Source organism: Frigoribacterium sp. SL97, from assembly GCF_026625765.1.
Classification (GTDB): domain Bacteria; phylum Actinomycetota; class Actinomycetes; order Actinomycetales; family Microbacteriaceae; genus Frigoribacterium.
Map to the genome: position 1 here is coordinate 3,181,983 of NZ_CP113062.1, position 114,348 is coordinate 3,296,330.

The following is a 114,348-nucleotide window of genomic DNA, read 5'->3' on the forward strand; positions in this document are numbered from 1 at the left end:
CTTCTCGAAGCAGATCGACTGCGGGATGGTCGTGACGTAGGGCTCGTAGGTCGGGATGCGGGTGAAGCCGATCTTCTCGTAGAGGGCGACGGCGTCGGGCTGACGGTCCCCGGTCTGCAGGATGAGTCGGCGGGCACCGCCCTCTCGGGCGACCGCCTCGAGCTCGGCCATCAGCAGCCGGCCGATGCCGCGGCCACGCTGACCGTCCGCGACGATCACCCGCTTGACCTCCCATTCGCCGTCCCGGCTCTGCACGAGGGCGTGGCCGACGGGCGTGCCGCCGTCGGCACCGTCGTCGACGACCACCAGCACGGTGGCCAGCACGTTCGACGGGTGCACCGTGAGGGCGGCGTTCCGGGCCTCGACGACGTCGACGGGTTCGACGACGTCGCGGTGGTAGCGGACGGTCATCTCGGCGTCCATGGCGTCGCGCAGGGCGACGGCACGGGGATCGTCGAAGGCGACGCGTTCGAGGTGCAGCGGGGGCAGGGCGGAGGGAGCGGTGTTCGTCACCAGACGATTCTGCCCCCTCGTGGGGTGCCTAGAGTCGCACGCCCCGCGCGGCCATGAACGGCACGGGGTTGGTCGAGGCGCCGCCGACGCGGGTCTCGAAGTGGAGGTGGCAGCCGGTGGAGTTGCCGGTCGAACCGACGAGCGCGATCAACTGGCCCGCGACGACGCTCTGCCCGCGGGACACCTTGATGCCCCTGTTGACGATGTGGCCGTACGCGGTCGAGACGCCGCCGCCGTGGCTGACCTGGATGTAGTTGCCGTAGCCGCCGGTCAGGCCCGCGAAGGTGACCGTCCCGGAGGTCGCCGCGTAGATCGGGCTGTTGCAGCCGGGGGCCAGGTCGATGCCGTCGTGCATGCGGTACACGCCGGTCACGGGGTTCACGCGCATGCCGTAGCCGCTCGACATGTACCCGGCGCTGGGGCGCACCCAGCCCGAGCCGCTCGAGGCACCGCCACCGCCGGACGAACCGCCGCCGGCGGACGGGGCGGGCGCGGGTGCGGAGGGCGTCGAGGGTCGGGCAGCGGCGGCCGCGGCAGCCGCGGCGCGCTGCTGACGGAGCGCCTCGGCCTGGCGGGCGGCCTCGGCGGCGGCGGCGGCCTTGCGGGCCTCTTCGGCCTGACGCGCGACCTCGACGCCGGTGGCGTAGTCGGCCTCGGTCTGCAGGCTCTGGTCTTGCAGCACGGCGAGCTGGCCCTGGAGGCGCGACTCGTTCTCCTGCTGGGCGGCGACGGCGGCCGCGGCGGCGTCGGACGCGGCCTGGGCCTCGTCCATCGAGACCTGGGCGGCTCCCTGCAACTTCACGAGCGCGTCCGAGGCGACCTTGGCCTGGTCGGACAGCGACTGGGCCACGTTGCGGTCGTTCACGGCCTGCTGACGGATGCCGTCGGTCTGCTCGGTGAGCTTGCTCATCGCGCCGAGGCGGTACAGCAGGTCGTCGGCCTGCTCGGTGTCGCCCACGAGCTGCGACGACACGTCACCGCCACCGGTGCGGGCGAGCTGCGCCGAGACCTGACCGGCGCGCTGTTCGCTGGCGTCGGCCACCGCAGCCTTCTCGTCGGCCTGCGACTGCAGTTCGGCGAGCTTGGCGGCACCGGCGTCGGCGTCGGCCTGGGCCTGCTCGAACTCGGCACCGAGGCGTTCGGCCTCGGCCTGGGCGGTGGTGGCGTCGCTCGCGAGCTGGTCGAGCAGCCCCTGGATGCGGCTGACCTCGGAAGCCTTCGCCGACTCGCTCGACCGGGCCGCCTGGACGTCGTCCCACGTCGGGTACGAGGCGGCCTGTGCGGGCGAGCCCCCGAGCACCGCGCCCGACGCGACGAGCGTGAGGCTGAGCAGCACCGTCGCCACGGCGGCGGCGACGCCCTGACGGCGGGGCAGGGACACGGGCGAAGTCACGGAGGAGCACCTATCTGTGGTCGGTCCTGAGCCCGCTGGACGCGCCGGATCGACGGTCGTCGGGGGTGGGGAACCCGCTCAGCCTACGGGCGGAACCGGGAAGGGTAAACCCGCACCTCAGGGTTTCTCGTCATCGGCATGTCCCCAGTCAGGGGTTCACAGGGGGATTCACGACATGACTCCAGTCACATCCGTCACACGATCTGTACCCCGATCGACGAAGAGGCGCGAGTCGGCGACACCCGTCGCCCACCACGACGGGCATCGCCGTTCCGGGCCGGGCCGGGCCGGGCCGGGGCCGGGCCGACCATCGGGCACCCGGCACCGGCGCCGAGCCGCCAGGCGGGTCAGTCGACGAAGGCCGAGTTCAGACGGTGGAGCGCCGCAGCGAGCGCGTCGACCTCGGCGGGCGTCCACCCCTCGAGCCGGTCGGCCAGTGCGGACCGGTTGGCGTCGACCGATCGGGCGAGCAGGTCACGACCACGGGCGGTCAGCGTGAGCGCCTGGCCGCGGCGACCCTCGACCGCGGCCCCTGCGCCGGGCTCGACCAGGCCCAGCTCGACGAGTCCGCCGAGCTGGCGCGAGACGGTCGAGCGGTTCAGCCCGAAGTCGGCGGCGATGTCGGTGGCGCGGCAGCCGGGGTGGGTGGCGATGAAGGTGACGAGCGAGTGCTCGACGAACGACAGCGGGGCACTCTTGTGCCGGGCACGGGCGACGGCCCGTCGGGACACGGTCTCGAGCTCCGAGTAGACCGTGTCGATTCCTCGCTGCCCCCGCTGGTCCGTCACGGGGTCAGCCTAACGGCGGGTGGTCGGGAACACCGAGGGGGTCGTTTGTGTTGCATAATGCAACTGTAGACCGACGGGCAACGGCGCCCCCGACCACGAGGAGCCCCGTGACGACCACCGACCTGACCCTGCACCGCCCGGACGACGGCGCGCGCCCCGACCACGACTCGTTCCGCGCCGACGCGCTCCGGGACCGGGACGACCGACCCGACCCGCGCCTCCACCGGGGTCACCAGCACGCCGGGCCCGCGATCGCGCGCCACCCGCGTCCCGACGCCGCGGCCTGGCGGTCCCTCGGCCTGCACGTGCTCATCCCGCTCTTCCTGGCCACCGGCATGGCCCTCGCCTACCTCGGCGCCTTCGGCCACCCGACCCCCCACCACGTGCCCGTCGCCGTCGTGGGCAGCTCGGCCCAGAGCGAGGTCTTCGCCCAACAGCTCAACGACGCCGACCCGGACGCCCTCGACGTGCGCACCGTCGCCGACGCCGACTCGGCGCGCAGGCTCATCACCGACCGCGAGATCTCGGGTGCGTTCGAGGTGGGCGCCACCGACGCGACGCTGTACGTCTCGTCCGCTGCGTCGGACACGACCGCGAGCGTCCTGCAGAAGGTGTTCGGTCCGGTCGCCTACCGACTCGGGCTGCCCCTGAAGGTCGACGACGTCGTCCCGAGCGGCGAGGGCGACCCGACCGGACAGGGCCTGTTCTTCCTGCTCGTCGCCCTGAGCGTCGGCGCATACGCGAGTGCCGCAGCCATCTCGGCGGCGAGCGCCCGGCTGGGACTCGGCTCGCGCCTCCTCGCCGGGGTCGTCACGGCGGCCGTGATCGCGGCGATCGGCACCGTCGTGGTCGGCCCCGTCTACGGCATCGTCACGACCGGCCTCTGGGGCATCGCCCTCGTCAGCTGGTTGTACGTGACCGCCGTCGTCGTGATCGGCATCGGCCTGCACCCCCTGCTCCGCCACTGGACCACGCCGGCCCTGACCATGCTCTTCGTCATGCTGAACTTCACCAGCTCGGGCGGAGTCTTCTCGTCGCAGCTCGTGCCGCCCTTCTTCGGCGCGTTGGGTGCCTTCTGGAACGGCTCGGCCTGGCTGCACGCCACGCAGTCGATCGTGTACTTCCCCGGCCAGGGATGGGGCCGGGCCGGTCTGACGCTCGCACTCTGGCTGGCCGCGGGGCTCGCCCTCGCCGGACTCACCCACCTCTGGAGCGTGCGCCGCACCCGGCTCGCGAACGAGCGCGTGGCCGTCCGCGAGGACGAGGAGGGCATCGCCGCCTGAGCCGCAGGGCGTCGGGGACGCCGGTGACGCCGGGCGCGGCGGTGACGCGTGCGACACCGGGCGCCGGGCCCGCCGGGGACGCGTGCGAGACTCGACCGGTGACGACGACGCACGAGACCCTCCGGCCACCCCGACGCGACGAGCGGAACTGGGCCGACAGCTTCAGCTACGGGGCGACCCGGGTCGTGCAGCCGACCACGATCGACGAGCTGAGCGAGCTGGTCGCCGGGGCCCCGCGCATCCGGGCCCTGGGCACGCGCCACTCCTTCAGCGACGTGGCCGACGGACCGGGGCTGTTGGTCTCGACCACGGCGTTGCCCGCCGACCCGGTGATCTCGGACGACGGCCACGGCGTGACCGTCGGGGCCGGCACGAACTACGCCGTCGTCGCGCAGCACCTCGACCGACACGGACTCGCCCTGCTGAACATGGGCTCGCTGCCGCACATCTCGGTGGGTGGAGCGATCGCGACCGGCACCCACGGCTCGGGACTCGGCCTCGGGAGCCTGTCGAGCGCGGTGTCGGCCCTCGAGATCGTCGGGCCCGACGGGTCGCTCCGGACCGTGCGTCGTGGACAGCCGGGCTTCGACGGCAGCGTCGTGGCCCTGGGCGCCCTCGGCGTGGTGGTCCGGGTGACCCTCGACGTCCAACCCGGGTTCCGCATGCGACAGGACACCTACGTCGACCTGCCCTGGTCGAGCGTCGACGACCACCTGATGGACGTCATGGGAGCCGGGTACAGCGTCAGCTTCTTCCACGAGTTCGACCACCGCATCCGCGAGGTGCTGGTCAAGTCGCGCGTGCCCGACGGCCTCGCCGACGTGTCGATGCCCCGTGACCTGTGGGGCGCCCGCCCCGCCCCCGTCGACGAGCACGCCGAGGTCACCGGTACGAAGTCGACGCCCATGGACGGCAGCGTGGGGTCGTGGGCCGACCGGTTGCCGCATTTCCGCATCGACGCCACCCCGTCCGTGGGTTCCGAACTGCAGAGCGAACACTTCGTCGCCCTCGAGGACGGTGCGGCCGCCCTCCGCGCCGTACGACGCCTCGGCGACGAGCTACGCCCGCACCTGCACACCTGCGAGACCCGCACCGTCGCGGGCGACCCGCTCTGGTTGAGCCCGACACCACAGGACAGCCTGGGCATCGCCTTCACCTGGAAGAAGCACCCCGCCGAGGTCGCGGCCTTGATCCCCCGGGTCGAGGAGGCGCTGGCCCCGTTCACCCCGCGCCCCCACTGGGGCAAGCTGTCGGCCCTGCCGCACGCGGCGATCGTCGCGGCCTACCCGAGGCTGACGGATTTCGCCGACCTCGTGCGCGACATCGACCCCGAGGGCAAGTTCGGCGGCCCGGCCGTGGAGCGCCTGCTCGCCTAGCCGCGACGGCGTGGAGCGCGTGCGCGCCTAGGCGCGACGGCGTGGAGCGCGTGCGCGCCTAGGCGCGACAGGTGGTCGACGGGTCGGGCCCCGGGTCGGGCTTCAGTAGGACTCGCCGGTGGGGTCCGCCGCCTCGAGGTCGAGCAGCTCGGCCCCGCCGACGGGCAGGCCCTGCCAGGTCTGCAGGCGCCAGCCGGCCTCGATGCTGCCCTCGAGGGTGACGACCCCCGTGTTCTCGAGCAGGTGCTGACGGATGAACTCGTCGTCGGCGTTGACCGCCCGCGAGCCGACCCAGGCCCGGATGGCCGCACCGTGACTGACGGCCGCGACCGTCTCGTGCCCGTCGCCCTCGGCCCCGGCGATCAGGTCGGCCAACGCGGCGTCGTACCGCGCGTAGAACTCGTGCCCGTCCTCGGAACCGGGCACCCGGACGTCGAGGTCGCCCGACGCCCAGGAGAAGACGCAGCCGACGTAGGCCGTGACCGCCTCGATGTCGTGTCGGCCCTCGAGGTCGCCCGCCTTCACCTCGCGCAACCCGTCGAGCACCGTCGGCGCGAGGCCCCGGGCGGCGGCCAGAGGAGCCGCGGTGAGCTGCGTCCGCACGAGCGTGCTGACGAGGAGGGCACCGATCGTCTCGTCGGCGAGGGCGGCGGGCAGAGCCTCGGCCTGCCGTCGACCGAGGTCGGTGAGCCCGACGCCGGGCGCGACGGTGCCGAGGACGCCCTCGACGTTGTCGGGGGTCTGACCGTGGCGGATCAACAACAGGCGCATGATCGTCAACCCTACGGTGGACCCCCGACACCGGCGGTCGTCAGGCGTCGGGCCAGAGGCGACCGGCGTCCACGACGACGTCGGCCCGGGCGCGGGTGGCCCGCACGAGCCGGGCGTTCGCCTCGTCGGGACCCGCGGCCCAGGCCTCGGCGGCTCCGGGCGTCATGCCGAAGCGGACGTGACGGGCGACGAGCCAGCGCCGTCGCCGCTCGGCCGGGGTGTCGACGAACCACACCTCGTCGAACGTCGCGCGCACCGCGGGCCAGGGCGTGAGCTCGGCCAGCAGGTAGTTCCCCTCGCTGACCACGACCTCGACGGACGGATCGACCTCGACCGCGCCGCCGATCGACTCCTCGACGCCCCGGACGTACTCGGGTGCCCACACCGTCCCCGACCGGGACCGCAGCCGCTCGAGCAGGGCGAGGTAGCCGTCGGCGTCGAAGGTGTCGATCGCGCCCTTGCGGTCGAGGCGGCCGAGCCGGGCCAGGGTGGCGCCCGCGAGGTGGAACCCGTCCATCGGCACGACCACGGCCCTCACCCCGACCCGCGTGAGCCCCTCGACGACGGCCGCGGCGACCGTGCTCTTGCCGCCCCCGGGCTCGCCGGCGACGCCGATCAGGGTGCGGACGGACGTCGGGACGGGACCGCCGGGGGACGCGAGGCCCGCGGAGGAGCCGCGCCGCGCCTCCTGCGTCCGGGCGTGGACCGCCAGGGCTCGGGCGACGAGGTCCTCCACCGAACCGAGCGGCGTACCGGTCACTCGGGGCGGCCGGCCGAGCCCGGACCGGTGCCCGCCTCGTCGCCGACGTCCGCGGTCCGCAGCTCGGTGAGGGCCGCCTCACGCCGCGACCGGCGCCAGGCGAGCAGGGCGTGCAGGGCGATGGGCACGACCGACAGCACGACGAGCACGACCGCCAGCACGTCGATGTGGTCGCGGATGAACGGGATGCCGCCGAGCAGCGAGCCGAGCACCGTCATGCCCACGGCCCAGAGGAAGGCGCCGGTCACGTTGAAGAGCAGGAACCTGCGGTACCGGTAGCCCGCGGTCCCCGCGGCCAGCGGGACGTAGGTGCGGACGATCGGGACGAACCGACCGAGGATCAGGCTCGTGCCGCCGTACTTCGCGAAGAAGGCCTCCGCACGCTCGAGGTAGGCCGTCTTCAGGATGCGTGCGTCGTCCTTGAACAGGCGTCGGCCGAAGCGGTTGCCGAGGAAGTAACCCACCTGGTCGCCGAGGACCGCGGCGACGAAGGCGCAGAGGGCGATCACCCAGACCTGCAGCCCCAGCGCCTCGTGCAGCACGCCGGCGGTGAAGAGCAGCGAGTCGCCGGGCAGGAACGGGAACAGCACGCCCGACTCGATGAAGACCATCAGCGAGATGCCGGCGAGGGCCCAGGGCCCCAGCGCGGGCAGCAGCTCGTCCGGGTTGAAGAGGACGAACCCCCCGCCGGTGGACGCGGGCAGGGCGGCGAGCAGGGTGTCGGCGATCACGAGGGACGACTGTAACGGGTCCACCCCGGGTCGCGGCGTCCACCGAGCGGACCACTCGCGCATCCACCGGTCTCGGCCGGGCGGGGGATGCCCCCGGGCGCACCGCGCCCCTAGCCTGGGGCGATGCGGACACCCCTCAGCATGCCGACGACAGGACGCACGCGATGATCGAAGCCCGGAACCTCACCAAGATCTACGGAGACAAGCGCGCGCTCGACGACGCCACCTTCACGGTCCGACCCGGCCTCGTCACCGGGTTCCTCGGCCCGAACGGCGCCGGCAAGTCCACCACCATGCGCATGATCGTCGGGCTCGACCGCCCCACCAGCGGCAGCGTCACGGTCAACGGCAAGCGGTTCGCCGACCACGCGGCCCCCCTGCACGAGGTCGGCGTCCTGCTCGACGCCAAGGCCGTGCACACCGGTCGCAGCGCCCACGACCACCTGCTCGCCATGGGCGCCACGCACGGCATCGGCAAGAAGCGCGTCGACGAGGTGATCGCCCTGACCGGCCTCGAGTCGGTCGCGAAGAAGCGCGTCGGCGGGTTCTCGCTCGGCATGGGCCAGCGCCTCGGCATCGCCGCCGCGCTGCTCGGCGACCCGGCCACCGTCATCCTCGACGAACCCGTCAACGGCCTCGACCCCGAAGGCGTCGTCTGGGTGCGCACCCTGGCCCGCTTCCTCGCGAGCGAGGGTCGCACCGTGTTCCTCTCGTCGCACCTGATGAGCGAGATGGCCCAGACCGCCGACCACCTCATCGTGCTCGGGCGCGGCAAGGTGCTCGCCGACTCCCCCATCTCGGACGTCATCTCGCAGGCGTCGGGTGACGCCGTGCGCGTCCGCAGCCCGCACGCCGACCACCTCGTCTCGCTGCTGCAAGGGCCGGACGTCGCCGTCACGGCCGTCGAGCCCGGCGTCGTCGAGCTGCGGGGCATCACCGCCGAGCGGGTCGGCGACCTCGCCGCCTCGTCCGGCGTCGTGCTGCACGAGCTCACCCCGCTGGTCCGCTCGCTCGAGGACGCGTACATGACCCTCACGCAGGACTCCGTCGAATACCACGCAGGAGGCGCGGCGCGAGGCAGCCACGTCGCCCCCGACACGCAGACCCCCCAGGGAGCGACCCGATGACCGCCACGACCCCCACCCGTCACCGCGACCGACCCGTGCGCCCGACCTCGAAGCTCACCTTCGGCGGCGTGCTGCGCAGCGAGGTCATCAAACTACGTACGCTCCGCTCGACCTGGTGGTGCCTGGCGATCATGGTCGTCATCATCGTCGGCTTCGGGGCCCTGTTCGCCCTGAGCGCGGGCCTGTTCCAGGCCGGCGAGGCCAGCACCGAGCAACAACAGCAGATCGTCGCGCAGTCCGTCTCGGTCGGCGTGGTGTTCGGCCAGCTCGTCGCGTCGATCCTGGGCGCTCTCGTCATCACCGGTGAATTCGGCACGGGCATGATCCGGTCGACCTTCGCCACGGTGCCCAAGCGCCTGCCCGCGGTCGTCGCCAAGCTCGTCGTCGTCGCGCTGACGCTCTTCGTGGTGTCGCTGGTCGCCCTCGTCCTGACCCTGCTGATCAACAGCGCGATCCTGCCGTCGAACGACATCACGGTCGACTTCGGCGACGGTGCCCTCTGGCGCAGCGTGGTCGGAGCCGCGGCCTCGATCGCCTTCATCGGCATGATCGCCTTCTCGCTCGGGGCGATCATCCGCAACGGCGCCGGCGCCATCGCGGCCTCGGTCGGCCTGGTCTTCGTGCTGCCGATCATCGTGCAGATCTTCACGGCGTTCGTCGACGCCGCCTGGGTCTACACACTGGCCGAGATCATCCCGCCGAACGCCGCCGCCCGGCTCTACGACTACGTCGTCTCCGGCCAGTCGGCCATGGCCCTGCCGAGCCCCGACGGGGCCCTCGTCCTCGAGCCGTGGAGCGCCCTGCTGGTGCTCGTCGGCTGGGTCGTCGTGCTCTTCGGTCTGGCGCTCGCGCTCGTGAAGCGACGCGACGTCTGACCGACGGGCACCGCGCCTCCTCGGGGTGACGGCGACGCGATCGGACGGATCGGGAAGAACCGGACCGTCTCGTACGTTCGGTCGCACAGGCACACCGCCGTCACCTCCGAGGAGCCCCATTTGAGCATCGACCCCTCTCCCCCGACGACCGTCGGCGACAGCCGAGCCCCCGAGAGCCGAGCCGCCGACACCGCGACGGCGGGCGCCGACGGCGACCAGGCCGGCACCGAGGCGCGCAACAAGCTCGTCATCGGGCTGCTGCTCGTGTCGGCCTTCGTCGTGATCCTCAACGAGACGATCATGGGCGTCGCCCTGCCGAGCCTCACCCGCGACCTCGACATCACCGTCACGGCGGGCCAGTGGCTGACCACGGGCTTCATGCTCACCATGGCCGTCGTCATCCCGATCACGGGCTTCCTGCTGCAGCGCTTCAACACCCGCCCGGTGTTCATCACCGCGATGAGCCTCTTCAGCCTCGGGACGGCCATCTCGGCGATCGCTCCCGGCTTCGGCGTGCTGCTGCTCGGCCGCGTCGTGCAGGCCTCGGGCACGGCGATCATGATGCCGCTGCTGATGACCACCGTGCTCACCCTCGTGCCGCCGGCCACGCGCGGCCGCACGATGGGCAACATCTCGATCGTCATCTCGGTCGCACCGGCCATCGGCCCGACGATCTCGGGCGTCATCCTGAGCGTGCTCGAGTGGCGCTTCATGTTCATCCTCGTGCTGCCGATCGCCCTCGTGGCGCTCGCGCTCGGTGCCGCCCGCGTCAAGAACGTCACCACGCCGAAGAAGGTGCCCCTCGACGTCACCTCGGTGATCCTGTCGGCCTTCGCCTTCGGTGGCATCGTCTTCGGGCTCAGCTCGATCGGCGAAGGGGCCGAGGCCGCCGTCCCCGCCTGGGTGCCGCTGGCCGTCGGCGTCGTCGCGCTCGTCGCGTTCGTGCTGCGTCAGCGCTCGCTGCAGCGTCGCGACCGCGCCCTGCTCGACCTGCGCACGTTCTCGTCGCGCACCTTCACGATCTCGGCGTCGGTGCTCGGCGTCGGCATGATCGCCCTCTTCGGCACCCTGATCGTCCTGCCGATCTACCTGCAGAACGTGCACGGCCTCGACCCGCTCGCCACCGGGCTGCTGCTGCTGCCCGGCGGCCTCGTCCAGGGCCTGCTGTCGCCCGTCGTGGGACGCCTGTTCGACAAGTACGGTCCGACCGTGCTGCTCGTGCCCGGCACCACCCTGGTCAGCGCGGTGCTGTGGTTCATGTCCACGGTGTCCGAGTCCACCCCGATCCCGATGGTCCTCGCCGCCCACGTCGCCCTCAGCATCGGCCTGGCCTTCATGTTCACGCCGCTGTTCACCTCGGGCCTCGGGTCGCTGCCGTCGAACCTGTACTCGCACGGCAGCGCGATCGTCGGCACGGTGCAGCAGCTGGCGGGCGCCGCCGGCACCGCCGTGTTCGTCACCGTGATGACCCTGGCCGCCACCGCGGCGGCCAGCCAGTCCGGTGCCGGAGCCGCCGCCACGGGAGCCGGCGTGCGCGCCGCATTCCTGGTCGGCGCGATCATCTCGGTGTTCGCCGTCGTGGGGTCGTTCTTCGTCCGGCGCCCGCCGGTCGTCGAGGGCGCCGAGCCGGTCGTCGCGCACTAACCTGCGCGCGTCGCGCGTCGCGCGTGGCGCGTGGCGAGACGTGCGTCGGCGCTGCCGAGCTGCCGAGCTGCCGAGCTGCCGAGCTGCCGATGGCCACGGCCTCCCCCTCGGGGAAGCGCCGGCCGTCGGCAGCTCGTCGTCGCATCAGCCGTCCGTGAGGTCGTGGATCGTCGTGCAACCGACGGCCCGAGCCGCGTGATCCCGTTCCCGCGACGGCCCCATGGCGCCGACGGTGCGGCCTGCACCACCCGCGCCTCCTCAGCCCCTGCGAATTCGGTGCGGGTGCGGGTGCGGGCAACTCCTGTCTCGGGGTGCGCCCTGCCTCCGGGTCCCTATCTTCTCGGCCCGCGCCTCCTCGGCAGTCCTGCGTTGCCGACACGCGCCTCCTCCGCGGTCATGCGTTGCCGACACGCGCCTCCTCGGCGGTGCTGCGTTGCCCGTGCGCGCCCTCCTCTGCCCCTGCAGGTGCGGGCAACTCCTGTCTCGGGGTGCGCGCTGCCTCTGGGTCCCTGTCTTCTCGGCCTGCGCCTCCTCGGAAGTCCTGCGTTGCCGACGCGCGCCTCCTCGGGCACCTGCTTCCTCGACGTGCGGGCCGACGCGGACACGGGCTCCGAGCGCGAGTAACGTCCGGGCACGTGCAGATGATGCAGACTTGCAGGCTGCGCACCCGACGTCACGCATCCCCGGGAGGCCGACCCATGACAAGCTCACCCACCACCTCGTCGAACGGCGGCCCGGGCGGAGGCACGCGCAGCCTCGTCCCGGCCCGGATGGACCGTCTGCCGTGGACGAGGTTCCACTGGTCGATCGTCGTGGGCCTGGGGTTCTCCTGGGTGCTCGACGGGCTCGAGATCCAGATCGTGGCTTCGGCCGGGTTCCAGGCGGACCTCGGGCTCACCGCCGCCGAGGTCGGGCTGCTGGGCACGATCTACCTCGTCGGCCAGGTCTTCGGGGCCCTCATCTTCGGGCGGATGGCCGACAGCCTCGGCCGCAAGAAGCTGTTCATCCTGACCCTGGCGATCTACCTCGTGGCGAGCGCCATCGCGGGACTGTCGCCGAACTTCGTCTTCCTGGCCGTGTTCCGGTTCTTCGCCGGTGCGGGGATCGGCGGGGAGTACGCCGCCATCAACTCGGCGATCGACGAACTCATCCCGTCGAAGTACCGCGGACGCGTCGACATCGCGATCAACGGGACGTACTGGGGCGGCGCGGCCCTGGGCGCGACGGCCAACATCTTCTTGCTCGACCCCGACCTGTTCGCCGAGAACGTCGGCTGGCGCATCGGGTTCTTCATCGGCCCCGTGCTCGGCCTCGCGATCATCTACCTGCGCCGCCACATCCCGGAGAGCCCGCGGTGGCTGATGACCCACGGACGCGAGAAGGAGGCCGAGGCGACGGTCGACGACATCGAGGCCCGCGTCGAGAAGGACAAGGGCACCGACCACCTCACCCCCGTGTCGGACGACCAGGCCATCGAGGTGGTCGCGGCGGGGCGGATCGGGTTCGGCACCATCATCCGCACCCTGGTACACGACTACCCGAAGCGAACCTTCGTCGGCGCCGCGATGATGATCACGCAGTCTTTTCTCTACAACGCGATCTTCTTCACCTACGCACTCGTGCTGCAGAACTTCTACGGCACGAGCCCCAGCAGCACGCAGTACTTCTTCCTGATCTTCGCCGTGGGAAACCTGCTCGGGCCGCTGGTGCTGGGGCCGCTGTTCGACAGCTGGGGTCGACGTCAGATGATCTTCCTGACGTACGCCGTGTCGGCGGCGGTGCTCGCCGTGTCGGCGATCCTGTTCCAGGCGGACGTGCTGAACGCCGCGACTCAGACCGCCTTCTGGAGCGTCTCGTTCTTCTTCGCCTCGGCAGGCGCGTCGTCGGCCTACCTGACGGTGAGCGAGATCTTCCCGCTCGAGCTACGGAGTCAGGTCATCGGCTACTTCTTCGCCCTCGGACAGATCGTCGGCGCCGTCGCTCCGAGCCTCTACGGCGCCCTCATCGGCGACGGGAGCGACCGGGGCCCCCTCACGGGCGGGTACTTCCTGGGCGCCGGCGTCATGCTGGTCGGCGGTGTCATCGCGCTCATCTTCGGAGTCGACGCGGCTCGCAAGTCGCTCGAGACGATCACCACTCCGCTGTCGGTCGTCCCCTCGTCGAAGCAGTCGCCGCGGAGCTGAGGTGGGCCGGGCCGGCGGGCGGCTTGCCCAGGCCGTGCGGCGCGATGAAGGCCAGTGGGACGGGCTACGCGCTCCACCGCTAGGTTCCCCCGATCGGGAACTCCTGACCGGGGTGCCGTCGGGGAATCGCCAGCCGCCACGATCGGTGACCCCGGGGTCCGAGCACTCGCGGCAACGAGGAGTTGCCGACATCCTCGGCGCGACGGGGGCCACCCGCCGTGAAGATCAGCGCATCGATCGCCTCGGCCGTCGACCGCCACCTGTTCTTCACCATCATGGCGCTCGCCCGAAACGGCACCCGCCCCTCACGGGCGATGTCGGCGTCCTTGACCCGGTCCTCGTCGAAACGCCGTTCATGGTGTGCTCGTCCATCCGTCTCGAAGCCGATGATGCCGTCGACCACCATGTCGATGATCTTGTTCGTCCCCGAGACGGGGATCTGACGCACGACGTGGCGTCCCGCGCGTCGGAGTCTCGTTCCGGCGGCGCTCTCGAGGATGCTCTCCGCGCCTCCTTCACTCCATGCGACGAGGCCGGCAGCGTCCATCCTCTTGCGGGACAACACCTCGGCGGCGTCGTCATCGTCCTGGACGATGCCTGCCTCCCTCGCCCAGTCGACGAGGATCACCGCGTCCTCGAAGGATCGCGCCTCCACGACCGCCCGGGCCAGGGCGTCGCGAGGATCGACCGCCCAGGTCGATCCTCGGCAACTCAGGTCGACGGGGTCCCAGACGACACGGACCCCTCGACGCCTCCGGAGGCGCGAGGCCGTCAACGGAACCGACACGGTGACGGGCGGTCGGCGCGACGACCACGACCACGCCCCGAGCAGGTGGAGGGCGGACGCTCCCGTGAGCCGGCCACCGACCGCCACCGCGACGAACCGGGGGTCATGGGGCGACCACGTGGAGTACCACCCCCGCCGGGGCCGGACGACGCTGCGGGAACGCACGGCGACGGTGAGGTGTCGGTCGGTCGCGCCGTGGGCGACGAGGTCGCGTTTGTGGAGCAGGCCTCCGGCGGACGAGACCAGTTCGGCGATCGTGGTCATGTCACGAGCGTGTCGGAATCGCGGGAGCCGTCACCTCCGCACGACTCGCACCGGGGACGCACGGCGGCGGCTGGCCCCTGGGGACGAGACGACGCCGAACCGGTGAGACCTTCTCCGCGGTCGGGAACGGCCTGCCGTCGCCAACTCCTGTCTCCTGCCCAGACCCAAGGTGGTGTGAGGGTTCCGGCCGGGTGGCGATGCCCTGGGGGCAGGAGTTGCCGACCGTGCTGGTGCAGTGTCGGGAACTCCTGCATCGGGCGTCGGCGTCGTGACGGAGGCGCGAGGGTTCCGCCTCGGCCAGTCGACAGCCCGGAGTTGCCGACCGGGACAGACCCTTGGCGGTGACAGCAAGCGGAACGGGACAGGACACGACGGGACGAGACGGAAGGGGGCAGTAGACGGACGGGACAGGGGCGGCACGAGGCGAGGCGGGGGCTGGGCGAGACGAGGCGGGGCGAGGCGGGGGCGGGGCGGGGCGGGGCGGCGATCAGGGAGTCGTGACCGCCGGGGGCATGCGCGCGAGGTCCGGACCGATGCCGATGTCGACGAGCACGACGCGTCCGGCTCGCTCCGCCCCCGGGCCCACGACGAGCCCGACCTTGTGCCCGCCGAACGTGACGGTGACGTCCGCGGGCAGCACGTGTGGCGGATCGGGGAGGGCCCCGTCGTCCACCCCGATGCCGCTCGGAACGTCGACCGCGATCACTCGTGGTGCGGGCTCCGTGACGTCGCCGTCCGCAGCCGAACCTCCGCCCGGGGACGTCCCTGCGCCCCTCCCCGTCACGGATGCCACAGCCGCCTCTGCACCCGCACCCCATGTCGCACCAGTGACCACCGGCAGCACCGCCTCCACCACGCGCAGCGAATCCCCCCGGAGCCCCGCACCGTTCGAGCCCGTCCCGACCAGTCCGTCGAGCAGCACGTCGTACGCGGGCAGAACCCCCGCCACGACCGCAGCATCGCACCAGGCTTCGACGTCGTCGAGCACGGCCCCTGCCGCGAGCGCCGCGGCCAGGGCGGCCTCGTGCACCCGTGACCCCACGGGCACGACCGTCACCGCGCCGCCCTGTGGCATGAGCTCGCGGGCGAGCGACTCCCCGGCGTAGAGCGCGTCACCGCCGTTGTTGCCGCTTCCGACGAGCAGCAGGATGCGGCCCGCACGACCGTCCCGGGAGGACGAGGAGGCGCGCAACACGTCGCGCACGACGTCCGCGAGACCGTCGGCCGCCCGCCTCATCAAGGGTTCGCCCGCCTCCAGGTGTGGGCGCTCCGCCTCACGGATCTGTGCCGCCGTCCAAGCCTCGACCATGCGTCCACCCTCCTCCCCTCGACCGCCGGAAGACCGGGCCGCCCACCCCGGTCCGCCACGGCGCCGGGCCCCGCCGTGCCGCACCGCGCCGAGGAGGACCTGCTCGTGCGGCACCGGCCGAGTCGGTAACTCCGGGCCTGTGACGCGCAGGCGGCCGAGGGCGCCGCCCACGGGAGGCACGGGCGGCACGAGGGAGGAGTTGCCGACATCGCGCGCCACTCGGCACCTCGGTCGACCCGACCGCGAGCCGACCCGAGTCGACCGTCACGCGACCAGAACGGCACGACGAGCGGGAGGCGCAGCGGGCACGACGAGCGGGACGTGCAGCGGGCACGACGCGCGAGACGCGCGCAGCGAGCGGGACGCGCGCAGCGAGCGGGACGCGCAGCGGGCACGACGAGCGGGACGAGCACAGCGAGCAGAACGAGCACAGCGAGCACTACGACCACAACCATCACGAGCTGTGGGGCGCTGCCAGACTGTCGGGATGCGTGCGACCACCCCGAACCCTGTCGACGGCACCGAGATCGCCTACGAGGTCGACGGGGACGGGCCGCCGCTCCTGCTCGTGCACGGCTCGGGCCTCTCGCGCGGCACCTGGCGGGGGCTCGGCTACCTCCGGGACCTGCAGCGCGACTTCACGGTGGTCGCGCTCGACATGCGCGGCCACGGCAAGAGCGGCAAGCCCCACGACCCCGAGTCGTACGCGATGGACCTGCACCGTGGTGACGTCGGCGCCGTGCTCGACGCCACGGGCCTCGAGCCCGCGCACTACGTCGGTTACTCGTTCGGCGCCCGCATCGGGCTGTCCGTCGCGGCGCACGAGCCCCGGCGCCTCCGGACGCTGACCACGATCGGTGGCAGCTGGGCCCCGATGAACGGCAACATCGGCGCGACCTTCACGCCCGACTGGCACGACGCCCTGACGACGGGTGGCATGGCCCGCTTCGTCGACCGCTGGGGCGAGACGATCGGCCGTCCGATCGATCCCGAGACCCGTCTGGCCTTCATGCAGGACGATCCGATCGCCCTGGCCGCCTTCTTCACCGCGGCCGAGACGGGTGGCGGCCTGACGGTCCCCCAGCTCGACTCGGTCGAGGTCCCCACCCTCCTGCTGGCCGGCACGCGGGACGTCGACCGCCATCGCGAGTCCCAGGAGGCCGCCCGCCGGATGCCGGCAGCCGTCTTCTACTCGCTCGTCGGCCAGGACCACGCCTCGTCGCTGCTCCCCGTCGACCAGGTGACCGACCTGCTGCGCACCTTCCTCGAGACCGTCGACGCCTGAGGCCCGCCCCGACGGGTCGTCGACCCGGAGGCGCGGCGCCGGAACGCAGAACGCGACCCGGAGGCGCGGTCCCCTAACGCAGGACGCGACCAGGAGGCGCGGTGCCGGTGCGCAGGACGCCACGGGACGACCCCGGCGAGCGCCGGTGCGCGCCGACTGCGAGAATGGACGCACCATGGGCATCAGTCGGCGAGCGTTCTTGACGGGATCGGTCTCGGGGGCCGCGATCCTCGTGCTGTCGGCCTGCACGACGGACTCCCCCGCGCCGACGGCCAGCCCCACCCCGTCCGCCACGCCGACCCCCACGCCGACGCCGACCTCGTCGGGCACGGTCGCCCCCGCTGCCTTCCGCCGCAGCTCGTGGGCCGACGACCCCTACTCCCTCGGGGCGACGAGCCACCTCACCCCCGGCACCTCCGACGCCGACCGCCGGTTGCTCGGCACCCCGCTCGACGACCGCCTCTTCTTCGCCGGAGAAGCCGTCGCCTCGACGATGGGCGGCACGGTCTACGGTGCGCGTCAGTGGGGCTTCGACGTCGCGGCGCAGGTCGCCGGGGTCGCCGCGACCGACGAACGCATCGCCGTGATCGGCGCCGGCATCGCGGGGGCGACCGCGGCGCGGTCCCTCGTCGACCGGGGCTACGACGTCGTGGTCGTCGAGGCCCGCGGCCGGGTCGGCGGCCGGGTGCACAGCGTGCACGACGACGACTGGCCCTACCCGGTCGAACTCGGCGTCGGCCTGCTCGAGGGCCCCGGGTCGGTGGCCCTCCAGGCCGCACTCGCCCTCGCCCGCGTCCGCACCCGGCCGCTCGACGACACCGTCGAGGTCCGGACGTCCGACGGTGCGGTCGACTCCCTCGGCGACGCCGCCGACCGTCTCGACCGGGCCGCGTCCTGGGCCGTGGGGCGCTCCACCACGACCGACGCCGACTCCGGTACGAGCGTCACCGACGCCCTCTCCGGCTCGGGGGCCGACGAGGTCTCGGCCCTTCCCGGTCCGGACGGGGTCTCGGACGCCGACCGTCTCGCCCTCGTGCTCGACGACCTCCTCCCGGCCCGATGGGGGGCCGGGGCCGACGACCTCGCCGCCTCGGCCCTCGGCGACGACCCCGCACGCGACCTGCTGCCCACCGGCGCCTCCGTGGTGACGGGTGGCCTCTCGGGCTTCGTCGCGGGCCTGCTCGACGGCCTCGACGTGCTCCGCGACAGCAACGTCGTCCGCGTCCAGTACGGCGACCAGGGCGTGGGGCTGAGGCTCGCGACCGGCGAGTCGCTCTCGGTCGACCGCGCGGTGTCGACGATCCCCCTGGGCGTGCTGAAGACCGGCGTGCCCGAGTTCTCGCCCGATCTGCCGTCCACCCACACGGACGCGATCGAGGCCCTCGGCGTCGGCACGCGCGAGGTGCTCTGGCTGCGCTTCGACGAGGCCTTCTGGTCCACCCAGGCCACGGTCTGGGCCGTGCTCGACGACGACGCCCCCTACCGGCTCTTCGTCAACCTCATGCCGGCGACCGGCGCGCCCGTGCTGGTCGCGCTGACGGGTGGCGACGCGGCGGCCGAGGTCGCCGGCCTCGACGACGACGCGGCGATGGCCTCGGCGATGCAGAGCCTGGCGCCCTACCTCGACCTCGTGGCCGCCGGGTCCCCCGCGCCCACCGACGAGCCGACGGCCGACCCGACGTCCTGACCCGCGCCTCCTCGTCCGTCGACCGCAGGAGACGCGGTGCACGTCGCCGACGCCGGCCCGCCACCCTGCCGTGCCCGCGCGTGCGGCCGCACGTGGCTCAGCGCGACGAGCCCCACGAGCACCCCGACGATCGTGCCCAGGGCGATGCCGTTGTACAGCAGGAACTCGCCCGGCCAGGTGACCTGCGCCGGGTCGAGGAAGAAGTACGGGTACCAGCCGACGTCGGCGCCCCGGACGATCATGAACACGCCCCACACGAGCGGGAAGACCAGCACCACCGAGAGCACCCGCCACCGCACCCGCGGCCGGTCGGGGCCGAACACCCAGTCCACGAGCACGAACGTCGGGATCACGAAGTGCAGCAGCTGGCTCGACCAGGGCACCTCGATGCGGTAGTCGTGACTCGCCGACTCGGCGACGATGATGCCGAACACGATGCCCGACACGATCACGTAGGTGCTGACCAGGGCGTGGACTCCCGCGAACCAGTCGGGCTCCTGTCGCCCGCGCAACGACACGACGCCCGCGAAGGCGAGCACCACGACGTTCGCCATGTTGCTCTGCTGCGTGAAGTAGCTGAAGTAGTTGATCGAGCTGAAGGTGCTGAAACCGAGCACGTAGACGAAGTCGGCGACGAGGGCGACCACGCCGACGGCGGCCGCGAGCAGGCGTAGGACGCCGACGATCCGTCGCACCGTGTCACGCCCTCCGGATCTGGTCGGCTGTGGTCGGGGGAAACGTCGATCGTACTAGGCGCCCGCGCGACGCCTCGACGTGCGGAGGCCGGGCCCGCTCGTCGTGACGACGTGCGGACCCGGCCTCGGTGCCTCGGCGTCGCGACCGAGCGCGACGCCGTGACGATCAGGCGATCAGCTGGGGATGTAGTTGAACTCGTCCGGGTTCGGACCGGTGCGCTCGTCCTTGTTCAGGGCGGTGATGGCGGCCACGTCGGCGTCGGTCAGCTCGAAGTCGAAGAGATCGAAGTTCTCTTCCACGCGCGAGCGCGTGACCGACTTCGGGAAGACGATGTCGCCACGCTGGATGTGCCAGCGCAGCGTCACCTGCGCGGTCGTCTTGCCGACGCGCTCGGCGATCTCGGTGATGGTCTCGTCCTTGAGGACGCCGCCCTGGGCGATGGGCGACCAGGCCTCGGTGTGGATGCCCTTCGAGACGCCGAACTCGCGCAGCGCGTCCTGGGTCAGGTAGGGGTGCACCTCGATCTGGTTGACGACCGGGACGACCGAGCCCTCGTCGAGGACGCGCTCGAGGTGGGGCTGCTGGAAGTTCGAGACGCCGATGGACTTCGCGCGGCCACTGGCGTAGATCTCTTCGAGGGCCTTCCAGGTCTCGACGTAGTCGACGTCGATGCCGGGCAGCGGCCAGTGGATGAGGAACAGGTCGACGTAGTCCTGCTTCAGCGCGTCGAGCGTGCCGTCGAACGCCTTCAGCGCGTCGTCACGCTTGTGGAAGCCGTTGTTGAGCTTCGAGGTGACGAAGATCTCGCTGCGGTCGATGCCGCTCTCGGCGATCGCCTCGCCGACGCCCGCCTCGTTGCCGTACATCTCGGCGGTGTCGATGTGGCGGTAACCGACCTCGAACGCGGTGAGGGTGGCGTCCTTGGTCTCGGCCGGGTCGACCTGGTAGACGCCGAACCCGAGCTGAGGGATCTGGATTCCGTTGTTCAGGGTGATGGTGGGGATCGTGGTCATGTGTAGAGCCAACCACTCACCCCCGTCGAACCTTCCGAGGAAACACTGGTGGACGTACCCCGGGCGTGTTACTGTGATGAGTCGCTTGGGCCCCTCTTCTCAGAAGTGCCCCGTGCGGTGACGACCGAGTCCACACCGGTGCACCGCCCGAACAGCCTCGCGAGACGACCTCGCCGGATGCGCACGATGACCACCGATCATCGTTGCCCTACTTCTCCGGCCGCCGTCACCGCAGGCCCGACCACCGCCGTCAGGCGGACCACGAGCGCCCATCCGGCATCTCGTGCCACGGATTCTGTCGCAACACAGAGCACACATCGAAATCGAGCATCATGAACGACATCATCAGCATCACCGGCACGGTCACGACCGCGCCCACCCTCACCACCGCCCGCCTCGTCGAGTTCGTCGTCGTCGACGACCGCGGCACCCAGTTCGCCGTCCGCGCCTGGCGCGACGACGTCACCGCCGCCGTGCGCGTCGGTGCGTCGGTCGTCGTCGACGGAGCGGCCGGCTGGGTCATCCCCGGTCGCAGCTGGCGCCACGAGCCCAGCCGCACCATCGTGCAGGCCTCGTCGGTCGAGACCCGCGAGCTCGCCCTGGCCGCCTAGGCCCCGGCGGCGCCTGCGGGCGCGACGACCCGAGGAGGCGCGGTGAGGCTGACGGCCGCACCGCGCCTCCTGCGGTTCCGGCCCCGAGGAGGCGCGGTGAGGCTGTCGGCCGCACCGCGCCTCCTGCGGTTCCCGGCACCACGACGACGGGCCCGGCCACCGAGGAGGTGACCGGGCCCGTCGTCGTGTGCGGAACCCGCGAGGTCAGAGCCCCCGGGCGCGGACCAGGATCGGACGGTGGTCGCTGATGCCGGCCGGCAGGGTGACGACGTCCTCGATCTTGAGGTCGTAGCTCGTCGCGAAGTCGAAGTGGCCCTTGACGTACTTGTAGCCGAGGTAGGTCGGGGTCGAACTGCGGGTCAGCACGAAGCCGTCGCGCTCGATGTGCTTGCGGAGACCGCCGTGGAACCACGGGTAGTTGAAGTCGCCCACCATGAGCATCGGCACGCCGGGCGCCAACGCACGCATGAGGCGGTGCGCCGACTCGACCTGCTTCTTCCGCAGGGCGTTCGTGGCGGTGAGCGGGGCGGCGTGGAACGAGCCGATCAGCACGTCGCGTCCGCTCTGCCGGTCGGCCAGGTGCATGGCCAGGAGACGCTCGTGCGCCGGCGACATCACCCGGTCGTGCATCGACTTCTTCAGCGCGTAGACGTTCGTCCCGAGCAACTCGAAGCGCGAACGGCGGTAGTAGGCCGCCAGCCCGAGACGGTTGTTGTGCGTCGACGCCGCGAGGGCGAACTCGCCGAACTCGTCGGGGATGTCCTTCGTGTCGGCCTCTTGCAGGCAGAGCACGTCGGCGTCGTTGTCCTCGGCGAGCGACCGGATCTCGCCCTTGGCCGTGTGCTCGCGAAGGTTGTAGCTGACGACGCGCATCGTGTGTCCGTTGTCTTCTGTCACGAGTAGCGAACCTAGTCCACGTCTGTTTCGGGGAGGTGCAGGTTGGACGAAAGGGGGGTGCCGGGTGAGGCGGACGTCGTGTCCGCCGCACCCGGCACCCCCTGGCGGTCGGCTACTCGCCGCGGTGGCTGCGGTCGGCGTCACCGGTCAGCGCCGCGCGGGCCGCACGACGACGGGTCGAGACGACGAGCGCTGCACCGAGCAGGGTCAGCAGTGCGGCCAGCGTGACCGGACCGGCCAGCTCGGCCCCGGTGAAGGCGAGACCGGTGGTCGCTGCCGCGGCGGCCGGTCGAGGCGTCGACGCGGCCGGGGCGGTCGGGCCCGCCGCGGGGGCGGCGAGCGCGGCCGGGGTCGTCGTCGGGGCGGACGTCGGCGTGGTGGTCGTGCCGGTCGCGCCGGAGACGCGGGCGAACCAGGCGTTCGAGGACGTCACGGCCTGGCCCGACTCGATGCCCCGCGCCGTCACGGTGCCGACGTCGTGGTGGTCGGCGGTGCCGGCCGTGACACCCGCGAGGGCGGCGGTGCAGTCGAACGAGGCACCGACCGCGAGGGGGCCGGCCCAGGTGACACCGGTGGACGGTCCGCCCAGGGCGCTGAAGTCGCAGCTCAGGCCCGTGACGGTGCCGTTGGCGACGACCGCGTCCGAGACCGAGACGTCGGCGAGCGCGTCGGCACCCGTGTTGGTGACCCGGTAGGCCAGCGAGGCGGTCCCGTCGGAGAGCACGACGGCGGCGTCGGCGGTGTCGGCCGCGTGGCCCGCGGCGTCGCCCTTCGTGATGGTCACGGCGGAGACGGGGACGTCACCGCTGCCCACTCCCCCGGCGGAGGCCTGGACCTTCGAGGCCGTGACCCGGCTGCCGGCGGCGACACCGGCCCGGACGGTCGACGCAGTCGCGGCGTTGGTGAAGGTCTGCGGGGCGGTCGCGGTGCCGGTGGGGGCGGCGAGGCTCACGGCGACGGCGGCACGGTACTGCGCGGTCCGCGTCTGCGCGCCCCACGAGACCGTGTACCCGGAGTCGGTGCAGTCGAACGAGGCCGGGGTCACGGCGACCGGTGCGGCCAGCGAACCGTCGGCCTTGGTGCGGATCTCGGTGAAGACGGCGGTGTCGCAGTCGAACGACCACGCCTCGCCGACGGGGACCGAGTCACCGACGGTGGCCGAGTCGAACGGCCCCATCGGCGTGTTCACGCTCCAGACGAGGAAGTCGTCGGCCACGAGTCGACCCTGGTCGGCACGGGTGTAGGTGCCGAACTTCGTCACGACGTCCGATCCGCGCAACACACCGGTCGGAGTGACGACGGTCGTGAAGTCGCGACCGTCGTTCGTGGTCGACGTGAAGGGGGTGGGCACGCCCGACGGGGTGGTGCGTCCCTCGAAGTCGGACGTGACGAAGGCCTGGCCGCTGACGTTGAGGTGGTCCTCGGCGTAGGCGGTCATCGTGAAGGTGACCACGGACGGGCGCGTCCCGACGACGGCGGCGTCGGCCACGACCGCACCGGTGGCGGGGTCGCGGAGCGCGAAGTCGGTGGGCAGGTTCTTCAGGTGCTCGCTGAGCGCCAGCGTGAAGGTGTCACCTGCGAGGGTGTCGTCGGGCACCTGCCACGCGATCGTCGTCGTGAGCTGGGAACCCTGCTTCGGCGTGGTCGGGGTGACCGTCACGTTCGTGATGGCACCGTCGATCTCGGCGGCCCGGGCCGGAGCCGCGGTGCCGGTGAGGGCGGCGGTGCCGGCCAGGGCGAGGGTGGCGAGCAGCGCGGCGGACAGGCGCAGGGCCCTCCGCCCGCGACGGGGAGACCCCTCGAGGGTGAGCGAATGCATGGTGGTGCCTTTTTCGGGTAGGTCAGACGCGCGCCTCGACCTGTTCCCCCGGTGCCGTGTTCGGGTACGGCGCCGGGGTCGGGTGAACGGGGATCGTCACGTCTCGGGTGACACCCAAACTAGGGCCGACGTGCCGACCGTGTCCACCATCGGGGGGACAGATCACCCGGACGAGGAACGGGCGACGAGGGTGGCGCCCGGGCGACGGACGTTCCGCGGTGCTCCGTGCGCCGTGCGCCGTGCGCCGTGCTCGGTGCGCCGTGCGCGTTGCGCCGTGCGCGGTTTGCCGGGAACTCCTGCCCCCTGCCCGACACCCGCCCCGATTCCCCCGCAGGCGAGCCCACACCGCAGCACACGCCAGGAGTTGCCGACACGGACCACCCCCGGTCGGCAACTCCTGCCCCCTGCCCGACGCCGGCCCCGACTCCCCCGCTGGCGAGCGCCACCGCAGCACGAGCCAGGAGTTGCCGACACGGACCACCCCCGGTCGGCAACTCCTGCACGCTGACCGACGCCGGCCCGACTCCCCCGCTGGCGAGCGCCACCGCAGCACGGGCCAGGAGTTGCCGACACCACGGGGCGGGGCGGGAGGGGGCGGGGCAGGCGGGGCGGGCGGGGGCGGGGACGCGAGGAGGCGGTGGTCGCCCTCCCGAGGGAAGGTGACCACCGCCTCCGGGTGGCTCAGGCCGTCAGGCCGTCAGGCCGTCAGGCCGTCAGGCCGTCAGGCCGTCAGGCCGTCAGGCCGCGGGTGCTACCCGCGCCAGGGGAACCAGCCGTGGAAGAGGTCGCCGAGGGCGTTCCAGATCCACTGCAGGATGTCACCGAGGCTCCAGCCGCCGGGGTGTCCGGGCTGACCGGGGTGGCCGGGCTGGCCCGGGCCGGGCCCCGGGTCGGTGGGCGTCTCGGGCTCTTCTCCCGAGGCGACCGTGAGATAGGTGACCTGTCCGGTGTCGCCGTACACGACGCGGCCGAGGAAGGTCTGCTCGTAGGGCAGGCCCGTCCAGGACGCGGTCAGCGTCGCCGTCTCGCCCAGCCCTGCGGAGAGGGTGGCCGGGTCGACCGCGAAGCCCCCGACGGCCGTCGCCGGGTCGAGCAGGTACGACGTCAGCGTGTAGTCGAGCTGTCCGGCACCGCTGTAGAAGTCGACCAGCAGGACGTACTCGCCCGCCGCGGGGGCGTCGAGGTCGATCTGCTCGTCCGCCGAACCGGTGGCCGAGGACGCCGCGAGCCGGTCGGGCGCACCGTCCGCACCAGCCGTGTAGAGGAGCAGGTCGAGGTCCGCGGTGTCGTCGGCGCTGTCGAGCACGAAGCGCGCGTGGCTGGTGCCCTCGGCGACCGTGACCGGCGTCTCGGCCGCCGCGGTGCCTGCCGCGCCCGAGCCGGTCGTGACCTGCCCGGCGGCGAGGCCCTCGGTGGTGAGCGGCAGCTCGAGGGTGTCGCCCGCCGTGACGTCGAACGCCTTCTCGCCCGTGGCGCCCTCGCCGGCCACCTCGGCCGGTGCCTGCAGCTGGACGGGGCGCACCGCGAGCGGGCTGCGCACGTCGTGGGTCCCGTCGGACCAGGTGAGGTAGCCGGTGGCGAACTGGTCGAGCTCCGCCGTCGTCCGGGTGAAGGTGACCGTGTAGTCCTGCTCCTCGCCCGCGGCGCCGAAGGTCAACGTCGAGGGTTCGACCGTCGCCGTCACGCCGTCCATCTCGATCGGGGCGACCGTGTAGGTCCCCGCCCCGGTCGAGGTGACGGTGCGCGTGACCTGGGCGGTGCCGGCCAGCGAGCCGACGCTGATCGACGGCAGGTTGAGCGACGAGTCCGTGCCCTCGACGGTGTCGATCGAGTCGACGTAGGCCTGCCAGTCGGCCGGACCGTTCTCGTAGAGCAGCCCGGGTTCGAGGAACGCGGTCGGGTCGACGTGGCCGGCGCCCTGGGCGAAGACGTCCCGGCTCGGAGCACCGTCCTCACCGACGAGGTCGTAGGCGGTCGTCATCATGGCCGACTTGACCTCGTCCGGGGTCCAGTCGGGGTGGACGTCCTTCGAGAGGTAGAGCGCGGCCAGACCGGCGATGTGGGGGGACGACATCGACGTGCCCGAGAGGAACTCGTACGTGCCGGGCTCGCCCTGCGCGTTGGCACCGTCGGCGAGGATCGCCACGCCGGGGGCCGAGATGTCGGGCTTCAGCAGGTTGCCGCCGTCGGCCGTCACCGGGCCGCGCGACGAGAAGCCGGCGATCTGGGGGGTGGCGGGCTCGGGCAGTGCGCCCGGGTTGCCGTCGAGCAGGGTGACGGTGGCACCTTCGGTGTCGGCGTACGCGTGGACCGCGTCGTAGTCGTCGGCGTTGAGGTGGACCGTGGGGACGGCGTGTTCGTCGAGGTCGACCGAGCTGCTCGTCGGGTTGACCAGCACCATGCCGATGCCGCCGGCGCGCTCGACCTCGGCCGACTTGGCCGTGCGGTCGTAGACGCCGCGGTCGCAGAGCACGATCGTGCCGGCGGCCTTCGCCGGGTCGAGCGTGTCCGGTGCGCAGAGGGTCACCGCGGTGGCGTCGGCGCCGTCGGCCGCGACGGCGGTCGACGAGACGAAGTCGCCCGTCAGGCCGTCGGTGCCGGTCGGCACGGTGATCGAGCCGCCCAGGTAGTTCGTGCCGTCGGCGGTCTGCACCGTCGCGCTGTAGCTGGGGATGGTCGACGCCGCGACCGTGGTGATCCACGGTGCCGCGTTGTCGGCGGTGGTCGCGGTCGGGCCGTCGTTGCCGGCCGAGGCCGCCACGAAGACGCCGGCCGAGGCCGCGCCGAGGAACGCCTGGTCGGTGGCCGAGAAGGTGCTCGTGGCCCCGCCTCCGCCGATCGAGTAGTTGATGACGTCGACGCCGTCGGTGACCGCGGCCTCGATGGCGGCGATCAGGTCGAGCGTGGCGCAGCCGTCGTCGTCGGTGGCGACGCGGTCGGGGCCGTCCCAGCAGACCTTGTAGGCCGCGATCTTGGCGGCCGGGGCGACGCCCGAGACGGTGCCGAACGAACGGTCGCCGATGGTGGCCTCGACGTCGGCGTTGCCCGCGGCGGTCGACGCCGTGTGCGAGCCGTGGCCGTTGCCGTCGCGGGGAGAGAGGTACTCGCCCTGCTCCTCGGTGCCGATGTTGCCGACGCCGAAGCCGTCGACGAAGTACCGCGCACCGATCAGCTTCGTGTTGCAGTCCCCCGCGTCGAACTGCACGCCGGTCTGGCACACGCCGGTGAAGGTGCCGCCGTCGCCCTTGGCGAAGACGGTCCGGTCGCCGTCGAGGTGGGGCTCGGTGTCGCTGGCCGACCCCAGGGGGTCGCCGGCGAACGAGGCGTTGCCCGCCGCGATGCCCGAGTCGATGATGCCGACGACGACTCCTTCGCCCGCCTTCTCGCGTCCGCCGACGGCGTCCCAGACGCCGCCGTTCCCCTCGGCGTCGCCCAGCCCGAGGAACTCGGTCGACGGCGTCGCCTGCAGCTTGAGCAGCTCGTTCTTCGAGACGGCGGCGACCGAGGGGTCGCTCGCGAGCTCGGCGGCCTGGGCGGCCGTGAGGTCGGCCGCGAAGGCGTTGGTCGTGATGGCGTAGCTCGCCTGGACGGTGGCGCCGGCCGCCGCCGCGACGTCCTGCTGGACGCCCTTGAGGTGCTCGGCGTAGTCCTGCACGGGAGCGCTCTGCGCGTCGAGGTCGCTGCCCTCGGGCACCGCGGTGCGGGCGAGGCCCGGCTGCCCGCCCTCGTAGGTCGCGGCCGCCGGCTCGCGCAGCGTGACGATGTACTTGCCGTCGGAGAACTGGCTGTCGCCCACGACGGCCGGGCCGTCGGCGGCGAAGGAGGCGGTGGCCGGCACCGCGACGAGGCCCGCGGCGACGACGCCGGTGGCGAGGAGGGTGGCGAAACCGCCACGGAGTCGGGTGCGGGGCGGAGCGGTCGGCCTGCGTCGGCCGGATGGTGTGATCACGGATCGCCTTTCGATGCACGTCGTTCGGGACGTGCTGTCGGTGGTGCGCCGCAGCCCCGGGCCGCGGTCGATCCATAAGAACTACCTGTGAATGTCGGTGACCCTCTAGTAGGGGCCATGGCCGAAACCGGCCACTGACCGGCTTCGGCCACAGAGTTCACACGAGGAGGCGCGGGCGGGGCACCGCCGTCGTCCCCCCTTCGGCGGACGGTCACCTCGCCGCGCCTCCCTACCGCGTCGTCAGCCCGAGCCGCGCCGCCGCCCAGGCCGTCCCCGCGCCGAGCCCGCGCGACGCCGTCGACCAGTCGTGGCCGCTGCCGGGCACGACGTGGCGGGTGACGTCCATGCCCGCGGCCCGGGCGGCCGCCGCGACGACGGGCATCACGGGCCCGTAGCGCGAGTCGGTCCCGCCGATGGCGAAGAAACCGGCACTGTCGGCGTAGGGGGCCCGGGCGGCCAGCACGGCGAGCGGCTGGGCGGCGTCGTAGGCCGCCCGGTCGCCGGCGAAGCCGCGCTCGACCGTCACCCGTGCTCCCCCGTCCAGCAGTGGTCCCCGCTGCCCCGAGACGTCGACGAACGAGGCGAAGAGCTCCGGGTGGCCAGCCGCCAGCTGGAGCGAACAGGTGCCGCCCTCCGAGAAGCCCGACACGGCCCAGGCCCGACCGGGCGCCTGGACCGAGAGGTGGCTCGTGATCCACCGGGGCACGTCGACCGTCAGGTAGGTCTCGCTGTGACCGAGGGGTCCGTCGACGCACATCGGGTTGTTGGTCGGCCGCTCGAGCTGGTCGGGCATCACGACGATCGGCGCGAGGCCGTGATGCGTGCGGGCGAGGGTGTCGAGGGTCTCGACCATCCGTCCGGCGTCGACGAGGTTCTCCGGGGCGGCGCCGGGACCCTGTCCGGACAGGACGACGTCGACGGGCAGGGGCGGCGGATCGGCCACGAGGGCGGCGGGCGGCAGGTACACCAGGGCGTCCCGTGCGTCGAAGTGGGACGCCGTGCCCGGGATGGCGACGCTGCCGAGCCGTCCGCGGGACGGCAGGTCGGCGGGTGCCCGCCAGGTGCGTCCCAGGTCCGGGGCCGCCGGGGTCGACGTCCGTCCGGCCCGCACGGCCGCCCCCTGCGCGACCGGGACGACGAGCGGCGAGACGTCCGACACGCCGAGCAGGGCCCCCACGGTCGGGAAGAGCCCGCTGTCGCGGTCGATCGCGAGGCCCGTGGCGAGGGCCGTCACGACGATCGTCGAGGCCGCGAGGACCCGCCGCCCCGCGCCTCCGCGCACCACGGCGACCACGGCCGCGCCGACCACCGCCAGCAGGGCCCCGACCCAGAGACGGTCGACCCAGGTGGGCGGGACGTCGAGGACGTCCTCGACGTCTCCGAGCCACCAGGTGACCAGCGCGCCGAGGCCGGCCCCCAGCGCGGCGGCTGCGGCGACCCAGCGCCACCAGGTGCGGGCCCCGCGCGGACGGCGCACCGTCGAGACCACGAGCGCCCCGGCCACGGCGTACACGGCCGCGAGGGTGCCCGCGGACATCAGGGAGAGCCTCAGCACGAGGGCTCCGCACGGGGACGATCGATCACGTCCGGACGCTATCGAGGCGACTCGATGGGTGAGCCGTGAGAGGGCTGGGCGTCGGCTGACTCAGACCCAGCCGCGGCGTGCGGCCTCGACTCCGGCGTGGAACCGGTTGCTCGCGCCGAGCTCGTCGAAGAGGGCGTGCAGGCGCCGCCGGAGCGTGCGAGACGAGATGCCGAGCTGACCCGCGATCACCTCGTCGGTCGCCCCCGCCGCCACGAGGGCGAGCAGGTCGCGCTCGGCGGGGGTGGGGGTCGCATCGCGAGTCGCGCCTCCTGGTCCCGCGACGGCACGGTGGCTCCCGACGTCGCCGGCACGGTCGACGACGACGACGCCAGTCGCGCGGCCACCGCGGCCCAGTCGACCGCGGCCCCACCGGCCCCTGGGGTGCCCGGCACGGGCAACGCGCTGCGCCACCGGGCCTCGAACAGGTCGTGGAGGGCGGCGACGAGCGGCTCGGACTCGGTCACGAGGGCCTCGGGCCGGTCGGGGTCGTGCCCGATCGAGACGAGGGCGACCCGGCGGTCGGCGACGGCGAGCTTGACCGGCAGGTCGTGCGTGATGCGGGCCTCCTCCCCGTCGGCGCCGAGGCGGTGGACGCCCTGCCAGCTGCCGTCGGCCGAGATGCTGGCGACCGTGTAGACCGCCCGCCACCGCACGCCGCGCCCGAGGGCGACCCGCTGGGTGGACTCGTTCGACGCGACCACGTAGGGCGGACGGTCGAAGGCGACGAAGTCGGTGGTCGCCCGGTGCTCCAGCCTCGAGTACCAGTCCCCCACGGCCGCGTGCCCGACGACCACCCGCGTGAGTTCGTCGGCGTCGTGCGGGCGGCGGCCCTCGTCGAACAGCGCTCCCAGCTCGGGCACGGCCGCGCGCACCTCGACGAGCGCGTCGGCACGCGCGGCGACGACGGCCGGCACGGCCACGCGCGGGTCGACCGCGCCGTAGCCCTCGCCCCCCGCCGAGCGCTGGACGAGCCCGAGCGAACGGAGGCGCTCCAGGGCGGCCAGGGCCGTCGCCTCGTCGAGGTGCACGGCCCGTGCCACGGCCTGGGGAGTCGGCCCGGCCGCCGCTCCCGCGGCGTCCGCCAGCCCGGCCCCGGCGACGACGTGACGGTAGACCGCGACGGCCACGTCGTCGATCCCGAGGGCGGCGAAGGACGGAAGGGGCACGGGACGATCTTGCCCCGTCACAGCCGACTCTTGGTAGCGTCGTCCAGATGACCGGACACGGGGCGGGGCGGTGAGCCGCGAGACGATCGCGTCGCCCTCGGCGGCGAGGCTGCGCCGACCCGGTTTCTCGATCGGTCTCGCCGACCGGTTCTCGGGCAGCTGGCGCAGCGTGCTGGTCGTCTACCTCGCGTCGCGGCTGTTCTCGACGAGCGTCCTCTTCGCCGTCTACGAGGTCGCGAAACTCGCCGGTGCGACCTTCATCACCCCCGGCAGCGACCGCAGCTTCCTCGACTTCACCTCGTCGTGGGACGCCGACCGTTACCGCACCATCGCGCTGCACGGCTATCCCTCGACCCTGCCCACCGACGCGACCGGCGAGGTGCTGCCGAACGAGTGGGCGTTCCTGCCGGTCTTCCCGTACCTCTGCCACCTGCTGATGGTCGCCACGGGCATGGACTTCGTCGTCGCCGCCCCTCTGCTCGCCACCGTCTTCGGTGCGGCTGCGGCCGTCGTCCTCCACCGCCTGCTCGTGACGAAGGTCGGACGCACCGGCGCCCTCTGGGCCGTGCTGCTGTTCTGCTTCGGGCCGATGGCGTTCGTCATGTCGGTCGGCTACGCCGAGAGCCTTTTCCTCCTGCTGATGTTCGGCGGCCTGCTCGCCATGCAGCGGCGGAACTACCCGCTCGTGGCGGCGGCGGGCATCGTCGCCTCGTTCGTCCGACCCGGGGCGCTCGCCCTCGCGTTGGCGCTCGGCATCCACCTGATCGTGCGCTGGCACACCGAACGGGAGCGTCCCGAGGCCCGCACGGCCGCTGCCTCCGCCGCCGCTGCCTCGACCACGTCCTCCGCTTCGACCTCGACCTCGATCACGGGGCACGGCACGGCGAGTGCCGACGCGCCGTCCGCGTCGACGCCGCGGTCCCCCGGTGACGCCGGGACGCGACGGATCGCCGGGATCGGCAGCGCGCCTCCTGCCCTCGTCCTCGCCGCCCGGGCGTCGGCCCGTCGTGCCTGGGCCGGGCTGCGCGAGTTCGTCGTCGGTGGACGGATGCCGAAGCGCGAGCTGACGACGATCGTCGTGGCGGGGCTCTCGATGGCCGCGGCGGGACTCGCCTGGCCGGTGGTCGCCCACGTGGTCACGGGCCAGTCCGACGCCTACCTCGAGACCGAGATGGCCTGGTGGGTGGACTACGTCGGCCGCCCGGCGTTCGTGCCGTTGACCCCGTGGTTCCTCCTCGCCGGGCGGTGGCTGGGCATCGGGGGCATCGTGCTCGTGCTGGCCATCATCGCGTCGTTCACGTTCTGGGTGACCCGACGCTCGACGCTGCGGCTCGGTCACGAGGTCGTCGCGTTCACCGCGGGGTTCTTCGCCTACCTCGTCGCGGTGTTCCTGCCCCAGCAGAGCCTGTTCCGCCTGCTCATGCCCCTCAGCCCCCTGCTCGGCACGCCCGCGATCTCGTCGCGACCGTGGGTGCGGCGCACGATGCTGCTCGGCGGGGCCACGCTGCAGCCCGCCGCCGTCGTGTTCGTCTTCCTGTTCACCGCGCCGTAGCCGCCGCGGCCTGGCCGCCGCGGCGTCACCACCGCCGCGTCGCCACCGGCTGCCCCGACGGAGACACCGCCGAGCGGACAACACACCGTCGCATTTCTCGGTGTCTCGTCCACTCGGCGGTGTCCGGCGGGAGGGGCGCTGCGCGTCTCGCCCGGAGGCGCCGGCGGGCTACGCGGCGGCGGGGGCCAGCTGCATCGCGTCGGCGAGGAGCGCGACCGACCGGAGGCGCGCCTCCGTCGACGAGGCCGAGTGCGCGACGATCAGCTCGTCGGCCTGGGCGGTGCGGGCGAACTGCTCCATGTACTCGCGTGCGTCGCCGGGCGTGCCGACGGCGGTGTAGGTCGTCATGGTCTGGACGTGCTGCCCCACCGGGGTGCGCAGCAGGTGGTCGAGCTCGTCGTCGCCGAACTCGCGGGTGGGGTCGATCTGCCCGCTCTGGCGCAGCAGCATCATGAGGCGCTGACGCTTGACGGCGGCGAACTGCGTGTCGGCGTCGTCCGCGTCGTCGGAGACGATCGCGTTGACGGCGGCGAGCACGTACGGCTCGCTCAGCTGGGTCGACGGCTGGAACTCGCGACGGTAGGCCGAGACGGCGTCCACCAGGTCACCGGGGGCGAAGTGCGAGGCGAAGGCGTAGGGCAGACCGAGGGCGGCGGCGAGCTTGGCACCGAACAGCGACGAACCGAGGATGTACAGCGGCACGTTCGTGCCCGCCCCGGGGACGGCCTGGACGCCGGCGACGCGCGACTCCCCCGCGAGGAACGCCTGCAGTTCGACGACGTCCTGCGGGAAGCGCTCGGACGACGAGGGGTCGCGGCGCATGGCCCGGAACGTGGCCTGGTCGCTGCCGGGGGCTCGGCCGAGGCCGAGGTCGATGCGCCCCGGGTGCAGGGTCTCGAGGGTGCCGAACTGCTCGGCGATGGCGAGCGGCGAGTGGTTCGGGAGCATGACGCCGCCCGAGCCGAGGCGGATGGTCGAGGTCTGGCTCGCGATGTGGGCGATCAACACCGACGTCGCGCTCGAGGCGATGGAGGCCATGTTGTGGTGCTCGGCGTACCAGACCCGCCGGTACCCGCTCGCCTCGGCCTGCTGCGCCAGGGCCACGGAGGCCGCGAAGCTCTCGCGCACGGTCTGACCGGGTGCGACGGGGGCGAGGTCGAGGATCGAGAGGGGAATGCTCATGCGGGGGTGAACAACGACGGTCGTCGCCGTATGCCCGGTCTTGGCGATCGTCAGGTCGAACCGGTCGTCTCGGACGATGGAACGCATCCGCATTCGAGACGTGGTGGGATCGGACGCCAGACGCTGTCGAAACTGGCGAGATCGACCTCGCGGACACCTCCGGCGAGTGCCGGTGGTGCCCCGAGCAGTATCCGGAGCGCCTCCCATGCCGTCATGTTCCCCACCACGCCGGCCAACGGGGCGGCTGAGCCGCCGGGCGAAGAACCCTTCAGAGTTCGCGCGGCACGTCCGTGATCGTCGGCTGTCGCGGCACGGATGCACGACCAGCACGTCGTTCGGCCGGGCAGGACGGTGACACCCGGCACCCCGAGCAGGGCGCCGTACGCGCCTCCGACGATGTGCGGGACACCGACCGCGGTGCTCGCCGTCGCCACGACGTCGGCCACGACGGGCACCGAGGGCTGGTCTGCGCAACTCACGACGAGATCGGCACCCGAGAGCAGGGTCGCGAGCTGTTCCGCGGTGTCCACCCGAGTGCGCCAGACGTCGACGGTGATGTCCGCGTCGATCTCGGCGACTCGCTCTGCGGCTGCGTCGACCTTGACTCGTCCGATGTCTCCGGAATCGAAGAGCACCTGCCGGTTCAGATTGGAGAGTTCGACGACGTCGGGATCGATGAGCACGAGCCTTCCCACCCCAGCCGCGGCCAGCGATTGGACGACCCACGAACCAGCACCACCGACGCCGACCACGACCACGCACGCACCGGTGAGCCGGCTCTGGATCGTCGAGGCGTCGTGTCCTCGAGCGACTGCGGACAGTTCATCGGCCGAGATCATCTCGTCGAACAGCTGCAGCTGACGCGAATGCCTCGTGGCACGGTCGGTGGAAGATGCCTCCGACGCCAGGAAGCGTTCGGATTCGAGGACCTCCAGCACGTCCTCGAGCGCTCCGCGATCAAGCAAGGAAAGCGTCTGGGCGAGCTGCACTGGCGTGCGAGTCCCATCGAGCAGCGGGACGAGGTCCGCCACCCAGGGCTCGACGGAGAAGGTCGACACGACCCGCTCGTACGTTGCCCTGAATTGCAGGCGACCGTCTGCGAGCTGGACGACGATGATGCTGTCTCGCAGACGGGGGCGGGCGGCTGAGCCCGTTCTCGCGTCAGCGCTCATGACGTGCCCCTCAGAATCGTCAGGGGCTCCGTGCGGGAGGCCCGCAGGACCGGCCCCACGGCGGCGATGGCGAGAGCGATCGCCGTCACGCCGACGATTCCCGCGATCGTCACGGGATCGACCACCGGGTCGACCCCCACGCCGAGGAGCCTCGAGACGATCCGCGTCCCGAGTGCTCCCCCGAACGAGCCGAGGAGCAGTCCTGCACTCAGCGACGCCACGGCGATCACGGTGGCGTCCCAGGCGACGAGGGCACCGACGCCGCGACGTCGGCACCCCACGGTGCGGAGCACGGCGAGTTCATCACGCCGCGATTCGACGTCGAGGCTCAGCGTGCTGCTGGCCCCCAGGGCCCCGAGGGCCAGAGTCACCGTCACCGCTGCGAAGAGTCCTGCCGTGAGGGCTGCCGTCTCGGAGGCTGCACGATCCCTCGTCGCCTCGGCGGTGATGACGTCGACACCGGGGACTCCGACCACCTGCGCGGCGACGCGGTCTGACAAGTCGGCGACATCGACCCCTCCGTCTGCCGACACGTCCCACCGAGAGACCCCCGTGACACCGAGTTCGCCCGCCGTCCTGCGGTCGATGACGACCTGTTGCCCCGTGGCCACCGAGGTGAAGAGCCCGACGACTTCGAGGGACACCTGGGTCCCCCCGGCCGACACGACGACCTCATCACCCGGGGCCACCGTCAGGGACTCGGCGACCCCCCTCGGCAGAGCGATGCCCCCACCGGCCCTCAGCAACTCGACACCTCTCGATCCGCCACCGGCGGACCACGCGAGCCCCGACACGTCGAACCAGGTCTCGGGGTCGATCGCCTGGAACGGCACGTCGAGTTCGGCGGACGCCGACAGGACGGTGGCTTCACCGGACACCGACCGCGCGACGTCCCGAACGCCGTCGACGACGACGATCGGCTCGGCGTCGTCCGACAAGGGCACGACCGACGTGACTTGCACGTCGGCCCCGAACTGCCGATCGATCTGTTCCCCTGTCGCGGAGGCGACGGCACCGACGCAGGTGGCGAGCGACACCGCACCGAAGACCACCAGGGTGAGAGCCCCGGTCACCGTCGACCTGCCGCGGGTCGGTCGGCGACGCGCCAGGTCGGCGGCCCACTGGAGCCTGGCCGCGAACGCCGCCAGGGGCGCGATCGCGAGGCGGGAGAGGGCCACCGCACAGACCGCCAGGGCGACCAGGCCCAGAGCGTCGAGGACGGCGCCTGCGTCGAGGGCCCAGATCACCAGCCCCGAGACCGATGCGACCACGGCGACCGCGACGGCTCGTCGCCGTGAGCACGATCCGGGCGAACCGTCTGCGGGTTCGACGCCCCTCACGACGAACGCCGGCGGAATTCGACGGACGTCGGCGACGGCTCGTCGGGCCCCGAGCGTGGCGGAGGTCGCTCCCGCGAGGACGCCGAGACCGACCGAGAGGGTGAGGGTCGGAAGAGACGGAGCCTCCCCGTCCATCCGACTCATCACCACCGCAGCGCCGGCGACGCCGACCGCGACGCCCACGACCGTTCCGGCCGCTGCGACGATGGCGATCTCGGCGCCGACCGACGAGACCAACCACCGTGTGGACGCGCCCGTGGCCCGCAGCACACCGTAGGTACGGCGCCGTGCTCGGACGGCAGCCGTGCTCGCCAGTGAACCGAGCAGTGCCGACACGGCGAGGGCGACCAGAGCGAGCCCTGCCATCACCGCCGTCACGGCCGTTTCGATGGGCCCGAGGCCGTCGGCCACGGCCGACGTGTCCTGGAAGACGGCGCCGGACGGGAGCGCCGCTCGGTGTTCTGCTGCCCAGGTGGACGCAACTGCAGGATCGAGTTCGAGGTCGAGACGGGTGAGGTCACCCTCGAGCCCGAACGCCCTCTGGACGACCTCGAGGTCGGTGAAGAGGTTGTCCCGGGCGAAGACACCCAACAAGCGGGGGTCGACGAGCCCCACCACGTCGAACGAGCGGACGCCCGAGGGAGTCGTCATCGACATTCGACTCCCCAGGGAGGCGCCCATGCGGTCTGCGACATCTGTCGGCACCAGGACCTCGTCCGAGCCCGGTCGAGGAGCTCGACCGTCGGTGACCACCTGGGAGGCGAGTGAGTCCGGCCCGGCCGGGGCCCCGGTCAGGAGGAGGGCCTCGGCCTCACCCGTCGCGCCGACCACGACCGTCTCTCGACTCAGGGTGGGGAGCGACGACACGACTCCGGCATCGGCGGCGAGTGCGTCCACGAGACCCTCGTCGACGAACTCACGATCCACCTCGGGGACGATGCCCACGTCCCCGAACGTGAGCAACGAATCGATTCCGTCGACGACCGTCTGGCGCGCCGTCAGCCCGGTGACGAGTGAGGCCGTGAGAAGGGCGACCCCCAAGGCTGCCGTGAGGGCGGTGAGTCCTGCCCGCCGCCGTCCGTCAGCGATGTTCCGCCAACCAAGCGCGAACGCGTTCTTCATGGGCCCTCCCCTCGACGCTGTCGATCGTGGCCGCCGGTGTGAAGCGTTCGTCGGCGATGACTCGGCCGTCTCGCAGGACGATGATCCTGTCGGCGATGCAGGCGGTCTCGAGGTCATGGGTGACCACCACGACCGCTGACGCCTGGTCGTCGACGACCATGCCCCGGAGCAGCCTCAGGACATCCCGTGAGGTCGCACTGTCGAGCGCGCCGGTCGGCTCGTCGGCGAGGACGAGAGACGGACGGGAGAAGAGCGCTCGAGCCAGGGCCACACGCTGGGCCTCTCCGCCCGACAAGGTGGCCGGACGGGCCGATCCGAGACCGTCGAGGCCGAGTTCGTCGAGCAGCGCGTGCGCTCGATCCGCCCATTCCGAGCGGCGTCTTCCCGCGACGAGTGACGTGAGCGCGACATTCTCGAGCACCGACAGGGTCGGGACGAGGTGGGAGTCCTGGAAGACGAATCCGATGCGATCTCTTCGCAGGACGGTGCGCTCCGCCTCGGAGAGGGAAGAAAGTGTCATTCCGTCGAAGACGATCTGACCGTGATCGGGCGTGTCGAGAGCACCGACCATCTGCACCAGAGTCGACTTGCCCGAGCCGGAGCGACCGACGATCGCGATGATCTCGCCCTCGTGAAGGTCCAACGAGACACGGTCGACGGCGGGCGGTCTCCCACCTCGGCTCTCGAAGAGCCGTGACACTTCTCGGATCTCGACGAGCGGAACCGTGCTCATGCCGCCGACTCCGTCCGCATCAGATCGAAGTCGGTCCACATCTCCCAGTCGCCGGCGCGGCCGTCGAGGATGAGCCTCTCGATGAGTCGCCACAACGCGACCGTCGACCCCTGGACCTCGACGTCATCTGTCGGGGCGGGAATCGCCGGGTGGATCGTCAGGACGAAGTGAGCTTCTCCCGTCCGGTCGAGGTGCATCGGCAGCATGGCTGCGCCCGCGGCACGACTCATGAGGGCCGGCCCCTGCGGTGCGACGACGGAAGCCCCCAGGAACGGGACGACGGTGTGGTGACGGCCTCGGCCTCTGGGATCGTATTCGGGGAACATTGCGAAGACGAGCCCGTCCTTGAGCGCTCGGAGCCCCTTTCGGAAGGTCGCGTCGTCGTCGATGGCGAAGGCGTCGACATCGAGAGAGGGAAACGCCCGATCCCGGAGCTCGTCGAAGTTCATCCTGTTGAAGACGAAGCGCGTGGGGTGTCGGTGCGCGATGATCGGCGGGACGACGTAGGACGCCCCGAAGTGCAGGGGCAAGGCCAGGGCGCCACGGCCGTGCTCCCTCGCCTCCTCGAGGTGCTCGCCGCCACGAACCTCGACGACCTCGTCCAGCCGAGCTCGGTCGTCGAGCCACAGCGTGACGAACGTCGACTCGAATTGCATCCGAGGCCCGTAGTCGCCATATCGCCCCGCTGCAGCGTCGATGTCGACGGAGGCGAGACCTGGCAAGCCCCCCATGGCGGCACGGGCCTTGGCCGCCATGCCGGCGCTCGTGTCGGACGGGTCGGCGATCGAGTCGTAGGCGGGCAGGTCGAACCGGGCGATGTCGTTCATGAGTCGCCACGCGGCAGCGGGCCCGGCGGCGCGGAGCGCCGACCAAAGACGTTCGTATCGGACGACCTCGAAGAGGGTGAAGATGGGAAGGGACATGTCGACTTTCGGGAGATGCGGTCACCGGACTGACGGGGAAGGCGGACCGCCCGATGGGCGGCCCGCCCCGGATGTCAGGTGCAGAGGCATCCGCCGTTGCAGCGTGCTGCGCTACCCGGCTTGAGCGTCGTGCTCTCGATTTTCTTCATGCGTTCCCTCCTCCCACGTCGAGTCGACGAGACACCTCCGAGTCTCGGCATCGGCAGCTCGACTCGAAAGTCACGGCCGTCACGAAGTCACCACGCATCCGTCATGTCGACGTCATGAGACATACTGGTCACGAAGTCGATGACGAGTAGGGGGATGCCATGTCGACCGACGGGCCGATCGACGTGTGCGTGGTCGCCGACGAGGTGCTGACGCGGTCGGCGATCGAGGCGTGCATCCGTGTGACGCCGGGGCTGAAAGCTGTCGCGATCCACGATTCCGCGAAGCCCTGCTCCGAACCAGGGCCACCCCCGTGGAGCGTGCTGGTCATCGACGCCGACGACCACCCCGACGTCGTGGACGCCGCCCGGCGACTGCGCGAGGGGCACGACGCCGTCGTCGTCCTGGGTCGCCGCTTACCCGCCGTGCTCGTCCGTCAGATCGTCCAGTCGGGCATCGACGCGGTCGTCTCGAAGCGGGCGAGCATCGACGAACTCCTCGCCGTCGTCCGGCGAACGGCTGCCGGAGAAGACCACGTCGACCCGAGGTTGGCGGCCACGGTCCTCCGCGCCGAGGCGTGCCCGCTCACGGCACGCGAGCGTGACGTCCTGCGCCTCGTCGACCGGTCGCTCTCGACCAGACGGTGCGCCGCCGAGCTGCACCTCGCCGAGGGCACGGTGCGCAACCTGATCTCGTCCGCCGTCCGCAAGGTCGGGGCGCCCGACCGCGGACGGGCCGCCTCGGACGCGCGAGATCTCGGTTGGATCTAGACCCGCGCCTCCTCGGGGCAGACGCGGTCGAGCAGGCCCGGCCATCGCGACGACGAATGGTCCCGCACCGTCGTTCGCCGTGGGGCGAAGGACGATCCGGGACCACTCGATGCGCGGAGGGCGCGAGCCGGGCGCGGCCTACAGGCCGCGGGCGAGGCGGTGGTACGCGGCGTTCCAGGCGACCTCGTGACGGAAGTCGCGGATGCGGGTGTCCTCGTCGATCACGAGCAGCTCGGTCTCGACGATGCGGGCGAGGTCCTCGAAGGCCTCGAGCCCGACCGCGGTCGACATGACCGTGTGGTGGGCGGCGCCGGCCGTCAGCCACGCCTCGGCCGACACGGCGAACGACGGACGGGGCTTCCACACCGCGCGCCCCACCGGGAGGTTCGGCAGGTCCTCGTCGGGGTCGACCACGTCGACCACGTTGACCGTCAGGCGGAAGCGGTCGCGCACGTCGCTCATCGCGACGACGACGGCCGGGCCGGGGTCGGCGGAGAAGACCAGGCGCACCGGGTCGTCCTTGCCGCCGATGCCGAGCGCGTGCACCTCGAGGGAGGCGCGCCCCGACGTCAGCGCCGGGCTGACCTCGAGCATGTGCGCCCCGAGGATCTTCTCCTCGCCGGGCACCAGGTGGTACGTGTAGTCCTCCATCAAGGAGGCGCCACCCGGCAGCCCGGCGCCCATCACGTTGGCCGCACGCACCAGCACCGAGGTCTTCCAGTCGCCCTCGGCACCGAAGCCGTAGCCCTCGGCCATCAGGCGCTGGACCGCGAGGCCGGGCAGCTGCTTGAGTGCACCCAGGTCTTCGAAGTTCGTCGTGAAGGCACTGAACCCGCCCTCTTCGAGGAACGAGCGCAGACCGATCTCGATCGCCGCACCGTCTCGGAGCGACTGGTGACGCTCGCCGCCCGCCCGCAGCGCGGGGACCACGTCGTACTCGGCCTCGTACACCGCGACGAGCGCGTCGATCGCCGTCTCGGACGCCGCGGCGACGGCCTCGGCCAGTTCGTTGACGCCCCAGGTGTTGACCTGGACGCCGAAGGCCAGCTCGGCCTCGGTCTTGTCGCCCTCGGTCACGCCGACGAAGCGCATGTTGTCGCCGAAGCGTGCCAGCTTGAGCGAGCGCATGGCCGAGGCGCCCGCGGCGGCGCGCATCCAGGTGCCGACCTGCTGCTGCACGCGCGGGTCGCTGACGTGGCCGACGACGGTCTTGCGGGGCACCCCGAGACGGGTCTGCATGTAGCCGAACTCGCGGTCGCCGTGGGCGGCCTGGTTGAGGTTCATGAAGTCGAAGTCGATGTCGGCCCAGGGCAGCGCGACGTTGGCCTGCGTGTGCAGGTGCAGCAGCGGCTTGCGCAGGGCGTCGAGGCCGCCGATCCACATCTTGGCCGGGCTGAAGGTGTGCATCCAGGCCGTGACGCCGATGACCGAGTCGTCGAGGTTCGCCTCGAGCATCGTGCGACGGATCGCGTCGGCGTCGGTCAGGACGGGCTTCCAGACGAGGCGCACGGGCACGTCGGAGGCGGCGGCGAGTTCGTCGGCGATGGCACGCGACTGGTCGGCGACCTGCTGGAGCGTCTCTTCGCCGTAGAGGCCCTGGCTGCCGGTGAGGAACCAGACCTCGCGTGAGGCGAGGAAGGCGGTGGGGTCGAGGGTGTCGTTCGTCACTTCAGTTCTCCTGCGGGTGCTTGTCCGTAGACGTTCTGGTACCGGTCGAAGAGGGCGTCGATGCTCTCTGCCGGGATGGGGATGGGTTCGCCGAGCTGGCGGGTTATGTGGACGGTGCGGGCCACGTCCTCGGTCATGACGGCGGCCTTGACCGCGTCGCGGGCGTCCTTGCCGATCGTGAAGACGCCGTGGTTCTGCATCAGCACGGCCCGGCTGCGGTGCCCCTCGAGCGTCGCGACGATGCCGCGGCCGATCGAGTCGTCGCCGATGATCGCGAACGGCCCCACGGGGATCTCGCCGCCGAACTCGTCGGCCATCGCCGTGATCACGCACGGGATCGCCTCGCCGCGCGCGGCCCAGGCCGTGGCGTAGGTCGAGTGCGTGTGCACGACTCCGCCGACGTGCGGCATGGTGCGGTAGACGTAGGCGTGGGCGGCGGTGTCGCTGGACGGACTGCGGTCGCTGCCCGGCGTGCCCTCGACCACGGTGCCGTCGAGGCGGCAGAGGATCTGGTTCTCGGCCGTGAGGTCGTCGTAGAGCACCCCGCTGGGCTTGATCACGAAGAGGTCGGTGCCGGGCACGCGACCCGACACGTTGCCGCCCGTCCAGACGACGAGCCCGTAGCGCACGAGCTCGGCGTGCAGGGTGGCGACGTCTTCTCGGGTGGCGTCGATGGCCGCCTGCGTCGAGCGGTCGATCCAGCCGGTCATGCGGTCACCTGCGCGTCGCTCGTGGCGGAGGCGGTGGCGTCCTGTTCGACGGCATCCGTGCCTCCACCGCCCTCGGTCGTCGCCGAGGGAGCCGAGGAGGCGCGGGTCGCCTCGCGACGCATCGCCCGCAGGCGGTGCATCACGTCGTTGCCGCCCCGACCGAACCAGTCGTGCAGCAGGAGGTACTCGGCGTACAACGCGTCGTAGGCGTCGGCGGCGGCCTCGTCGGGGACGTAGGTCGCCCGGTCGACGCTGCCCATGGCCTCGGCCGCCGAGCGGATGTCGGGGTAGGCACCCGCGGCGACGGCGGCGTGGATGGCCGACCCGAGGGCCGGGCCCTGCTCGCTCGTGATCGTCGAGATCGGCATGCGGAGCACATCGCTGTAGGTCTGCATCAGGTGCTTGTTCTTCAGCAGACCGCCGGCGGCGATGAACTCGGTGACCGGCACGCCCGACTCCTCGAAGGCCTGGACGATGCGGCGCGTGCCGAACGCCGTGGCCTCGAGCAAGGCCCGGTAGCCCTCTTCGGGCGTCGTGCTGAGCGTCTGGCCGACGATGACGCCGCTCAGCTCGTGGTCGACGAGCACCGAGCGGTTGCCGCTGTGCCAGTCGAGGGCCACGAGGCCGTGGGCCCCGACGGGCTGCTCGTAGGCGAGGTCGGTGAGGTGCTGGTGCACGCTCTTGCCGGCCGCCGCGGCGTCGTCGACCGACGACTGCGGCACCTGGTTCTTCACGTACCAGGCGAAGATGTCGCCGACGCCGGACTGACCGGCCTCGTAGCCGTAGAGGCCGTCGACGATGCCACCGTCGACGACGCCGCACATGCCGGGCACCTCGGCGAGCTTGTCGCCGTTCATGACGTGGCAGGTGCTCGTGCCCATGATGGCGACCATCTGGCCGGGCTGCGTGGCCTTGGCGGCCGGGGCCGTGACGTGCGCGTCGACGTTGCCGACGGCCACGGCGATGCCCTCGGGCAGTCCGGTCCAGCCGGCGGCCTCGGCCGTCAGCGTGCCCGCGACGTCGCCCAGGGCGCCGATCTCGTGCACGACCTTGGTCTCGGCGAAGTCGGCGAAGTCGGGGTTGAGGGCGGCGAGGAACTCGCGGCTGGGGTACTCGCCGTCCTGGTAGATGCCCTTGTACCCGGCGGTGCAGGCGTTGCGCACGTAGCGGCCGCTGAGCTGCCAGACGATCCAGTCGGCGGCCTCGACCCAGTGCTCGGTCGCGGCGTAGACCTCGGGGTCCTCTTCGAGTAGCTGCAGCCCCTTGGCGAACTCCCACTCGCTCGAGATGAGCCCGCCGTACCGGGGCAGCCACGACTCGCCCCGCGACGCGGCCAGCTCGTTGATGCGGTCGGCCTGGCCCTGCGCGGCGTGGTGACGCCACAGCTTGACGAACGCGTGCGGGCGGCCGGCGAAGCGGTCGAGCTCGTTGAGCGGGGTGCCGTCGGCGGTGGTCGGCACCATGGTGCAGGCCGTGAAGTCGGTGCCGATGCCGACGACCGCGGCGGGGTCGACGCCCGACGCGCGGAGGGCCTCGGGAACGGCGTTCTTCAGCACGTCGACGTAGTCGGACGGCACCTGCAGGGCCCAGTCGGCGGGCAGGCGCTCGCCCGTTCCGGGCAGCGTGCGGTCGACGACCGCGTTCGGGTACTCGAACGTGGCGCTGGCCAGTTCGGCGCCGTCACGCACGCGCACGACGACCGCGAGGCCGCTGAGCGTGCCGTAGTCGACGCCGACGACGTACGTCTCGGCCGAGGCGCCGGCGGGGTCGGGAGCCGCGGGCGACGGGTCGGAGGGGATGGCGGTCTCAGCCATGGAACGTCCTTGTCCTGATGCGAAAGTGAGCGCTCACATTCTCACATGAGCGAGTGGGACCGTGCAATCTCGCACGGGCGGTTCGGGGTCGGTCAGCGGGCCGGGGCCGCCGTCGAGCGGCGGACGACGAGCTCGGGGTCGAGTGCCGCCACGGGCGCCTCGTCGCCGGCGAGCACGGCCTCGACGGTCGTCATGAGTCGGCGCCCGAGTGGCTCGAAGTCCTGCCGCACGGTGGTCAGCGGCGGGACGAAGTGTTCGGCCTCGGGGATGTCGTCGAAGCCGACGATGCTCACGTCGCGCGGCACGACCCGACCGGCGTCGACGTACGCGTGCACGACGCCGAGCGCCATCTGGTCGTTGCCGCAGAACACGGCCGTGACGTCGTCGCGTCCGGCCAGCTCTCGGCCGATGCGATGACCGGAGCCCGGGGTCCAGTCGCCGCGCAGCAGCACCGTCGAGTCGACGCCGAGCCGTTCGCAGGCCTCGCGCCAGCCCCGCTCGCGGTCGCGGCCGTCCATCCACCCGTCGGGCCCGGCGACGTGGGCGATGCGGCGGTGACCGAGCGAGACGAGGTGCTCGACGGCCGCCTCGGCCCCGGCGGCCTGGTCGAACGAGACCGTGTGGTGGCCGTCCTCGGCCTCGCTGTCGGCGGTGACCAGCGGCACCGACACCCCGGAACGCCGCAGCACCTCGAGGGCCTCGGCGTCGGGCGCGATGAGCACGATGGCCGCCACGTTCTGGCCCACCAGCGAGTCGAGGGCCTGCCGCATGCCCTGCCGGTCGTCGACGTCGAGGGTGGCCATCGACACCTGGTACCCGGCTCGTCGGGCGGCACCGTTGAAGCCGTGCATCGTGCTCGACGGCCCGTAGAACGGGAACCCCGTGCTGATCACGCCGAGCGACCTCGTCTTGCGGCTGGCCAGCGCCCTGGCGGTGAGGCTCGGCCGGTAGTGGAGCTCGTCGATGGCGACGTCGACCTTGGCCTTGGTGGCGGGACGGACCGTCGGGTCGCCGTTGACGACCCGCGAGACGGTCTGGTGCGAGACGCCGGCTGCGGCCGCGACGTCGAAGAGGGTTGCCACGAGGTGATCCTAGTTCGGTTCGGTTTTCGGGACGGTGGCGTCGTGTGCGGCCGGCCCGCGCCTCCTGCGGTCTGGTCGGTGCCCGCCGGGGGCGGGGAGACGAGGAGGCGCGGCTCCCGTGACCGGGAACCGCGCCTCTCGCGGATGGTGACCGCTCGTTACTTGCCGGACGAGGCGGCGCGACGCTTGTTGAAGACGTCGAACGCGACCGCGGCGAGCAGCACGAGGCCCTTGATCAGGGACTGGTACTCGGTGCCGACGCCGAGGATCGACATGCCGTTGTTCAGGATGCCGATGATGAGACCACCGACGATGGCGCCGGTGACCGTGCCGATGCCGCCGGTGACGGCGGCGCCACCGATGAACACGGCCGCGATGGCGTCGAGCTCGAACCCGTTGCCGGCGCTGGGGCTGGCGAGGTTCAGCTGGCCGGTGAAGACGACGCCGGCCAGGGCGGCGATGACGCCCATGTTGACGAAGAGCAGGAACGTGACGCGCTTCGTCTTGACGCCGGACAGCTCGGCGGCGTGCAGGTTGCCACCGATCGCGTAGACGTGACGGCCGAACACCGAGTTCTTCATGATCATCGAGTACGCGACGACGAGCACCGCGAGCACGACCAGGACGATCGGGGTGCCCGAGTAGCTGGCGAGCAGGAACCCGACGTACATGACCAGGGCGACCGTGAAGACCATCTTGGTGATGAACCACAGGAAGGGCTCGTCCTCGAGCTGGTACTTGCGACGCGTGGCACGGCCGCGGAGGCCGGTGCCGATGAGGGCCAACGAGGCGACGGCGCCGAGGACGAGCGTCAGCGGCTCGTACCCGGTCGTGCCGAAGGCGGGCAGGAAGCCCGACCCGATGTCGCGGAACCCCTGGGGGAAGGGCGAGATCTGCTGGCTCTGGAGGGCGATCTGGGCGGCACCGCGGAACGCGAGCATGCCGGCCAGGGTGACGATGAACGCCGGGATGCCGAAGTAGGCGATCCAGAAGCCCTGCCAGGCCCCGACCAGGGCGCCGAGCACGAGGCAGAGCACGACGGCGAGCGGCCAGGGCAGGCCCCACTGGGTGATCATGACGCCGGCCATGGCGCCGGTGAAGGCGACGATGGAGCCGACCGAGAGGTCGATGTGGCCGGCGATGATGACCATCACCATGCCGATGGCCAGGATCAGGATGTAGCTGTTCTGGACCACCAGGTTCGACACGTTGATCGGTGCCAGCGTGATGCCGTTCGTGGTGACCTGGAAGAACAGCACGATGACGATCAGCGCGATGAACAGGCCGATCTGGCGCAGCTGCCCGCCGAGGTACGAGACGGCACCCGTGATCGGGTTGCCACCCGAACCGGACTGCGGCTGACGGGAGGTGGGCGACCCGCCCGTGGGCTTCGGGTCGGTGGCCTGGGTGGGGCTAGGCGCGCTCATTGACGGGGCTCTCTCGTTCGAGGGTCATGTACTTCAGGAGGAATTCGGGGGTCGCCTCGGCGATCGGAACGTCGGCCGTGATGCGCCCCTCCGAGAGGGTGTAGATGCGGTCGCAGATGCCGAGCAGTTCGGGCAGCTCGGACGAGATGACGATGACGCCCTTGCCCGCGTCGGCGAGCTGGTTGATGATCGTGTAGATCTCGTACTTGGCGCCGACGTCGATGCCACGGGTGGGCTCGTCGAGGATGAGCACGTCGGGGTCGGCGTACATCCACTTCGACAGCACGACCTTCTGCTGGTTGCCGCCCGAGAGCTTTCCCGTCACCGACGCCACGGTGGGCGCCTTGATGTTCATGCTCTTGCGGAAGCGCTCGGCGACGGTGCTCTCTTCGGACCGGTTGACGAAGCCCCAGTTGGCGAGCTTGCCGAGGGCCGAACCGGACACGTTGCGCGTGATGTCGTCGATCAGGTTGAGGCCGTACTTCTTGCGGTCCTCGGTGGCGTAGGCGAGACCCGCGGCGATGGCCTTGCTGACCGTCGACGTGTCGATCTTCTCGCCGCGCTTGTAGACGGTGCCCGAGATGCCGGTGCCGTAGCTCTTGCCGAAGACGCTCATCGCGAGTTCGGTGCGTCCGGCGCCCATCAGCCCGGCGATGCCGACGATCTCGCCGGCCTTCACGGCGAGGTTGGCCTGGTGGATGATCTCGCGCGTCGAGTCGAGGGGGTGGTGGACGGTCCAGTCCTCGATGCGCAGCAGCTCGTCGCCGACCTTCGACTCGTGGGCCGGGTAACGGCTCTCGAGGTCGCGGCCGACCATGCCCTTGATGATGCGGTCCTCGGACACCTCGTCGGCGTGCATGTCGAGGGTCTCGATCGTCTTGCCGTCGCGGATGATCGTCACCTTGTCGGCGATCGCCTTGATCTCGTTGAGCTTGTGGCTGATGATGATCGACGTGATGCCCTGCCCCTGCAGGCTCTTGATCAGGTCGAGCAGGTGGGCCGAGTCGTCGTCGTTCAGGGCGGCGGTGGGCTCGTCGAGGATGAGGATCTTCACGCGCTTCGAGAGCGCCTTGGCGATCTCGACCAGCTGCTGCTTGCCGACTCCGATGTCGACCACCTTGGTGACCGGGTTGTCACGCAGGCCGACGCGGGCCAGCAGGCCGGCGGCGTCGAGGTTGGTCTTGTTCCAGTCGATGAAGCCGTTCTTGGACTGCTCGTTGCCGAGGAAGATGTTCTCGGCGATCGAGAGGAACGGGCTGAGCGCCAACTCCTGGTGGATGATGACGACGCCCGCGGCCTCGGAGTCGTTGATGTTCTTGAAGTCGACGGGCTGGCCGTCGAGCAGGATCTGGCCGTCGAACGAGCCGCTCGGGTAGACGCCCGAGAGCACCTTCATGAGCGTCGACTTGCCGGCGCCGTTCTCGCCGCAGATCGCGTGGACCTGGCCGCGCTCGACCTCGAGCGTGACGTCCTGCAGGGCCTTGACGCCGGGGAACGTCTTGGTGATCTCCCGCATCTCGAGGATCGTGTTCGCCACGTGTTCCTTCTTCCGTGTGTCGGGTGGGTGCCGCTGGGGAGCAGAGAAGCGAGGAGGCGCTGGTCGGCGACCGGCGCCTCCTCGGTTCTCGCAGGGGAGGGACCTACTTGAGGTCGGCCTCGGTGTAGTAGCCGCTGTCGATCAGGACCTCTTTGTAGTTGTCCTTCGTGACGATGGTCGGCTGGAAGAGGTACGTCGGGACGACCTTCACGCCGTTGTCGTACGTCTTGTCGTCGTTCGTCTCGGGCGTCTTGCCGGTGAGCAGGTCGTCGGCCATCACCACGGACTGGTCGGCGAGCTGACGCGTGTCCTTGTAGATGGTCGAGTACTGCTGACCCTCGATGATCGACTTGACCGAGGCGGCCTCGGCGTCCTGGCCGGTGATGACCGGGAGGGCGTCGCTGGTGTAGCCGGCACCCTCGAGCGCCGAGATGATGCCGATCGAGATGCCGTCGTAGGGCGAGAGCACGCCGTCGAGCTTGGTGCCGCCCGAGTAGGTCGAGGCGATCAGGTTCTGCATGCGGGCCTTGGCGGTGGCCGGGTGCCCATGCCGCGGTGGCGGCCTGCGTGAACTGGTCCTGACCGGAGCCGATCGTCAGCGAACCGTCTTCGATGTAGGGCTTCAGGGTGTCCATCGCGCCGTTGAAGAAGAAGGTGGCGTTGTTGTCGTCCGAGCTGCCGGCGAAGACCTCGATGGTCTTGGGCGAGGCGCCGTCGACCTTCTTGCCGTCGGCGTCGGCGAGGCCGAGACCGGTCAGGAGGCTGGTGCCCTGGTCGACGCCGACCTTGTAGTTGTCGAACGAGACGTAGTAGTCGACGTTCTCGTTGCCCGTCAGCAGGCGGTCGTACGAGATGACCTTGATGCCGGCCTTGGCGGCCGAGTCGAGCTGGTCGCTGAGCGAGCCACCGTCGATCGAGGCGACGATGAGGACCTTCGCGCCCTTGGTGATCATGTTGCTGATCTGCTGGACCTGCTGGGGGATCTTGTTGTCGGCGTACTCGAGGTCGACCTTGTAGCCCTTGTCCTCGAGGGCGCTCTTGACGGCGTCGCCGTCCTTGATCCAGCGCTCGGACACCTTGGTGGGCATCGCGACGCCGACCAGCGCACCGGCGTTGTCGCCGCTGCTGCTGCCGCCGGCGTCACCGCCGCGTCCGCCGCCGCCGCCGGAGCAGGCGGCCAGGGAGAATGCCATGCCGACGGCGACGATGCCGACGAGGAGCTTTTTCTTCACGGTTGTTCCATTCGTGTCAGGTGTCATCTCGACGGCGTCGTCGATGACGGGTGATGGTGCTGTGAGGGGATCTCTGTGGTGCGGGCGCTCGACGGCTCGGGTGGCCGGGGACGCGCCGGGCCGACGGGTGCGCGAGGCCTGCCCGTCGGGGCTGAGGGGGACGTCAGGCCGGGGCGACCGCGAGGAGGCGCGGGGCGGGCGACGTGCGGACGGCCCGGTGGGCGGCCGGGCGGCGGAGGGAGGAGCTGTTCACGGTTGACCTCTTCGTCAGGAAACGTGTGGCTGGGGTGTCGCGGAGTGGAGCGGGATGGCCCGTCGCGGGGACGGTCGAGCGCTGACCTGAGAATGTGAGCGCTCACATCGGTGGTGCTGGGCAATACTGAACGAGGTCCAGGTGCTTGTCAAGTCGGTCGGCGCCCGGCGTGTCGCGACAGGATTTACACGTTCGCCACACGCCGTTCACGCGCGTGAGCGGTCGTCACGTCACAGTGTGCCCATGATCACCGCGACCGCGACCGTCCACACGGCGCACGACGCCGCCGGCCTGTTCTGGTTGTCGCGCCGCCTGCTCGCCGAGCACCGGGCCGCGAAGGTCGAGGTGGGCCAGTACCTCGTGCAGCTCGCCGACGCCGGGACCGTGCTGCTCACCGAGCTGCCCGAGGCCCTGCGGTTCGACGTCGTCGTCCGGGACGAGCTGACGGCACGCCGCACGCGCCGGGCGCTCGAGGCCGCCCTCGAACGCTGCCTGCCCGGCACGGTGTCGGCCATGACCTGGCAGACCGAACCCGTCGCCGTCTGAGGGCGGCCCGGCGCGACACCCCCGAACCAGCGCGACGCCCCGGGTTCGTGGGGTGTCGTGCTGGTTCGGAGGTGTCGGGCCGCGCTAGAACGCGGTGATGGTCCAGCTCGCCGTGTGGGCCTCGCCCGGGGCGAGCAGCACGAGGTCGTCACCCGAGTTGAAGGCGTCCGGCGGGCAGGTCATGGGCTCGACGGCCAACCCGACGCGGTCGTTCTCGGGTTCGGGACGGTCGGCGGTGTGCACCTGCACCCAGGGCAGCTCGGTCCCCCACGACATGGTGACGCCGTGGCCGTCGCGCGCGGTCACCGTGGCGGTGACCCGCGCCTCCTGACCGGGGCCCCCACCGGCGTCGCCGTCAGGGGTGCCGAACGCGAGGTCGGTGAAGGCGTGGTCGACGAAGAGGTCGCCGACCGGGTGCCCGTCGCGGAAGTCGAAGCCGTCACGGTCACCGACGGGCCGCGTGCCGACGGGGACGAGGCGGTCGTCGGTCACCTCGAGGTAGCTCGCGGCGGGCAGCGTGAACGACCAGTCGTCGACGCGACCCTCGCCGGCGATGAGGTAGGGGTGCGGCGCCGTGCCGTAGGGGGCGACGCCCGTGCCCGCGTTGCGGGCCGTGACCGTCGTGGTGAGCCCGTCGTCGGTCAGCTCGTAGACGACCGACAGCGCCAGCCGCCACGGGTAGCCGTCGCGCGGCACGAGCACGAACGAGGCCGAGGCCCGCGCGGCCTGGGCCTGGTCGATGGTCCAGTCGGCCCAGTGGGCCAGGCCGTGCAGGGCGTGCCCGCGCTCGACCTCGTTGAGGGGCAGCTGGTGTTCGACCCCGTCTCGCTCGTAGCGTCCGTCGGTCACGCGGTTGGGCCACGGGGCGAGCAGGGCCCCGCGGAAGCCCGGCCGCACCTCGTCGGCGGCGAACGGCACGACCAGGTCGCGGCCCTCGAACGTGAGCGTGCGCAGCGTGGCCCCGACCCCGGCGATCTCGGCCCGGTAGCCGTCCCGCTCGAGCACGACCTGCGCGCCGGAGACCGGCACCGGCGACGTGACGAGGCGAGCGGTCGGCGGCGCCCCCGGTGCGGGCTCGACGACGGGGGGCACGGTGCCGTGCGGCGGCACGGGGGCGACGGGGGTGGGCTCAGACATGCGCGGGCTCTCCGAGGACGGACGCGGACAGGAACGGGTTGCGGAAGCGGCCCTCGGGGTCGACCGACGCGACGTGGGCGGCGAAGTCACCGAGACGCGGGAACACCCGGCGCAGCTCGGCGTGCGTGGCGGTCGAGACCTTGCCCCAGTGCGGGCGGGCGTCGAAGGCACCGAGCACCCGCTCGATCTCGGGCAGCACGGCGAGCACCTCGTCCGGGCGGCGGTGCCAGGTGAAGTGGAAGGCCACGCTCTGACGTCCGCCGCTCGGGCTGATCCAGGCGTCGTCCGGGGCGATCGTGCGGATCTCGCTGACCATGAGCACGTCGGCGAAGGTGTGCGCGATGCCACGGAGCCCCTCGATCCCGGCGGCGGCGTGCTCGGCGGGGATCAGGAACTCGCTCTGGATCTCTTCGCCGGCGCTCGGCGTGAAGTCGAAGCGGAAGTGCGGCAGGCGTTCGAGCCACGGGCCGGCCACGCCGCCCTGCTGCGTGACGGCCGCGGTCTCGGCCCCGGGGATCATGTGCGTGGTCGCGTCGGCCCGCACGGCACCGAGGTCGCGGAGGTCGAGACCGACCGCGTCGCCGACCCGGTGCTTCGACCAGACCTGGTCGACCCCCGCGCCGTCGTACCGCGTGAAGAAGCTCAGGCTGTACGCGCCGGCGAGCACGGCGTCGAGGTGCTCGAGAGCGGCCGCCCACGGCAGGTCCTCGTGGATGGTCTGCTCGACGTCGAAGGTCGGCACGGTGTCGAGTTCGAGGCTCGTGACGACGCCGACGGCGCCGAGCGAGACGACGGAGGCGCCGAACGCGTCGTCACCGCGGCGGACGGTCTCGAGGCTGCCGTCCGCGCGGACGAGCTCGACGGCGCGGACGCCGGCCGAGAGGGCGGGATTGCGCACGCCGGAACCGTGCGTGCCGGTCTGGACCGCTCCGGCGACCGAGATGTGGGGCAGCGAGGCGAGGTTGTGCAGGGCGAGGCCGCGACGCTGCAGCTCGCCCGCGAGGGCGGCGTGCGTCGTGCCCGCACCGACGCGGACCGTGCCGGCGGCCGAGTCGACCTCGACCGGGGTCTCGAGCGCATCGAGCGAGACGAGGACGCCGTCGGTGTCGGCGACCCGGTTGAACGAGTGGCGCGAGCCCAGGGCCTTGACCCGACGGCTGCCGGTGACGACGTCACGCAGCTCGTCGATGCTCGTGGGGCGACGCAGGTCGGTCGTCGAGTACTCGACGTTGGCGGCCCAGTTCTGCATGGAGACTCCTTCGGCTCGGGGTGCTGCGTCGAGTCTAGGCGAGCCCCACCGCCGGGAGTGAGCGCTCACTCGCCTCGGGCGGCGGCCTGCCAGCCGAGCAGCGGGCCGAGGCGCTCGGCGGCGTCGGTCAGCACCTGCGTGTACTCGGCGAGTCCGAAGTCGAACGGCAGCTCGACGATCAGGTCGTCGACCTCGCGCATCGCGGCGTTCTCGTGCAGCTGCTCGGCGATCCACTCGGACGGGCCGACGAGGTCGCGGTCGAACATCATGCCGCGGGGTCCGTGGGCCACGGTGGTGCGGTCGCGACGGGAGGACGCGTAGGCCTCGTACGCCGCACGCTGCTCGGCGGTGGCCGTGTCGGTGGGCAGGACGACCGCGCCCTTGGCGACCCGCGCCTCCGGACCCGAGGGGTGGACCGCGCGGAAGGCCCGGATCTGCTCGAGTTGCGACGCCGCGAAGCGGGTCGGCTCGATCGGCCCGGGCGCGCCCGCGAAGCTGACGTTGCTGATCAACATGCCGAGGCCCTGGCGACCCGCCCACTCGGCCGACCGGGGGCTGCCCGCGCCGTACCAGACACGGTCGGCGAGGCCGGGGCTCTGCGGCTGCACCCGCCCGGTGAAGACCTCGATGCCCTCGGTGCCCTCGAACGCGCTGACCTGCTCGCCCCGGACGAGCGAGAGGAACTTCTCGACCCGGCCGTACGAGAAGTCCTGGTGGTCGGCGGCGTCCCCGTAGAGATGCGGCCCGACCTCGTCGTAGGCGCGGGGCTCGCCGACGCTGACGCCGAGCTGCAGCCGGCCGCGCGAGAGCACGTCGACCGTGCCCCAGTCCTCGGCGAGACGGAACGGGTTCTCCCAGCCGAGCGGCATCACGGCCGTGCCGAGGGTCAGGCGCGAGGTGCGCTGCGCCGCGGCCGAGAGGAACGCGACGGGCGACGAGATGCCGAACTGCAGGTGCCGCGTGCGGGTCCAGCCGCCGTCGAGCCCCAGCGCCTCGGCCCGCTCGAACAACTCGAGCCCCTGCTCGAGTCCGACGGTCGGGTCGTCGCCCTCGAAGGCGCCGATGGTGAGGAAGCCGAGACGACTCAACGGCCTCGCGGCGGCGGACGGAGCGGGCGACGAGGAGGCGGTGGTCACCCGTCGAGCCTAGCCAGACGACCCGGGTTCGCCGAGCCGGGCCCCGGCCCTCGTCCCCCCGTGCGACATCCCCGGACGGCGTCCCCCGGGGTGCGTCCCCCGCATTGGGGACCGGCCCACCCCCGTACTGGGTGCCTGTGCCCCGTTGTCCCCCACCCCGGAGTGCGGTTCGCTGGACGGAGCCGTTCGAGGGTCACGTCCACGACGACACGACCACGCACGCCACCACGACTCCAGGGGAACAGAACACGATGGACACCGCAGAGCCCGACACCGGACGCCCGGGCACGAACGACCCCTCGGACGCGGCGCTCGTCCTCGACCCCACCGCGACCGTGGGCACCGTCCGGACCACGCCGGCGCACCCGGCCCGCATCCGCCGCGAACGCGCCACCCGTCTGCGTCGCCCCGCCATTTTCGTGCTGTCCTGGCTCGACCTGCCCAACGACGGCAGCGACCCCACCCTGCCCCTCGGCACGTGCCTCGTGCTGCGCACGGTCGGCCGGCCGGCGCGGGACGTGCTCGTCGACCTGCCCGGCGGCCCCGTCCGGGGTCGCGACAAGCTGCGCCCCGGGGCCCCCCTCGGCATCGCCACCCCCGTCGAGCTCGACGCTCTGGTCGCCCTCGGCACCGTCTTCGTCGAGTGGTCGGACGCTCGCGGTGTCAGCCGGACCACGTGGCTCCGCGTCCCGCCGGTCCCGGCTCGGTACCGCAGCCCCGCCGCCCACTGACCACGTCGACGCGTCCGCCCCGGACCGGGACGTCCCCGGGAGGGACGTGAGCGACGCGCCGACGCGCGCCGCCCCTCCCGGGCTCAGCGCCGGTAGGCCGCCGCCGGGTGCGTCGCGGGGAGCCGGGGTCCGCCACCGGTCAACCGCTCGCGCAGCGTCTCACCGGGCACGTACGCCTCGCGCAGTCGACCACGACGACGCAGCTCGGGCACGACCAGCTCGACGAAGTCGGTCAGCGTGTCGAACGAGTGGTATTGGCGCAGGTTGATGCCGTCGATGCCCTCGTCGTCGAGCCAGCGCTCGACGGCGTCCGCGACGACGGTCGGGGTGCCGGCGACGAAGAACGTGCCGCCCCAGGCCTCGTCGACCGAGTCGATCAGCTGCCCCACCGTGATGTCGAGCGGCAGCGCGGCGGCTCCCGGGTGGTCGAGCCGCCCCTCGGCCTCGAGCGCCTCGCGCACGGTCCGGTCGCGGGGGTGCGCCGGGGCGTCGAAGGGGATGCTGCGGTGGATCAGCTTGCCCTGCTCGCTGGCGAACGAGCGGTAGAGCGCCAGCTTCTCGGCCACGACCTCGTCGGTCTCGCCCGTGATGACGCCGGCCTGCACGATGAACGACACGTCGTCGGCGGAACGTCCGGCCGCGACCGCCGCCTCGCGCGTGGCCGCGCCGACCGCCCGGACGGCGGGGCCGCCGGTGAAGACGACCTCGGCGTTGCGGGCCGCCTGCTCGACGCCCTTCGGCGACGCCGTCGCGAGGAAGAGCACGGGCGTGCGCTGCGGCGACGGCTCGCTGAGGTGCGGGCCGGCGACGCGGAAGTGCTCGCCGACGTGGTCGATCGCGTGCACCTTGGCGGGGTCGGTGTAGACGCCGGAGCCGGGCTCGAGCCCGTCGGCGGTGGGGTCGGCGACGACGGCGTCGTCCTCCCACGAGCCCTCCCACAGCTTGTACAGCACGTCGAGGTACTCGGCGGCGCGGGCGTAGCGCTCGGCCTTCGGCATCTCGGTGTCGAGGCCGAAGTTGCGGGCGGCGTTCGGCAGGTACGACGTCACGACGTTCCAGCCGACGCGCCCCTTCGTGAGGTGGTCGAGGGTCGACATCCGCCGCGCGAACGCGAAGGGCGGCTCGTAGCTCGTCGAGAAGGTGATGCCGAAGCCGAGGTGCTCGGTCACCGCGGCCATGGCCGGCACGACCATCATCGGGTCGTTGTTGGGCGCCTGGATGCCCTCGAGCAGGGCCGGTGCCGGGCTGTCACCGAACACGTCGTAGGCACCGAGCACGTCGGCGATGAAGATCGCGTCGAAGCCGCCACGCTCGGCCAGGCGGGCCAGCTCGAGCCAGTACGCCAGGTCTTTGTACTCGCTGCGGTGGTTGTGCGGCAGTCGCCAGAGACCGTGCGTGATGTGCCCGACGCAGTTCATCTCGAAGAGGTTGAGGATCAGCTTCTTCTTCGGGGCGGGGGTCCCGGCGTCGACGGCGGCGGCGGGGACGGTGGCGGACGGCTCGGGCGCGGGGGTGTCTGCGGTGCTCACGCGTCCTACTGTGCCGCACCGCGCCTCCTCGTCCACCGGGCGGTGACGCCGTGTCGCCCGAGGGGAGAACCGGGCGGCACCGCGGCGCGGGGGGTCAGCGCTCGCGGATCGTGGTCGTCACGTCGACGAGGCTGGGATCGGCGGGCGCCGAGCCGAAGCCGAACCGCACGGGCGGGTCGAGCGGGGCCAACGCCCCGAGGGCGCGACCGTCGAGACGGGCGTCGACCGCGACGATGCGCCGGGCCAGCGTCACGCCGTAGTACTCGCGACGACCTCCACCGGCCGTGCCCGCCGTGCGGGCACCCCGGACGATCAGTCGGGCCACCGGGTCGATCAGCGTGAGCCAGCCGGGGCGGGTCGCGAACGCCCGGGGCACGAGCCTCAGCAGCCAGCCGAGCGCGGACACGGGCCCGATCTCGAGCGACAGGTCGAGGACGTCGCCGCCCGCGTCGTCGGGGCCGGCCGAGACCCGGAGCGTCCGGTCGACGCCGCGCCACGACACGGGCTGCACGCGCACCTCGTCGAACGTGTAGGTCGACGAGACGTAGTCGGCCACGGCCTGCGACGGCGCCAGCAACGTGCGGTGGCCGTCCGCACCCTCGACCATCACGTCGACGAAGCGGCCGAGCGGCGAACGGTCCCACAACCCGACGACGACGCGCGTGCCGGACTCCGTGCCGAAGCCGGCGATGCGTCCGTGGAACCGCTGGTCGGGGGTCGCTCTGCTCATCGCTCGACCGTACGCCGACGGTGCTGCACGCACCGCGCCCCCGGGGTCCGTCGCTCCCCCGCTCGTCGCGGGCCGAGGCGGCCCCGGAGGCGCGGGTCGTCGGTTCGGGAGGCGCTACTCGGCCACGCGGTCCGAGACGGTCTCGAGGGCGGCGAGCTCGTCGGCGCTGAGGGCCACGCTCGCGCTGGCCAGCAACGCGGGCAGCTGCTCGAGGGTGCGGGCGCTGGCGATCGGGGCGACGACGCGGGGCTGCGCCTGCAGCCAGGCGAGGGCGATCGTGGCGATCTCGACCTGGTGGGCGCTCGCGATGTCGCGCAGGGCGGCCACGACGTCGAGCCCCTCGTCGCTGAAGTAGCCCTCGACGTTGCCGCTGCGGGCCCCGGCGATGTCGTCACGGCTCTGGTACTTGCCGGTGAGGAAGCCCGCGGCGAGCGAGAAGTAGGGCGTCACGCCGAGCTGGTTCAGGGCGGCCAGCGGAGCCAGGTCGCGCTCGTAGGACTTGCGGGTCACGAGGTTGTAGTGCGGCTGCAGGGCGACCGGGGCCGCGAATCCCTCGCGGCGCGCGATCTCGACCCACTCGGTGATGCGCTCGGGCGAGAAGTTCGAGATGCCGACGTGCCGCACCTTGCCGGCCTTCTGCAGCGCGTCGAAGGCGCCGAGGGTCTCGGCGAGGTCGTCGCCGGTGTCGAAGTGCGCCCAGTACAGGTCGATGTGGTCGGTCTGCAGGCGGGTCAACGAGGCGTCGGCCGCGGCGGCGACGTTGGCGGCGCCGAGCCCGGGGAACTCGGGGTGCTGGCTGACCTTGGTGCCGAGCACGATCTGGTCGCGACGCGAGGCACCACCCTGGGCGAGCCAGGTGCCGATGACCGTCTCGGACTCACCGCCCGAGTTGCCGTCGGCCCAGGCCGAGTAGACGTCGGCCGTGTCGACGAAGTTGCCGCCGCCGGCGACGAAGGCGTCGAGCACCGAGTGCGACTCGGCCTCGTCGCTGGTCCAGCCGAAGGTGTTGCCGCCGAGGGCGAGGGGGAAGACGTCGAGGTCGGATGTTCCGATGAGGGGCATGCGGGGGTTCCTTTCGCGAACGTCGCGTCGGGTCGGCGCGGCGACTACCCAGGTCTAACGCGTGCGGCGCGGGTTCGTTCCCAGGTCCGCGGCGTTGCCGCGTGCGCGGCGTTCCCGGCCGCGCGCTGCTCCCAGGTCCGCGGCGTTCCCGTGTGCGCGCTCAGTACCCCTGCTCGACGTCGACGACGCCCTCGGGGTCGCCGCCCTCGGCGAGCGCGCGGATGTTCGCCTCGACGCGGGCCTGGAACAGCGGCTCGGTCATGTCGTTCGTGTTCGCCTGGTGCGGGGTGACGAGCGCACGGGGCTCGGCCCACAAGGGGTGACCGTCGGGCAGCGGCTCGGGGTCGACCACGTCGAGGCCCGCGGCTCCGATCCGCCCCTCGGCGAGTGCCGTCACGAGCGCGTCCGTGTCGACGAGCGGGCCGCGGGCGATGTTGACGAGCACGGCCGTGTCCTTCATGGCGGCGAACTCGGCGGCACCGAGCAGGCTGCGAGTGCCGTCGGTGAGGGCCGCGGCGACCACGACGACGTCGCTCGTCGGCAGGACCTCCGCCAGGCGGTCGACCGTGATCGTCCGGGCGGCACCCGGCACGGCCTCGTCGGTGCGGCGCACCATCGTCACCTCGACGTCGAACGGCTGCAGCAGCCGCAGCAGCTCGGTGCCGATGCCGCCGGCCCCGACGATGGTGACGGACGCTCCGTTCAGCGAGATGCCGCGCTGCTCGCGCTCCCACGAGGAGGCGCGGGCCCTGATCTGCAGGGAGCGCAGCGTCGCCAGCGTCAGCGCCAGGGCGTGCTCGGCCACGGGTGCGCTGTACGCGCCCTTGGCACTGGTGAAGACCAGGCCGTCGCGGGCGGTGGCCTGCATGGTCTCGACGTAGGCGTCGACCCCGGCGCTCGGCAGCTGGACGACGCGGACGCGGGGGTGCTCCTCGATCGCCGCGCGCAGGGCGTCCTGGTCGACGCGGCCACCGAGGACGATCATGTCGGTCTCGTCGCCGAGCTCGACCAGGCGGGCGTCGGTCGCGTCCACCGCCCTCGTCGCGGGGGCGACGCCCCAGGCGTCACCGGACGACGCCTCGGAGTCGGCGGTGGCGGAGGCGGAGGGCAGGACGGTGACGGCGACGGTGCTCATCGCTCCACCGTATCGATCCGGTCACGAAAGCGACTCAGGCTCGTGTCTGCGTCGAGCCGGTGGCAGAGTGACGCCGTCTGCAGGTCGCGAAACCCGATCGTGGACGCGGGAGGCACGGGTCAACGGCGACACGCGCCTCCTTCCCCTCACCCCGACCCGTCGCTCCCGTCGCTCCCGTCGCTCCCGTCGCTCCCGTCGCACGACGGTCGACGGTCGCGGCCCCCGGGGGTACGCTGTCCCACGGCCCAGGCGGGCCCACGGCCCCACCGGGCCCGGCGGCAGCACGACGGAAGGTAGGTGAGCGGCGATGGCTGGTGACAGTACTGGCGCCCCGCGGCATCGCTCCGTGATCGCGCCGTCCGCCCCGCTCGTCTGAGCACCGGGCCCGACCGACCACGAGCGAGGCCCACGGGCACCGACGTCTCCTGTCGACGCACGTCGTCGACGACCCGACACCCCGGTGTCGTCTCGTCGCCCGTGTGCGTCGCCCCGGCCCCCACCGCACACCCGTCGTCCGTACGGCTGTCGTGACCACCACCGGTACGACATCGTCCCTCGACGGACGGTCGTCGCACCCCGAACGGCAGGAGCGCAGACCATGGCACTCATCGACAACGGCATCTACGTCGCGGGACACCGCACCGACAGCCCGGCGAACCTCGACGAGACGTTCGAGCTGCTGCACGAACACCAGGGCATGGCCTGGATCGGGCTGTACCGCGCCGACCCCGACGAGGTGCGCTCGATCGCGCAGGAGTTCGAGCTGCACCCGCTCGCCGTGGAGGACGCACTCAAGGGCCACCAGCGCGCGAAGCTCGAGCGCTTCGGCGAGACCCTGTTCGTCGTGCTGCGCTCGGCCCGCTACCTGGACGCCGAGGAGACGGTCGAGTTCGGCGAGGTGCACGTGTTCGTCGGTCCGGGCTTCGTCATCACGATCCGGCACGCCGAGAACCCCGACCTGGGTCGGGTGCGGCGCCGCCTCGAGTCGAACCCCGAACTGCTCGCCCTCGGACCCGAGGCCGTCCTCTACGCCGTGCTCGACCAGGTGGTCGACGGCTACGGCCCGGTCGTCGCCGGCATCGAGAAGGACATCGACGAGATCGAGGACGAACTCTTCGGCGGCGACCCCGAGGTCTCACGGCGCATCTACGAACTGCTGCGCGAGGTGATCAGCTTCCAGCGCGCGACGAGCCCGCTGCGCGGGATGCTCGAGAACCTGCTGCGCGGGTCGGACAAGTACGGCGTCGACGTCGAGTTGCAGCGCTCGCTGCGCGACGTGCTCGACCACGTGCTGCGCATCGGCGAGCGCGCCGACACGTTCCGCGCCCTGCTCGAGAACGCGCTGACCGTGCACTCGACGCTCGTCACCCAGGCGCAGAACGACGAGATGCGGCGCCTGTCCGAGGCCGGGCTCGCCCAGAACGAGGAGACCCGGCGCCTGTCGGAGGTCGGCCTGCAGCAGAACGACGAGGTCAAGAAGATCTCGGGCTGGGCTGCCATCCTGTTCGCCCCGACCCTGGTCGGCGGCGTCTACGGCATGAACTTCGACCACATGCCCGAGCTGCACTGGCAGTTCGGCTACCCCATGGCGGTCGCCGCCATGGTCGCGGTCGGCGCGAGCATCTGGGGCGTCTTCAAGTGGAAGAAGTGGCTCTGACGCCGTCGCACCGGTGACGCCGTCGGGCCGGTGACGCCGTCGAGCCGGTGACGCAGCGAACGCAGGAGGCGCGGGTCGGGTGACCCGCGCCTCCTGCGTCCACGAGGCGGTGCGGTGCTGCGGTCGGGGCCTAGGCCTCGAGCGCGGCGTCGAGCGTGATCTCGACGCCGGTGAGGGCCTTCGAGACGGGGCACGTCTCCTTGGCGTTCTGGGCGGCCTCGAGGAAGCCGGCCTCGTCGATGCCGGAGACCTCGCCGCGGACGGTGAGGGCGATGCCGGTGAGCTTGAAGCCGCCGGCCGAGTCCGGGCCGAGCGAGACGTCGGCCTTGACGTCGAGCGCCTCGACGGTGCCGCCGGCCTGGCCGAGGACGGCCGAGAACTGCATGGCGTAGCAGGCCGAGTGGGCCGCGGCGAGCAGCTCTTCGGGGCTGGTGGAGCCGTTGGCGTCGTCGGCGGCACGCTTGGGGAACGAGACGTCGTAGGTGCCGAGCTTCGAGCTCGAGAGCTCGACCTGGCCTTCGCCGGTCTCGAGGCTGCCGTTCCAGGCGGTGCGTGAGGTGCGAGTGGGCATGTGGTGCCTTCTTTCGTGGAGGGGGCCGACGTCGGGGTCGGCCCGGGGTGGGGTGTTCGGGGGTGTTCTGGTCGGTCGGTGAGGCGGGTCAGAGGTGCTGGTCGGTGAGGGCGGCCGTGTTCGCCCGGACGGCGGCGGCGAGCGCGGCGATGTCGGCTCGCAGCGTCTGCAGGTCGGTCAGCTCGAGACCGGTGGCGCCGCAGATCTGGTCGGCGAAGCCGGCGGCCTGCTCGCGGAGCGCGACCCCGGCGTCGGTCAGGGCGACGTCGACGGTGCGCTCGTCGGCGGCCGAGCGCGTGCGCGTGACCAGGCCGTGGGCCTCGAGCCGCTTGAGCAGGGGCGACAACGTGCCCGACTCGAGCTGCAGCTGGTGGCCGAGCTCGGAGACGGTCGTCGGGCCGCCCTGCCAGAGGACCAGCAGCACGAGGTACTGCGGGTAGGTGAGGCCGAGCGGGGCGAGCAGGTCGCGGTAGCGCGCCGTGACGGCACGCGAGGCGTTGTAGAGCGCGAAGCAGATCTGCTCGTCGAGCACGGGCGCCGGGCCCGGGGTCGTCGTGTCGGCTGCTGTCGTCATGTCGGCGACTGTAGCACGTCGCGCGCGATTTGGTTGTGCACAATCGAATGGCATCCTGCGTGACGCGGAACGGGCGGCGACGAACCCGCCTCAGTCGACGTCGAACCCGCCTCGGTCGACGTCGGCCCGGCGTTCCCGGAAGGCGATCATGTTGACGCGGTTGCCGCAGCGGACGCTGCAGAACCGCTTCGACCCGTTACGTGACAGGTCGACGAAGACCCCGTCGCAGTCCTCGGCGGCACAGGCCCGCAGCCGGCCGGTCTCGTCGGTGCGGATGACGTCGACCAGCGCCAGGGCCGACTCGACGCGGATGCGGTCGGCCAGGGGCGCGTCGTCGCTCGTCGCGTGCAGGTGCCAGTCGAGGGCGTCGTGTCGCACGAGCCGGGGCGACGAGACGCTGTCGGCCAGCATGCGGTTGACCTCGGCGGCGAGCAGGTCGCGCTCGAGCGTCCAGATGCGTCGCAGTTCGGCCCGGACGCCCTGCACCGAGGCCAGTTCGGCGTCGTCCCGGTCGAAGCGGCCCGAGAAGGCGAACGAGTCGAGCAGGGCCGTCAGCTCGGCACGGGTCGAGAGCTCGTCGCCACCGGACCGACTCGCGCCGGCACCCGTGTTGACCAGGGCGACGTTGAACTCGAGGACGTCTTCGGTGTCAGGGGCGAAATGCAAGTTGACTCCTTGTCAAGGACGGTTCTACGCTCGCCACAGAGACGGCGCGTCAGCACCCATTGTGCACGACGGCCCTGACGCAAGGAGTCCTCGTGAGCACCGGTGCGACCACGACCACGATCGCGACGACGCCCCTCGCCGCGGGGCGCCCCGCCTCGACCACCGCCGGCCTGCTCGTCGCCCTGCTGGCCGCCGCCTCGTTCGGCTTCTCGGGCCCGTTCGTCAAGCCGTTGCTCGAGTCGGGCTGGAGTCCCGTGGCCGCCGTCACGGTCCGCGCCCTGATCGGCGGGGTCGTGCTCGCCCCCGTCGCCCTCTTCGCCCTCCGTGGCTGCCTGGGTCCGATCTGGCGGGCCCGGTGGCGCGTGCTCGGCATGGCGGTGGTCGGCGTCGCCGGCACCCAGGTCTTCTACTTCGCCGCGGTGGTGCGCATCCCGGTGGGCACCGCGATCCTGGTCGAGTACCTCGCTCCGCTGCTGCTCGTCGGCGTGGCCTGGGCGACCTCGCGACGCGTCCCGCAGGCCGTCGTGCTCGTGGGCTCCGTGATCGCCTTCGCGGGCCTCCTGCTGGTCGTCGCCCCGAGCGGAGGCGTGGCCCTCGACCCCGTCGGGCTCGCCCTGGCGGGGGCGGCGATGGTCTGCTGCGCCGCCTACTTCGTGCTCGCCGCCCGGCCGAGCGGCGACCTGCCCCCGGTCGCCCTGGCGGCGTCGGGCCTGCTCGTCGGCGCCGGGCTGCTGGGACTGCTGGGACTGACCGGCCTCGTGCCGTTCACGACCTCCGCGGCCGACGTGCCCCTGTTCGACGCGATCGTGCCGTGGTGGGTGCCGATGCTCGTGGTCGGCGTCGTCGCCACCGCGGTCGCGTACGCCACGAGCATCACGGCGAGCAGCATGCTCGGCTCCCGCCTGGCGTCGTTCGTCGGCCTGCTCGAGGTGGCGGCCGCCGCGCTCTACGCCTGGCTGCTGCTCGGCGAGGCCTTGACCCCGCTGCAACTCGGCGGCGGCCTGCTGATCGTGGTCGGCATCGGCTTCGTCCGGGCCGAACGCACCCGCGAGGCCGCGGTCGTGGCCGACGCCGTGGCCGAGACGCCCCTCGGCGACGCGGTGGCCGAGCCGCCCGTCGTCGACACGACCCGCGCCTCCTGACCCTCTCGACCCGACCTGACCCGCGCCTCCGGGGCCGGGCATAGGGTCGGGGGGTGACTCCGACGACGCTGCCGCGCAGCACGCCCTCCGCCCAGAACGTCGACGCGGCGGGCATCGCCGCGTTCGTCGACGCCCTCGAGACCACGGCCGGCGTCGAGCCGCACAGCATCATGCTGCTGCGCCACGGACAGGTCGTCGCCGAGGGCTGGTGGGCTCCGTACTCGGCCGACCGCGCCCACCTGCTCTACTCGCTGAGCAAGAGCTTCACGTCGTCGGCCGTCGGGTTCGCCGTGGCCGAGGGCCTGATGGGGCTCGACGACACCGTGCTCGGCCACTTCCCCGAACTCGACGACGAGGTCACCGACCCGCGCAGCCGCTCGATGCTCGTGCGCCACGTGCTCGCGATGGCCAGCGGGCACCGCGCCGAGACCCTCGACCGTGCGCTCGCCGTCGACCCGGTCGACGTCGTCCGGGGCTTCCTGCTCACGCCGCCCGACGACGAGCCCGGCACCGTCTTCGCCTACAACCAGCCCTGCACCTTCGCCGCCGGCGCGATCGTGCAGCGCGTCACGGGCCAGCCGCTGAGCGAGTACCTGCGACCACGCCTGCTCGACCCGCTCGGCATCGGCGAGGTCGGGTGGCAGCGCGACGCGTCCGGCCGCGAGCTCGGCTTCAGCGGACTGCACGCCACCACCCACGCGATCGCCGCCCTCGGCCAGCTGTACCTGCAGCAGGGCGAGTGGGACGGCGTGCAGCTGCTGCCGCGCGAGTGGGTCGCCGAGGCCACGCGCTCGCACGTCTCGAACGCGGGCGAGTCGAACCCCGACTGGGCGCAGGGCTACGGGTTCCAGTTCTGGATGGCCCGCCACGGCTACCGCGGCGACGGCGCCTACGGACAGTTCGCCGTCGTGTTGCCCGAACACGACGTCGTGCTCGCCCTGACCGGCCAGTCGCTCGACATGCAGGCCGTGCTCGACGCGGCGTGGGCGCACCTGCTGCCCGCCTTCGGGACGGACGCGGCGCGCGTCGGCGACGCCCCGGCCGACGCCGCCCTGGCGTCCCGCCTCGCCGACCTGGCACTGCCCGGGGTGGCCGGTCCCACCGAGCACGACGCCGCACCCGTCCGGCCGGCGGACGAGGAGGCGCGGGACGGTGAGCAGGACTCCCCCGGCACCGACCGGCTCGTGTCGTTCACCGCGGCCGACGGCAACGACCAGCCCGACCTCACCCTGGTCGACCTGCACGCCGCGACCGACGCCGCGACGACGCTCACCCTCGTCGAGGGCGACTCCCGCCTCGTGGTCCGGGTCGAGGCCGAGGACTGGGTCGTCACCGACGGCTCGGTCGGCGCGGCCGGCTCAGGCGCCGGCTCCGCCGCGCCGGTCGCCGCGAGTGCCACCCGGTCGGCCGACCTGCTGCACGTCGACCTCGTCTTCCTCGAGACGCCGCACCGCCTGCACCTCACGCTCGACGAGTCGGACGGGACCTTCACGGCCTTGTGGGAGACCCAGCCGCTCCACGCACCCGCGCTGGCGCAGCTGCGCATGCCGCGCGACTGACGCGACCCGCGCCTCGCACTACGCCAGCTGCGCCGTCGCCCCCGGTGGGTACCGTCGCTGGGTCGGCGCAGGACTCAGCCGAGGACGCCCGTGTGCTCGAGCACGATGTTCACGCCGATGAGGATGAGGATCACGCCACCGGCGATCTCGGCCGGCTTGCCGAACCTCGCACCCACCCGGCGCCCCACGAGCACGCCGACGAAGGTCAGGACGGTGGTGGTCACACCGATCAGCAGGATCGCCCAGCCGATCGAGACCGGCAGGAACGCCAGGGTCACCCCGACCGCGAGGGCGTCGATGCTCGTGGCGATCGCGAGCACGGCGAGTTCGCGGAGGTTCAGCCGGTCGGTGTCCTTCTCGTCGTCCTCGCCCGACGAGAACGCCTCGTAGAGCATCTTGCCGCCGATCAGGGCGAGCAGTCCGAAGGCGACCCAGTGGTCGAACGGCGCGATGTACTGCGCGAACGTCGAGCCGAGCAGCCAGCCCAGCAGCGGCATCAGCGCCTGGAACGCGCCGAACGTCACGGCGATGACGACGGCATGACGAGCGTTGAACCGCGTCATGTGCAGGCCCTTGCCGAGGGCGACGGCGAAGGCGTCGGCGGACACGCCCAGCGCGATGAGGAAGAGGGCCCAGAACGACATGGGGGCAGCGCCTTTCGAGACGGTCGGGTGGAGACACCGCTGTCTCGGAACCTGACGATCCTGCCATGCTCGACGCGCCTCCTCGGCCGGAAAAGCCCTGATCAGAGGTATTCGGCGCGCCGAATCCGTGGTGTCGGCGAACCGTCGCGCGGGGCGTCGCGCGCCGAACGCCTCCCCGGCCGACGGTCAGGAGGCGCGGCGCGGCTCAGGCGGGGACGAGCACGTCGCGGGGCAGCACGGCGTGCACGCCCCAGGTGCGGTTGGCGACCTGGGTGACGCGCAGGTCGACGACCGTGCTGGCGAAGGCCAGCGCCGTGGCGGCGTCGAGCGAGTAGAGCTGACGCATCCACTCGACCATCGCGGCGAGTGCGTCGCCGCTGGCGACGTTGAGGTCGGCGTCGAAGCCGAAGGTGATGCGCGCCTCGGGGGTCTCGGCGTGGATCGTCGAGAGCGGGCGGTCCGTGGCGAGGCCGACCCGCGCCTCCGTCGTCATGCCGGTCTCGATCGCGGTGCCACCGACCTCGCCGTCGCCCTGGGCCGCGTGCCCGTCGCCGAGGTAGAGCAGGGCGTCGTCGACCGCCACCGGCAACCAGAGGGTCGTGCCCGCGACGAGGTCACGGCAGTCGATGTTGCCGCCCACGGAGGTGCGGGGCGGGATGGTCGAGTGCTCTCCGGCCTCGGCGGGGGCGAGTCCCATGACGCCGAGGAAGGGCGCGATCGGTCGACGCAGGCCCCGGCTCTCGGTGGCCGTGCCGGCGTCGCGGTCGATGCTCCAGAGCAGCCAGGCGGCCTCGGCGTCGACCAGGCCGAGGTGGCGGGTGATCGGGGTGTCGGCGGCCGCGGCGACCGTGAAGCCCCAGTCGTCGGGGGTGAGCGCGAGCAGGTCGAGCTGGAGCATGTCGCCCGGCCGTGCCCCGCGGACGGCGATCGGACCGGTCAGGGCGTGACCCCGCCGCGTCGGGAACAGGTACGGGGTGACCTCGCCGGGCACGGTCTGCGGCTCGAGGTGGCCCGAGGCGTCGAGCGAGCGCACGACGACCGTGTCACCGGGGTCGATCGTCAGCACGGGGGCGTGGTCGCGCGAGAAGACCTCGTGGGCGGTGTCGGTGCGGGGGTCGAGGCGGTGGGTCGTCATCGTCCGAGCGTAGGCCGCGACGCCGACACCGACGCCCCACCGGACGTGCCGCGCCCAGGGGCCGTCGGTACGATGGAGCCCTGTTCCGCCCAGACCCCGCCCCACCTGCTCACAGAGAGACCGACGCCCCCATGGTCCTGTTCTTCCACGTCCTCATCATCGCCATCTCGGTCGTCGGCGCCGGCCTCATCTCGGCCGCCCTCGTGGGGCTCGCGACCTCGAAGTAGCGCGCACCCCCTCGGCGTCGCTCGCCCGGATGGAGGTCGTCGACCATCCGGCACGAGGTGGCGGAGTCGACCCCCAAAGACCCGTTTGACGGTCGGACGCGTCGGCCTGCACGATGGCCGCATGTCCGCACTCGACGAACTCCGCGCCACGGCCCACCCGATCCGCCTGCGCCTCCTGTCGCTCCTGACCGGCGTCGCGATGAGCGCCGCCGAGGCCGGTCGCGAGCTCGGGCTGTCGCAGGCGACGGCGAGCTACCACCTGCGCGTGCTCGAGCGCGTGGGTCTCGTCGAGGTCGTCGAGGTGGTCACGATCCGCGGCGGCGAGGCCAAGCGCTACCGGCACCTCTCGTCGGCGCAGCCGTTCCCCGTCGTCCCGCCCTCCGTCGACGGGACCGACGACGACACCGACGCCGAACGCGCCCGCTACGTCGACGCCCTGGCCGACGAGCTGCGTCGCCGCTCCCCGCGGCGGGCGGATGGCCCCCAGATCTCGACCGACGCCGAGCTCTGGGTCGACCCCGAGACCTGGCAGCGGGTCGTGCGCCACGTGGGTCACGCCTCCGCCCTCCTGCACGCCGCCGCGCAGCGCCCCCGGACGCCGGGCACGAACCCGGTGTCGATGACGGCCGCCCTGTTCCCGATGAGGCGACCGTGACCGGGGACGCAGGAGGCGCCTCCTCGGTCCCCCGGGCCCCTCACGACCGCCGGGGTCCCCTCGCACACGGCCCGTTCCGCTGGCTGCTCGCGGCTCGGACGACGGGCGTGCTCGGCAACGCCGTCGCCCCGATCGCCCTCGCGTTCGCCGTGCTCGACCTGACCGGGTCAGCGGCCGACCTCGGCCTGGTCGTCGCGGCCCGGTCGATCGCCAACGTCGCGGTGCTGCTCTTCGGCGGCGTGATCGCCGACCGGCTGCGGCGAGACGTCGTGCTCGTCGGGACGTCGCTCGCCGCCGCCGGGACCCAGGCCGTCGTCGCCTCCCTCGTCGTCACGGGGTCGGCGACGATCCCGCTGCTCGTCGTGCTGAGCGTGCTGAACGGGGCGGTCGCGGCCGTGAGCCTGCCCGCGGCGGCGGCCCTCGTGCCCGAGACGGTGCCCGACGCCCTGCTGCGGCCCGCCAACGCGCTGCTGCGCCTCGGCCTCAACGGCGGCAGCGTCGTCGGGGCGTCGGCGGGGGCGGGGATCGTGGCGGTGGTCGGTCCGGGCTGGGGCCTCGCCGTCGACGCGGCGGGCTTCGCCCTCGCGGGCGTGCTGTACTCGCGGCTGCGGCTGCCCGTCCGGCCCGGCAGCCCGTCGCGCGGCGGGGTCGGCTCCGGCGCGGGCGCGGGGGCGGGCGCTGGGGCGGGCGCTGGCTCAGGCCCGGGCTCGGGCCCGTCGGTGATCGCCGATCTGCGCGAGGGGTGGCAGGAGTTCACCCGGCGCTCGTGGGTCTGGATCGTGGTGGCGCAGTTCGCGGTGCTGAACGCCGCGTTCGTGGGGGCGACGACGGTGCTGGGCCCCGTCGTGGCGGACGGGTCGTTCGGGCGGGCGGCCTGGGGGTTGGTCGTCGCGGCCCAGACGGTCGGGCTCGGCCTCGGAGCCGTCATCGCCCTGCGCTGGCGGCCACGGCACGGCCTCGCCGTGGGCGTGGGGCTGATGGCCGTGACGGCGGTGCCGGTGGCGACGCTCGGACTGGCTCCGGTGGTGCCCGCGCTGGTGGTGGCCTTCCTGTTGGGCGGCGTCGCCCTCGAGATCTTCGCCATCTCGTGGGACCAGTCGTTGCAGAGCCACGTGCCCCGCGCCTCCCTGGCCCGGGTCTACTCGTACGACATGGTCGGCTCGTTCGTGGCCGTGCCGCTCGGTGAGGTGTTCGCGGGGCCGGCGGCGCAGTACGTCGGCACGCGTCCGACGCTGCTCGTCTGCGCCGCGATCATCGTGGCGGCGACCCTCGCGGCCGTCTCGACGCCGGGTGTCCGCCGACTGACGACCGACGAGGTGCGCCCACGGGTCACCGAGCCCTGACGGTCGCCAACTCGTCCCAGTGGGTGGTGGCGCGGGGCGACACCATGTCGCGCTTCATCGACCACCCGCGACGGTGGCGGAGACCCGCGATGCCGAGCCCCAGGGTGTCCTCGCCGAACTTGCCGGCGATGCGGTCGATGACGGCGCCGTAGGCGGGCGGTGCCGCGTCGGCCTCGCCGAAGACGTCGAGGCTCGCATGTTCGTCGCGCGGGGTGAGCTCCATCAGGGTGACGCCCGCCCGGACGTAGCGCTTGCCGGGTTCGAGCTGCGGCCCGAGGGCGGCGATGGCCGAGCGGTACAGCAGGGCGGCGTCGTCGGTGGGCTCGGGGAACGCCACCGACACCGAGTGGTTCGTGTGGGCGGCGCTGTCGGAGAACGGCGAGGTCGCGGTGAAGCACCGCATCATGCGCGTCAACGACCCCTGCCCGCGCAACCGGGCCGCGGCTCGCTGCGTGTAGACCGACAGGACCTCTTCGAGCTCGGTGACGGTCGTGATGGGCACCGCGAACGACCGCGAGTGGTAGATCTGCTCACGGTCGGGCTGCACCTGCTCGATCGGCAGGCAGTCGACCCCGCGCAGTTCGTGCACGACCCGGGCCTGCACGACGCCGAAGCGCGTGCGGATGCGGGCGGCGTCGGCGTCGCGGAGGTCGGCCGCGGTGTGGATGCCGAGCGGCGCGAGCTTCTTCGCGGTGCGGCGACCGATGCCCCAGACGTCGCCGACGTCGACGCTCGCGAGGATCGCCGTCTGCTGCTCGGGGGCGTAGCTGCCCAGGTGGCAGACGCCGGCGAGGGCGGCGTTCTGTTTCGAACCCCGGTTGGCGAGTTTGGCCAGGGTCTTGGTCGGGGCGATGCCGATGCTGACGGGTAGGCCGATGAGCTTGCGCAGGGCGCGGCGGATCTCGCGGGCCTGGGCGATCGTGTCGTCGAGCGAACCGGTCAGCTCGATGAACGACTCGTCGATCGAGTACACCTCTTGGTCGCTGGTGTACCGACTCAGGATCTCGGCCGACCGCGCCGACATGTCGCCGTAGAGCTCGTAGTTGCTCGACACCGCGACCACGCCCTGCATCGCCGCGATCGGGGCGATGCTGTGCCACGGTGCCGCCATGTCGACGTTCAGCGCCTTCGCCTCTTGCGAACGGGCGATGACGCAGCCGTCGTTGTTCGACAGCACGACCACCGGCCGCCCTTCGAGGGCCGGGTTGAAGACGCGCTCGCACGACACGTAGAAGTTGTTGGCGTCGACGATGGCGACGCTGCGCTCGGACGCGGTCGACCGGGATGTCGTAGCGGACTCAGACACGGTGCAGGCACCTCGTCACGACGCCCCAGATCGTCGCCTCGTCGAGCTCGGACAGCACGATCTCGGGGTAGGCCGGGTTCTCGGGGCTGAGCACCATCTGCCCCTGCCGGTACGAGAGGCGCTTGACGGTGAGCTCGGCGTTGACGACCGCGACGACCACGTGGCCGTCGTGGGCGTCGAGCCCCCGGTCGACGACGAGCTCGTCACCGTCGAAGATGCCGGCGCCGGTCATGCTGTCGCCGCTGACCCGCACCAGGAACGTCGCGGTGGGGTCGCGCATCAGGTGCCGGTTGAGGTCGACCGGCCCGTTGTAGTAGCCCTGCGCCGGAGAGGGGAAACCGGCGTGGACGGCTTCGGCGGCCTGCTGCGGCAACAGGTGGTCGGGACGTTCGTCGCCCCCGACGGGGCCGATGACGGCGGTCACCGTGTGCCCTCGCACCCGGCACGGGGGTCGCCGAGGAGGCGCACGCCGGTTCGCACGGACGACTGCCGGTGATCTCTCATCACGCCTCCCACCGAGGACGCTACGTCAGACCACCGACACCGCGCTCCGCGCCGGGACGGCCGCCCCGCCGCGACCGCCGACCCCGCGGGTGCCGCACCACCGCGACCACCGACCCCACGAGTGCCGCGCCACCGGCACGACGTCCCGCCCCGGCACCTCGGGCCACCCCCCGCCGCCCCGGCACTCCGGCACCCCGCCCTGCGCGTCGCCACGCGGTGCGGTGCGGTGCGGGCAATTCCTGCCTCGTGCTGCGACGTTCCGCGGCGGCCCCGAGCCTCCGGGCCCGGGTATTCGCGCTGCGGCACCATCCCGGAGTTGCCGACGCGGATCATGGTGACGCGCGGTCCCGACCGGAGCCGAGCCCGCCCGCACCCCCGGCACGCCCCGCCGCCACCCTGGCACCCCGGCGCCCCGCTCAACCCGCCCTGCGCGTCGCCTCGCGGTGCGGGCAATTCCTGCCTGGTGTCGCACCGAGCTGCGCGAGCCCCGGGACTCGGGGCCCGGGATTCGGCGCTGCGGCACCAGCCCGGAGTTGCCGACACGAGTGCGTGACGACCCGAGCGCACGGCACGGTCACGACGCGACGTGCACGTCCGCACTGCCGAGCCCCGCCCCCCGGCACGCAGGCGCGTGCGGTCGTCGGCGGCGGGAGCCTCAGCCGGCGAGGGCGTCCCGGAGGGCGGTCCCGTGATCGACCAGTCGACCGGCGCGGGCCGACGGGGCCACCTCGTCGAGCCGCTCGACGAGGCGCAGCGCGGCCGCCAGCACGGCCGGTTGGTCGGGGGCGTAGGTGCGGACGGTGTGGAACAGCGAGTCGACGAGCGCCTCCACCGACGGCCACGTGACGAGGACGGCGGGTGCACCCCGGTCGTCCAGCAGCGCCGTGACGGGCTCGCCCCGACGCCACAGCGGGACGAGCACTCCGGCCGACATGTCGAGCGCGCTCACCGCGGTGTACGGGTCGTTGCTCCCCGAGGCGAGACCGCGCACGGCGATCTCGACGAGTTGCTGCAGGGCGAACCCGACGTCCTGGTGAGGCGTCCGGGCGGGCCCCAGGGTGGTCGCCCGTCGCAGTTCACGGACCGTGTCGGACCCCGGGGAGGCGCTGGTCACCGCGAGCGGGTCCCCCACGATCACGTACCGGCCGGGCATCGCGACGACCTCCACGACGAGGCCGTCACGCACGGCGACGCGTCGGAGCGCCTCGAACGCGACGGTCTGCACGTAGCCGTCGGCGTCGGCACGGACGACGGCCGCGTCGGCCGGGAGCGGACCGTCCGCCGAGGACCGGACCCGCGCCTCCTGGCTGACGTCGTCGGCGGGGCTCGTGGGGTAGACGACGTCGGTCACGGCCCGGAGGTCGTCGAGCACGCGCGCCTGCAACGAGGTGATCTGCACCGAACCGGCGATGTGGTGGATGAAGAAGACCAGCACCCCCACGTCGAACACGCTGAGCAGGACCGCGACGTGGACGGCGATCACCGGGACGAACGCGCTGGTGTCGTCGACCTCGGTGTGGACGGTGCGCATCACGACGATGCAGTAGAGGAAGGTCGAGGTGAAGGTCGCCAGCACGAACTGGTTGGCACGGTCGGCCATGAAGTTGCGGACGAGTCGCGGGCCGTAGGTCGACGACGTCGTGGCGAGCACCGAGATCGTGATCGAGAACGACGTCCCGGCCACGGTCAGCATCGACGTCCCGATGCCCGAGAGCAACGACCGTCCCCCGGAGGCGCTGAGGGCACCCAGCAGCGGCAGCCCCTCGGTCACCGTCGTCGGCAGGGACCTGTCGACCGTCACCAACACCTCGGCGAGGACGACGGCGACGAGCCCGAACACGGCGGGCAGGAACCAGAACGACTCCCGCACGCGGGTCAACGACAGCATGCCGCCGAGCGTAGACGGTGCCTCCCGCCGGGCACCGCCGGAGGGGAGGACGCCGCCACCGACGCCCCCGCCGATCAGCGGGTCGTGACCACGCGCCGTCCGAGGTCGGAGTCGAGCATCGTGTCCATGGCCGTGCCCACCAGGCGGTCCCCGAGGGGGCGCTCGATGCGGCCGGAGGCGACCAGCGAGGCGATCCCCTGCATCGTCGCCGCGAAGAGCATCTTGAAGTGGTCGCGCGACTCGTCACCGGACGCCTCGGACTCCGTCGGCCCCAGGGCTCCGTCGAGGACGGCGAAGAGGGTGCCCGCCGCCTCGTGCACGGCCTCGGGCTTCGTCGTCACCTTGGTCTGGAACATGAGCTCCATCAGCGCGGCATCGTCGACGGCGAAGTCGACGTAGGCCCGGGCGACGCGATGGAGGCGTTCCGTCCGACCTCCCCCGCCGTCGAGCGCGCGTCGGACCGCGGTGGTGAGCCGCTCGAACCCGGCTCCGGCGAGCGCGTCGAGCAGCGCCTGCCGATCGACGAAGTGGCTCCGGGGGGCACCGTGACTGACCCCGGCCCGACGGGCGAGGTCGCGGAGCGAGAGGCCGTCGACGCCGGACTCGCGCACGACCTCGATCGCCTCGTCCAGCAGCACGGCGCGCAGGTTCCCGTGGTGGAAGGGCCGCTGCGTCATGCCTCGATCCTAATCCCCGACTAGTCATTGACTAGATACTAGACACCGCCTAGATTGAGGCCATGACGACTCCACGCACCCTCCTCGTGCTCGGCGCCACGGGGCAGACCGGGCAGCACTTCACGCGACTGGCACTCGACGCCGGGCATCGACTCCGCGCTCTCGCGCGGACGCCCGGCAAGCTCGCGATCGAGCACGACGACCTCGAGGTCGTCCAGGGCTCCCTCGACGACGACCTCGACCTCGACGCCCTGCTCGGCGGCGTCGACGCCGTCGTGATGATGGTCGGGGACGCGGCCGCCCAACGCGAGCGGCAGGTGAACGCGACCTTCGTCCGAGCGCTCGTCCCCGCCATGCGCCGCAGCGGCACGCGGCGACTCCTGTACCAGGCCGGGGGCCTGAGCGCGGCACCGGGCAAGCCCCTCGCACCGGTGCTGCGGATCGTCCGCAGCACGATCGCCCGCGCGTACATCGGCCAGCACGAGGACAACGAGGCCGTCATGCGCTACCTCGACCAGGACGCCCGTGACGTCGAGTGGATGGTCCACCGGGCCGGCATCGGCTCCGACGGCCCGTCCAAGGGCGAACTGCACCGCTCCTCCTCGTTCATCAGCATCGGCACGTTCGCCGACTGCGCCGCCTACGACCTGCGGCTGCTCTTCGATGATTCGGCCGTCCACACCTGCGACGGCAGCCGCTACCGGCGGGGCTGATCGACCACCGGAGCTGCTGATCGACTACCGCGGGGCGCTGGTCCGCAGGGCGGCGGCGAGGACGACCTCGAGAGCCTGCACCTGGCGCGCCGCGGTCCAGCGGCCGGGGTCGCCGGTCGCCAGGCTCGAGACCCCCTCCACCGCCGCGACGAGGGCCGCCGCCCGGGTGCCCGCCTCGTCGTGGCCCCCGGGATCACCGACCCCGAGCAGTCGCGTCAGACGGTCGGCGAAGGCGCGGCTGGCGAGGGCGTGCCGCTCGGCCAGGACGGGATCGTCGAGCGCCGCGGCCAGGAAGCCGACCCACACGCGGGCCTCGGCGAGACGCTCGTCGTCGGTCGGCAGGGTGCCCAGGACGACGGCGCGTACGGCGGCCACCGCGTCGCCGGCATCGCCCTCGAGCGCGTCCGAGCGCTCGCGGGTGCGCTCGTGGAGCACGTCCCGGGCGTGGAGCAGCAGGGCCTGCTTGTCCCGGAAGGTGTGCAGGACGAGGCCCGTGGTGCAGCCCGCCCGTTCGGCGACCGCGCGGAGGGTGAGTCCCGTCGGCCCGCGCTCGGCGAGGGTCGTGAACACGGCGTCCGAGAGACGCCTCCGGGTGTCGTCCACGTCACGCGTCCTGCTCATCCCGTGATCGTAACGCATGTTACCGTAACGGTTGTCACGAAAGGACGACCCATGCGCTGGACGATCACCCGGACCCCCTTCGACCACCCCGACGCCGACGGCCTCCGCCGCGCACAGCGGGTCGAACTCGACGCCCGGTACGGCAGCGACGACCACGAGCCGGGCACGCCGCCGTCGGCGGCCGACGTCCCGGTGTTCCTCGTCGCCCGCGCGGACGACGGCCGGCCGATCGCCTGCGGTGGCCTGCGCCCTCTCGCCGACACGGTGGTCGGCCCGGCCACGGTCGAGGTCAAACGCATGTACGTCTCGCCCGAGGCGCGGGGATCGGGGGTCGCGACCGCCGTCCTCCGAGCCCTCGAGGACGCCGCTCGCGACCTGGGCTCCCGCCGGATCGTGCTCGAGACGGGCATCCTCCAGCCGGACGCCATCCGCTTCTACGAACGAGAGGGCTACGAGAGCATCCCGCTCTTCGGCTCGTACGCCGGGTCGGCCGAGTCGGTCTGCTTCGCCCGCGACGTCTGAGCCGCGGCCGCGGCACCCCGTCGACCCGCAGGCGCCCTGCCGACCCGCAGGCGCCCTCCCGACCCGCGGCGGGGCATCCCTCTCGGGGCGGGGCACGTCTTCTGGGGTAGGGACAGCCGCCGGTAGATGCGGCATCGTGTCCGTCAGACCTCCCGTCGGCGATTCGTGACGAAACCTGCTCGACCCTCGTCCCCATTGCTGAGGCCACGTCCCACCAGCGTGCGACCCGGAGAGGAGGACCAGGAGATCACCGTGCCCAGCACCTACATGCCCGCGACCGGACCGGCGCCCGACGAACGCGCACCGGACGAGCGCGCACCGGACGAGTTCCGCCGGGACGCCTGGTCGAGCGACGACGTCGAGGAGGCGCGCGACAGTCTGCAGACGGTCCTCGCCGGACGCGACTTCCGCGCCCGCGTCGGCCCGGAGCCGTTCGCGTTCCGCTTCGCCTCCGCCGGCGACGCCCGTCTGGCCCTGCAGACCGGCACCTTCACCGGTCACCTGCAGGGCACGATCCCGTGGTCCCGGGACTACGTCGTGTCCTGGTTCCAGCAGGGGTCCGTGACCATCGACCACCCCACCGGGCAACTCACCAGCGTGGGCACCCGGCCGTTCCTGACCCCGACCGAGACGTCGTTCTCGTTCGTCATGACGCCCCACCGGCACGGCATCGTCCACATAGACGGCGCCTTCTTCGAGGAGGTCGCCACCGAACGCCACGGCGGGCCGGCGCAACGGATCGTCTTCGACTACGCCGCCGTGCCGAGCGACGTCGCCCTCGCCGCCTGGCAGCGCACCCTCGGCGCCGCCACCCCGACGATCGTCGACCCGCGGACCCCTCCCCTCGCCCGCCACGGCGCCCAGACGGCGATCGTCAGGACGCTGCTGGACGTGTTCCCGTGGCGAGCGGTCGACGTCCCCGACACCCTGCGCACCGAGCGGACGAAACGCCTGCGACTCGCCGCCGAGTACGTCCACGCCTACGCCGATCAGGCGATCTCGTCGGCGGACATCGCCACGGCAGCCGGCATGCACACCCGGACCCTGCAGCAACTGATGAACGAGCACCTGGGCTCCAGTCCGTCGAAGTACCTGAGACACGTCCGCCTCGACCGGGTGCGCCAGGACCTCGTCGCGGGCGACCCGGGGACGACCCTCGTCTCGGAGGTCGCCGGCCGCTGGGGCTTCGGGAACATGGGCCGGTTCTCGGCCGCGTACCTGGCCCGCTTCGGCGAGCACCCGAAGGACACCCTGGCGCGCTGAGCGGTCGGAGGCGCGGGTTCCGTCATCGCCGGTGGTCCGTGTATCGTCTCCCTCACTGAGGTAAAAGGCGTCGCGATCCGCGACGCACCCGCACGCGGCATCGGACGATCCGCCACTTCTTCCCTCGAAGGAGTGCGCCCTCGTGTCGCCCAGCCCCCACCTCGTCCGCCGCGCCGGCCTCCGCACCGGCGACGCGCCTCCTCGCCTCTCGGACGCCTGGATCGCCCTCGCCGGGTTGTCCGCGGTGTTCCTGTTCGAGATGCTCGACAACTCGGTGCTGAACGTCGCGCTGCCGACGATCGGCCGCGAGCTGGACGCCTCGACGACGGGCCTGCAGTGGGTGTCCGCCGCCTACTCGGTCGCCTTCGGCGGGCTCATGCTGCTGTTCGGCGCCGTCGCCGACCGCGTCGGCCGCCGCCGCGTGATGATGACGGGACTCGTCCTGCTGGCCGCGGCGAGCCTCGCCACCGCGGCGGTCACGACGACCGGGGAACTCGTCGCCGTTCGCGTGCTCATGGGGGTCGCGGCCGCGATGACCACACCGGGGTCGATGGCGCTGGCGTTCCGCCTCTTCGACGACGAGGGCCTGCGCGTCCGCGCGCTGACCGTCATCTCGACCGCGGGGCTCGTCGGACTCGCCGTCGGACCGACGGTCGGCGGGTTCGTGCTGGCCGTCGCCCCGTGGCAGGTGCTGCTGCTCGCCGACGCGCCGATCGCCGTCCTGGCCCTGGTCGGCATCGGGCTCGGTGTCGCCCGGGACGACCCCGCGGGGCTCCGACGCGACCCGGTCGACGTCGCCGGAGCGCTGCTCGGCACGGCGACCGTGTCCACCGCCCTCGTGACGCCGACCGTCCTCGTGGAGTCGGGTGGCACCTCCGGGTGGGGGTGGCTCGGCGTCGCCGTGACCGTCGTCGGCGCCGTCGGGTTCGTGGCCCGGGAGCGGTCCGCCCGGCACCCGGTGGTCGACCTCTCGCTGCTCGCCCGTCCGTTGGTGTCGAGCGGCCTCGCGTTCAAGGCGGCGTCGGGCCTCGCCGTCGCCGGGCTCTCGTACCTGGTGACGCTCCAGCTGCAGTTCGCCTGGGGCTGGCCGCCGGCCCTGGCCGCCGTGGGGACGCTTCCGCAGGTCGTCGTGCTGCTCGCCGGCGGGCGCCTCGTCGGGCCGTTCGTCCGGCGGGTCGGTCTGGCCCGGGCGGCGGGGATCAGCGCGGCGTCGGTCGTCGCGGGCCTCGCGGTCTTCGGCGCCCTGGGTCGCCACGGGTACGTGTGGGTGCTCGTCGCGCTCGTGCTGGTCGCGGCGGGGATGCGCGTGGTCGGGGTCGTCGCGGGCGCCTCGGTGCTCACCGGCCTGCCCGCCGACCGCACCTCGGTCGGTGCCGCCCTGGTCGACACGTCGAGCGAGCTCGCGAGCGGTGCCGCCGTCACCGTGGCCGGGACGGTCGTCGCCGTGCTCGTCGGCGGCAGCATCACCACGACCACCTGGACGGCCGCACGTCTGGCCACGTTCCAGGACGCCCTGACGGTCGCGGCCCTCGGGCTCGCCGTCGTCGCCGCCGCGCTCGTCGCGGTCGGGACGACCCGTGCGCGGGCCGCCGACGGCAGGGCCGACCGCGGTCGCACCGACCCCGGCCGCGGCGACCCCGGCCGCACCGAACCCGCCCCCGGACCGCTCTCGACCCCGACCCGTTCCACCACCACCACCGAGGAGACCTCCCGTGCCTGACACCACCGCCCTGCCCCGTCCGCCGTTCGACCCCGAGTTCGCGCCCTTCCTGGAGGCGATGGACGCCCGCGGCCGCTTCCGCCTCGAGACCGGGATGCTGCCCCGGATGCGACAGCTCGAGACGACGGAGGCGCAGCTCGACGAAGGACTGCACGCCCGCGGTCTCGAGAGGCGCAGCATCACCGTCCCCGGGCACCTCGGCGACCCGATCGACCTCGCGGTCGTCCAGCGGATCGGCCGCACCGGGCCGGCGGCCTGCGCCTACGCGATCCACGGGGGCGGCATGATGTTCGGCCACCACCTCGGCAACCTCGACTCGTACGACGACTGGCTGCTCGTGCACGACGTCGTCCTCGTCAGCCCCGACTACCGCCTCGCGCCCGAGCACCCCGATCCCTACCCGGTCGAGGACTGCTACGCCGGTCTCGTCTGGGTCGCCGAGCACGCCGACGAGCTCGGCGTCGACCCCGACCGCGTGGTCGTCGTCGGCCAGAGCGCCGGGGGCGGGCTCGCCGCGGGCACCGCGCTCCTGGCCCGTGATCGACGCGGCCCGGCCCTTCTCGGGCAGGTGCTCGTCAGCCCCATGCTCGACGACCGCGACGCGACCGTCTCCGCCCGGCAGTTCGACGGGGTGGGCGTCGCCGACCGGGAGATGACCCGGTTCGGCTGGGACGCCTACCTCGGCGGCCGTCGCGGTGACGACGACGACGTGTCGTTCTACGCCGCTCCCGGCCGCGCGACCGACCTCGCGGACCTGCCACCGGCCTACGTCGACTGCGGCAGCGCGGAGGTGTTCCGCGACGAAGCCGTCGCCTACGCGGGGGCGCTCTGGGCGGCCGGGGTGCAGGCCGAGCTCCACGTGTGGCCGGGGGCATTCCACGGGTCGGCGAGCATGCTGCCGCAGGCGACCCTGTCGCGCCGAGCCGTCGCGGCCCTGCGGGACTGGACCGGGCGCCTCCTCGGCTCTGCCGCCTGATCGAGGCCGAGATGGAGCCCGGTCACGATCAGGGGGCGCCGCGGCGGCGACGGGACACGCTCAGGAGTCCCGCCGCCGCGCGGCGAGGGCGAGGAGCGCACCGAGACCGAGGAGGCCGAGCACCGCGATGCCGAGGACGGCCGGTTCGCTGCCCGTGAAGGCGAGCAGACGGTCACCCCGTGACGCTCCGGGCCCGGTCGACGGGTCCGAGGTCGTGCCCGCGGCACCGACGGCATCGACGGGTGCCTCCGGGTCGACGGGGGCGCCCGGGTCGACCGGGGCACCCGGGTCGACCGGCACACCGGGATCGACCGGCTCCCCCGGGTCGACGGCCGGCAGGAGGCCCGCGTCGATGCCGAGGTCCCGGTCGACCCCGACGAGCTCGTCCCCCTCGAGGACGGTCGAGAGCGCCACCGTCGCGGTTCCGTCGAGCCCGGCGTCGGAGTCGACGGTGTCGTCGTCTCCCTGGTGGCGTGCGGTCCAGGCCCGGTCGAGCAGCGAGGAGAAGGCGACGGTGTACTCCCCCGGGCGGAGCCCGTCAAAGACGTACGTGCCCGCGACGTCGGTCGTGGTGCGCCGCTCGACCCGACGGCCCCGGTCGTCGGTGCCGGTGAGGGTCACCGGGAGGAACGGGATGCCGGCCTCGGCAGGCCCCTGGAGCCCGTCGGCGTCCGCGTCGTCCCACACGCGGTCGCCGACGGCTCCGGCGACGACGGTGATGGCGGCCCGGTTCGAGAACGCGGCGAGCGCGAGGTTCGTCGCGCGGAGGCCGAAGCGGTTGGTGACGACGTCCCCGTCACGTGCCTCCGTCGTCGTCGCGGTCAGGTCGTGCGTGACGACCTCGCCGACGTCGACGGCCGTGGTCCGCTGGATGCGGACGGCGGTGACGTCCTCGAGCGCCACCTGGTCGCCGCCCGTCCCGATGCGGGACGCGTCGAACCAGGCGGTGTCGCCCCCGGGGGCGTTGCTCGGGTCGTCGCCGTCCAAGGAGATGCCGCCCGGGGCAGCGGTGGTGTAGCGGACGCGTTCACCGGCGTCGGGGTCGACCTCGACCGGGGCGGCGAGTTCGACCTGCCCCCCGCTGGCCCCGACGGTGGGCAGGACGTCGATCAGGTCGACGGCCGCGATGGGGACGGAGTCGGTGTTGCGGTACTCGAGCGTCCAGACGAGGTCGTCGCCGACGACGACGGTGGGCTCCTCCGCGGTCTTCTGGACGCCGATGCCGCTCGAGGACTCGACGCGGACGCCTCGGAGTGCCGTGCGGAGCCCTTCGGGCGACAGGTCGTCGTCGGCGGCGACGTGGGCGGTGTTGTTCACGGACCCCGGCGGGGCCGTCCCGGACACGTCGAGCCGGTACGTGAGGGGCGCGATCGGACGGTTGGGGACGACGTCCTCGAGGGTCCAGACGATCGTCTCGTGGAGCTCACCGTCGATCGTCGTGGTCTCGACGCTCGTCGGTTCGAGGGAGCTCGAGCCACGCTGGTACGTCGTGTGCGCGGGCAGGACGTCCGTCACGGTGAGGACCTGGGGGCGGCCCCCCTCCGTCGCGTTCGTCAGCGTCGGGTAGAGGGCGTAGTCCATGCTCGTGCCGGCGACGACGAACGCGGTCTTGTCGGGGGTGGTCTCGGCGGTGGTGCCGGGGTCGACGACCTTCTTCACGACCCGGGCCCTGACCTGCGTGACGATGACGCTGTCGGCCAGCGGCCCGACACCGTTGGCCGCGGGCGCCGTGTCGTGGACCCAGGCGCTCGTGCCGTCGAAGAACGAGCCGAAGTCGTGGACGCGGGTGTCGTTCGGGGCGGCCTGCACCTCGAAGTAGCTGAAGAGGTTGCCGGCCCGCCCACCGGCGACCGTCCCGACGGCGCGGATCTTCCCGATCGCGTCGACACCGCCGGGCACGTCGTCGGGGCTGTCGTACCACGGGCCGTCGGAGTCGTCGCACGTGGCGTCCCGACCGACGGTGGGGTCCGTGAAGGAGAACGCCGCGTACTCGATGCGGACGCCCTCGTTCCAGCCGTTGGTGGTGGCGTGCTCGCCGAACAGCGTCGTCAGCTGTTGGAAGCGGTTGTCGTAGACGTCGCAGGCGATCGCTCCGACGTAGTCCGAGACGCCCCTGTTCGCGAGGGAGACCTGGGAGCGGAGGCGCGTCCCGGGGGTGACGTAGGGGTCTCCCGACTTCGCGGAGCCGACGGCGGTGGAGCCGTCCGCCCGGGTCTGGCCGAGGTGCTTGAAGCCCCCTCCCGGGACGAAGAACGACAGGTTGCGGTCGACCGAGTTGTTCGCCAGCGGCTCGGTCGAGCCCGGGAAGTTGGACGAACCGCTGATGCCCGTCGTCTGCAGCGGGGTGAAGGTGTTGGTCGCGATGAGGGACTGGCCGGCATCGAGGGCGGGAACCCAGATGCTGATGTACCCGCTGATCACGTAGGGCTTGACGCCCCCCTGGATCGGCTGGCCGGTGGCGCTCTGCGAGGGGATGCCCCTCGACGGCGTGATGTCGGTGTCGGTGCCCGTGATGGTCACCTCGACGGGCTGCCCCGGAGCGGACTGCGTGCACTCGAAGCGGCCGGAGTGCAGCACCGTCGTGGACCTCCCCCCGCTGCCGCCGGGGAGGACCGGGAAGGTGCGCCCGTCGTTGAGCCCGCAGGCGGCCCGCCCGTCGTGGCCGAAGAGGACCGCGGGGGACGGCAGGTCGCCGAACATCCGGGAGACGTCGTCCTGGAAGGTGAAGGTGCCGCTCGAGCGTTCATAGCCGAGGAGCCCCTGCCCGGGGACCACGGGCTCCCACGCGACGGTCACGGGGTACTGGAGGACCGTCCCCTCCGTCCCGTCGGGGCCGACGACACCGGGGTGGAAGGTGGAGTTCGCGACGGATTTCGCGAGGTCGAAGCGCGGTGCCGCGGAGACCGTCGTCGCCACGGATGTGACGGGCCCTGCCGGTTCGGCGACGCCGTCACCGGTCACGGTGCCCGTGATGGCGACCGTGCCGCCGCCGGCCCGAGAGTCGATGGTCAGGACGACCGGGGTCGCGAGGACCTGCCCCTCGCCGACGGTGCCGACGTTGCAGGTGAGTTCGGGGCCGACGATCGCGGAGCCGTCGACCTCGCAGGTGTTCGGCATCCCGGCCCACGTGGTGCCGTCGGGTGCGGTCACGGTGAACCGCTCGTTCGTCACCGAGCCGCCATTGGCGCTGACGGTGACGCGGTAGGTGATGGCGTCGAAGGTGCGGACGATGCCGTTGGAGGCGCCGGCGTCGGCACCGGGGCCCTCGGCGGGCGTGAAGGGGCCGCTGCCGTCGGCGCGGCGCTCGATGTCGAGGTCGACGGTCGCGGTCGAGGCGGCGGCAGCCGGGGCCGACGTCGGAGCAGCCGGCTCCGTGGCGGTGGGCGTCGCCGCGGCCGGTGCCGCGGCAGCCGGTGTCGCCGCGGCCGGTGTCGCCGCGAAGGCCGCGGTGACCATGGCCAGGGCCACCGTCGCACCGACCCCTCGGATCGATGTGGTCGTCTTCATCGTGTGGCCCCTTCGCCGATCGTCGACACGCCACCCGGAAGGTGACATGTTCGAGTTCACATGTCGGTTGCCATGCTAGGGCGCGTCGAAGGCAGGGGGAACCCCCCGGAAGAAGGTGACTCGACCCCTCGTCAGTCGCGCTTGGCGCAGGTGACCTGGTCGGCGGACTGGCCCGAGACGTTCCCGGGGAGGGCCGCCGAGGTCGGTGCGGGTGTGGGCGCCGGGGTCGCTCCGGCGCCCGGGACGACGTCGACCGCCCCGTCGGTCGCCTCGCCCGACGGCTCGCCCCCGGCACCCGTGGACGGAGACGCCGACACACCCGGCACGGCCGGGGCGGCCGGGTCGAGCACCGCCGACCGTCCGAGGCTGTCCGCCGAGAGGGTCAGCGGCAGGTTGCGCTGCAGGGCGTCGTCGAGCACCGCCGCGGCCGACTCGTCGACCAGCACGCGGTTGCGGTCGGCGGGATCGTCCACCGCCGGGTACTGCACGAAGACCATGTTCGACAGCCCGACCGTGTTCACGGCGAGGGCGAGCTTGGCGAGGGTCGACGCGTCGGCCAGCGTGTCGCTCAGCGTCATGTTGGCGAACGCCACCCTCGCGATCGCCAACACCTTGGTCGGGTCGGTCAGCGTCCCCGCCGACACCGTCTGCCGGGCGAGCGCCGAGAGGAACGTCTGTTGGTTGCTGATCCGCCCGAGGTCGCTCGAGTCGCCGACCCCGTAGCGCGAGCGGAGGAAGGCCCCCGCCTCGGCCCCCGACAACGTCCGCGTGCCGGCCGGGAGGTCGAGTGCGGGCTGGACCTCGGTGTCGCGGATCGGCGTCGCCAGGCACACCTCGACGCCGCCGATGGCGTCGGCCATCGACACGACCCCCTCGAACGTGATCGATCCCGCGTAGTCGATCTGCAGTCCGGTCAGCTGTCCGATCGTCTGGGCCACGCACGACAGTCCGTTCTTCGGCCCGCCACGTCCCAGCGCGGTGTTCAGCATCGCGCCCGAGGTCGCCGGGCTGACCGTGCCGTCGTCGTTCGGGCAGGCCGGCATCGGCACGATGAGGTCGCGCGGGAAGCTCACGACCGCCATGTTCGTGTGGTCCTCGGAGATGTGCACGAGCACCGTGGAGTCGTTCTTGCCCGCCCCCGAGCTGGCCTGCTGGTTGGCGGCGTCGTCGAACCCGGTGCCCAGCCCCTCGCGGGTGTCGGTGCCGATCAGCAGCAGGTTCACCTCACCGGTCTGCGCCGTCAGCTGCGGCACGGGCGAGGCGGACGACCCGTCGGGTCCGGCGAGCTGCACCGTGGGCCTCGCACCCTGCAGCACCTGCCACGTGGCGATGGCCGCGATCGAGGTCGTGCTGACGAGGACCACGGCCAGCGCGGCCGCCGTCACCTTCGCCGCGAACGCCATGGGGTGCCCACGGCGGAGGCGACCGTGGCGGGCGATCCCGCCCTGCCGCACCGCGCCTCCTCGATCGGAGGGGTCGTCGTGGCCGTCGAGGGCCCGCTCGGTGCGTCCGTCGTCGGTCATGCGCGCCCCCTCGGCGAGAGAGGGCTCGGGAGACCCTCGTCGGGACGAAGCATAGGAGGCGCGGGCCGGGAAACCCCGGAGGTCGCCCCGTCGGCGTCCCCGGCCGTCGCGGTCAGGCGGTCTCGCCGAGCGTGGCCGGCGCGACGGCGGGGAGGACGTCCTCGGTCCAGTCGACCCTCAGGGAGCCGGACCCCGACCCCGACCAGCTACGCAACTCGGCGCCGACCGTGTCGCGGAACGTGGCCGCCTCGTCCTGGTCGCCCACGACGACGTCGAGCCGCAGCCGCGCCAACTGCTCGGTGACGCGGACCGGCAGGCCCCAGGCCTGCAGCACGAGCACCTCGGACGCGGCGCTCAACGCCGGGAAGTGCCGCCGGAGCTTCTGCTCGACGACGTGCAGCACGGCCACCTCGTCGGTGGGGCGGATCACTCCGGTCAGCGAGATCATGCCTGATGGTCCGCCCGGGAGGTTACGGCAGTGTGGCCGCCCGCTGTGAAAGCACCCGGGCCTCGCTTCCTCCCCCGCGGCGGCTTGTCCCCCGACCGGTCCCCCGCGGCCACGACCGTGTTGGCAGATCGGCCCCGGGTGGGCATGATCGTCACATGGCGAAAAAGCTCAAGACGGCCCACCGCGACCTCGTCGAGGCGCTCGACCACCACCGCAAGGTCATGCAAGAGAAACCGCTGTCGAGCAAGCGCGCCGGTCGGGCGACCGCCAAGCTGCGACTCGCCGTCTCGGCCTACTCGGCGGTCGTCGCCGACAAGACGGGCCAGCCCGACCCGTTCGTCGACTACGACGCCCTCGACCCGGCCACCGTCGCGTCGCTCGCCGCCGAACGCGACGCCATCGCCCACAAGAAGTCGTCCGACCAGGGCACGCTCGACTGACCCGGCCGCGCCGCGCCTCCTCGGGTGGTGTCGCACCGCCGACTGGACGTCGCACCGCCCACATCGACGGTGCGATGCTCAGTCGGCGGTGCGATCCCGGCCCGTCGACTCGGGGCGGGCGACTCGGGGCGGACTACTCGGCCCGGCGACTCGCGGCGGGTCAGCCCGGCCCGGCGACCCGGGGCGGGTCAGCTCGGGACGGCCGCGCCCTCGACGAGGGTCCAGCCGCCGTCGGCCGCCCGGCGCACCGCGCCGGCCCGCCCGAACGCGTCGAGCCAGCCACCCATCGGCCACTCGCCCCACCGCTCGGCGAAGAGGCCGCCGTTGCGCACGACGTCGGACAGGTGGCGCCACGGCGGTGACGACGTCGGGTGGTACTGGTGGTACGCGTGGGCGCCGCCGACCCAGACGAGCGGGACGTCGAGCGAGCGCGCGATGAAGGCGAAGTCGGTGTCCTCGCCGCCGTAGCCCTCGTATCGCTCGTCGAAGCCGCCGAGCCGCGCCCAGGCGTCCGGCGTCACCGCGAACGACAGCGACCAGAACAGCGGATAGTCCGCGGCGCCCGCGACGAGCGTCGTCCCCGCAGGAGGCGCGGGTCGCGCCGCGTGCGGAGCGGTCGCCCCCTCGAGCCCCTCGCCGGCGCCGAGCACGAACCCCTCGGGCAGGTAGGTGACGGGTCCGCTCAGGAGAGCCTCCGGGTGGTCGAGCGCCGCCTGCTCGTAGTGGCGGAAGAGGTCGGGGCCGGGGACGCAGTCGGCGTCGAGGAACACGATGAGCGTGGCACCGTGACCGACGGCCGCGTCGGCTCCGCGGTTGCGTCCGGCGGCGAGGCGCAGGCCGTCGGGACCCGGCGGGACGTGCAGGGTCGTGACCCCGGCCAGGGCGGGCACGTCGGGGGCGGGGGTCTCGTCGAGCCAGACGACCACGTGGCCGGCGTCGGGTGCCACCTGCCGGACGAACCGCAGCTGGTTGGCGACGTGCTTCATGCGGGTGGCGGACGCGAGGGTCACCACCACGACGGTCACGAGGCGACCCCCGCGAGGTCGGTGCCGACGGCGGGGTCGGAACCGACGGCGGGCTCGGCGCCGACGGCGGGCTCGGCGCGCGCGGGGCCGACGCCGTGCGCGCCCCGACCGGCCACCTCGGCGACCACCGCGGCGGCGCGGGCGGCAGCCCCCTCGACCTGCCACGCCGACCAGTCGGGCCGCAGCCCCCGGGCGCGCTCGACCACCGACGGCCACTCGGCGTCGGCGGGCCAGGACGGCGCCACGACGGCGAGACCGGCCCGGTCGAGCGCCCGGGCGGTCGTGAGCTGTTCGTCGAAGGGTCGGGTCTGCGGCACGACCACGGCACGTGCGCCGAGGGCGGCGAGGTCGGCGACGGTGTTCTGGCCGGCCCAGGTCACGATCACCTCGGCCGAGGTCATGGCCGACCACGGATCGTCGACCCAGGTGTCGAGCCCGAGGGCCGACCAGGTCGTGCCGGGCGTGGCCCGAGCCGCGCGGGCGACCGCGGCCGAGAGGTCCCCGTGGTCGCTGCCGCCGGCACCGCCCACGAAGAGGACGCTGCCGGGGACGACGGCCGACCCGCGGTCCGAGGCCCCGCGCCCGTCCTGCCGCGAGATCCCGCCGACCCAGCGCACCTTCTCGGCGACCCGGTCGAGCGCCGACGAGTCGTGCGTCCCGGCGGGCCAGGGAGCGATCACGCGCGACGCGGCGTCGTACGCGAGTCGATGGGGTTCGTCGGTGCGGTCGCCGGGTTGCGAGACCACGACGACCTCGACGCCCAGCAGCCGCACGAAGAGCGTCACCTCGACCGAGACGTCGACGACCATCGCGTCGAAGGGGCGCCCGCCGGCCGCGGCCCCGGCGATCTCCCCGGCGATGCGGCCCAGGCGGGAGGCGTGCCCGGGGTGCCCCACGGGAGCCCAGTGCAGCAGGCCGCCCACGGTCGGCGAGGCGTCGGCGGGGTGACGGACCACGCCGTCCGGGCCCGTGGTCGGGGCGTCGTCGCGCTCGAGTTCGATCCAGGTGGTGTCGTCCGGCAGGTCGACGGGGGCGCTCAGCGAACTGAAGACGACGACGTCGGCGTCGAGGTGCGGCCGGACGGCCGAGAAGCGGGTGCGGTGCCCGGCACCGTGGTGGTGCACGTACCAGCCGACGAGGGGGCGGGCGACCGTCGAGGTCACGCCGTCACGACCCGTCGGCCCGTGCCGGCCGGGCGCACGGCCGACAGGCCGCCGGCGAGGGACGAGGAGGCACGGTGCCGGCCACCCACGCCGGTCGGCTCCGTCGCGGCGACGACGGACGTGCCCGGCACGCGCTCGTCCGAGGCCACGACGTCGGCGTACAGCCGCTCGAGGACGGCGGCCCGGGCTCGCAGCGAGAACCGGTCGACGGCGTCCTGCCGCACGGTGCGGCGGGCGTCGGCGTCCGTCCCGACCCGGCGCAGCAGGTCGTCGGCCGCGCGCGCCATGCCGTCGAGGTCGCCGGCGGGGACCAGGGCGGCCCCGACCGAACCCGCCACGACCTCGGGGACTCCCCCGACGGCGAACGAGACGACCGGCGTGCCGGTGACCAGCGCCTCCGCGATGACGAGTCCGAAGGGCTCCTCCCACACGGGCGTGACGAGGGCGCAGCCGCTGTGGCCGACGAGGGCCGCGAGCTCGGGCTGGCGCAGTTCGCCGACGTAGTGGGCGGTGGCTCCGAGGTGCGGGGCGACCTCGGTCTCGAAGTAGTCGACGTCGCCGATGCGACCGGCGATCACGAGGCGGCGCCCGGCGCGACGGGCGACCTCGAGGGCGAGGTGCAGCCCCTTCTCGGGGACGATGCGTCCCGACCAGACGAGGTCGTCGCCCCCGGGTCCGAAGCCCCAGCGCTCGGTGTCGACGCCGTTCGGCAGGACGCTCGCCTCGACGCCCTCCCTCGCCCAGGCGGCGGCGGTGTGGCCGCTGACGGCGACGAAGCGGCTGCGCGGCCCGGTGGACGAGCGGTGCGCGGCGAGCATGGCGGGCAGGGTCGGCGTGTGCAGCGTGCTGACCATCGGCACGCCGATGCGGTCGGCCCGGGCGAGCGGGGCGCCGTGCAGGCTGTGGTTGTCGACGAGGTCGTAGTCGTCGGCGTGGTCGGCGACGAACTGCAGGGCGCGTTCGAGCGCCGGCAGCGCGCGCTCGAGGTAGCCGTCGGGGTAGGTCGTGTCGGTCGCCTCGGCCGGGTCGTCGAAGACCACTGCGGGCAGGACGAACTCGGGCGGGCTCTGGTCGAGGTGGTCGGACCCCTCGGTGGCGATCAGCGAGACGCGGTGACCGCGCTCGCGCAGGGTGCGCACCTGGTGGTGGACCGACGACTCGAGTCCGCCGGCGAACGGCTCGCGGATCGGGTAGCGCAGGGGCGCCACGACGACGATGCGCAGGGGCCGGGAGGCGCGGGTCACGCCGTCACCGCCGCGACCGTCGCGAGGGCGCGCTCGTACACCGCGAGGTGGGCGGCCGCCACGTCGTGGCGTTGTCGTCGTCGCACGGACCGACGCTGCCGCTGCAGGGCGGCGCGGTGCGGGGTGCCGCGGCGCGAGGCCGGCACCCGGGCCGGGGCGTCGTGTGCGTCGGCGGTCTCGTCGACGGCGTGCGGGCTGACCAGGGCGATGACGGCCGCGGCCAGCGACGCGGGGTCGTCGAGGTCGAAGGAGGCGGTGGTCCCACGGTCGGGGTGCTGCGCCGCGGCGTGGCCGACGCGGGGCGCGGCGACCGGGACGGCGAGGTCCCAGCACAGCTCGACCCAGCCCGAGTGCGTGCCGTGGCGGTACGGCAGCACCGAGACGTCCAGGTCGGCGAGCGACCGCTCGAGCCGGGCGTCGGTCAGGCGCGGGTGCTCGGCGAGGGTCGCCGACGGTCCGGCGGCCCGGACGAGCTCGCGGATGCGCTCGGCCTGCTCGGGGTCGCGCACGCGCTCGTTCAGGTCGACCCGCGCCTCCACGGCGGCACCGGTGGCGCGCAGGGCGTCGACCGCCGCGAGCAGGGTGCGGACGGTCTCGACGCCCGCGACGTTGGGGCGCAGGTCGCGGAGGTGGACCCCGACGACGACCGTGTCACCAGGTGTGCCGACCGGCAGCTCGACCTCGGGGTCGACGATGGCCGGATGCGCGATGACGGTCGGGCGACGACCCCACCGGGCCTCGACCTCGTCGGCGGCCGCGTCGGTGAGGGTGATCAACTCGTCGGCGGCCGGGATCAGCACGTCGAGGTGCTCGACGTGGGGCGCCTGGTCGACGAGCTGCGGGTTCGTCAGGTCGTGCACCGTGTACACGAGCGGCAGGCGCAGGTCGCGCAGGGCCTCGACGACGGCGACGAGGTGGTCGGTCGGGTACGACTCGGTGCCGAAGTGCACGTGCAGCAGGTCGATCTCGTCGGCGTGGGCGCGGAGCCAGTCGGCGTCCAGCACCACCGGGGGCCACCAGCGGTCCGGCTCGGCGGGGTCGGGCAGCGGGTCGGCGAGGTGGACGACGCGGCCGGAGGCGTCGTCGGGGTCGAGCAACGAGCGGACGTACGGGTGGCCGGCCGGGACGGAGGCCACGCGGAGGGGCGCGACGACGACGGTCTCGTCGGACGCGGGGGCCGTGGTCGACGGCGACGTCGGGGCGTGATGGGTCATCGGGGCCTCCTCGGCGTGATCAGGTCGCTCGCCGTGGCGGACCGGCGCGAGGCCTGTCTCGCGGGACGACGAGCACCCGCGACGATGCGGGTGAGGTGTGCCGGGGCTGGCGGCGGGAAAGGATGACGCGACCGGGGAAGTCGCTGTTGACTCAACATAGGCCCGCGCGACCCCCTTTGTCCGTTCCGAGCGAGGGCCGGAGGGAAGCATGTCCGAACAGCGAACCGAACCCGACGGCCGCACCCGTCACTACGGCGACTTCTACGGTCTGAGCGAGCCGGAGGGCGACGGGGCGATCGCCCTCGTGGTGGGCAACTGCCAGGCCGAGTCGCTGCGGATCTTCCTCGACGGCGCGGGCCTCACGACCGTCCGGATGCCGCCCGTGCACGAGCTCACGGCCGCCGACCTGCCGCAGCTCGGCCGGTGGCTCGGCCGGGCCGGGCTGCTGGTCTCGCAACCGGTGCGCGACGACTACCACGACCTCCCGCTCGGCACGGCGCAGCTGGCCGCGATGCTGCCCCGGGAGGCGCGGGTCGTCCGGGTGCCCGTCGTCCGGTTCGCGGGCCTCTACCCCGCGCACGTCATCGTGCGCCCGCCGAGCGACGTCTCGCTCGTGCCGCCCGTGGTCGAGTACCACGACGTCCGGCTGATCGCCGAGGCCGCCGGGCGGCCCCTCCCGGGAGGCGCCCTGACGCCCGCCGTCGTCCGGTCGGTCGCGGAGCAGTCGCTGGCCGAGCTGCGGAAGCGCGAGGTCGCCCACGACAGCGTCGTCGCGTCGGATCTGTTCGAGGTCGGTGCGGGCGCCGACGGGGCCGGCACGCCGCGCTTCGACCAGATGCGCACCCTGAACCACCCCGGCAACCCGGTCTGGACGGCTCTCGCCTCGCGCGTCCGCGAGCGCCTCGGCCTGCCCGAGCACGTCGTCGACCCGGGCCGACCCGTGCTCTCGAGCGTGCACGCCCCGCGCGAGCAGGCGGTGATCGATGCCTGGGGCCTCGACGACGAGGCGACCGATCACTGGGTCGTCGGCGGTGAGCGCGTCGACGCCGACGAGGTCCGTCGGGCACACCTCGCCTGGTACGCCGAGCACCCGGACGCGGTCGAGGCCGCGCTGGCCCGGCACGCCGACACGTTCGCGATGTGGGGTGCGGCGTGAGCGGCGGGGCGGTCGATCCCTCGACCCGCGAGGCGACCGCGCGCGACTCGGCCCGGTCGACCGCGCGGGACGGTGCGGCGGCCACGATCGACCTCGTCGAGCTGCCCGTGGTGGTCACGCACCACGATCCGCAGCACGGCGTCGCGACCTACGCGGCCCAGATCGCCGCGACGGTCGAGGCCCGCACCGGTCGGCACCTCGCCCTCGACGTCGCCGACCTGCTCGACGTGCCCGACGTCGAGGGGGGCGACGACGCCCGCCCGGCCGACACCGTCGACGTCGGCGTCCCGCGGGTCCACCTGCAGTTCACCGACCGGCTCTGGGGCCCCTCGCCGTCCGCCGCGGCCGACGTCGTCGAGCACCTGGCCGACACGACGGCGCTCACGGTCACCCTGCACGACCTGCCGCAGCCGTCGGACGGCGAGCGCAACCTGAGGAGGCGCGGTGAGGCCTACGGTCGCGTGGTGGCCGCCGCACGAGGCGTCGTGGTCAACAGCGACCACGAGCGCTCCCTCCTGCGCGAGTGGGTCGGCTTCGACGGCCCGGTCGAGGTGATCCCCCTGCCGGTCGACCGGCACCCCCTGCCGCCGGAGCGGACCGGGCCGGACGGGCTCCCCGAGCCCGCCGGGCCGGACGGGCTCCCCGAGTCGGACGGCGACGTCGCGGTCATCGGCTTCTTCTACCCGGGCAAGGGGCACGCCGAGGTCGTGGCGGCCGTGGCCGGACTCGCGGCGGCGCGGCACGACGCCGCCGGCGACCGGGGCGGCAGCGGGGCGACGCGACCGGACGCGCGGGCGACCGGCGTCGTGGCGCTCGGCCGCGCCTCCTCGGGGCACGAGGCCGAGCTGCAGCAGCTGGTCGACGAGGCGGCGGCGCTCGGCGTGCCGTTCGGCGCGACGGGCTACCTCGACGACGCGACGCTGCTCGACCGCGCCCGGCGCGCGTCGGTGCCCGTGGCGGCGCACCAGCACGTGTCGGCCTCCGGATCGATCGCGACCTGGATCGCGGCCGGGCGACGACCGCTCGTGCCCGACACGAGGTACTCGCGCGAGATGGCCGCCCTCCGGCCGGGCACGCTCACGCTCTACCCCGACGGCGGTCTGGCGACGGCGATCGCGACCGCCCTGGCCGACCCGGCGTCGACCTGGCTCGACGACGACGCCCGGACCCTGCCCGGCCTCGACGAGGTGGCCGACGTCTACGCGGCGTGGTGGGCCGAGGGGGTGCGCTGGTGAGCCGCGACGCCGGGTCGCCGGTGTCCGACGCGACCGACACCGCGCCTCCTGCGGGTGGGCGGTTCGTCGTCGGCAACGCGTGGGACGCCCTCGACGGGGTGTGGCCCGACCTGCCGCCGCTCGTGTCGGTGGTCGTCGTGCACTACCGGCAGCAGGCCGAGCTCGACCGCACGCTGGCGGCGCTCGCGCGTCAGAGCTACCCGGCCGAACGGCTCGAGGTGATCGTCGTCGACGACGGATCGCCGACGCCACCCACCGTGCCCGAGGGGGTGCGGCTGATCGTGCAGGAGGACCTCGGGTTCCGGCTCTCGGCCGCCCGCAACGTCGGCGTCGCCGCGTCGTCGGGGTCGGTGCTGTGCTTCGTCGACGCCGACACGTCACCCGAGCCGGACTACGTGCTGCGGCTGACCCGGCTGCCGGCGCTCGCCCCCGAGGCGGTGACGGTCGGCCAGCGGAAGCACGCGGACTTCGCCGGGGTGCTGGGTGGTGACGGCGGGGTCGGTGACGGCGTGGCCGTGCCGGTGTCGGAGCCGGTCGAGGTGGCAGGGCCGGCCCACGAGCTGGAGCAGCCGCGCTGGTTGCAGCAGGCGTACGGCTGGTCGGCCGACCTGCTGCACGCCGACGACCGGTCGTACCGCCACCTGATCGGGGCGGTCACCTGCTGCACCCGCTGGTTCTTCGACCAGGTCGGCGGCTTCGACGAGTCGTTCACGAGCTACGGGGGCGAGGACTGGGAGTGGGCCCACCGCGCGTGGCTCGCCGGCGGCGTGTTCGCGCACGTGCCGGGCGCCGTGGCGTGGCATGACGGGCCGGACTGGGCGGGACGGGCGACGAGTGCCGGCGCCGGGTCGGCGGGGTCGGCGGACTCGGCGGACTCGGCGGACCCAGCGGACTCGGCGGCTTCGGCGGCGTCGGCGGTGGCTCGCGAGGACCAGGAGGCGCGGCGTCAGGCCGAGAAGAACGGCGAGACCCTGCGCCTCGCCGATCTGATCGCCGTGCGCGGCTCGCGCGGGTTCGGAGTGCGCAGTCGCGCGGTGGACGTCTGCGTCGACCTGGTCGCCGCCGTCGGGACCTCGATCTCGGCCGGTGCGGCGTTCGTCGCGGTGGACAGCGTGCTGGCGGCGATGCCGGACGTGACGGTCGTGGTGCCGGACGACGTGGCCCCGGTCTTCGAGGCGGACCAGCGGGTGCGAGGACGCTCGTCGGACGCTGCCGCCGCGGCGCTGTCCGGTGCCCGGGTGGTCGTGACGCTCGACGGGCCCGTGCGGGTACTGCCCGCGGTGGAGGCCGGCGGCTCGGACGACGCCCGGGTGCAGGCCCTGGCCGCTGCGGTCGGCCTCGGGGACGACGTCGCGCGGGACCTTCGGACGGCGACGGACGCGGTGGGCGTCGGGTCGCTCGGCACGCTCGAGTTGGCGGACCCGTCGGGCCGCGTGCTCGTGACGGTCGAGTCGCGCCGGGCCGCCCTGCGCGCCCGACGCTGGGGGGCGGGCGTCGCGTTCGTCTCGCACCGCGCCTCCGTGGACTGGCTGACGCCCGTCGCGGGCGAGCCGAGCGTCGCCGCCTACCTCGGCGGCTGGGGCTGATCCCGGGGCCGCCCCCGCCCGCCCCTCGCCGCCCGGTTGCCCCCGCGCGCTCCTCTCGGCTCCGCATCGTCTGCCGAGTGGGCAGTAATTGATCTTCTCCCGGGGATGAACAACGACAACTGCCCACTCGATCGCGGGTGAGTCGCACTTTCGTCCTCGGCGTCACCCGGTGGCCGCCCAAAAAGCGAAGGAGAGCAACTCTCGGCTCTGTCATCATCTCGACATGAGCACACCCGATACCGGTGGGTACGGGGCCCAAGGGCCCTACCAGACCGACCCAAACCAGCCTTCCGCGGAAACGACCGCCTACCCCACGACCACCGCGACCCTCCCGCCTCAAGGCCCCCCCGTCAAGAAAGCCGCAGGTCTCGCGATCGCTGCGCTCGTCGTCGGCATCGGCGCCTTCCCTCTTCGGCCTCGTGCCCGTGTTCGGCGCCTTGGTCGGCATCGCGGCCGTCGTGCTCGGGGTGCTCGCCGTTCGCAAACAGCAGTCCAAGGGGATGGCCGTCACCGGCATCGTGCTCGGCGCTATCGCCGTCGTGTCCTCGCTCGCCATGGCGTTCGGCCTCGGCGCGATCATGAGTGGGGCGTCGGACGACGCACCGGTGGCCGCAGCCGTGGAAACGTCGGCTCCTGTCGAGGAAGTGGCCTCGCCAGCCGCCAGCGAGACGTCGGAACCGGCCCAGGAGGCGCAGGCCCCCGAGCCCGTGGCCCCCGCCGTGCCGGTCGAGTACGCCTCCGCGCTCATCCAAGCCGAGAGCTACTCCTCCATGCTCAACATGAGCAAAGCGGGCATCTACGACCAACTCGTCTCCGAGTACGGCGGGCAGTTCACGCCCGAGGCCGCCCAGTACGCCATCGACACCATCCAGGCGGACTGGAACGCCAACGCGCTCGCCAAGGCGAAGTCCTACCAAGAGACCATGGCGATGTCTCCTGAGGCCATCCGCGATCAGCTGACGAGCGAATACGGCGAGAAGTTCACGCCTGAAGAGGCGGACTACGCCGTTCAGAACCTCGGCAGCTAGACCCACCTCCGACGGTGGTTTAGTGGTCCCGTTCCGTCTTTCGTCGAACGACGAGGGACGGTTCGGGACCACTCGATGGTGGTTTAGGGGGTGGGTGCGACCAGGGTAAGCCAGCCCTCGTCGACGACGTAGCCGAGGGTGGCGTTCGCGGCGACGATGGCGGGGTTGTCGGCCGAACCTCCTGTGCGGAAGCGGAGGACGCCGGCGTCGAGGAGGGCCAGCACCGACGCCGCCTTGACCGCTGCGGCGAGACCTCGACCGCGGTGATCGGGGTGCACGACGGTGACGTCCGTCTCGGCGGTGGGACCGTCGAGGTCGACGACGGTCAGGCCGACGAGGCGACCCGTCGACGTGAGGGCACCCCAGGCCCGGCGGGTCGGTCCGGGTGTCGCCGACGACCGGTCGAAGGGCTCGTGCCGTGTGGCCACGCTGCCCGGGTAGCCGTCGAGGGTCTGCGCGTCGAGAGCGAGGACGTCGTCGACGTCGTGCGGACCGAGCTCGCGGGTCGTGAGGTCGGCGACCCTGCCGGACGCGAGGGCGCGGAGGCGGTCACGGTCGACGCGGTCGCCGTCGAGCCGGGCACCGAACGACCGGGCCGCGACGGTCTACCCGGCGCGGAGGAGCGCGGCGGCCTCGGGCGAATCGTCACGGAGGACGGCCGGTGTCTTCACGGTCCGATGGTACGACGCCCCCGCTCGGTAGGGTGGTCGGGTCGCGGTGGGCGGCGCGGACGAGGGGGATCTCATGAGCGACCAGAACGACGGAACGGACCAGCGGGGCGGGCAGCCGCAGCAGCCGCCCTACGGGCAGCCCTCCTACGGGCAGCCGACGCCCCCGCCCTACGGGCAGCAGTCGCCTCCGCCCTACGGGCAGCCGACGCCTCCGCCGTTCGGGCAGCAGCCGCCCTCCGGGCAGGCGACGCCTCCGTCGTACGGGCAGCAGCCCGGGTACGGGCAGCCCTCGTACGCACAGCCCTCGTACGGACAGCCGCCACAGGGGTCGCCCTCCGGCCCGGGCGGGTCGGTCCCCCTCTGGGCGCCGCTGTACGGGGCGGGCCCGGTCGTCGCAGTGAAGCGGTTCTTCCTCAAGTACGCCGACTTCACGGGGCGCGCGAGCCGCAGCGAGTACTGGTGGGTGGTCCTCGCGAACACGGTCCTCTACTTCGTCCTCGGCATCGTCGGGTTCCTCGCGGGCCTCCCGGGGAGCACGACCGACTACGACGGCACCCTCGAACCCGGACCCGGTTTCATCCCCTTCGGCTTCGTCTTCGCGATCCTCTTCTTCGGGACGATCGTGCCGTTCCTCTCCCTCGGAGCGCGGCGACTCCACGACATCGACCTCAGCGGGTGGTTGCTGCTCATCAACCTCGTCCCGTACCTCGGCGGATTCGTCATCTTCATCCTGTCGCTGCTCGGCCCGAAGCCCGGCGGCGCCCGGTTCGACCGGCCCCGGGCCTGACGGCACCCCAGCCCGGGCGCGGTGACGGCGGCGGACGCGTCACGGTAGTTTCTCGACCATGAGCGCTCCCGACGCCCGCGTGCCCGACGATCGACGTGCCCTCGTCCAGCCGGAGCTGCGCCCCGGCGAGCACCTGCTCTGGTCGGGCGGCCCGGACGAGAGCGTGACCTTCGGTCGCAACGACCTGTTCCTCGTGCCGTTCAGCCTGCTGTGGTGCGGGTTCGCGATCTTCTGGGAGGTCTCCGCGCTGCGCGACGGGGCATCGTGGTTCTTCGTCGCCTTCGGTGGGGTCTTCGTGGCGATCGGCCTCTTCTTCGTGGTCGGCAGGTTCCTGCTCAAGCGGGCCCGGAAGGCGAAGACGGGTTACGCGGTCACCGACCGGCGGTCGTTCCTGGTCGTCGGGTCGACGGTCCACCAGGCGCCGGCGAAGCAGCAGAACCAGGAGGTCTCGTGGTCCCGGGACCGCACCCACGTCAGCGTCGACTGGACGGACTCGATCACGGGGAACACCCCGTTCGGCGCACGGCAGCGTGGCCTGACCAACACGGGCCTCGACGGGGTCATGGCCCCGCTACCGATGACCTTCGTGGACGTGCGCGACGGCGAGGCGCTGCTGCGCGCGCTCGACGAGGCCGGGCGTCCGGAGGCGCGGTGAGGGCCGTCCGCTGATTCCTCCGTCGACGAGAAGCGGACGTCGACGAACCCCGCCGCAGTCAGGCCTGGCGTGACCTCGTCGACCGGGTGCTCGTCGAGCTCGACGCACTCGACCCCCAGGACTGGAGCCCGGCACGGAGGACGGCGCCCCGTAGGACGAACATGAACACGAGGCCGACCCGATGACGACGGCGACGACGAGGACTTCGGGCCGCGTCTCCGGCGGTACCGTGAACCCGTGTCCTCCCACCTCCGCCTGATCGAGCCGCGAGACGCCCCCGAGTTGGCCCGGGCGTTGACGCGCAACCGTGAGTTCCTGGCGCCCTGGGACCCCGTGCGCGGTGACGCCTACTTCACGCCCGAGGGGCAGCTGTCGGTGATCTCGTCGCTGCTGGCGCAACGATCCCGGGGTGAGGCGCAGCCGTTCGTCATCGTCGACGAGGGTGCCGTGGTGGGCCGGCTGACCCTCAGCGGGATCGCCCGTGGCCCCTTCCGGTCCTGTGACCTGGGCTACTGGCTGTCGGAGGACCGCAACGGCCGCGGCATCATGACCTCGGCCGTCGGCGACGCCGTCGACTGGGCCTTCGGCGACGCCGGCCTCCACCGAGTCCAGGCGGGGACGCTCCGTCACAACGTCGCCTCACAGCGGGTCCTGCGGAAGGCCGGTTTCGAGCAGTACGGCATCGCACCGTCCTACCTCGAGATCGCGGGCCGCTGGCAGGACCACGTCCTCTTCCAGCGGGTCGACGATTCGACATGAAGCCGAGCACGTCAGCGCGATGCCGCAAGCATCGCGGTGATCGCACGCCACGCGCGTGTCCCCAGCTCCCGGTCCGCGACCTCCGTGCCCCCACGTCGCATGGCCATGCCGCCCTGCACCAACGACTCCCCGGGCAGGATCGCTCGGTGCCCGGCGAGGGCACCAGCCACCACGACGGTGTCGGCGCCGTGGTCTGCGCGGCGACACCGGATGTTCTCCGCGTACAGCGAGCTCGACCACACCTGGTCGTCGCCCCCTGCGACGACGACGACCTCGGCAATGCGCTCCACCTCGATCGCCGCCGCCGCCACCCGGTCTGCGAACGCCTTTCGGGACCGCTCGTACACGGGGGAGAACCGAGGAGGTTCCTCCGTCCCCCGATACTCCTGGTCGATCGGTACGAACGGTATGGGCGCCCCACCCCATGTCCAGTGCGAGTGTTCGGCACCGGCCGGGTCGTACCCCGCCCACACGACGTCCGACGGGGCGAACGCGAACACACCGGACACCCCGGGCGCGCGGGCGGCCGTCGCGAGGGCGGCCTCCGCCCCGAACGACGTCCCGACGATCCAGACCCGGTCGCATTCCCTGGCGAGGGCGTCCAAACGGTCCACGAAGGTCTCCAGCGGGACGTCCCACGGCCCGGCGCTCTGACCCTCGCCTCCGAACCACCGGATCGACTCAGCCAATGCGCCGTGCGCCGCAAAGAGCCTGGCGCGCTCGCCGTCCACCCGTCCACTCGACCCCGCGAGCACGAGGACGCCGTCGCCCGACGGTTGGGCCGGTAACCAACGCACCCCTTCGGGCCGTGCGAGGTCGGCCCGACGCATGCCGGGCACGGCGGGCAGAGCAGACGAAGTCGTCACCGCCGGGCGAACCCGTCGAGTGCGGCACTGAGCACCTCGACCTGACGCGGGCCGCCGTGCCCCTCGTCCTCGACCACGGTGAGGGTGCTCGCCGGCCAGGCACGGTGCAGGAGCCACGGCGTGATCGCCGGCCCGCTGACGTCACGACGACCGTGCACCAACGCGGCGGGGACCTGGGCGATCCGTGGCAGCCGCGCCATGATCGACCGTTCGCCCGGGAGGAAGCCGTCGTTGCTCCAGTAGTGGGTGACGAGCGTGGCGAACGCCTCTCGCCGGCCGGGTCCCAGATGCCCCCGCCCGCGGGACCCGGGATCGTCGAGGCTGACATGGACGCTCTCCCACCGGTCCCAACTCGCCGCGGCCGCCGCACGATCGGCCGCGTCGTCGGAAGCCAGCCGTCTCGCGTAGGCGTCGACCGGTCTCTCGTCGTCGCGCCTCCTGCTCTCGCGCTCGAACACGGCCCAGTCCTCGGGGAAGAGCCGTCCGACCCCCTCGGTGATCCAGTCGACCTCGTCGCGACTCGTGGTCGTGACCGCCATGAGCGCCAGGGCTCGGACGCGGTCCGGGTGCTCCTCGGCGTAGGCCAGCGCGAGCGTCGTGCCCCACGACACCCCGCCGACGACCCAGCTGTCGATGCCGAGACCTTCACGGACCTCCTCGAGGTCGGCGACGAGTCGCGGCGTCGTGTGCCGTGCGAGGTGGGCCAGGTCGTCGACGACGTTCGGGGTGCTGCGCCCAGAACCGCGCTGGTCGATGCCGACGAGCCGATAGGCCCGGGGATCGAACGACCGTCGGTAGCCGCCCTGACCGAGCGACCCGCCGGGCCCGCCGTGCAACCAGAGGGCGGGGACGCCGTCGGGACGCCCCGACTCCTCGACGTAGAGCGAGGCGCCGTCGGTCGTCTCGAGGAAGGCCGTCCGGTAGGGGTCGTGGGGCGGGTGGCTCATGCGGCCACCGTAGTCACCAGTTCATCGCGAGCGCGACAGCCCCTGCGTGGCCCAGGCCGTCGCCCCGTCGGCAACTCCGGGTCGCTGTCGGAGCCGCTCCCCTCCCGCGCGGAAGCCGGCACCCCGCCGCAGCACCAGCCCGGAATTGCCGACACCAGAGCCGGAGCCAGAGCCCGAGGCCGAGCCGGAGGCCCCGGGGGTGTTGTCGAGGGATGGGAGGCACCCGCGGCAGACCGGCGGCCCCGTCAGAGCACCGTGTACCCGGCGGCGAGCGCCGAGCGACCCGTCAGGGCCGTCAGGAGGCGGGGCGCGTCAGCCCACGGAGCATCGGCCACGAGGGCCCCGAGCACCACCAGCGCCTGACGACCCGCGACCTCGGGCGCCTGCCCGTCGAGCCCGGCGGCCGCCCTGAGGTCGCCCGTGTGCACCACGAGCTCGACGACGCGCGTCGGGAGGTACGCCTCGAGCCGCCATTCGCCGACCGGCGTCTCCACCCGCGCGTCCGCGGTCCGTGCGGCCACCACGCCGGTCACCCGTCGCACGACGGCGTCGACGCTCTCGGGCAGGTGGGCGCCGAGGTCCCGTCCTGCCTGCCGCCCCCGCTCGGCGACCTCGTCCGGGTCGGCACGGCCGCCCCGGACCGCCCGGTAGTAGTCGACGGTGCGGTCGCCGGAATCGGACGACCCGGGCCGCAGGTACTGCTCGACCGTGAGCAGGGCCCGCGACGTGTGGCCGACGAGGTGGCGGTGGTTCCACTCGCCGAGGGCCGGGGCGTCCCAGAGGCCCGGCGGCCGGTCCAGCTCGTGCACCGTCTCGGCGAACCATCGCGCCGCCGCCCCGAACGCGTCGCGGACCGTCCCGAAGCTCTCGTCCATGGGGTGAGCCTAGATCCGGCCGTGACCTGCGTCGCGGGGTGTCCACCCGGCCGTCACCATGCCCTAGCCTCGCCATCGTGGGGAAACGTCAGATCTACGTCGAGACCGTGATCGACGCCGACCTCGACCGGGTCTGGGCCGCCACGCAGGACCCCGCGCAGCACGTCCGCTGGGACGTCCGCTTCTCGAGCATCACCCCCGGGCCGCCGGACGCCGACGGGTCGACCCCGTTCCGCTACGTCCGCCGCACGCCCGTCCACACCGTCCGGGGCACGGGCGTCAGCATCGGCGAGCGCCACGGTCGGGACGGTTCGCGCACGTCCGCCCTGCGCTTCGCGACCGACGACGTCCTCTCGCCGATCCGGGCCGGTCGCGGGTACTGGCGCTACGTCCCCACCGCCGACGGACGGACGCGCTTCGTGACCGGCTACGACTACGACCCGGGTTGGGGCCCGCTCGACCTGGTCGTGCGTCCGCTGCTCGGTTGGGCGACGGCGTACAGCTTCGACCGCCTGCGCCTGTGGCTCGAGACCGGCCGCGAACCCGAGCGGTGGCCGCTCGCCTGCGCTCTCGCGTTCTGGCGTCCGGACCGCCCCCGCGCCTCCCGCACCCTGCGTGCGCCCGCCGGCGGCACGCGCGCGGGCGACCACCTGAAGGAGGCGCCGGTCACCCTGGCCGCGCTGCCCGACCCGGCGAGGCGGTCACCCCGATGACGTCGATCTTCGAGCAGGCCCTCGGCGAGGACTTCACGCGTCTGCACCCGATGATGCAGCGACGTTTCGGCGTCGGTCTCGACTCGGGCGAGGCCTGCGTGGGCCGGGGGGTCATGTCGTCGATCCGGCGGGGCCCGTGGTGGACGGTCCCGTTCTTGCAGATCGGGCGGTTGCGCAACATCCTGGTGCCCGACGTCGGCCACGACGTGCCCTTCGTCATCGAGAACTATCCGTACCGCGACGCACTCGGACGCGAGACGGTCACCTTCGTCCGCTCGTACTCGGTGCCGCGCCGCCGCGCGGGACGTCGGCCGGTCCGATTCGACGCGACGATGGTGCTCGACCGGGGGCGGGTGCTCGACTACCTCGGCACGCACCAGCACCTCGCGGTCGACCTCGACCTGTCGGTCGACGACCGCGGCGGCCTCGTGCTGCGATCCGGGGCGCAGCGCTTCCACGAGTGCCCCGTCTCGTTCCGCTTCCCGATGCTGTTCAGCGGTCGGGCCGAGTTGCACGAGTGGTGGTCCGACGACGACGAGTCGTTCCACGTCGACCTCGAGGTGCACAATCACCGCTTCGGGTTCCTCTTCGGCTACCGCGGCGCCTTCACCTGCGAGTGGGTCGCCGCCTCCGATGCGCCCGCCCGTCTCAAGCCGCGACGCACCGAGGCGCGTCTCTAGGCCCCGGAGCGGAGCGTGCGTCCCGTCCCCCCTGTCGGCAAGTCCTGACTCCCGTCACGGCCGCACCCGTCCCACGCCGATCCACGCACCCCACCGCAGCACCGCCCAGGAATTGCCGACACCGCGACCGCAACACCGGCACGGCACCGTACCCGGCATCGGCACCGGCACCGGCACCGGCACCGGCACCGGCATCGGCATCGGCATCGGCATCGGCATCGGCATCAAACCCTGTCGGCAAGTCCTGGCTCCCGTCACGCCCGCACCCGTCCCGCGCCGATCCTCGCACCCCATCGCAGCACCAGCCAGGAATTGCCGACACCGACATAGACACCGCCAACGACCCAGGCCCCGGCCCCGGCACGCCCGTCGAGACGTCCGTGGACGTCGGGCCGTCGGACCGTCGGCCGCGAAAGGACGATCCCCATCCGCCCGGCCGCGATGCCGGCCGGACCCGCGTGCCGCCGAGCCCGCGTGCCGCCGGACCCGCGTGCCGTCAAAAGGTGGCCAGAGCGCTCACCCTCATCTGCTGCACTCGGGCGTTCGCACACGCCCAGCCCGAGAGCACGACGGCGAAGGACGCCACGACGACCGCGGCGGGGACGAGGGAACCGAACGGACGCTTCATGTCTCCACCGAAGCACGCTCGGCCGGGTTCTTGCACACTCTGCACTTTTACCCGCTCGTTCCCCGGTCTCCGTCGGGACGACGAAGGGCCCGACATCCGCGGATGCCGGGCCCTTCGTGGTGCCGACCGGGGTCGGCGGGACGATCAGTTCTTGCCGAGGTCGTCCTTGGCCTTCTCGGTCTCGAGACGCTCGTCGCTCATGTGCTGGTCCTTGTGACCCTGCTTCGTGAGCTCTTCGTCGTCCGTGCGCTTGCCGACGGCCTCTTCGGCCTTGCCGGCGGCCTTCTGGACGAAATCTTTTGCCTTGTCACCAACGGACATGACGTACCTCCTGGTTGTCGGTCGACCGGACTGACCCGGTACACCCGTGACGGTAGGCCGGGTGTCCGCGGGCCGCCGGGGTTCACAGGCTGTTCCAGGTTCGTACCCGGACCGGGACCCGACCGATCGGTCTCGACCCGGTCCACTCCGTCGCTTAGGATCGTCGCCGAGGGGGCACCATGGCACGACACACACCGGGGGCGGGCGACGACGAGGGAGTCACGCCCGGTCACGAACCCTTCGCGCCCCCCGCGTCCGACGCCGACGACGACGCCGACACGGTCGACGCGTCGGACGCTGCCGGACCTCGACTCGTCGCCTGGTCGCACCCCGGCACCGCGGGTTCGGCCACCACCGTCGGCGCCGCCAGCGCTGCCTCGGCCGACCCGGTCGGCGCGACCGACGACGACGACGAGGACGGCGAACCCGCCCCCGGTCCCGCCGTCGCCGCCTCGCCGTCATCGGCGGCGTCGTCGCCACCGCGGCCCTCGTCGCCGTGGTCGTGAGCGCGGTCCTGTCCACGAACGGCTCGGCCCCGCTCGCGGCCGGGGCACCGACCGGGTCCGCGAGCCCGACCACGATCGCCCGCACCTCGACACCCACCCCGAGTGCCTCCCCGTCGCCGATGCCGACCGCCCCCGCGACGCCCTCGCCCCGGGCGGCCACCCCGCCGCCCGAGGACGCTGCGGCGCCGGCGCCGTTCATCACCCCGGTGCCCGCGGGCACGGTCGTCGCCGAGTCCGACGTGGCGTCCCCCAAGGGCAGCATCCACTTCCACTACCGGGTGGTCGCCACCGGCGACGGCACCTACACGACCGACGTGACCGACTTCACCTCGAGCCTGCCCGTCCCGGTGGGGGTGTCGTTCTACCAGGTCGCTCCGTCCGTCGGCGACGGCATCACCTTCGGAGGCGACGGGGGTTCCGAGATCGGTGGGCCCACCGCGACCCCGGCATCGGCGTCCTGGAGCTTCGGAGCGGTCACCCAGCCGTCGTACCTCTCGACCCTCGTCGTCCACTCGACCAGCACCTCCCCGGACGTCCCCGTCGAGATCTCGGCCGGGAAGGTGCTCGCCGTCGCCCCGGTCGCCTGGTCGGTGCCGCCGCGTGGGACGAACATCGCCCCGGTCGACTCGGGTGCGGTGGCCTTCGCCACGGGAGCGCTCGAGGCGACCACGGCGTCCGGTTCGCCCAAGCGGTACACCGTCGCGCCCGACGACCTCATCGACGCCGTCGCCCTCCGCTTCGGCATCTCGGTCTCGGCGCTCCTCTACATGAACCAGGGCCTCCAGGTCATCGACGACGCGCAGCACCTGTTCGCGGGCACGACGCTCGTCCTCGACCCCGACAGCGTCTGAGCCGGGACGTCCCGCACGACGACGCCTAGGGTCGGGGTGGTGCCCCGCCTCCCCGTGCTCGTCCGTCACGCCGTGTGGTGGGTGCAGGACTACGCCTACGCCGCCGTGTGGCAGGTGAGGGCCGTCACGAGTCCTCGCGACCCGGAGCGCTACCTCGGCGGCACCGGTCGGCCCGTGCTCGTCGTCCCCGGCGTGTGGGAGACCTGGGCCTTCCTCCGACCGATGATCGAACGCCTGCACGCCGAGGGCCACCCCGTGCACGTGCTCGACGACCTGCGATGGAACAGCCGTCCGGTCGAGGCCACCGCCCGCGACGTCGCCGCCCACCTGCTCGCGCACGGACTCACCGACGTCGTGATCGTCGCCCACAGCAAGGGCGGCCTGATCGGCAAGTACGTCATGGCGCTGCTCGACGAGACCCGCCGCGTGCGGTCGATGGTCGCCGTCTGCTCGCCGTTCTCGGGGTCGCGCTACGCCACCTGGCTGGTGCTGCCCGCCCTCCGGGCCTTCTCACCCCGCGACGCGACGACGATGCGGCTCGCTCGGGACGAGTCGGTCAACGGCCGCATCACCTCGGTCTTCGGCGAGTTCGACCCCCACATCCCCGAGGGCAGCGAACTGCCCGGCGCCGTCAACGTGCGCCTCCACGCGGGTGGACACTTCCGGGTGCTGGCCCACCCCCGGACGATCGCCACCGTCCTCGCCGCCGCCGGCGAGCCCGTCGAGCCGGTCAGGCCGGCGTGAGCAGGTCGTGTGCGAGCACGTCGGCGACGGCCAGCACCTTGTAGCCCTCGCTCTCGAAGAACACCGTCATGCGGTCGGCGTCGGTGCTCATCACGGTGCCCTCGCCCCAGGTCGCGTGCACGACGCGCGCGTCGGGCGCGAACGCAGGAGGCGCGGTGTCGGTGACGTCGTCCTGCTCGCCTCCGCGCGCCTCCCGGGGGTCGCCTGCCCTCTCGGCGGCCCGGCAGCCGTCGCAGTTGCCGCACCGCTCGGGCGAGTCCTCGCCGAAGTAGCCGAGCAGGAAGTGCCGACGGCAGCCGGGCGCCTCGGCGAAGGTGCGCATCATCTCGATGCGCGAGCGCTCGACCCGGTCGCGGGTCTCGGCGACCCCGCGCGCCGCCTCGGCGGCACTGCGGGCGTCGAAGCCGTCGACCGGCTCGAACCCCTTGGTCGACTCGGACAGGGCACCGCCCTCGAGCAGCAGGTCGATGAGGCGCGAGACCGTGCGCGCGCCGAGGGCCAGCTGGTCCGACACCTCCGATCGCCGGACGGGCCGACCCGCCGCCGAGAGCGCGGTGAAGACGCCCCGCAGGTCCGCGCGCCCGGGGAGGCCGGAGGCGAAGAACGAGCGCAGCGAGAGGTCTTCGGGGCGGTAGTGGAGCGTCGCGGTGGCGGGGTCGCCGTCGCGCCCGGCCCGGCCGATCTCCTGGTAGTACGAGTCGAGCGAGTCGGGCACGTCGGCGTGCACGACGAACCGGACGTCGGGCTTGTCGATCCCCATGCCGAACGCGCTCGTCGCCACCACCACGTCGACCTCGCCCGCGTGGAACCGCTCGTGCAGTTCGCCCCGCTCGGCCGAGCGCTGCCCGCCGTGGTATCCCACGACGGTGCGGTCGGGGCAGCGCTCGGCGATCGCGGCGGCGTAGTGCTCGGTCGCCTTGCGGGTGGCGACGTAGACGATGCCCGGCGTCGTCGAGGCGGCCACCTGCTCGACCACGGCGCGGGCCTTCTCGTCGTCGTCCTCGTGCCGCACGACCTCGAGGGAGAGGGTGGGCCGGTCGAAGCCGTGGCTCAACACGAGCGGGTCGTCGAGGCGGAGGCGTTCGACGATCTCGTCCCGCACCGGGCCCGACCCGGTCGCCGTGAGCGCCAGCACGGTGGGTCCCCCGAGACGCTCGACGACCTCGCCGAGGTGCAGGTAGTCGGGCCGGAAGTCGTGCCCCCACGACGACACGCAGTGCGCCTCATCGACGACGAAGAGGGCGACCCCGGCGTCGCTCAGGCGGTCGACGGTCTCGTCGCGGGCGAGCTGCTCGGGGGCGAGGAAGACGTAGGTGACCTCTCCGGCGGCGAGGCGCTCCCAGCCCTCGTCGTTCTCGGCGTCGGTGTGGCCCGAGTTGATCGCGACGGCAGGCGGGGCGTCGGGGCGTCCGACGAGTCCCGCGACCTGGTCCGCCTGCAAGGCGATCAACGGCGAGACGACGACCGTGGGCCCGTCGAGCACGGCGCCGGCCACCTGGTAGATCGCCGATTTGCCGAATCCCGTGGGCATGACCGCGAGGGTGTCCCGGCCGGCGACCACCGCCTCCAGGGCCTCGAGCTGGGCGGGGTGCAGGTCGGTCCAACCGAAGAGGTCGGCGGCGGCACGGGTGATGTCGTCGGTGCGGGGGGTGCTCGTGCGGGGGGTGCTCGTGCGGGCGGTGCTCGTGCGGCCGGGGCTCGTGCGGGTGTGTGCGGGGCGCGTCGTCGTGCTCATGTGGTCCTCGTTCCGGTGGGGCAGAGGTCCATCCCAGGCACGTGCGGGGCGACACGCGCAGGGCTGCCAGGCGATGCCCGGCCCTGCGTACCCCACCCGCCGCGGGTCGCGCATGCTACCCCTCGGTGGGCCCGCCGCGCCTCCCGCGCACCGGCCCCGCGCCGCCCGCCACGGGCGGAGGCGCGGGTCCAGCCGTCGCGGACCCCGTGGGCGTAGCGTCCGGTGCATGAGCGACGAGAAGCAGACCGAACCCGTCATGGACGGGGCCACCGAGGCGACCGACCACGAGAAGCTGAGCGGCCTGATCGAACAGGTCGAGGCCGACCACGGCGACGAGGGCGCGGCCTCGATGGCCGACCACCTCCGCGACCGCATGGACGAGACCGCGCAGGCCGACGAGAGCCCAGCAGACGTCGAGGAGTGAGTCCCGGGGCTCCACCGCGAGGTGGAGCCCTCCGGCCCCGGTCGTGACCTAGCGTCGAGGGATGTACTCCAACGGCTTCTCCCTCGTCGGTGTCCTCTACCCCGTCTTCTTCGTGGTGGTGTTCGCCTTGGCCGTCACGCTGGCCGTGCTCCTGATCAGGACCATGCTCTGGGTGATCCGGGCACTGACGGCCTACACGCGAGAACGAGAACTCCGCATCGACCTGCTGCTCGCCGGTGACGACGACCCGGCCGGCCCGCCGGCACCCGGGGGTCCCGTGATCTGACGACCAGGAGGCGCGGGTTCAGTTCCCGACGCCCGCGACGACCTCGCGGACGAGGTCGGCCACCAGCCCGGGCCGTTCGAGTCCCGGCAGATGGGCGACGTCGGGCAGCACCCGACCCGGTCCCTGCCCGAGACGTCGAGCCGTCTCCGCGTAGAACGGCTCGTCGGCGGGGATGTCGAGCGCGCCCCAGGTCGCCAGGACCGGCGTCGCGACCTCGCCGAGGCGGCTCCACGTGTCGAGCCCGGCGTCTCCGGCCCCGTCCGGTGCGGCGACCTCGAGGATGCGGGCGTTCATCCGCTCGAAGAGTTCGCGGGGGGCACCCGTGACTCGGCCGCTCCGTGCCGCAGGGCCGTCGAGCCACAGGTGGGCCAGCAGACGGACCTGCGCCTCGACGTCGCCGCTGCCGGACGCCTCGTCGAGGGCCTCCATCAGCGGGCCCGACGCCGGGTCGGGGGTCCAGTCGAACGGGGTGTCGTCGTCGGTCATGCCGCTGACCGCGGCACCGATCAGCAGCACGCCCGCCACGCGCTCGGGTGCGGTCACGGCCAGGTCGAGGGCGAGCGCACCACCCATCGAGTTGCCGACGACGAACGCCCGCCCGACGCCCAGCCGGTCGAGCAGCTCCACGAGGTCGGCCAGGTGCGTGGCGCCGCCGTCGGCCGCGGAGGCCGGGCTCTCGCCGAACCCCCGGCGGTCGTGGGCCACCAGGTCGAGCCCGTCGGCCGCGAGTTCGTCGGCGACGCCCGTCCAGCTCCGGCGGTCGGCGACGCCGGCGTGCAACAGCACCACGGTCGGGCCGTCGCCCCGCCACCGGGTGGCCGCCAGGGCGGCACCGTCCGAGAGGGTCACGTCCACGCGTTCGCCGCTCATGTCGGCCACGGTAGCGCTCCGCCGTGCCCTTGCCCAGACCCGCGTGCCGCCGCTCGGACGACCTGACGGCCCGACGGCCCGGACGACCCGACGGTCTGGACCCGGACCGTCTAGACCCGCTGCTGGCGCGGCACGACGACCCGCTCGAAGACGACCACTCCGGCCGTCGCGATCGGGATCGCCACGAGGGCACCGAGGATGCCGCCGAGCGCCCCTCCCCCGAAGGCCGCCACGATGACGAGGGCGCCGGGCACCGCCACGGCCTTGGACATCACCCGTGGGGTCAGCACGTAGGCCTCGACCTGGGCGTAGACGAGCAGCACGATGCCGACGACGATCGCGGTGACCGGCGAGACGGTGATCGTGGCGGCGATGATGATCGCATAGGCCACGACCGTGCCGACCACGGGGATCAGTGCGCCCAGGAACGCGAGGGTGGCGAAGAGTACCGGCACCGGTCCGCCGGCGATCGTCAGCACGATGAAGACGAACACGGCGTTGACGGCGGCGAGCGCCACCTGCCCGGCGACGTAGCGGCCGACCGACAGGAAGATCTCGTCCGAGATGCTCATGACGTTCTCGCGGTGGCTGCGGGGCACGGCGCGACTGAGCGAGCGCAGCATCTGCGGGAGGGTGATCGCGAAGTAGAGGGTGAGGATCGCGACCACGATCACCGCGGTGATGGCGTTGGTGATCCCCTGGCCGACGGCGAGCAGGCCTCCGCCGAGGGCGAGCAACTGGTCGGGGTCGAGCAGGTACGAGGTGACGGCGCCGACCGCGTCGTCGACGTCGACGTCGAACCCGACGGTCTCGACGGCCTGCTGCACCCAGGGCTGGCGCGAGAGCTCCTGCAGGGCGGCGGGGGCCGTCTGCACGACGTGCCCGATCTGCTCGATCAGCGCGGGCACGACGGCCGCGACGATGCCCACGACGACCCCGACGACCAGCACGACGGCGACGACGACGCCGACCCAGCGCGGGGCGCCGGCGCGCGCGAGGCGTCGGACGACCGGTTCGAAGGCGAGCGCGAGGAAGAACGCGAGGCCGATGTAGACGAGGATCGTCGACAGGGCCATGAGGGCGACGATGATGCCGACGCCGAGCCCTCCGCCGAGGGTCGCGATGAGGCCGAACCGGAAGGCGCCGGGGCGCTGCATCGGGCTGGGGGGTGTGGCGGTCTGCGTGGCCGTACCGGCCGATCGACGCACGAGACGGGCGCGGGGTGACGAGGGCATCCGACCATCCTGACCTGCTCGAGCCGATCGAGGCCACGCCGACCCCGGTCGGCCGGGGTCCGAGTCGCACGATCACTCCATCGGCAGGGAGCTCCTCCGCCCGGTCACGTGCGAAGGCCCGCCCCGACTCTCGTCGGGACGGGCCTGTCTGCGTCCGTCGGGACGCGGGCCCGAGGGGTCAGGCCCCCTGCACGTTCTCCTTCGACTGCTGGGCGCTGTCCTTCACGTCGCCCGCGGCGCTCGAGGCGTCGTCCTTCACGGTCGAGGCGGCGTCCTGCGCCGTGCCCTTGACCGAGGCGAACGCCTCCTGGGCGGGCTCCTTCAGGTTCGACGCCACGTCCTGCGCCGCACCCTTCACCGAGTCGAGTGCCGGGCCCGCTGCGTCCTTGGCGTCGGAGACGAGCTCCTTCTCCTTGTCCGAGGCGGGGATCAGCGACGACACGAGCCAGCCGGCTCCGAAGGCGATGAGGCCGACGGCGAGCGGGTTGCCCTTCGCCTTGCGCACGGCCGCCGACGAGGCGTCCGAGACGCTGCCCGCGGCGTCGTGACCGGCACCCGAGGTCGACGAGGCCGCATCGTGCGCCGCACCCATGACCGACTCCTTGACGCCCGAGAAGCGGCTCTTCACCTTCTCGGTCTGACGATGCGCGATGCTCGACGGGTTCACCTTGTCGGCGAGCGCGTCGACGTCGTTGCCGAGTCCGGCGCGCGTGCGCTCGATCTCGGCGCGGATCTCGTCGGGCGTGCGGCTGCTGCCGTTCTGGTCGGTGGTGCTCATGCGGTGCCTCCAGGCGTGACGGTCTCGGGGATCTTCTTGAGGGAGTCGACCGTCTTCGGTGCCCCCTTGATGCTCTTCAGTTCTTTCCTCCCGCGCAGGAACAGCACGAGGGCGACGATCGCGTAGACGACCGCGATGATCAGCGACGACCAGCCGAGGCCGATCAGCACGCCGAGGCCCCACATGGCGGCCAGCGAGACGAACAGCAGGGCGAAGAGGGCGGTGAGACCCGCTCCGCCGAACATGCCCGCACCCTTGCCGGCTTTCTTGGCCGACTCGGTGAGCTCGGCCTTGGCCAGCTCGACCTCTTGACGGAAGAGGGTCGAGATGTCACCGGTCACGCCGGAGAGCAGGTCGCCGAGCGACGTGGTCGCGGCCTTGTCCTCCGGGGCGGGAGGCGTCGCCACGGGCTCGCGGAACGGGTCGCTCACGCGCGCGTCCCCGAGGTGCCGGGCCACGTCGTGGGCACGCTGGAGTCGGGCGTCGACGTGCCGACGCCGGGGACGTCGCCCTCGGTGACGACGTCGTACTCACCGGCCACGGGGCCGACGTCACCGACGAGACGGCTCGGCGCGGTGGCGGACGCAGGAGGCGCGGGCCGGCTCGCCGCACCTCCGGCGTCTCCGGTCGTGGCGGCGTGCTCGTCCCCGGCCTCCGCCGTCAGCGACTTGACGACGCGTCCGGCGAGCAGGCCGGAGACCGCCGCGATGGCGATGAACGTGCCGGGCTTGCGCGCCGCGTACGACTTCACGTCGTCCAGCAGGCTGCCCGGGTCGCGACCCTCGAGCCAACCGGCGACGCCGTGGGCGCGACCGGACAGGTTGCGGACCAGCTCGCCCGCGATGCCGCTGTCGGCGGAGTCGGCCATCGAGCCGAGCTGGTCGCCGACCTGGCGGAGGCCGGCCGCGGCCTTCTCCTGCTGGGCGCCGGCCTGCTCCTTGAGCTCGCCCGTCGCCTGGCCGAAGAGCTGCTTGGCCTGGCCGCCGGCCTCGGAAGCGACCTTGGAGACCTGCTCCTTGACACTGCCGGCGACGTCGGAGGCCGCGGACTTCGCGTCGTCCGCGACGCCGGCCGCCTCGTCCTTCGCGGCACCGGCCTTGGCCTTCGCGGTGTCGGCGGCGCCGGTGCCGGTGCCGGAATCGGCGTCGGTGCCGGTGTGGTCGTGCCCGAGGTGCTCCTCGACGACCGGGGCCGCGGTCGCGCTGAAGTCGCTCGCCGTCGCGTCGGGGTCGGTGATGTCGGCGTACGCGCCGACCTGGTCGCCCAGGTCGGTCACGGCGTCGTCGCGGCGCAGGTGGTCGTGTCCGGAGGCGGCGCCGCGAAGCGGCTGCCCCTCGGAGGTGGTGTCGTAGACCGGGGTGGACGGGTCTCCGTCGTAGCGTTCGTCGTCGCTCATGTCGTGCCTCTCGGATCGTCGGCGACCGTCCGGGTGACGGTCGTGATCGGGGTAGGACCTGTCACTCTGTCCCTCTCCCGGGGGGCGGTGACCGCACATGGTGAAAACGCGACGGGGGGTTGACACGGGCCGGCCGGAAGGGTCGTGGTCGGGACGGATCGTGTCGGGGAAACGCGACATGCCGCCCACGTTCGCACGTGAGCGGCATGTCGTGACCTGCCGGGGCCGGAGCCCGGGCGACTAGCTGTCCTTGCCGTCCGAGACCTCGCTGTCGTCGCTCTGCTCGGAGTCGTCGACGAGGCCCTGCTTCGACCCGTCGGCCAGGTCTTCGGTGTACTTCTTGTCGTCTTCGGTCATGTCGGTCGAACCGTCGGGGATGCCGTTGTCGTTGGTCATGCCCGCACGATACTCGCCGGCCCGCCGACCGGGCCGTCAGTGGAACTGGGGGACGATCAGCCACAGTCCGACGAGCACGGCAGCGATCCCCACGGCGAAGCACAGCCCGCCGGCGACCGTGGCGCCCAGCGGTCTCGACTGCGACGGTCCCCCGCTCGGGACGGCGGCACCGGCCCCGCCGTCGGACTCGACGGCACCGTCCGCGAACAGACGGACCCCCGTCGCGAACGTGGTCACGATGACGGCGGTGGCGGCGAGCGCGGTCGCGAAGACCACGACGAAGGCGCCCCAGTCGACTCCCAAGAACATGGTCACTCCCCTCGTCCGCGGCTCGCGCCGACCCGTTCGGCGGCCGGGGCCTCGTCGCTGTCGTTGACGGTCTCGTGGGTCACCGGGTGCCGTCGGGCGAGGAGGGCGAAGGCGAGCCCACCGCCCAGGGCGAGCACCGCGACCACCACCAGGCCCGCCGTGCTCGAACTGGCCAGCCAGGCCGAGAGCCCCCCGACCAGCGCGGCGGCCGGCAGGGTCACCACCCAGGCCGACGCGATCCTGCCGACGACGCCCCAGTGCACCGTGGCGAGTTTCTTGCCCAGCCCTGCCCCGACGATGGACCCCGACGTCACCTGGGTCGTCGACAGGGCGAACCCGAGGTGGGACGAGATCAGGATGGTCGCGGCCGAGCTCGTCTCGGCCGCGAACCCCTGCGGGGCCTGGACGTCGGTGATGCGCTTGCCCACGGTGCGCATGATGCGCCAGCCCCCGAGGTAGGTGCCGAGCGCGATGGCGAGGCCACAGGCGAGGACCACCCAGAGCTGCGGGGCGCTGCCGGCGCCCTGGTAGCCGGCGGCGATCAGGGTCAACGTGATGATGCCCATCGTCTTCTGGGCGTCGTTCGTGCCGTGGGCGAGCGAGACCAGGGAGGCGCTGATCGTCTGCCCGTGCCGGAAGCCGGCGGTGGACCCCCGCAGGGTGGCCTGCCGCGTGATCCGGTAGGCCACGTAGGTGGCGACGAGGGCGACCACGCCCGCCACGACGGGCGAGATCAGGGCCGGCAGCACGACCTTCGACAGGACCACGCCGAAGTCGACGGCCCCCACGCCGGCACCGATGACCGCGGCCCCGATCAGGCCGCCGAAGAGGGCGTGCGACGAGCTGGACGGCAGCCCGAGGTACCAGGTGGCGAGGTTCCAGATGACGGCTCCCACGAGACCGGCGAAGATCATGACCGGTGTCACCTGCACCCCGCCGTCTCCCTCGCGGATGATGCCGTTCGAGACGGTGCTCGCGACCTCGGTCGAGAGGAACGCACCCACCAGGTTGAGGACGGCCGAGATGAGGACGGCGACCTTCGGCTTGAGGGCGCCGGTGGCGACCGAGGTCGCCATGGCGTTGGCCGTGTCGTGGAAGCCGTTCGTGAAGTCGAAGACCAGCGCGATCACGACCACGAGCACCACGGTGACGAACACGTCCATCGGTACCGCCCTCCGGGACCCTCGCCGGTCACCGACCGATGACCGCGGCACGATGGCCCCGGTGCGACGCTAGGCCTCGTGGACGCGCTCGAAGATGAACGCCGAAGGAATCTTGCACATCATGCAAATGGACCGGAGGGCTCGGTGCTCACCACCGTCGGGACCGGCCGTTCCGCTAGGCGCAGCCCCGCGAGGCGCGTACGGTGGGCGGAGGCAGCCCCAGCTCCCGGTCGCCGTCCTCCCTCACCTCGGGAGGTGGTCCGACCGGAGGCACCGAGCACCCCGACCCGACGGACCCCATGGCACGCACCACCCTCCCCGAGACCGCACCCGAGCAACTGACCGAATGGCCGTCGCTCGACAGCGACGACCACTTCACGGACGATCCCGCCCTGTAAGGAGCGATCCCCCACGGGGCGTCCCGTGCCTCCTCGGCGTCAGGCCGCCGTGCGTGACCGACGTGAGCGGGCCAGCACGAACGGCAACTGCGTCTCGTCGACCACGGGCACCCCGTAACGGAGGGCCTTGCGGACCTTGCCCGATGCGCAGGCGACGTCCGCGGCGACGACCAGCGACGTCTCGGTCGTGACCGCCGGCCAGACGACCAACCCGGCACGCTCGAGCGTCCGCACGAGGGCGTCCCTCTCCTGGCTGAGCGATCCGGTCAGGGCGACGTGCGCGCCGGGTGCCAGCGGCCCGACGTCGGGCCGGGCCAGGGACGGCGTCCGGGGCTCCGGTGCCGCTCCGAGGGACTCGTCGAGCCCCTCGATGACCTCGAACTCGTCGAGCTCGTCGTCCTCCGCCGGACGGGGCGCGCGCTCGAGCACCGACGGCACGAGAGCCGCGTCGCGCCGGTGCGGGGCGATGCCGAGCATCTCGGCGACCGCGTCCACCTGCCGCCGTTCGTCGTCCGAGAGCACGTCGTGCGCCCAGACGGTCGAGACGAGTGAGGCGAAGTAGCGGTCGTGCACGAGCGCACGGGACAGGTCGTCGAGGTCGAGCTCGACGGCGAGGGTCGCGAGGTTCCCGGCCTCGTCCCGCGAGAGGTAGCCGTCGGACAGTGCCTTGTCGAGCATCGCCGCGTACTGGTCCTGACGACGGTCGAGGCCGAGCTGGGGCAGCAGCTCGGTCGCCCGCTCGAGAAAGCGGGGCTCGGTGGGCGCCGGCTCGACGGACAGGCCGTAGACGTCGCGATCGAGGTCGAGGTCGACGGGACCCGCGAGGTGCGTGCCGCCCGCGGGGCTCGCCGGGGGCACCGCCGCCGGAGCCGTGGGCCCCACGGCGCCGGACGCCAAGAGGACGGCGGAGGGGGCGGGCGCGAGGTCGCGCACCCGGGCGACACGGCGCCGGGCCCGCCAGGCCGCGCGGCCGGGGACGTGGCCTCCGTCGT

General features: G+C 72.7%; 105 protein-coding genes and 1 pseudogene (2 of these 106 running past the window's edge). 38 read left to right on the forward strand and 68 right to left on the reverse strand.

Translation table 11 applies throughout. The features are described 5' to 3' along the window. From OVA02_RS15520 to OVA02_RS15530, 3 genes are all read right to left on the reverse strand, one after another. Window positions 1-513: the 5' portion of a GNAT family N-acetyltransferase gene (locus OVA02_RS15520; RefSeq protein WP_235452638.1), read on the reverse strand. The gene continues 12 nt to the left of window position 1, outside the view; only the first 513 of its 525 coding nucleotides appear in the window; the start codon lies at window positions 511-513; its stop codon lies off the left edge, out of view. Window positions 514-541: 28 nt separating this feature from the next. Beyond that, window positions 542-1,906, reverse strand: coding sequence for a peptidoglycan DD-metalloendopeptidase family protein (locus OVA02_RS15525; protein ID WP_267658778.1), 1,365 nt, complete (start codon window positions 1,904-1,906; stop codon window positions 542-544). A gap of 347 nt (window positions 1,907-2,253) precedes the next feature. Next, complete coding sequence (locus tag OVA02_RS15530; protein ID WP_056046684.1) at window positions 2,254-2,694, reverse strand: MarR family winged helix-turn-helix transcriptional regulator; 441 nt, start codon at window positions 2,692-2,694, stop codon at window positions 2,254-2,256. A gap of 107 nt (window positions 2,695-2,801) precedes the next feature. Here OVA02_RS15530 and OVA02_RS15535 point away from each other — a divergent pair, with 107 nt between their 5' ends. Then, window positions 2,802-3,977 carry an ABC transporter permease gene (locus OVA02_RS15535; protein WP_056046686.1) on the forward strand — a complete coding sequence of 392 codons (1,176 nt, stop codon included), beginning with the start codon at window positions 2,802-2,804 and terminating at the stop codon, window positions 3,975-3,977. Window positions 3,978-4,075: 98 nt separating this feature from the next. Continuing rightward, entirely contained in the window at window positions 4,076-5,353 is a 1,278-nt protein-coding gene (locus OVA02_RS15540; protein ID WP_056046688.1) for an FAD-binding protein, read from the forward strand. A gap of 102 nt (window positions 5,354-5,455) precedes the next feature. On the opposite strand, the gene OVA02_RS15545 is transcribed toward OVA02_RS15540, so the two are convergent. Genes OVA02_RS15545 through OVA02_RS15555 form a run of 3 tightly spaced genes read right to left on the reverse strand, consistent with a single transcriptional unit; the run spans window position 5,456 to window position 7,615 of the window. Further along, on the reverse strand, window positions 5,456-6,124 hold the full coding sequence (locus OVA02_RS15545; RefSeq protein WP_056047815.1) for a histidine phosphatase family protein: 669 nt from the start codon (window positions 6,122-6,124) through the stop codon (window positions 5,456-5,458). A gap of 40 nt (window positions 6,125-6,164) precedes the next feature. Continuing rightward, window positions 6,165-6,860 carry a nucleoside/nucleotide kinase family protein gene (locus tag OVA02_RS15550; protein WP_200922585.1) on the reverse strand — a complete coding sequence of 232 codons (696 nt, stop codon included), beginning with the start codon at window positions 6,858-6,860 and terminating at the stop codon, window positions 6,165-6,167. A 20-nt stretch (window positions 6,861-6,880) separates the two neighbouring features. After that, window positions 6,881-7,615, reverse strand: a complete 735-nt coding sequence (locus OVA02_RS15555) for a DedA family protein (RefSeq protein ID WP_235452643.1) — start codon at window positions 7,613-7,615, stop codon at window positions 6,881-6,883. Between the two features lie 164 nt (window positions 7,616-7,779). Here OVA02_RS15555 and OVA02_RS15560 point away from each other — a divergent pair, with 164 nt between their 5' ends. The 4 genes from OVA02_RS15560 to OVA02_RS15575 all read left to right on the forward strand — a co-directional run bounded on the left by OVA02_RS15560 (window position 7,780) and on the right by OVA02_RS15575 (window position 13,444). Continuing rightward, entirely contained in the window at window positions 7,780-8,742 is a 963-nt protein-coding gene (locus OVA02_RS15560) for an ABC transporter ATP-binding protein (RefSeq protein ID WP_043593111.1), read from the forward strand. Next, entirely contained in the window at window positions 8,739-9,617 is an 879-nt protein-coding gene (locus tag OVA02_RS15565) for an ABC transporter permease subunit (protein ID WP_056046690.1), read from the forward strand. The genes OVA02_RS15560 and OVA02_RS15565 overlap by 4 nt, the downstream gene beginning before the upstream one ends. Window positions 9,618-9,737: 120 nt before the next feature. Next, on the forward strand, window positions 9,738-11,261 hold the full coding sequence (locus OVA02_RS15570) for a DHA2 family efflux MFS transporter permease subunit (protein WP_235452646.1): 1,524 nt from the start codon (window positions 9,738-9,740) through the stop codon (window positions 11,259-11,261). Between the two features lie 698 nt (window positions 11,262-11,959). Then, entirely contained in the window at window positions 11,960-13,444 is a 1,485-nt protein-coding gene (locus OVA02_RS15575) for an MFS transporter (RefSeq protein ID WP_082460329.1), read from the forward strand. A gap of 79 nt (window positions 13,445-13,523) precedes the next feature. On the opposite strand, the gene OVA02_RS15580 is transcribed toward OVA02_RS15575, so the two are convergent. Both OVA02_RS15580 and OVA02_RS15585 read right to left on the reverse strand, forming a co-directional pair. Then, complete coding sequence (locus tag OVA02_RS15580; RefSeq protein WP_056046693.1) at window positions 13,524-14,495, reverse strand: hypothetical protein; 972 nt, start codon at window positions 14,493-14,495, stop codon at window positions 13,524-13,526. Between the two features lie 487 nt (window positions 14,496-14,982). Continuing rightward, window positions 14,983-15,804, reverse strand: a complete 822-nt coding sequence (locus OVA02_RS15585) for an NAD(P)H-hydrate epimerase (protein WP_267658779.1) — start codon at window positions 15,802-15,804, stop codon at window positions 14,983-14,985. 487 nt (window positions 15,805-16,291) lie between these two features. Between OVA02_RS15585 and OVA02_RS15590 the strand changes: the two genes are divergently transcribed. Both OVA02_RS15590 and OVA02_RS15595 read left to right on the forward strand, forming a co-directional pair. Next, window positions 16,292-17,089 carry an alpha/beta fold hydrolase gene (locus tag OVA02_RS15590; RefSeq protein ID WP_056046697.1) on the forward strand — a complete coding sequence of 266 codons (798 nt, stop codon included), beginning with the start codon at window positions 16,292-16,294 and terminating at the stop codon, window positions 17,087-17,089. Between the two features lie 175 nt (window positions 17,090-17,264). Beyond that, window positions 17,265-18,776, forward strand: a complete 1,512-nt coding sequence (locus tag OVA02_RS15595; protein ID WP_267658780.1) for a flavin monoamine oxidase family protein — start codon at window positions 17,265-17,267, stop codon at window positions 18,774-18,776. Here the strand turns inward: OVA02_RS15595 and OVA02_RS15600 are convergent. Together OVA02_RS15600 and OVA02_RS15605 are read right to left on the reverse strand one after the other, a co-directional pair. Further along, window positions 18,707-19,471, reverse strand: a complete 765-nt coding sequence (locus OVA02_RS15600) for a Pr6Pr family membrane protein (RefSeq protein WP_267658781.1) — start codon at window positions 19,469-19,471, stop codon at window positions 18,707-18,709. The genes OVA02_RS15595 and OVA02_RS15600 overlap by 70 nt on opposite strands. A gap of 174 nt (window positions 19,472-19,645) precedes the next feature. Beyond that, the gene (locus OVA02_RS15605) at window positions 19,646-20,485 is read right to left on the reverse strand and encodes an aldo/keto reductase (protein WP_056046702.1); all 840 of its coding nucleotides are present in this window, start codon (window positions 20,483-20,485) and stop codon (window positions 19,646-19,648) included. 332 nt (window positions 20,486-20,817) lie between these two features. Between OVA02_RS15605 and OVA02_RS15610 the strand changes: the two genes are divergently transcribed. Then, a complete protein-coding gene (locus tag OVA02_RS15610; RefSeq protein ID WP_056046704.1) occupies window positions 20,818-21,096 on the forward strand; it encodes a hypothetical protein in 279 nt (92 codons plus the stop codon). A gap of 204 nt (window positions 21,097-21,300) precedes the next feature. On the opposite strand, the gene OVA02_RS15615 is transcribed toward OVA02_RS15610, so the two are convergent. The 6 genes from OVA02_RS15615 to OVA02_RS15640 all read right to left on the reverse strand — a co-directional run bounded on the left by OVA02_RS15615 (window position 21,301) and on the right by OVA02_RS15640 (window position 30,512). Continuing rightward, complete coding sequence (locus OVA02_RS15615; protein ID WP_307785101.1) at window positions 21,301-21,993, reverse strand: endonuclease/exonuclease/phosphatase family protein; 693 nt, start codon at window positions 21,991-21,993, stop codon at window positions 21,301-21,303. Window positions 21,994-22,105: 112 nt separating this feature from the next. Continuing rightward, window positions 22,106-23,812, reverse strand: a complete 1,707-nt coding sequence (locus OVA02_RS15620) for an Ig-like domain-containing protein (protein WP_267658782.1) — start codon at window positions 23,810-23,812, stop codon at window positions 22,106-22,108. 751 nt (window positions 23,813-24,563) lie between these two features. Then, window positions 24,564-27,761, reverse strand: coding sequence for a S8 family serine peptidase (locus tag OVA02_RS15625; protein ID WP_056046709.1), 3,198 nt, complete (start codon window positions 27,759-27,761; stop codon window positions 24,564-24,566). 229 nt (window positions 27,762-27,990) lie between these two features. Then, the gene (locus tag OVA02_RS15630) at window positions 27,991-29,298 is read right to left on the reverse strand and encodes an alpha/beta hydrolase (RefSeq protein ID WP_056046712.1); all 1,308 of its coding nucleotides are present in this window, start codon (window positions 29,296-29,298) and stop codon (window positions 27,991-27,993) included. Between the two features lie 108 nt (window positions 29,299-29,406). Further along, window positions 29,407-29,535, reverse strand: a complete 129-nt coding sequence (locus OVA02_RS15635) for a hypothetical protein (protein WP_267658783.1) — start codon at window positions 29,533-29,535, stop codon at window positions 29,407-29,409. Beyond that, complete coding sequence (locus tag OVA02_RS15640; RefSeq protein WP_267658784.1) at window positions 29,532-30,512, reverse strand: TrmB family transcriptional regulator; 981 nt, start codon at window positions 30,510-30,512, stop codon at window positions 29,532-29,534. The genes OVA02_RS15635 and OVA02_RS15640 overlap by 4 nt, the downstream gene beginning before the upstream one ends. A gap of 70 nt (window positions 30,513-30,582) precedes the next feature. On the opposite strand from OVA02_RS15640, the gene OVA02_RS15645 reads away from it, so the two are divergent. Next, window positions 30,583-32,064, forward strand: coding sequence for a mannosyltransferase family protein (locus tag OVA02_RS15645; RefSeq protein ID WP_056046716.1), 1,482 nt, complete (start codon window positions 30,583-30,585; stop codon window positions 32,062-32,064). 168 nt (window positions 32,065-32,232) lie between these two features. On the opposite strand, the gene OVA02_RS15650 is transcribed toward OVA02_RS15645, so the two are convergent. The 5 genes from OVA02_RS15650 to OVA02_RS15670 all read right to left on the reverse strand — a co-directional run bounded on the left by OVA02_RS15650 (window position 32,233) and on the right by OVA02_RS15670 (window position 38,536). Further along, window positions 32,233-33,246 carry an LLM class flavin-dependent oxidoreductase gene (locus OVA02_RS15650; RefSeq protein WP_056047824.1) on the reverse strand — a complete coding sequence of 338 codons (1,014 nt, stop codon included), beginning with the start codon at window positions 33,244-33,246 and terminating at the stop codon, window positions 32,233-32,235. Window positions 33,247-33,296: 50 nt separating this feature from the next. Further along, window positions 33,297-34,304 carry a HesA/MoeB/ThiF family protein gene (locus tag OVA02_RS15655; RefSeq protein ID WP_056046717.1) on the reverse strand — a complete coding sequence of 336 codons (1,008 nt, stop codon included), beginning with the start codon at window positions 34,302-34,304 and terminating at the stop codon, window positions 33,297-33,299. Window positions 34,305-34,414: 110 nt separating this feature from the next. After that, window positions 34,415-36,880, reverse strand: coding sequence for an ABC transporter permease (locus OVA02_RS15660; protein ID WP_157485362.1), 2,466 nt, complete (start codon window positions 36,878-36,880; stop codon window positions 34,415-34,417). Continuing rightward, window positions 36,840-37,523, reverse strand: a complete 684-nt coding sequence (locus tag OVA02_RS15665) for an ABC transporter ATP-binding protein (RefSeq protein ID WP_200922586.1) — start codon at window positions 37,521-37,523, stop codon at window positions 36,840-36,842. The genes OVA02_RS15660 and OVA02_RS15665 overlap by 41 nt, the downstream gene beginning before the upstream one ends. Before the next feature lie 86 nt (window positions 37,524-37,609). Continuing rightward, window positions 37,610-38,536, reverse strand: a complete 927-nt coding sequence (locus OVA02_RS15670) for a lysophospholipid acyltransferase family protein (protein ID WP_056046723.1) — start codon at window positions 38,534-38,536, stop codon at window positions 37,610-37,612. Between the two features lie 308 nt (window positions 38,537-38,844). Here OVA02_RS15670 and OVA02_RS15675 point away from each other — a divergent pair, with 308 nt between their 5' ends. Further along, window positions 38,845-39,453: a response regulator transcription factor gene (locus tag OVA02_RS15675; RefSeq protein ID WP_056046725.1), complete on the forward strand. Its 609-nt coding sequence runs from the start codon at window positions 38,845-38,847 to the stop codon at window positions 39,451-39,453. A 138-nt stretch (window positions 39,454-39,591) separates the two neighbouring features. Here OVA02_RS15675 and araA read toward each other — a convergent pair whose 3' ends face one another. From araA to chvE, 7 genes and pseudogenes are all read right to left on the reverse strand, one after another. Then, window positions 39,592-41,121 (reverse strand): L-arabinose isomerase, encoded by a 1,530-nt coding sequence (gene araA, locus OVA02_RS15680; protein WP_056046727.1) that lies wholly within the window; start codon window positions 41,119-41,121, stop codon window positions 39,592-39,594. Then, complete coding sequence (locus OVA02_RS15685) at window positions 41,118-41,831, reverse strand: L-ribulose-5-phosphate 4-epimerase (RefSeq protein WP_043595113.1); 714 nt, start codon at window positions 41,829-41,831, stop codon at window positions 41,118-41,120. Before OVA02_RS15685 ends, araA begins: the two co-directional genes overlap by 4 nt. Then, window positions 41,828-43,645: a ribulokinase gene (araB, locus tag OVA02_RS15690; RefSeq protein WP_267658785.1), complete on the reverse strand. Its 1,818-nt coding sequence runs from the start codon at window positions 43,643-43,645 to the stop codon at window positions 41,828-41,830. Before araB ends, OVA02_RS15685 begins: the two co-directional genes overlap by 4 nt. 92 nt (window positions 43,646-43,737) lie before the next feature. After that, window positions 43,738-44,727: a LacI family DNA-binding transcriptional regulator gene (locus tag OVA02_RS15695; protein WP_267658786.1), complete on the reverse strand. Its 990-nt coding sequence runs from the start codon at window positions 44,725-44,727 to the stop codon at window positions 43,738-43,740. Between the two features lie 158 nt (window positions 44,728-44,885). Beyond that, window positions 44,886-46,154: a multiple monosaccharide ABC transporter permease gene (gene mmsB / locus OVA02_RS15700; RefSeq protein WP_082460334.1), complete on the reverse strand. Its 1,269-nt coding sequence runs from the start codon at window positions 46,152-46,154 to the stop codon at window positions 44,886-44,888. Further along, entirely contained in the window at window positions 46,141-47,691 is a 1,551-nt protein-coding gene (gene mmsA, locus OVA02_RS15705) for a multiple monosaccharide ABC transporter ATP-binding protein (protein WP_056046732.1), read from the reverse strand. Before mmsA ends, mmsB begins: the two co-directional genes overlap by 14 nt. Window positions 47,692-47,794: 103 nt before the next feature. Then, window positions 47,795-48,950: pseudogene (chvE, locus tag OVA02_RS15710) on the reverse strand (multiple monosaccharide ABC transporter substrate-binding protein). Window positions 48,951-49,419: 469 nt separating this feature from the next. Here chvE and OVA02_RS15715 point away from each other — a divergent pair. Continuing rightward, window positions 49,420-49,722 carry a hypothetical protein gene (locus OVA02_RS15715; RefSeq protein WP_056046737.1) on the forward strand — a complete coding sequence of 101 codons (303 nt, stop codon included), beginning with the start codon at window positions 49,420-49,422 and terminating at the stop codon, window positions 49,720-49,722. 84 nt (window positions 49,723-49,806) lie between these two features. Here OVA02_RS15715 and OVA02_RS15720 read toward each other — a convergent pair whose 3' ends face one another. The 3 genes from OVA02_RS15720 to OVA02_RS15730 all read right to left on the reverse strand — a co-directional run bounded on the left by OVA02_RS15720 (window position 49,807) and on the right by OVA02_RS15730 (window position 53,244). Next, the gene (locus tag OVA02_RS15720; protein WP_267658787.1) at window positions 49,807-50,859 is read right to left on the reverse strand and encodes an aldose 1-epimerase family protein; all 1,053 of its coding nucleotides are present in this window, start codon (window positions 50,857-50,859) and stop codon (window positions 49,807-49,809) included. Further along, on the reverse strand, window positions 50,852-52,108 hold the full coding sequence (locus tag OVA02_RS15725) for an FAD-binding protein (protein ID WP_056046739.1): 1,257 nt from the start codon (window positions 52,106-52,108) through the stop codon (window positions 50,852-50,854). The genes OVA02_RS15720 and OVA02_RS15725 overlap by 8 nt, the downstream gene beginning before the upstream one ends. 65 nt (window positions 52,109-52,173) lie before the next feature. Beyond that, window positions 52,174-53,244 carry an LLM class flavin-dependent oxidoreductase gene (locus OVA02_RS15730; protein ID WP_056046741.1) on the reverse strand — a complete coding sequence of 357 codons (1,071 nt, stop codon included), beginning with the start codon at window positions 53,242-53,244 and terminating at the stop codon, window positions 52,174-52,176. 251 nt (window positions 53,245-53,495) lie between these two features. On the opposite strand from OVA02_RS15730, the gene OVA02_RS15735 reads away from it, so the two are divergent. Then, complete coding sequence (locus OVA02_RS15735) at window positions 53,496-53,975, forward strand: hypothetical protein (protein WP_056046743.1); 480 nt, start codon at window positions 53,496-53,498, stop codon at window positions 53,973-53,975. 83 nt (window positions 53,976-54,058) lie between these two features. On the opposite strand, the gene OVA02_RS15740 is transcribed toward OVA02_RS15735, so the two are convergent. The 4 genes from OVA02_RS15740 to OVA02_RS15755 form a co-directional block, all read right to left on the reverse strand. Beyond that, window positions 54,059-55,504 carry an NtaA/DmoA family FMN-dependent monooxygenase gene (locus tag OVA02_RS15740; protein ID WP_324289753.1) on the reverse strand — a complete coding sequence of 482 codons (1,446 nt, stop codon included), beginning with the start codon at window positions 55,502-55,504 and terminating at the stop codon, window positions 54,059-54,061. 94 nt (window positions 55,505-55,598) lie between these two features. Continuing rightward, window positions 55,599-56,234 carry a hypothetical protein gene (locus tag OVA02_RS15745; RefSeq protein ID WP_056046745.1) on the reverse strand — a complete coding sequence of 212 codons (636 nt, stop codon included), beginning with the start codon at window positions 56,232-56,234 and terminating at the stop codon, window positions 55,599-55,601. Between the two features lie 114 nt (window positions 56,235-56,348). Further along, window positions 56,349-57,296 carry an aldo/keto reductase gene (locus OVA02_RS15750; RefSeq protein ID WP_267658788.1) on the reverse strand — a complete coding sequence of 316 codons (948 nt, stop codon included), beginning with the start codon at window positions 57,294-57,296 and terminating at the stop codon, window positions 56,349-56,351. A 160-nt stretch (window positions 57,297-57,456) separates the two neighbouring features. Continuing rightward, complete coding sequence (locus OVA02_RS15755; RefSeq protein ID WP_056046749.1) at window positions 57,457-58,431, reverse strand: D-isomer specific 2-hydroxyacid dehydrogenase family protein; 975 nt, start codon at window positions 58,429-58,431, stop codon at window positions 57,457-57,459. A 598-nt stretch (window positions 58,432-59,029) separates the two neighbouring features. Between OVA02_RS15755 and OVA02_RS15760 the strand changes: the two genes are divergently transcribed. Further along, a complete protein-coding gene (locus OVA02_RS15760; RefSeq protein WP_056046751.1) occupies window positions 59,030-60,088 on the forward strand; it encodes a magnesium and cobalt transport protein CorA in 1,059 nt (352 codons plus the stop codon). 130 nt (window positions 60,089-60,218) lie between these two features. Here OVA02_RS15760 and OVA02_RS15765 read toward each other — a convergent pair whose 3' ends face one another. From OVA02_RS15765 to OVA02_RS15775, 3 genes are all read right to left on the reverse strand, one after another. Then, window positions 60,219-60,659 carry an OsmC family peroxiredoxin gene (locus tag OVA02_RS15765; RefSeq protein ID WP_056046752.1) on the reverse strand — a complete coding sequence of 147 codons (441 nt, stop codon included), beginning with the start codon at window positions 60,657-60,659 and terminating at the stop codon, window positions 60,219-60,221. A gap of 88 nt (window positions 60,660-60,747) precedes the next feature. Further along, window positions 60,748-61,233 carry a MarR family winged helix-turn-helix transcriptional regulator gene (locus OVA02_RS15770; protein WP_056046754.1) on the reverse strand — a complete coding sequence of 162 codons (486 nt, stop codon included), beginning with the start codon at window positions 61,231-61,233 and terminating at the stop codon, window positions 60,748-60,750. Between the two features lie 90 nt (window positions 61,234-61,323). Then, on the reverse strand, window positions 61,324-61,899 hold the full coding sequence (locus tag OVA02_RS15775; protein WP_082460336.1) for a CGNR zinc finger domain-containing protein: 576 nt from the start codon (window positions 61,897-61,899) through the stop codon (window positions 61,324-61,326). A gap of 92 nt (window positions 61,900-61,991) precedes the next feature. Here OVA02_RS15775 and OVA02_RS15780 point away from each other — a divergent pair, with 92 nt between their 5' ends. Then, window positions 61,992-63,041, forward strand: a complete 1,050-nt coding sequence (locus OVA02_RS15780; RefSeq protein ID WP_324289754.1) for a DMT family transporter — start codon at window positions 61,992-61,994, stop codon at window positions 63,039-63,041. A 53-nt stretch (window positions 63,042-63,094) separates the two neighbouring features. Further along, the gene (locus OVA02_RS15785) at window positions 63,095-64,600 is read left to right on the forward strand and encodes a serine hydrolase domain-containing protein (RefSeq protein WP_056046757.1); all 1,506 of its coding nucleotides are present in this window, start codon (window positions 63,095-63,097) and stop codon (window positions 64,598-64,600) included. A gap of 74 nt (window positions 64,601-64,674) precedes the next feature. Here OVA02_RS15785 and OVA02_RS15790 read toward each other — a convergent pair whose 3' ends face one another. Next, window positions 64,675-65,244 carry a manganese efflux pump MntP family protein gene (locus tag OVA02_RS15790; RefSeq protein WP_056046758.1) on the reverse strand — a complete coding sequence of 190 codons (570 nt, stop codon included), beginning with the start codon at window positions 65,242-65,244 and terminating at the stop codon, window positions 64,675-64,677. A 205-nt stretch (window positions 65,245-65,449) separates the two neighbouring features. Further along, window positions 65,450-66,379, reverse strand: coding sequence for an acetamidase/formamidase family protein (locus tag OVA02_RS15795; RefSeq protein ID WP_056047845.1), 930 nt, complete (start codon window positions 66,377-66,379; stop codon window positions 65,450-65,452). A gap of 348 nt (window positions 66,380-66,727) precedes the next feature. Between OVA02_RS15795 and OVA02_RS15800 the strand changes: the two genes are divergently transcribed. Together OVA02_RS15800 and OVA02_RS15805 are read left to right on the forward strand one after the other, a co-directional pair. Further along, complete coding sequence (locus tag OVA02_RS15800; RefSeq protein WP_056047848.1) at window positions 66,728-67,261, forward strand: ArsR/SmtB family transcription factor; 534 nt, start codon at window positions 66,728-66,730, stop codon at window positions 67,259-67,261. Further along, window positions 67,258-68,604: an MFS transporter gene (locus OVA02_RS15805; RefSeq protein WP_267658789.1), complete on the forward strand. Its 1,347-nt coding sequence runs from the start codon at window positions 67,258-67,260 to the stop codon at window positions 68,602-68,604. The genes OVA02_RS15800 and OVA02_RS15805 overlap by 4 nt, the downstream gene beginning before the upstream one ends. Here the strand turns inward: OVA02_RS15805 and OVA02_RS15810 are convergent. From OVA02_RS15810 to OVA02_RS15825, 4 genes are all read right to left on the reverse strand, one after another. Next, complete coding sequence (locus tag OVA02_RS15810; protein ID WP_056046762.1) at window positions 68,591-69,910, reverse strand: Y-family DNA polymerase; 1,320 nt, start codon at window positions 69,908-69,910, stop codon at window positions 68,591-68,593. The genes OVA02_RS15805 and OVA02_RS15810 overlap by 14 nt on opposite strands. Further along, window positions 69,903-70,334: a LexA family protein gene (locus tag OVA02_RS15815; protein ID WP_148076764.1), complete on the reverse strand. Its 432-nt coding sequence runs from the start codon at window positions 70,332-70,334 to the stop codon at window positions 69,903-69,905. Before OVA02_RS15815 ends, OVA02_RS15810 begins: the two co-directional genes overlap by 8 nt. Before the next feature lie 735 nt (window positions 70,335-71,069). Continuing rightward, a complete protein-coding gene (locus OVA02_RS15820; RefSeq protein WP_056046764.1) occupies window positions 71,070-72,302 on the reverse strand; it encodes a DUF2254 domain-containing protein in 1,233 nt (410 codons plus the stop codon). A 74-nt stretch (window positions 72,303-72,376) separates the two neighbouring features. Then, complete coding sequence (locus OVA02_RS15825; RefSeq protein WP_056046766.1) at window positions 72,377-72,979, reverse strand: TetR/AcrR family transcriptional regulator; 603 nt, start codon at window positions 72,977-72,979, stop codon at window positions 72,377-72,379. A gap of 62 nt (window positions 72,980-73,041) precedes the next feature. On the opposite strand from OVA02_RS15825, the gene OVA02_RS15830 reads away from it, so the two are divergent. After that, entirely contained in the window at window positions 73,042-73,692 is a 651-nt protein-coding gene (locus tag OVA02_RS15830) for an NAD(P)-dependent oxidoreductase (RefSeq protein WP_056046768.1), read from the forward strand. 24 nt (window positions 73,693-73,716) lie between these two features. Here the strand turns inward: OVA02_RS15830 and OVA02_RS15835 are convergent, their stop codons facing one another. Further along, on the reverse strand, window positions 73,717-74,313 hold the full coding sequence (locus tag OVA02_RS15835) for a TetR/AcrR family transcriptional regulator (protein ID WP_056046770.1): 597 nt from the start codon (window positions 74,311-74,313) through the stop codon (window positions 73,717-73,719). 51 nt (window positions 74,314-74,364) lie between these two features. Between OVA02_RS15835 and OVA02_RS15840 the strand changes: the two genes are divergently transcribed. The 4 genes from OVA02_RS15840 (at window position 74,365) to OVA02_RS15855 (ending at window position 78,794) form a co-directional block, all read left to right on the forward strand. Continuing rightward, window positions 74,365-74,835: a GNAT family N-acetyltransferase gene (locus OVA02_RS15840; RefSeq protein ID WP_056046772.1), complete on the forward strand. Its 471-nt coding sequence runs from the start codon at window positions 74,365-74,367 to the stop codon at window positions 74,833-74,835. Between the two features lie 252 nt (window positions 74,836-75,087). Next, complete coding sequence (locus OVA02_RS15845; RefSeq protein ID WP_157485364.1) at window positions 75,088-76,098, forward strand: AraC family transcriptional regulator; 1,011 nt, start codon at window positions 75,088-75,090, stop codon at window positions 76,096-76,098. A 142-nt stretch (window positions 76,099-76,240) separates the two neighbouring features. Next, window positions 76,241-77,818: an MFS transporter gene (locus OVA02_RS15850; RefSeq protein WP_324289755.1), complete on the forward strand. Its 1,578-nt coding sequence runs from the start codon at window positions 76,241-76,243 to the stop codon at window positions 77,816-77,818. Next, on the forward strand, window positions 77,811-78,794 hold the full coding sequence (locus tag OVA02_RS15855) for an alpha/beta hydrolase (protein WP_056046776.1): 984 nt from the start codon (window positions 77,811-77,813) through the stop codon (window positions 78,792-78,794). Before OVA02_RS15850 ends, OVA02_RS15855 begins: the two co-directional genes overlap by 8 nt. Before the next feature lie 60 nt (window positions 78,795-78,854). Here the strand turns inward: OVA02_RS15855 and OVA02_RS15860 are convergent, their stop codons facing one another. From OVA02_RS15860 to OVA02_RS15870, 3 genes are all read right to left on the reverse strand, one after another. After that, window positions 78,855-82,301, reverse strand: coding sequence for an SdrD B-like domain-containing protein (locus OVA02_RS15860; RefSeq protein WP_056046778.1), 3,447 nt, complete (start codon window positions 82,299-82,301; stop codon window positions 78,855-78,857). 131 nt (window positions 82,302-82,432) lie between these two features. Beyond that, window positions 82,433-83,824 carry an LCP family protein gene (locus tag OVA02_RS15865; protein WP_082460339.1) on the reverse strand — a complete coding sequence of 464 codons (1,392 nt, stop codon included), beginning with the start codon at window positions 83,822-83,824 and terminating at the stop codon, window positions 82,433-82,435. A gap of 112 nt (window positions 83,825-83,936) precedes the next feature. Further along, entirely contained in the window at window positions 83,937-84,272 is a 336-nt protein-coding gene (locus OVA02_RS15870) for a hypothetical protein (protein WP_056046780.1), read from the reverse strand. A 155-nt stretch (window positions 84,273-84,427) separates the two neighbouring features. Here OVA02_RS15870 and OVA02_RS15875 point away from each other — a divergent pair, with 155 nt between their 5' ends. Further along, window positions 84,428-84,712, forward strand: a complete 285-nt coding sequence (locus OVA02_RS15875) for a hypothetical protein (protein WP_043595140.1) — start codon at window positions 84,428-84,430, stop codon at window positions 84,710-84,712. A 188-nt stretch (window positions 84,713-84,900) separates the two neighbouring features. On the opposite strand, the gene OVA02_RS15880 is transcribed toward OVA02_RS15875, so the two are convergent. Genes OVA02_RS15880 through OVA02_RS15895 form a run of 4 tightly spaced genes read right to left on the reverse strand, consistent with a single transcriptional unit; the run spans window position 84,901 to window position 89,358 of the window. Continuing rightward, window positions 84,901-85,737, reverse strand: coding sequence for a glycosyltransferase family 2 protein (locus tag OVA02_RS15880; protein ID WP_267658790.1), 837 nt, complete (start codon window positions 85,735-85,737; stop codon window positions 84,901-84,903). Then, on the reverse strand, window positions 85,734-86,900 hold the full coding sequence (locus tag OVA02_RS15885) for a glycosyltransferase (RefSeq protein WP_082460340.1): 1,167 nt from the start codon (window positions 86,898-86,900) through the stop codon (window positions 85,734-85,736). The genes OVA02_RS15880 and OVA02_RS15885 overlap by 4 nt, the downstream gene beginning before the upstream one ends. Then, complete coding sequence (locus OVA02_RS15890) at window positions 86,897-88,144, reverse strand: glycosyltransferase (protein ID WP_082460341.1); 1,248 nt, start codon at window positions 88,142-88,144, stop codon at window positions 86,897-86,899. Before OVA02_RS15890 ends, OVA02_RS15885 begins: the two co-directional genes overlap by 4 nt. Continuing rightward, a complete protein-coding gene (locus OVA02_RS15895) occupies window positions 88,141-89,358 on the reverse strand; it encodes a glycosyltransferase (protein ID WP_056046783.1) in 1,218 nt (405 codons plus the stop codon). Before OVA02_RS15895 ends, OVA02_RS15890 begins: the two co-directional genes overlap by 4 nt. Window positions 89,359-89,566: 208 nt before the next feature. Between OVA02_RS15895 and OVA02_RS15900 the strand changes: the two genes are divergently transcribed. The 4 genes from OVA02_RS15900 (at window position 89,567) to OVA02_RS15915 (ending at window position 94,363) form a co-directional block, all read left to right on the forward strand. Next, the gene (locus tag OVA02_RS15900) at window positions 89,567-90,514 is read left to right on the forward strand and encodes a WcbI family polysaccharide biosynthesis putative acetyltransferase (RefSeq protein WP_056046785.1); all 948 of its coding nucleotides are present in this window, start codon (window positions 89,567-89,569) and stop codon (window positions 90,512-90,514) included. Further along, the gene (locus OVA02_RS15905) at window positions 90,511-91,749 is read left to right on the forward strand and encodes a hypothetical protein (protein WP_157485367.1); all 1,239 of its coding nucleotides are present in this window, start codon (window positions 90,511-90,513) and stop codon (window positions 91,747-91,749) included. The genes OVA02_RS15900 and OVA02_RS15905 overlap by 4 nt, the downstream gene beginning before the upstream one ends. After that, a complete protein-coding gene (locus OVA02_RS15910) occupies window positions 91,746-93,335 on the forward strand; it encodes a glycosyltransferase family 2 protein (protein WP_235452662.1) in 1,590 nt (529 codons plus the stop codon). The genes OVA02_RS15905 and OVA02_RS15910 overlap by 4 nt, the downstream gene beginning before the upstream one ends. 419 nt (window positions 93,336-93,754) lie before the next feature. Continuing rightward, window positions 93,755-94,363: an Ltp family lipoprotein gene (locus OVA02_RS15915; protein WP_267658791.1), complete on the forward strand. Its 609-nt coding sequence runs from the start codon at window positions 93,755-93,757 to the stop codon at window positions 94,361-94,363. Window positions 94,364-94,446: 83 nt separating this feature from the next. Here the strand turns inward: OVA02_RS15915 and OVA02_RS15920 are convergent, their stop codons facing one another. Beyond that, a complete protein-coding gene (locus OVA02_RS15920) occupies window positions 94,447-94,791 on the reverse strand; it encodes a GNAT family N-acetyltransferase (RefSeq protein WP_267658792.1) in 345 nt (114 codons plus the stop codon). 316 nt (window positions 94,792-95,107) lie between these two features. Here OVA02_RS15920 and OVA02_RS15925 point away from each other — a divergent pair, with 316 nt between their 5' ends. From OVA02_RS15925 to OVA02_RS15935, 3 genes are all read left to right on the forward strand, one after another. Further along, on the forward strand, window positions 95,108-95,821 hold the full coding sequence (locus tag OVA02_RS15925) for a DUF805 domain-containing protein (protein ID WP_267658793.1): 714 nt from the start codon (window positions 95,108-95,110) through the stop codon (window positions 95,819-95,821). 58 nt (window positions 95,822-95,879) lie between these two features. Beyond that, window positions 95,880-96,476 carry a hypothetical protein gene (locus OVA02_RS15930; RefSeq protein ID WP_267658794.1) on the forward strand — a complete coding sequence of 199 codons (597 nt, stop codon included), beginning with the start codon at window positions 95,880-95,882 and terminating at the stop codon, window positions 96,474-96,476. A gap of 237 nt (window positions 96,477-96,713) precedes the next feature. Further along, on the forward strand, window positions 96,714-97,235 hold the full coding sequence (locus tag OVA02_RS15935; protein WP_200412998.1) for a GNAT family N-acetyltransferase: 522 nt from the start codon (window positions 96,714-96,716) through the stop codon (window positions 97,233-97,235). Between the two features lie 11 nt (window positions 97,236-97,246). On the opposite strand, the gene OVA02_RS15940 is transcribed toward OVA02_RS15935, so the two are convergent. From OVA02_RS15940 to OVA02_RS15950, 3 genes are all read right to left on the reverse strand, one after another. Beyond that, window positions 97,247-97,966 (reverse strand): acyl-CoA thioester hydrolase/BAAT C-terminal domain-containing protein, encoded by a 720-nt coding sequence (locus tag OVA02_RS15940; RefSeq protein WP_056046797.1) that lies wholly within the window; start codon window positions 97,964-97,966, stop codon window positions 97,247-97,249. Window positions 97,967-98,097: 131 nt separating this feature from the next. After that, window positions 98,098-99,048, reverse strand: coding sequence for an alpha/beta fold hydrolase (locus OVA02_RS15945; RefSeq protein ID WP_192124413.1), 951 nt, complete (start codon window positions 99,046-99,048; stop codon window positions 98,098-98,100). 245 nt (window positions 99,049-99,293) lie between these two features. Next, entirely contained in the window at window positions 99,294-99,923 is a 630-nt protein-coding gene (locus OVA02_RS15950) for a maleylpyruvate isomerase N-terminal domain-containing protein (protein ID WP_267658795.1), read from the reverse strand. Window positions 99,924-100,000: 77 nt separating this feature from the next. Between OVA02_RS15950 and OVA02_RS15955 the strand changes: the two genes are divergently transcribed. Together OVA02_RS15955 and OVA02_RS15960 are read left to right on the forward strand one after the other, a co-directional pair. After that, window positions 100,001-100,636 (forward strand): SRPBCC family protein, encoded by a 636-nt coding sequence (locus OVA02_RS15955; protein WP_082460343.1) that lies wholly within the window; start codon window positions 100,001-100,003, stop codon window positions 100,634-100,636. Next, a complete protein-coding gene (locus OVA02_RS15960; protein ID WP_267658796.1) occupies window positions 100,633-101,316 on the forward strand; it encodes a DUF4166 domain-containing protein in 684 nt (227 codons plus the stop codon). Before OVA02_RS15955 ends, OVA02_RS15960 begins: the two co-directional genes overlap by 4 nt. Window positions 101,317-101,812: 496 nt before the next feature. On the opposite strand, the gene OVA02_RS15965 is transcribed toward OVA02_RS15960, so the two are convergent. Both OVA02_RS15965 and OVA02_RS15970 read right to left on the reverse strand, forming a co-directional pair. After that, entirely contained in the window at window positions 101,813-101,944 is a 132-nt protein-coding gene (locus OVA02_RS15965; protein ID WP_255350791.1) for a hypothetical protein, read from the reverse strand. Between the two features lie 144 nt (window positions 101,945-102,088). Beyond that, a complete protein-coding gene (locus OVA02_RS15970) occupies window positions 102,089-102,265 on the reverse strand; it encodes a CsbD family protein (RefSeq protein ID WP_157485369.1) in 177 nt (58 codons plus the stop codon). Between the two features lie 179 nt (window positions 102,266-102,444). On the opposite strand from OVA02_RS15970, the gene OVA02_RS15975 reads away from it, so the two are divergent. From OVA02_RS15975 to OVA02_RS15985, 3 genes are read left to right on the forward strand one after another with little or no spacing between them, the layout of a single operon-like run. Further along, on the forward strand, window positions 102,445-102,771 hold the full coding sequence (locus OVA02_RS15975; RefSeq protein WP_267658797.1) for a hypothetical protein: 327 nt from the start codon (window positions 102,445-102,447) through the stop codon (window positions 102,769-102,771). Then, window positions 102,768-103,622, forward strand: coding sequence for a LysM peptidoglycan-binding domain-containing protein (locus OVA02_RS15980; protein ID WP_267658798.1), 855 nt, complete (start codon window positions 102,768-102,770; stop codon window positions 103,620-103,622). The genes OVA02_RS15975 and OVA02_RS15980 overlap by 4 nt, the downstream gene beginning before the upstream one ends. A gap of 39 nt (window positions 103,623-103,661) precedes the next feature. Further along, a complete protein-coding gene (locus OVA02_RS15985; protein ID WP_123570852.1) occupies window positions 103,662-104,366 on the forward strand; it encodes an alpha/beta fold hydrolase in 705 nt (234 codons plus the stop codon). On the opposite strand, the gene OVA02_RS15990 is transcribed toward OVA02_RS15985, so the two are convergent. Further along, the gene (locus OVA02_RS15990) at window positions 104,353-106,101 is read right to left on the reverse strand and encodes a RecQ family ATP-dependent DNA helicase (protein ID WP_267658799.1); all 1,749 of its coding nucleotides are present in this window, start codon (window positions 106,099-106,101) and stop codon (window positions 104,353-104,355) included. The genes OVA02_RS15985 and OVA02_RS15990 overlap by 14 nt on opposite strands. Window positions 106,102-106,327: 226 nt before the next feature. On the opposite strand from OVA02_RS15990, the gene OVA02_RS15995 reads away from it, so the two are divergent. After that, entirely contained in the window at window positions 106,328-106,525 is a 198-nt protein-coding gene (locus tag OVA02_RS15995; RefSeq protein ID WP_056046809.1) for a hypothetical protein, read from the forward strand. 61 nt (window positions 106,526-106,586) lie between these two features. After that, window positions 106,587-106,811, forward strand: coding sequence for a hypothetical protein (locus tag OVA02_RS16000; protein ID WP_056046811.1), 225 nt, complete (start codon window positions 106,587-106,589; stop codon window positions 106,809-106,811). A gap of 18 nt (window positions 106,812-106,829) precedes the next feature. On the opposite strand, the gene OVA02_RS16005 is transcribed toward OVA02_RS16000, so the two are convergent. The 9 genes from OVA02_RS16005 to OVA02_RS16045 all read right to left on the reverse strand — a co-directional run. Then, window positions 106,830-107,681: an alpha/beta fold hydrolase gene (locus tag OVA02_RS16005; RefSeq protein WP_157485373.1), complete on the reverse strand. Its 852-nt coding sequence runs from the start codon at window positions 107,679-107,681 to the stop codon at window positions 106,830-106,832. A 110-nt stretch (window positions 107,682-107,791) separates the two neighbouring features. Further along, complete coding sequence (locus OVA02_RS16010; protein WP_056046815.1) at window positions 107,792-108,916, reverse strand: AI-2E family transporter; 1,125 nt, start codon at window positions 108,914-108,916, stop codon at window positions 107,792-107,794. 178 nt (window positions 108,917-109,094) lie between these two features. Continuing rightward, entirely contained in the window at window positions 109,095-109,694 is a 600-nt protein-coding gene (locus tag OVA02_RS16015) for a DUF3618 domain-containing protein (protein WP_056046817.1), read from the reverse strand. After that, window positions 109,691-110,125, reverse strand: a complete 435-nt coding sequence (locus tag OVA02_RS16020; RefSeq protein WP_082460459.1) for a phage holin family protein — start codon at window positions 110,123-110,125, stop codon at window positions 109,691-109,693. The genes OVA02_RS16015 and OVA02_RS16020 overlap by 4 nt, the downstream gene beginning before the upstream one ends. Beyond that, complete coding sequence (locus tag OVA02_RS16025) at window positions 110,122-111,090, reverse strand: hypothetical protein (protein ID WP_056046819.1); 969 nt, start codon at window positions 111,088-111,090, stop codon at window positions 110,122-110,124. The genes OVA02_RS16020 and OVA02_RS16025 overlap by 4 nt, the downstream gene beginning before the upstream one ends. A 240-nt stretch (window positions 111,091-111,330) precedes the next feature. After that, a complete protein-coding gene (locus tag OVA02_RS16030; RefSeq protein ID WP_157485374.1) occupies window positions 111,331-111,486 on the reverse strand; it encodes a hypothetical protein in 156 nt (51 codons plus the stop codon). Between the two features lie 36 nt (window positions 111,487-111,522). Then, window positions 111,523-111,795, reverse strand: coding sequence for a hypothetical protein (locus tag OVA02_RS16035; RefSeq protein ID WP_056046821.1), 273 nt, complete (start codon window positions 111,793-111,795; stop codon window positions 111,523-111,525). Between the two features lie 2 nt (window positions 111,796-111,797). Continuing rightward, window positions 111,798-112,958, reverse strand: a complete 1,161-nt coding sequence (locus tag OVA02_RS16040; protein ID WP_056046823.1) for an inorganic phosphate transporter — start codon at window positions 112,956-112,958, stop codon at window positions 111,798-111,800. 437 nt (window positions 112,959-113,395) lie between these two features. Then, window positions 113,396-114,348: the 3' portion of a 3'-5' exonuclease gene (locus OVA02_RS16045; RefSeq protein ID WP_056046824.1), read on the reverse strand. Its footprint extends 637 nt past the window's final position; 953 of the gene's 1,590 nt are visible here — the last part of the coding sequence; the start codon falls outside the window, past its right edge — the gene reads right to left on this strand; the stop codon is at window positions 113,396-113,398.

Coding starts and splice junctions, on each gene's coding strand:
- OVA02_RS16035 (WP_056046821.1), bottom strand. CDS start 111,795: ATGTTCTTGGGAGTCGACTGGGGCGCCTTCGTCGTGGTCTTCGCGACC.
- OVA02_RS15835 (WP_056046770.1), bottom strand. CDS start 74,313: ATGAGCAGGACGCGTGACGTGGACGACACCCGGAGGCGTCTCTCGGAC.
- OVA02_RS15620 (WP_267658782.1), bottom strand. CDS start 23,812: ATGCATTCGCTCACCCTCGAGGGGTCTCCCCGTCGCGGGCGGAGGGCC.
- OVA02_RS15590 (WP_056046697.1), top strand. CDS start 16,292: ATGCGTGCGACCACCCCGAACCCTGTCGACGGCACCGAGATCGCCTAC.
- OVA02_RS15545 (WP_056047815.1), bottom strand. CDS start 6,124: ATGCGCCTGTTGTTGATCCGCCACGGTCAGACCCCCGACAACGTCGAG.
- OVA02_RS15660 (WP_157485362.1), bottom strand. CDS start 36,880: ATGAAGAACGCGTTCGCGCTTGGTTGGCGGAACATCGCTGACGGACGG.
- OVA02_RS15585 (WP_267658779.1), bottom strand. CDS start 15,804: ATGGTCGAGGCTTGGACGGCGGCACAGATCCGTGAGGCGGAGCGCCCA.
- OVA02_RS16025 (WP_056046819.1), bottom strand. CDS start 111,090: ATGAGCGACGACGAACGCTACGACGGAGACCCGTCCACCCCGGTCTAC.
- OVA02_RS15685 (WP_043595113.1), bottom strand. CDS start 41,831: ATGACCGGCTGGATCGACCGCTCGACGCAGGCGGCCATCGACGCCACC.
- OVA02_RS15725 (WP_056046739.1), bottom strand. CDS start 52,108: ATGCAGAACTGGGCCGCCAACGTCGAGTACTCGACGACCGACCTGCGT.
- OVA02_RS15925 (WP_267658793.1), top strand. CDS start 95,108: ATGAGCGACCAGAACGACGGAACGGACCAGCGGGGCGGGCAGCCGCAG.
- OVA02_RS15560 (WP_043593111.1), top strand. CDS start 7,780: ATGATCGAAGCCCGGAACCTCACCAAGATCTACGGAGACAAGCGCGCG.
- OVA02_RS15990 (WP_267658799.1), bottom strand. CDS start 106,101: ATGAGCACGACGACGCGCCCCGCACACACCCGCACGAGCCCCGGCCGC.
- OVA02_RS15770 (WP_056046754.1), bottom strand. CDS start 61,233: ATGACGACAGCAGCCGACACGACGACCCCGGGCCCGGCGCCCGTGCTC.
- OVA02_RS15865 (WP_082460339.1), bottom strand. CDS start 83,824: ATGACCGACGACGGACGCACCGAGCGGGCCCTCGACGGCCACGACGAC.
- OVA02_RS15965 (WP_255350791.1), bottom strand. CDS start 101,944: ATGAAGCGTCCGTTCGGTTCCCTCGTCCCCGCCGCGGTCGTCGTGGCG.
- OVA02_RS15995 (WP_056046809.1), top strand. CDS start 106,328: ATGAGCGACGAGAAGCAGACCGAACCCGTCATGGACGGGGCCACCGAG.
- OVA02_RS15720 (WP_267658787.1), bottom strand. CDS start 50,859: ATGTCTGAGCCCACCCCCGTCGCCCCCGTGCCGCCGCACGGCACCGTG.
- OVA02_RS15575 (WP_082460329.1), top strand. CDS start 11,960: ATGACAAGCTCACCCACCACCTCGTCGAACGGCGGCCCGGGCGGAGGC.
- OVA02_RS15875 (WP_043595140.1), top strand. CDS start 84,428: ATGGCGAAAAAGCTCAAGACGGCCCACCGCGACCTCGTCGAGGCGCTC.
- OVA02_RS16010 (WP_056046815.1), bottom strand. CDS start 108,916: ATGCCCTCGTCACCCCGCGCCCGTCTCGTGCGTCGATCGGCCGGTACG.
- OVA02_RS16005 (WP_157485373.1), bottom strand. CDS start 107,681: ATGAGCGGCGAACGCGTGGACGTGACCCTCTCGGACGGTGCCGCCCTG.
- OVA02_RS16015 (WP_056046817.1), bottom strand. CDS start 109,694: ATGAGCACCACCGACCAGAACGGCAGCAGCCGCACGCCCGACGAGATC.
- OVA02_RS15825 (WP_056046766.1), bottom strand. CDS start 72,979: ATGACGCAGCGGCCCTTCCACCACGGGAACCTGCGCGCCGTGCTGCTG.
- OVA02_RS15565 (WP_056046690.1), top strand. CDS start 8,739: ATGACCGCCACGACCCCCACCCGTCACCGCGACCGACCCGTGCGCCCG.
- OVA02_RS15950 (WP_267658795.1), bottom strand. CDS start 99,923: ATGGACGAGAGCTTCGGGACGGTCCGCGACGCGTTCGGGGCGGCGGCG.
- OVA02_RS15790 (WP_056046758.1), bottom strand. CDS start 65,244: ATGTCGTTCTGGGCCCTCTTCCTCATCGCGCTGGGCGTGTCCGCCGAC.
- OVA02_RS15945 (WP_192124413.1), bottom strand. CDS start 99,048: ATGAGCCACCCGCCCCACGACCCCTACCGGACGGCCTTCCTCGAGACG.
- OVA02_RS15580 (WP_056046693.1), bottom strand. CDS start 14,495: ATGACCACGATCGCCGAACTGGTCTCGTCCGCCGGAGGCCTGCTCCAC.
- OVA02_RS15830 (WP_056046768.1), top strand. CDS start 73,042: ATGACGACTCCACGCACCCTCCTCGTGCTCGGCGCCACGGGGCAGACC.
- OVA02_RS15840 (WP_056046772.1), top strand. CDS start 74,365: ATGCGCTGGACGATCACCCGGACCCCCTTCGACCACCCCGACGCCGAC.
- OVA02_RS15960 (WP_267658796.1), top strand. CDS start 100,633: ATGACGTCGATCTTCGAGCAGGCCCTCGGCGAGGACTTCACGCGTCTG.
- OVA02_RS15630 (WP_056046712.1), bottom strand. CDS start 29,298: ATGTCCGCGGGCACCCTCGCGGCCGTGTACGCCGTGGCCGGGGCGCTC.
- araB (WP_267658785.1), bottom strand. CDS start 43,645: ATGGCTGAGACCGCCATCCCCTCCGACCCGTCGCCCGCGGCTCCCGAC.
- OVA02_RS15650 (WP_056047824.1), bottom strand. CDS start 33,246: ATGAGCATTCCCCTCTCGATCCTCGACCTCGCCCCCGTCGCACCCGGT.
- OVA02_RS15760 (WP_056046751.1), top strand. CDS start 59,030: ATGGCACTCATCGACAACGGCATCTACGTCGCGGGACACCGCACCGAC.
- OVA02_RS15970 (WP_157485369.1), bottom strand. CDS start 102,265: ATGTCCGTTGGTGACAAGGCAAAAGATTTCGTCCAGAAGGCCGCCGGC.
- OVA02_RS16000 (WP_056046811.1), top strand. CDS start 106,587: ATGTACTCCAACGGCTTCTCCCTCGTCGGTGTCCTCTACCCCGTCTTC.
- OVA02_RS15595 (WP_267658780.1), top strand. CDS start 17,265: ATGGGCATCAGTCGGCGAGCGTTCTTGACGGGATCGGTCTCGGGGGCC.
- OVA02_RS15870 (WP_056046780.1), bottom strand. CDS start 84,272: ATGATCTCGCTGACCGGAGTGATCCGCCCCACCGACGAGGTGGCCGTG.
- OVA02_RS15765 (WP_056046752.1), bottom strand. CDS start 60,659: ATGCCCACTCGCACCTCACGCACCGCCTGGAACGGCAGCCTCGAGACC.
- OVA02_RS16030 (WP_157485374.1), bottom strand. CDS start 111,486: ATGACCAACGACAACGGCATCCCCGACGGTTCGACCGACATGACCGAA.
- OVA02_RS15755 (WP_056046749.1), bottom strand. CDS start 58,431: ATGAGCACCGTCGCCGTCACCGTCCTGCCCTCCGCCTCCGCCACCGCC.
- OVA02_RS15750 (WP_267658788.1), bottom strand. CDS start 57,296: ATGCCCCTCATCGGAACATCCGACCTCGACGTCTTCCCCCTCGCCCTC.
- OVA02_RS15675 (WP_056046725.1), top strand. CDS start 38,845: ATGTCGACCGACGGGCCGATCGACGTGTGCGTGGTCGCCGACGAGGTG.
- OVA02_RS15860 (WP_056046778.1), bottom strand. CDS start 82,301: ATGAAGACGACCACATCGATCCGAGGGGTCGGTGCGACGGTGGCCCTG.
- OVA02_RS15975 (WP_267658797.1), top strand. CDS start 102,445: ATGGCACGACACACACCGGGGGCGGGCGACGACGAGGGAGTCACGCCC.
- OVA02_RS15820 (WP_056046764.1), bottom strand. CDS start 72,302: ATGCTGTCGTTGACCCGCGTGCGGGAGTCGTTCTGGTTCCTGCCCGCC.
- OVA02_RS15895 (WP_056046783.1), bottom strand. CDS start 89,358: ATGACCCATCACGCCCCGACGTCGCCGTCGACCACGGCCCCCGCGTCC.
- OVA02_RS15745 (WP_056046745.1), bottom strand. CDS start 56,234: ATGAGCAGAGCGACCCCCGACCAGCGGTTCCACGGACGCATCGCCGGC.
- OVA02_RS16040 (WP_056046823.1), bottom strand. CDS start 112,958: ATGGACGTGTTCGTCACCGTGGTGCTCGTGGTCGTGATCGCGCTGGTC.
- OVA02_RS15735 (WP_056046743.1), top strand. CDS start 53,496: ATGGACACCGCAGAGCCCGACACCGGACGCCCGGGCACGAACGACCCC.
- OVA02_RS15715 (WP_056046737.1), top strand. CDS start 49,420: ATGATCACCGCGACCGCGACCGTCCACACGGCGCACGACGCCGCCGGC.
- OVA02_RS15900 (WP_056046785.1), top strand. CDS start 89,567: ATGTCCGAACAGCGAACCGAACCCGACGGCCGCACCCGTCACTACGGC.
- mmsB (WP_082460334.1), bottom strand. CDS start 46,154: ATGAGCGCGCCTAGCCCCACCCAGGCCACCGACCCGAAGCCCACGGGC.
- OVA02_RS15610 (WP_056046704.1), top strand. CDS start 20,818: ATGAACGACATCATCAGCATCACCGGCACGGTCACGACCGCGCCCACC.
- OVA02_RS15670 (WP_056046723.1), bottom strand. CDS start 38,536: ATGTCCCTTCCCATCTTCACCCTCTTCGAGGTCGTCCGATACGAACGT.
- OVA02_RS15930 (WP_267658794.1), top strand. CDS start 95,880: ATGAGCGCTCCCGACGCCCGCGTGCCCGACGATCGACGTGCCCTCGTC.
- OVA02_RS15795 (WP_056047845.1), bottom strand. CDS start 66,379: ATGACGACCCACCGCCTCGACCCCCGCACCGACACCGCCCACGAGGTC.
- OVA02_RS15800 (WP_056047848.1), top strand. CDS start 66,728: ATGTCCGCACTCGACGAACTCCGCGCCACGGCCCACCCGATCCGCCTG.
- OVA02_RS15605 (WP_056046702.1), bottom strand. CDS start 20,485: ATGACCACGATCCCCACCATCACCCTGAACAACGGAATCCAGATCCCT.